A 115,343-nucleotide genomic window follows, 5' to 3' on the forward strand; every position below is an offset into this window, starting at 1 on the left:
TAAGTAATTCTGGTTCTATTGTTAAATTATAAATACATCCTTTAATATAATGAGATATTTCAATTTTTAGAGCAGAATCCCTATCAGTACATATCTTCTTATATTTCTCTCTACTTCTTTCATATTCATCATCTTCCCACCATTTAGTATGAAATCGTTTAGCTAATTCACTTGCTAAAATTGGTAAGCTTTGTTCAGCACTTGAAAGCAAGTATTGATAATCAACACCGATTGACTCAGTGAATTTATTTAATAATCCATTCCAATCTTCAATATTCAAATACCTGCGAGATATACCTGAACCAACAAATAGAAATGGAGCTCTTTTAAACTCACCTATATATTCTTTAATTTTTTGTGTTTCCATTCTATTTTAGTAATTTTTCAGTGATTTTATTAAACCTTTAATGTCTTACAATTTCAAGATAAATTTAAGTGAAAAAAATCTAAAATCAACTGAATTTCAAATGATTATTTAATACAAAAGACCTCACAGGTTTTTAAAACCTGTGAGGTCTAAATTTTAACTAAAAACCTGTTTGAAATTAAATAAACTGTCAGTTCGAGTGATTTTTTTTCCTTTTAAAAAATTGTATCGAGAACTTTTTTTAACTTCAAAACTAATTCAAGTTCTCGATACAATTTTAATTCCTTTTAGTCATTAAAACCACTCGAATTAACAAAAAAACCTAAAAACGATGGCAAATCGGAATGCGATACTGAACTAAATTCAGCATGACGGATTCTAATTCAAATAAGCACTAAAAAATAAAAAATGAACTAAAATCCCTAGCCCCGATTGTAGCAATTGTTTGAGCTCTTTTTTTGATTTTTCTTCAAAAAAAAGCGAGTGCGGAAAGCGGGAAATAGCTTCAAATAATTCTTATTTTTATAACATTAATCAACCTTCATAAAATCTTCTTTTAATATTTTCTTCAGATAAAAAAGCACTTCTTCGGCATTTTCTTTGGTAAAAATAATCGGTGGTTTTATTTTTAACACATTATGATCGGCGCCATCGGTACTCATTAAAATTCCGTGGTTTTTCATTCGTGCGGCTACATAATCTGCTTGAGAAGCTAGTGGATTTAATTGAGAATCTACAAATTCAACGCCTAAAAATAACCCCTGCCCTCTTACATCGCCAATAATTGGAAATTGATTAGAAAGTTCTTTTAATTCCGATTTTAAATACTCGCCTACTTCTAAGGCATTTTCTTGTAATTTATCGCGCTTTACCGTGCGAATTACTTCGGTTGCAATGGCACAGGAAACAGGGTTTCCGCCAAAAGTATTAAAGTATTCCATGCCGTTTGCAAATGCCTCGGCAACTTTTTGAGTACAGGCAACCGCCGCAATTGGATGCCCATTTCCTAAGGGTTTACCGATTGTTACGATGTCAGGAACGACATTATGCAATTGAAAACCCCAAAAAGTTTTCCCCATTCGTCCGCAACCTGTTTGCACTTCATCAGAAATACAAACGCCGCCAACTTTTCTGATTTTTTGATATGCTTCGGATAAAAAACCTGTTGGTAATTCTACCTGACCGCCACAACTAATAATCGGTTCGATAATAAAAGCACCTACATTTCGTCCTTTTTCTTGAATGGTATCAATACATTTTTGAACTTCCTCAGCGTATTTTTTTGCGGTATTTTCACCTCTGTATTTTCCTCTAAAACTATCGGCTAAAGGAAATATTTGCGTGTATTCTGGAGCGCCATTTCCTCCTTTTCCATCAAATTTATATGACGAAATATCAATACACATATTGGCGTTTCCATGGTAACCGATTTCACTAGCGATAATGTCTTTTTCGCCTGTAACGGCTTTTGCCATTCGAATTGCCAATTCATTTGCTTCACTCCCTGAATTTACAAAATGCAACACATTTAATTCTGTCGGTAAAGTTTCAATGAGTTCTTTGGCTAAATTGTTGATGTTTTCGTGTAAATAGCGTGAGTTTGTGTTAATTAAACTCATTTGTTGCTGCCCCGATTTTACAACATTATAATTTTCATGCCCAACGTGAGCAACATTATTTACGGTATCTAAATATTTATTTCCAAATTGGTCGATTAAATAAACACCTGAACCACGCACCATTTTTATAGGTGTTTTGTATTGCAAACTTAAACTTTTCCCTAAATGTTGTTTTCGATACTTAATTAAATCGTTGTTTGAAATCGTATTATTATGAGCTAATTCATCAGATTTAAAAAGTAAATTCGGGTTTGGGCAAACACTTTTCCAAACCTCTATTTCTTTTAAATATGCCACGCCTGGAAAATCTGTTTTCAAATCAAATAATGATAGCAATACTTGAAAATGTAAATGAGGAACCCAATTTCCGTTTTCTGAAACAGCGCCAAGTTCTGCAATTTTTTCGCCTTTTAAAATGCGGTCGCCTACTTGATGTTTTTGCACACTTTTTGGGCTGTTATGCCCGTATAATGTGTAAAATTCAAAATCATCGGCTTGATGTTTTAACACCAATAATCCACCGTAATTTTTATCGCCTTGATTATCCGAAGCAATAACAACTTCTCCATCTAAAATAGCGTGAACAGCCGTGTTTTTTGGCAACCAAAAATCGGTTCCTAAATGAATTGTTCGGCTTTCTTTTCCGTTATTTCCTATTTTTTGATACGCATCAGTAGTATAAAAAACACGAGGTTCTAAATAACCACCGCCAATAATTTTTGTAGGATTTTCTTTTTGTAATTCATCAATTTTAAACTGAAAAAGTGCTAGATTATTTGCTTCTTTTTCATGCCCAATCCAAGTGCTTGAAACGCTTAAATCTAATGGATAAATAAGTTGTTTTTGAACTGTTGGAAATAGATTTTCTAAAGAAAAAGTATGTTGTAAACTCCAATTTTCAAACTTTTTTTCATTCGGATGTGCCGAAAAACCACAGGCAATTCTAAAATTATATTCCGCAAAATCTGGATGAATTTCACGCCATTTTTCAAGGACTTCCCAAGCGGGTTTTTCACTTATCAGCAAATATTTATTGTTGGGTTCTTCAATTTTATTAATTGCCGATTTTGTTACAGAAATCACCAATCGCATGGCAATTGCATCGTATAAATGCGCCAATTCTTTTTCTTGTAAAGGAAAATTTTGATGATAGCCTTTTATAAAACTCAACGCCGATTCTAACGGCTCATTATGCTTCATAATTACATAAGCGCAGGCAATTGCTACGTCATTAATTACCTGTGTATAAATGGCATCGCCGTAATCAATCGCTGCTTTTACTGTTGGGTTTACAAGGGCTGTTGACACAATTACATTGTTATCATTCGCATCATTATGAACCACCGATTTACGTAAAAGATCGTAGCTAGTTTTATTGTTTTCAAAATTGTTTTGAAAATAGCTAATGATTTCTTTTTGCTCGTTTTCAAATAAATTGATGTGCTTTTTTGTCCAAAGTGATTGTGCTACATCCCAAACAAATTCTCTTTTTGCCTGCGGATGTTCAAAACCTTGTAACGCCTTGGTTAAAAGCCCACATTGTTCGCCCAAACTAAAACGCAAACTATCTAATTGCGGATTTACAGACGACCAAACTCGCCCTGAAACCCAACTTAATAAACGTACTTTTCGAACATTTCCAAAAGCGTCAATTATTGTTGAAATTACATTTCCTTCAATATCTTTTATAACTTTTGGAGCAATAATTTCAGCATTATTTTCAGCGACATATTGCAATAATTTCTGTTGAAAATCTAAATAATTCTCCTCTTCATTAGGACGAGAAATTTTTAAAATATATCCTTCTGAATTGGGTGTTTTTATTCTGAAATTAAAATCTAATTCGCCAGGTAATTCAGAAGCTGTTCCTTTAATATTATAGGTTTTTAAAAGAATTTCTTCTGCTTGTTGAATTGCTATTTTTATTTGATTGTAATTCATAATTATTTTTTATAAAACTATAATTAGAGATGCTGTTTTTTTATCCGAAGAAAAAATATTTTATTTTTAAAGATTAGCCGAAATCAGCCAAAATTATTTAAAATTACCGAAGAATTATCGTAAAATAAATCCATCTTTCATCGGGTCGTTTGGGTCGATTACAAAGGTATTGATTCCTGTAATATATGCCGTTCCTGATACCTGCGGAATTACGGCATTAAAAGAACCGTATTTTGCTTGCGAAACCACCGAACCAATAAAGACCGAATCGGTAATACTCTCGATGCTCATGGTTTGATTAAAATCAATTTCGTTTCTTTTTTTATGAATTGCCATTCTTCCTGAAACTCCCGAACCTGTTGGGCATCTATCGACTTCTCCTTCGGCAAAAACACACACATTTCTACTGTCATTTCCTGAAGGTTGTTTGTTATTATCAATAAAAATAGTTCCGTATAAAAAGCTCAAATCATCTTCTAAAGGATGTATAATTTCAGAATCGTTTTGCATTACGGCATGTTTAATTTTCATTCCGTTGGCAATTAAATCACGATACGAATTGCTACTTAAATCAAAATTAAAATTGTTTTTTGCCATATCAACATAGGCATAAAAAGCACCGCCGTAAGCTAAATCGTAGGTTACAGTTCCTAAACCTTCAACTTCAACGGTTTTGTCTAAACCAACCACAAAACTCGGTACACAATGAAAACGAACGCCTGTTACTTTGCCATTTTTTACGTTTGCAAACGAGGTAATTCGTCCGCAAGGCGCATCAATTTTCAAAATATTTTCGCCTTCTTTTACTTCAATCCAATTCATTTCAACGGCTAATGTTGAAATAGCTATAATCGCATGACCGCACATGGTCGAGTATCCTTCGTTGTGAAGAAATATAATGCCAAAATCGCCTATTTCTTCCTTATTTTGATTGTTTTCTTTCGGATTTGGAGGCAGTAAAATACAGCCGTACATATCAGGATGTCCACGAGGTTCAAACATTAAAGCGGTTCGTAAATTATCATAATTTTCTTTGCAATAACGTCTGTATTCTAAAACAGAATTCCCTTTTAATTCAGGAAATCCATCAACAATTACACGCAAGGGTTCTCCGCCTGTGTGCATGTCGATTGTTTTAATTTGCAACCAATTTTCGGCTGGTTTAAAAGTTGTTTTTGAAAGTATATTTTGATATGTTTTACTCATTTTCGCTACTTTTTTGCTGATTTATCACTAATTATTACCTATTTATTACTTGTTTTACACGAATATTGATTTACAGGATTTTTTACTGTTTTGTATATTTATTATAGAAATAATTTGCGGCTGTTAAATCTTCTAAAGCGTGTCCTACGGATTTAAAAACGGTAATTTCATCCTCATTTTCACGTCCTTTTTCCCCTACTATTCCTTCTGATATTCCTTCTGATATTTCTTGAGATGAACACAATTGAAATAAATCAGCTTTAATATCTTCTTCTTTTAAAATTCCTGTTTGTAACGGGATAAAAATATCGCCACTTTCTTTTAATCCACCTTGAAAAGTATCAATATAAACCGACCCTTTTTTAATCACTTGGTCATCGGCTTCACGCATATCTTTTTTATAGGCTCCGACTAAATCAACATGTTGCCCTGCTTTTAAATATTTTCCTAAAACTAACGGCGTTTTTGACAAGGTTGCACACGAAATAATATCAACTTCCGATATTTTTTCTTCAATAGTTTGAACGGCAGTTATCGTGAAATTTTCATTTTGAAGCTCCTCACAAATTGCTTGTGCTTTGCTGAAATTACGCCCCCAAATAAACACGTTTTTAATCGGACGAACCGAGACGTGTGCTTTGATTAAATTAACAGATAAAGCTCCTGTTCCTATCATTAATAATGACGACGAATTTTCTTTGGATAAAAAAGAAGATGCCAATGCTGATGCCGATGCAGTACGTTTTACCGTTAAACTTTTGGCTTCTAAAATGGCTTTAATTGTTCCTTTAACAGCATCTAAATAAATATAGGTTCCGTTGATTGAAGGCAAATCGAATTGACTATTTTCGGGGCTTACTGTTACTATTTTTACTCCCGCATTTTTACTAGGATTCCATGCTGGCATCAATAATAAGGTAGAATCTGCATTAACGGCTGGGTTTGCAAAATCGTGATGATGACGCATCGGAACAAGGGTTTCTTGCGAAGAAAAAGCGGCTTTTAATTCAGTAATAAGTGCTGAAAAATTAGTGTTATTTTCTATATAATTGCTATCTATTTGAATGATTTTTTCCATGCTCTAAAATAACTATTTATAAAAACTTTTACATATTTTATCTATAGACAGACTAATATAAGCCGTAAACTTGTTAAAATAATACCATAACAAATACCATAAAGCCTGTATTTTTAGCAAAAAACATATATAAAGTGAAAAATTTACAGTTATTTATTCTTGTATCTTTAGCCGTTTTTGCATCGTGTAAAACAGCTACGGAAAACAAAATCGTATCATTTAAAGAAAAATTACAAGCTACTTTTCCTAAAGCCCAGATAGATTCTATTGAAGCCAAAGATCATTTTACAGAAGCTTACAAAGTGGTTTTAAAGCAAAATTTAGATCCTAAAAATCCTGCGGAAGGAACTTTTGATCATTATATGTATGTTTCGCATGCCAACTACAACAGCCCAACGGTTTTAATTACTGATGGTTATTCTTCTAGAAATAGAACCACGGAATTAAGTAAGGTTTTTAAAGCAAATCAGGTAATTGTAGAGTACAGAATGTATGGGAAATCAAGACCCGATTCTATTGTTTGGAAACATTTAACAAACGATAATGCTATTGAAGATTATCATACTATTGTAACCAAATTAAAAAGTGTTTATAGTGGTAAATGGTTGTCATCAGGAATTAGTAAAGGAGGAGAAACTACCTTAATTTACAAGGCTAAATATCCGAAAGATATTGATGTTGCTGTGCCTTATGTTGCTCCATTAATTAATACCTTAGAAGACCCTAGAACCAATGATTTAATCAACTCGGTTGGTAGTGATGCTTGTAGAGCGAGTATTAAAACTTTTCAAAGAACTGTTTTAGAAAAAAGAGCGGATATCTTAAAAATATTAGCGACTTATGCGGCTAAAAACAAGATGAGTTTTACCCAAGTTCCTTTAGAAGAAACCTTAGAGTATGCCGTGTTAGAATTTCCTTTTTCTTTCTGGCAATGGGGCAGCGGAAAATGTGCCGATGTACCTACAAAAGAGGCATCATCAGAAGAATTATTTAAGTATTTAATTAAAATTTCTGGTGTTCATGTTTACAACGATGCAGGGTTTAAAAATTACTTGCCTTCTTTTTATCAACATATGAGAGAATTAGGCTATTACGGTTTTGATTTAGCACCTGTAAAAGATTTATTAAAAGTAGTTAAAAGTAGTACAAATAGTAGGTTTGCACCTAAAAATGTAGATTTAACCTATAATCCTGCGTACATAAAAGAAGTACGTAATTATGTAGAAACTAAAGGAAGTAATATTTTATATATTCAGGGAGCTTACGACCCTTGGGCGGCTTGTGGACCAACACCAAAACAAGGCGTTGATGCTTTGAAAATGGTTTTAGAAGGAGGTTCACACTTAACGAGAATTAAAAGTTTTTCTGATAAAGATCAACAAAAAATTTACGCAAAATTACAGGCTTGGTTAGGAAAGGATGTTAAATTATATCCTTTAAAATAAGCTTGTTTTCATATTGATAATTAAATTTTTAACAAAAAAAACACTTTAGATATTTCTAAAGTGTTTTTTGATTTTATACTATTTTTAAAATTATAAACTACGGATTTTACTATTTTTTAAAGTTTGAAATCCCTTTTTGTAACCAATTGTAATACTCAGTAGCATCGGGTGTATAAGAAGCAGGATTTATTAAATTAGCTTCATCATGCCCCATTAATACATAAAAAGGTTGCGTATTTGCTTTGTATTTTATGGTTTGTAATTCGCTCCATTTTTGCCCAATATATTTTAATTTTTTACCAGGGTTTAACTTCGAATCTACAATTTCATCCTCTTTTAACTTTCTTTTATCATCAACATATAAAGAAATTAAAACTACCTTATTTTTTAAGACATCTAAAACATTCGGTTTTACCCAAACATTCTGTTCCATTTTACGGCAATTTACGCAGGCATGTCCTGTAAAATCTATCATTACCGGCTTTCCTACTTTTTTAGCATAGGCCAATCCTTTGTCGTAATCATGGAATGAAATAATATCGTGTGGAGGCATTATATGTGCTCCTTCAGGCAAACCTGTAGGTGTTTTTTCAACCTTACCCATTGAAACTAATGCGGTACTTTTCTTGGTAAACCCTACTCCATATGGCGATTCACTATAATGTTGTGGTGGTGGAAAAGCGCTGATTAAATTTAAAGGTGCTCCCCATAAACCTGGCAACATATAGATGGTAAAAGCTCCTACGATTAGTCCTAAAAACAATCTTCCTACCGATATATGATTTTGTGGGCTGTCGTGCGGTAATTGAATTTTCCCTAACAAATACAATGCTAAAGCACCAAATATGGCAATCCAAATAGCAATAAAAACTTCTCTTTCAAAAATATGTAATTGCAATACTAAATCGGCATTTGATAAAAATTTAAACGCCAAAGCTAGTTCTAAAAATCCTAGAACTACTTTTACCGTATTTAACCAACCTCCCGATTTTGGTAACGAATTTAACCAACCTGGGAATGCTGCAAACAGTGCAAATGGCAAAGCAATCGCTGATGAAAAACCTAACATTCCTACAATAGGTGCAATTCCTCCTTTTGATGCTGACTCAACTAATAATGTTCCTACAATTGGTCCGGTGCATGAAAATGATACAATTGCTAAGGCTAACGCCATAAAAAAGATTCCTATTAAACCACCTCTATCGGCTTGAGAATCTACTTTTGTAGCCCAAGAACTTGGTAAAGTAATTTCAAAAGCGCCTAAAAATGATGTAGCAAAAACTACTAATATTAAAAAGAAAACAACGTTAAACCAAACATTGGTAGAAAGCGCATTTAAAGCATCTGCCCCAAAAATACCCGTTACTACGGTTCCTAATAATACGTATATTCCAATTATTGATACTCCATAAATAATGGCATTTTTAATTCCTTGTGCCTTGCTTTTACTTTGTTTGGTAAAAAAGCTTACCGTCATCGGAATCATTGGAAAAACACAGGGAGTTAACAAGGCTGCAAACCCTGATAAAAAAGCGATAAAAAAGATGGCTATCATTCCTTTTTTATCTTTCTTCGTTTTATCTTTAGCAACTGATTTTACAGAAACAGCCTTACTGATATCAAAAACTAAATCAAGTTCTTTTGGAGGTAAGCATTGCTCATCTGTACAGGCAATAAACTCAACAAAAGCATTAATTTTAGTTACTTTTGAGTCGATTAACTCAATTTGTTGTTCAAAAACAGCTTTATGTGCAAATGACTTAATAGTCATTCCTTGCTCATTAAACAATTTTGTAAATTTAGTTTTACCTTTAGGCTCTTTAGTTTTTCCGATTAATTTAATATTATTTTCTTTTTCTTGATAAAAAAAAGTGGTCGGAATTGGCCCTGCTTTAGGTACGTCTTGCGAGTACAAACTCCACCCTTCTTTGATGGTCGCTTGGGTTATTAATTTATAATTAGAATCGGATATTTTTTCGACTTTGGTCTTCCATTGAATAGGATTAAATATTTGACCTTTTACTGATATGGTTATCAATAAAATAAAAAGTAGTATGTGGTTTTTTTTCATCGAAATTTATTTGGGAATTTTTAATTAATTTTAAAAGATAAAGTTACTTCCTCTGGCGGAAAACAAGTTTCATTTGAGCAAACCATATACTCAACAGTTCCTTTTATAACAAATTTTTCATTTGTTTTTAATCGAATTCGCTGTGTAAATACGGCTGTATTGTCAAAATATTTAATACGCATTTCAAATATTTCATCATCAATAACTTGTCCTGCACCTTCTTTTGTCACTCCTTGTTTTAAATAGCGCTGATCTCCTGTGAAAGAAAATAAAGTGGGTATTGGCCCACCACTAGCTATTTTTTGAGAATAAATATGCCACTCTTCATCTAAAGTTGCTGTCACTATTAATTCACTTTCTTTTTCTGAAATTTTTTCTACACTCGTAGTCCATTTTATAGGATTATCTAGTTGCCCATAAGAAACAAAACTTAATAGAAAGCTTAAAGCTGTTAGTAATTTACTCATTATTATATGATTAATGGTTTTATTCTATATTTTTCGTAAAAATAACACCTTTCTACATCAAATACGATTACATCAAAAAAAAATTTACTGTAATTTTGAAATTTTAACAAAAAAAAGAGTAATCATTTCTGATTACTCTTTTTAGTAGTAGCGGGAACTGGACTCGAACCAGTGACCTTCGGGTTATGAGCCCGACGAGCTACCTACTGCTCTATCCCGCGATTTGTGGGTGCAAATATACAAGCTTTTATCTTACCTACCAAATAAAATACTGATATTTTTATTTTCAAGCATAAAAAAAGCTTCACATTTCTGTGAAGCTTTTAGCTTAGTAGCGGGAACTGGACTCGAACCAGTGACCTTCGGGTTATGAGCCCGACGAGCTACCTACTGCTCTATCCCGCGATTTCGACTGCAAAACTACAACCTTTTAGCATACCTGCCAAATAAAATGTGTTTTTTATTTATTTTATTTTCAAGCACAAAAAAAGCTTCACATTTCTGTGAAGCTTTTAGCTTAGTAGCGGGAACTGGACTCGAACCAGTGACCTTCGGGTTATGAGCCCGACGAGCTACCTACTGCTCTATCCCGCGATTTCGACTGCAAAGATACGTTCTTTTATTCTATCTACCCTAATAAAATTAACTTTTAAATGAAAAAATTTCTAACTATTACAATAACAGCACTATAAAAAAATTAATTTCTAATTTAAACAACTTATCTTTGCCAAATGACACATAAATCAGGATTTGTAAACATCATCGGAAACCCAAATGTTGGGAAATCAACTTTAATGAACGCATTAGTTGGTGAAAAATTATCAATTATTAGCCCTAAAGCACAAACCACTAGGCATCGTATTTTAGGAATTGTAAATGATGAAAATCATCAAGTTATTTTTTCGGATACTCCAGGAATTTTAAAACCTGCTTATGAATTGCAAAACTCTATGATGGATTTTGTAAAATCAGCTTTTGATGATGCGGATGTCTTAATTTACATGGTGGAAGTTGGCGAAAAAGAACTTAAAAATGAAGCTTTTTTTAAGAGAATTATCCACAGTGAAATTCCTGTTATTTTATTATTAAATAAAATTGACAAATCATCACAAGAAGAGGTTGAAGAAAAAATAGAATACTGGAAAAACAAAGTACCTAATGCTTTTGTATATGTAATTTCGGCTCTAGAAAAATTTAATGTAGATGCTGTTTTTACTAAAATTATAGAACTACTTCCAGCAGGTCCTGCTTTTTATCCGAAGGATCAATTGACAGATAAACCAGAACGTTTTTTTGTAAATGAAAAAATACGTGAGAAAATATTAACCCACTATAAAAAAGAAATTCCGTATGCTATAGAAGTAGAAACAGAAGAGTTTTTTGAAGAGGAAAATATTATCAAAATCCGTTCGGTTATTATGGTAGAACGTGAAACTCAAAAAGGTATTATTATTGGGCATAAAGGATCGGCTCTTAAACGTGTTGGCACAGAGTCTCGTAAAGATTTAGAAGTGTTTTTTGATAAAAAAGTGTTTTTAGAATTGTACGTTAAAGTAAATAAAAACTGGCGCTCTAACGACAAACAATTAAAACGCTTTGGTTATAAAGATTAATTTATTTTTTTTAACAAAGCTTTGGTGAATTTTTTCAATTTATCCATTTGCTTTTTACCTGCCACCTTTCCTAAGCTTCCTACAAAATAAAGCGCTACCCATATAATTGGTAAAACCACCAACATTACTATGGGTAGTATTGCTATTCTTTTTAACGACCAATTACTATAGGCTATAATTCCAAAAATTAAAAAGGCGAATGCTACTATAAAATGTAAAAACATAAAAAAGGTCCAAACTTGTGGTTTTGGACCGAATAATCCTTTTATTTTTGATGTTGTTGCTGTTAATTCTTCTACCTCTAACTGCAATTGAGGCGACCAAAAATGAGCCTCTTTTAATGGTATATCAATAATTACATGTTGGTCTATTACCCTCATTCTATAAGCCGACTCGTCAGATAAATGCTGTTTAATTTCATCGAGCAATACTGCTGAATTCATTTCGAAATCAATTTGAAATCGTGGCTTTAAAAAAATTTGATTGTATAATTGATCATCCATATTATATAAGAGCGTTTAAAAGTTATTGTGCCACAATGTACTAAAAATACGATACTCTTTAAAATTCCACTGTAACTTAGTTGTGTAAGTTGTATCTTTGCAAAAATTTTAGTATAATGAGTAGTATTGTAGCCATTGTTGGAAGACCGAATGTAGGTAAGTCCACTTTATTTAATCGTTTAGTACAACGTCGTGAAGCGATTGTTGATTCTGTAAGTGGAGTAACTAGAGATAGACATTACGGAAAATCTGAATGGAACGGAAAGGAATTTTCGGTAATTGATACTGGTGGATATATTGTCGGTTCTGATGATATTTTTGAAGGAGAAATACGTAAACAAGTTCAGTTAGCTATTGAAGAGGCTGACATCATTGTTTTTGTTGTTGATGTTGAACAAGGTATTACACCTATGGATGACGAAGTTGCAAAAATTTTACGCCAAGTTAAAAAGCCTATTATTATGGCAGTTAACAAGGTTGATAATGCAATGCGTGATGCAGATGCAGTGGAGTTTTACAATCTTGGTTTAGGAGAATATCATACCATTTCATCAATAAATGGTAGTGGAACAGGTGAATTATTAGATGCTGTTGCTAAAGAAATTCCTGAAGAAGAAGAAACAGAAGCAGAAAATGAACTTCCTCGTTTTGCTATTGTAGGACGCCCTAATGCTGGTAAATCATCGTTTATTAATGCGTTAATTGGTGAAGATAGAAATATCGTAACTAATATTGCTGGTACAACCCGTGATTCTATTGATACAAAGTACAATCGTTACGGTTTTGAATTTAACTTAGTAGATACTGCCGGGATTCGTAAAAAATCAAAAGTAAAAGAAGATTTAGAATTTTATTCTGTAATGCGTGCTGTTCGTGCAATTGAACATTGTGATGTTGCCGTGTTAGTAGTAGATGCAACTCGTGATTTTGAAGGACAAGATGAAAAAATATTTTGGCTAGCAGAAAAGAATAAAAAAGGAGTTGTAATACTTGTTAACAAATGGGATTTAGTTGAAAAGGAAACCAATACTATGCGTGATTTTGAAGCACACATTAGAAAGAAAATTGCCCCTTTTAGTGATGTACCAATTGTATTTACTTCGGTATTAACAAAACAACGTATTTTTAAAGCTATTGAAACGGCTGTTGAAGTTTTTGAAAACAGAAAACGTCGTATTCAAACAAGTAAGTTAAACGAAACGATGTTAGAGATTTTAGAACAAAATCCGCCACCTGCAATTAAAGGTAAATACATCAAAATTAAATACTGTATGCAGTTACCTACTTATACGCCACAATTTGCATTTTTTGCAAATTTACCGCAGTATATTAGAGATCCGTACAGACGTTATTTAGAAAATCAATTGCGTCAGCATTATAATTTTAATGGGGTTCCTATTATTATTTATTTTAGACAGAAATAAGTTTACTATAAGTTATTTAGTTAAACTTTTAGACCTCACAGGTTTTTAAAACCTGTGAGGTCTGTTATAATATTTTGCCGTTATTTTTTTTTTGAATAAAATTTAAACAGGCTCTAAAAGTAGTTTTTTCATTTTCTTAGCAAATTATTAAATCAATTTGTAAAAAGAATCTTGAAAAAACTACTTTTTTTTTATGCTTATTTTATCATTATTTATTTAATAAAATAAACAAGTAAACTTTAAATACACTAAATGAGTAACAATGCCTAGCCCCGATTGACGCAGTTGTTTGAGCTCTTTTTTTGATTTTTCTTCAAAAAAAAGCGAGTGCGGAAAGCGGGAAATTGCTTCAAAAAAAATAATTGCTTAGCATTTTGTAAATTTGTAATAGATTTAAGAAAATGATTTCATGGAAATTAGAAAATTAGATGCCTTTAAAGATATTGAATTGCCCTTACAACTAAATATTAGTTTTGAGAAAATATACAATATGCTCAAACAATACGCTAATAACAATGCTAAAGAGCATCCTTACCATGCCTCGGCAAATATCCTTGTTAAAAAAGTAGATAAATATCCTGAACTAATTAACGGTTTTTCTGATATTTCATTGTTAAAAAAACATGAAGATATTATCGATATTTTATTAGATGCCTTGTTTCCTGAAATGTTAACATTAAACGAAATTAAAGCTGCCACAATTCCGTTTTCTTTTACCTCTTTTAAATTTACAAAAAGGCTTAAAAATATTCTTGATAATGCTGGGGATGATTATGTTTTAAAAGTTAGAGATTTTGAAGATGATAAGATGTATATTATGGCATGTACTTTTATTTTAAACATGGTTTACAACTATCCGATTGATTTAAAACGTCCGTTTTATTTTGATATTCCTGATAATGAACTCGATATTATAAAGCATTACAGAGTGGCTTTTAATGCCGATTTTATGGAAATTACGCCTAGTGAAAATGCACCCAAAATTACCGAAGAAGATATTAAAATACTTTTAAATAGCTACGATAATATTGATATTTGGAAAGAGAAATTTCCGCCAAACAGCTATATTTTTAAAGGCTTTGGAATTATGAATTTGTTTGATGTTACTGCCGATGAAAATATATCGTCAATTAGAACAACATTGTTGCAAAAAGATGATGGAAATATTATTCAAAAACTACGCAAAGATTTAAGTGAATTATTTAATATAAAAGGCTTAAAAGTTGGTTTTTCGGTATTTAATAATACTGATTTATCCTTGCAATCTACACATATTAAACGACCTAAAAGTCTTATTTTACTTAAGGATGAAAAAAAAATAGCCTGTACTACTTTTTTTTGCAACCATATAATTACCAAGGTTTTTAAACAGCATGAAATTGTAGCTATTTCTAATACGCAACGCTACGGAAGTGCTTCAAACAATAATGAGTTCTCTCAACGCTTAAAAAAACAAAATATTGGAAGTATATTACTGATTCCTATTAAAGCAAGTGCTAATAATAATTTAGCGCTACTAGAAATAACGGCTCCAAAAGCCTACGAATTAAACTCTGTGAATCAACAAAAGTTAAAAGATATTATTCCTGTTTTTAAAGTAGCTGTTAACCGATCGTCAGAAGAATACTCAAACACTTTAGAGGCCACAATACAAGAACATTACACCTCTTTACACGAAACTGTAAAATGGAAATTTTATCAGGCTGCCGAACAGTATCAAACCGATATTTATGCCGAAAAAGAAAATGTGAAAATTGAACAAATAGTCTTTAATGATGTGTATCCTTTATACGGGCAGTCTGATATAAAAGGTTCTTCTTTTGCCAGAAATGAAGCTATTAAAGATGATTTAATTACCCAACTTACCTTGGCTATTCAGGTACTAAAGGAAGCTTGTGTTTCTGAAAAAATGCCTATTTATAATGAATTAATGTTTCGGGTAAATGATTATTTAAAAGAGGTTGATACTGGCTTAAAATCAGGCGATGAAATTGGGATTTTAGAATTTTTAAAGCGTGAAATTTATCCTGTTTTTAAACATATAAAAACACTGAGCACTAATTTAACCGATGTTGTAAACACCTACATGAATCGTTTAGACAACAGCCTACATGTTGTGTATGAAAAACGAAAAGCATACGAGCAAAGTGTTACTTTGTTAAATGATAAATTAGCAAAATTTATAGATTGTAAGCAGGAGGATGCTCAGGCAATGTTTCCGCATTATTTTGAACGCTATAAAACTGATGGGGTCGAATATAATATGTATATCGGGCAGTCTTTAACCAAAGAGAAAAAATTCGATGAACTGTATTTGTATAACCTTCGATTATGGCAATTGCAACTCATGTGCGAAATGGAAAATGTAGCAAATACTGCTCGTAAATTTATGACGCATGATTTACAGGTTGCTTCGTTAATTTTAGTTCATAGCACACCTTTAGCTATTAAATTTCGATTAGATGAAAAACAATTTGATGTTGATGGTGCCTATAATATTCGCTATGAAATTATTAAAAAAAGAATTGACAAAATACATTTAAAAAACACTAAAGAACGTCTTACGGTTCCTGGTAAAATTGCCATTGTGTATTCACAAGACAAAGATGCTTTAGAATATTTAAAATACATTAAATACCTACAGTCTAAAAATTTACTAGGGACTATTGAAACTTTAGAATTGGAAGATTTACAAGGAGTTTCTGGTTTAAAAGCATTGCGAGTTGCCGTTGTTTATCAAGAAAATTTTGACTGTAAAGAAACCATTACTATTGATGAATTAATGAGTGAATTTAAGTCTTAAAAACAACAATAAATTAGATCATTATTTTCATTTCCTGCAATTGAAAAGCTATTGAAAAAGCAAGTACGCTTACAATAATACCAATCATAAAAACAGTGTAGGTTACGCGTAATAATTTATATTTTCGGTTTAAAACCAAGCCTAAAAAGTATAAATCTTTGGTTAATGAACCGTATAAATAATCACGATCTTTCATCATTTCGTGCATTGCCCATTCAAAATCGGGTAAATTCATTTGATGGAAATTTCCGAAGAATAATAAATTTACTTTCTTATTTGCAACATCTTCTTTGGTAAATTTGCCTTGCGTTACATTTGGTCGGGTGGCAATTATTGATAAAATAATAGAAGCAACGGTAAACAATATAAAAATTAACGACGGAATAATTAAATAATGATTCGTCGGATTATCTAATTTTGGAATTAAAGTCGATAAACTCATCGAAATAATAATAGCATTTACCGATAACAAAATATTTGCCTTGGTATCGGCAATATCGCTTAAAGTAATATGATTTCGAAGTGCCACACGAAACATAGTTTCAATACCTCTTTCGGGCAATTCTACTTTATTTTTTTTAAAAGCTAGTTCTTCTTTTTTATGTTGTAATTTCTTATTTTCTTGTTGTAATTTTTGCTGATTTTTTAATAATTCAGCTAAATTTTTAGATGCTATTTTACTCCAATTTTTAACTGCAAAATCGGTGTAAAAACGATGTTTTGTTAAAAACTGAATATTCTCTTCTGTCCATTTTTCATCAGAAACAACCTTTTGTTTGCTTAACTCCCACTCTTTTCTCAATAACAAGGTGTAATCGCTAAAATTTTTACTTCCTAAATGCGCACAATCAGCATCTTTAATTATTTTCTCTAAATTATTTTGAGGTTTTTCACAAATTTTTGTTGCTAAAATTAATTGTGAAACTTGCAAAATAATAGCTTGAGAAACGCCTTTATCTTTCAAAAAAACTGTTACTATTTTAACACTTTCTTCCTCATGATTTTCGATGGATTCTGTATAACCTGTATCATGAAACCATGCTGCTAACAGTAAACTATTTGATGATTCAACTGTTAATTCTACTTCTTTTATTAATTCTTTCGTTTTTGCTACTACTCGTTGCGTATGAAATACATTATGATATATAAATGAAGTATCTAATTTTTCATTTAATAGCGTAATAACAAAATTTTCAGCTTCAATTAATAAATTTTCCATCAAAAAAAAGTTTTTGCTAAATTAAGCATATTATTCTACTCTTATTAATTGTAATTTTGACAATATAAAAACACCTCTTTTAAGGATGAAAATTTAACATCATACAGAAAAGAAGTAGTACAATTAACCACCAAAATATTTTAATATGCTTACTTGGAAAAATATTATTCACTTTGCGGTAAACGGAAATCCGACACCAATAAAAAGAGTTGAAAAAACCGAAACTCAATGGAAAGAATTATTAACTGATGAACAATTCAGAATTACCCGTTTAAAAGGAACTGAACGTCCTTTTTCTGGAGAATTATGTACTTCTTATGATCAAGGAAAATACAATTGCACTTGTTGTGACACACCTTTATTTGATGCTACTATTAAATTTGATTCCAATTCAGGATGGCCAAGTTTTACCCAACCAATTACCGAAAATGCCATTAAATATCATAGAGATACAACTTTTGGAATGGTACGAGTAGAAGTTTTATGCAATAGTTGTGATGCACATTTAGGACACGTTTTTCCTGATGGACCTGAGCCAAGTGGTTTAAGATATTGCATCAATTCGGAATCAATGATTTTAGATAAAAATTAAAAAAAATCAATTAATGACAAGTAAAAATTTACAAATAGCCACCTTAGGCGGTGGATGTTTTTGGTGTACAGAAGCCGTTTTTCAGGAAGTAAAAGGTATTGAAAAAGTGGTTTCTGGTTATGCTGGCGGAAACGTACCAGGACACCCAACCTATAGAGAAGTTTGTTCTGGATTAACAGGGCATGCCGAAGTAATTCAGCTTACTTTTGATGCTGATATTATTTCATATCAAGATATTTTGATTATTTTTATGACGACTCACAATCCGACAACTTTAAATCAGCAAGGAGCGGATAAAGGAACAGCATATCGTTCTGTAATTTTTTATCATAATGAAGCTCAAAAAGAAATTTCAGAAATTGTTTTAACACAAGTTACTCCTTTTTATGAAGATAAAATTGTTACAGAAGTTAGCCCATATTCTATTTTTTACGAAGCAGAAATAGCGCATCAAAATTATTACAAACAAAACCAAACACAAGGGTATTGTAGTTTTGTTATTTCGCCAAAATTAGCAACACTTCGAAAATTACATGCTCATAAATTAAAGTAATTTACCGTAATTTTGTCAATCCATTTATCCAAACACAAATGAAGCTTAATATTCAAGATACTTTTACAAAAGAATTACCTGCCGATAAAATTTTAGAAAACAGCAGAAGACAAGTTTTAGATGCTTGTTTTTCGTTTGTTGAACCTAAAAAAACAGCAAATCCGAAGTTACTTCATGTTTCCCAAGAGATGTTAACTGCAATTGGATTAACTGAAAAAGATGCTAAATCAGAAGAATTTGTAAATATTTTTACAGGAAATAAAGTCTTAGAAAATACGCATCCATTTGCGATGTGTTATGGCGGACATCAGTTTGGAAATTGGGCAGGACAATTAGGCGATGGTAGAGCCATCAATTTAACCGAAATTGTACACAATAATAAACGCTGGGCAATACAATTAAAAGGTGCTGGAGAAACGCCATATTCAAGAACTGCCGATGGTTTAGCAGTTTTACGCTCATCGGTCAGAGAATATTTATGTAGCGAAGCAATGTTTCATTTGGGCGTTCCAACAACTAGAGCTTTATCGTTAAGTTTATCGGGTGATAATGTGTTGCGAGATATGTTATACAACGGAAATGCAGCCTATGAAAAAGGTGCAATTGTAAGCCGTTTAGCTCCAAGTTTTATTCGTTTTGGAAGTTTTGAAATTTTATCATCTAGAAAAAATTATCCTACTTTAAAAACATTAGCAGACTACACGATAAAACATTTTTATCCTGAAATTACATCCGAAGGAAAACAAAAATACCTCGATTTTTTAACTCAAATAAGAAACCGAACTATTGAAATGATTGTGCATTGGCAACGTGTTGGTTTTGTGCATGGCGTTATGAATACCGACAATATGTCTATCCTCGGATTAACCATCGATTACGGGCCTTACGGATGGTTAGAAGGCTACGATGCTGGCTGGACACCAAATACAACCGATAATCAACATAAAAGATATCGTTACGGAAATCAATCACAAATTGGTGTTTGGAATTTATTTCAATTAGCAAATGCCTTGTTTCCACTTATCGAAGAAGCACCGCCTTTACAAGAAATTTTAGATGAATATGCTGATATTTATCAGAAGCAACAATTGGAAATGATGAAATCGAAAATTGGTTTATTTTCTGAGGATGCTAATGATTATGAATTAATTGGTCGTTTAGAAGAAACGTTGCAATTAACAGAAACTGACATGACTCTTTTCTTTAGAAATTTAGCCTTAATTTCTTCGGATGCTACTTTTGAAACTGCTTTCGATAACATAAAAATCGCATTTTATACGATTATCGAAGTTAAAGATGAAATAAAAAATCATTGGCAAGATTGGTTTAATCGTTATTTAAAAAGATTAAAACAAGAAACGTTATCTGATTCAGCAAAAAAAGAAAAAATGAATGCCGTAAATCCGAAATACGTATTGCGAAATTACATGGCACAATTAGCTATTGATGCTGCCAATAAAGGTGATTATAATTTAATTGATGAATTATATGAATTGTTAAAAAACCCTTATTCAGAGCAACCAAAGCATGAAAAATGGTTTGCAAAACGACCAGAATGGGCTCGTAATAAAATTGGATGTTCTGCATTAAGTTGTAGTTCTTAATCTTATTTTGTTTATCAATAAAAGAATGTAAATTATTTTTACCCTCTAATTAAACAGGTATGAATTTCATTAAAAAATTTAGATATTTAGTGCTTTTTTTTACGGTTATATTATTAAATAATTGTGCTACTTTTAAAGCTCAATATGCAGATAAAAACACTGTAAAAAATATTGAACAAGAAAAAAACAAGCTAAATTCTGATAAAAAAATAGCGCATACTTTTTATTTAATTGGTGACGCAGGTAATTCTGATTTAGGAAAAACATCGCCTGCATTAAAATATTTAAATAAGCATATTGTTACAGCGCCAAAAAATTCAACGTTACTTTTTTTAGGTGATAACGTTTATGAAACAGGAATTCCTTCTAAAAAATCAAAAAAATATCCGTTAGCAAAACATCGAATTAAAGTGCAAACAGCTATTGCTAAAAAATTTGCAGGTAATTCAATTTTTATCCCAGGAAATCATGATTGGTACAACGGTTTGGATGGCTTAAAAAGAGAAGAAAAATTAGTTGAAAAAGCAGTAGGAAAAAACTCTTTTTTACCTGAGAATGGCTGTCCTTTAAAAAAGGTAACTATTTCTAAAGATGTCGTATTAATTATTGTCGATACACATTGGTATGTTACTAACTGGGATAATCATCCAAAAATAAACGACAAATGCGATATAAAAACAAGAAAAAAATTCTTTGATGAATTTAAAGGATTAATTAAAAAATCAAGAGGTAAAACAACAATTATTGCCTTGCATCATCCGATGTTTACCAATGGTTCTCACGGTGGTTATTATTCTTTTAAAAGTCATTTAAGCCCACTTCCTGTTTTAGGAACGCTAAAAAACATCCTAAGAAAAACAACTGGTATTGCCAATGTTGATTTACAAAATAAAAAATATAACGAGCTTAAAAAACACATTACAACTTTAGCGCAAGAAAATAATAAAACCATTTTTGTTTCTGGGCATGAGCATAGTTTACAATACATTGTTGAAGATAATTTACCACAAATAATTAGCGGTTCAGGATCAAAAAGTAGTGCTACTAAATTAGCTGGAGGTGCAAAATTCACTTACGGAAGTCAAGGTTTTGCGCAATTAGATATTTATAAAGACGGGAGCTCTAATGTTCGTTTTTATTCTGTAAATGAACATAAAGTGGTCTATCAAACTAGTATTTTTCCTGCGGATAAAAACAAAAATTTTATTACCTATCCTTATCGAAATATCACAGAAAAATCTGCTAGTATTTATAGCGATAAAGAAGTAAAAAAAACAAAAGTATTCGAATATTTTTGGGGAAAACGTTATCGAAAAGACTTCGGAACAAAAGTAACAGCGCCAACGGTAAATTTAGATACTCTTTTTGGCGGATTAAGACCTGTTAGAAAAGGTGGTGGAAATCAATCTAAATCATTGCGCTTACGCGATAAAAAAGGACGTGAATATGTAATGCGTGCCTTGCGTAAAAATGCGGTTCAATATTTACAAGCCGTTGCTTTTAAAGATCAATATTTAAAGGATCAATTTGATAAAACATATACCGAAAGTTTATTGTTAGACGCATTTACAGGCTCGCATCCGTATGCACCTTTTACCATCGGAACGCTGTCTAAAGCTGCTGGAATTTATCATACAAACCCTGTTTTATATTATATTCCAAAGCAAAATGCATTGGGTTCTTTTAATGCTGAATTTGGCGATGAATTATATATGATTGAAGAACGTGCCGCTTCTGGTCATGGCGATAAAGCGAGTTTTGGTTTTTCTGATAAAATAATTAGTACGGACGATTTATTAAAAAAATTAGCTAAAAGTGAAAAACATATTTTAGATGAACCTGCTTATATAAAAGCTCGTTTGTTTGATATGTTAATTGGCGATTGGGACAGGCACGAAGACCAATGGCGTTGGGCTGTTTTTAAAGAAAATGGACAGACTATTTATCGACCTGTTCCTAGGGATAGAGATCAAGCATTTTCAATTATGGGTGATGGTTTTTTATTAAATATCGCTACCAGAATAATTCCTGCTTTACGTTTAATGAAAGCATATAAAGAAGATTTAAAAAGTCCGAAATGGTTTAATTTAGAGCCGTATCCTTTAGATATGTCTTTAATTAATCAGTCAGATAAAAAGGTTTGGGATGCTCAAGTAAAACAAATTACAGCTACAATTACAGATGAAATTATAACAGAAGCTTTCAATAATTTTTCTGAAGAAGTACAAGGAGAAACAATTAAAATCATCAAGAAAAAATTACAAGGAAGAAGGAAAAATCTGCAAAAAATATCTGATATTTATTTTAATCATATTAATAAATTTCAAGTAATTAAAGGAACGAATAAAGATGATTGGTTTGAAATTAATCGATTGCCAAACGGACAAACAAAGGTTACTGCTTATCGAATTAAAAAAGGAGAAAAAGGAGCTATTTTTCATCAAAGAACTTATAAGCATTCAAAAACTAAAGAAATATGGATTTATGGTTTAGATGATGATGATGTTTTTGTGGTAAAAGGTGATGGAGATAAGTTGATTAAACTTCGAATTATTGGCGGACAGAACAATGATAATTATACTATCAAAAATGGTAAAAAAGTAAAAATTTACGATTATAAATCAAAGAAAAATACTTTTATTACCAATAAAGGACGTAAAAAATTAACAGACGATTACCAAATAAATGTATATGATTATAAAAAATTAAAGAACAATGCCAATGTTTTAGTGCCAATTATTGGCGCAAACCCTGATGACGGTTTTAAAATAGGCGTTTCTAATACTTACACTATTAATGGTTTTGAAAGAAATCCGTTTACAGCACAGCATAAAATTTCTGGGGCATATTATTTTGCCACAGATGGTTTTGAATTAAATTACTCCAATGAATTTGCAAATATTATCGGTAATTGGAATTTAGGATTTAACGCACTATACACAAGCCCTAATTATGCAAAAAATTTCTTCGGATTTGGGAATAATTCTATAAACTTAGAGGCAGATAATTTTAAAAACAAAGATTATAATCGAGTTAAAATAAGTAAATTAATTACAGGTTCTTCGGTTCATTGGAAAAGTGATTTGGATGCAATACTAAAATTAGGAATTAATTATCAATCATTTAAAATTGATAAAACTTCTGGTCGATTTATTACTTCACAAGAGGTAAATTTTAATCATCAAAACTTCTTTAATACTCAAGCTAGTTATCATTTTGAAAATACCGACAATACTGCTTTTACTACCACAGGAATGAAAACAGCACTGCAAATTGGTTATACTTATAATTTAAAAAATAAAAATAGTTTTGCCTATACAATTCCGTCTATTTCTTTTGATTACAAACTAATTCCTAGCGGTCAATTAGTGCTTGCTACAAAATTTAAAGGACATCTTACTTTTGGTAATGATTTTGAGTTTTATCAAGGGGCTAGTTTAGGAGCAAATAACGGATTACGTGGATATAGAAATGAACGTTTTACTGGTAAAAATGCTTTTTATCACAGTACTGATATTCGCCTAAATTTAACCACTTTAAAAACAAGTTTAATTCCTTTATATATTGGAATTTACGGAGGTTTTGATTACGGAAAAGTATGGATGAAAAATATGAATTCCGATACATGGAACACCTCTATTGGTGGAGGTATTTTCTTTAATGCCGCAAATATGATGACAGCTAAAGCTTCTGCATTCAATAGCCACGAAGGCTTACAAATAGCTTTTGCTTTAGGTTTTAATTTTTAAAAAAACAATATATGATTACACAACAAATAGTATTAGTATCAGGGGCTTTATTTGGAGGTTTAGCCGTAATTTTGGGGGCTTTTGGCGCACATGCTTTAAAGAAAATTTTATCTGAAGATCAATTAAAATCGTTTGAAACAGGCGTGAAATATCAAATGTATCACGCCCTTGTTTTATTGTTTATCGGAAGTTATTTTCCTGCTCCAAATCAATTTATGAGTTGGGCTTTTATTCTAGGAATTATGCTATTTTCTTTTAGTATTTACGGCTTAATTTTATCTGATGCCAAAGGAAAAAAAATGTCGTTTTTAGGACCAATTACACCAATCGGCGGTTTGTTATTAGTTATTGGATGGATTATGCTGTTAATACGCTTTATTTAATCAGGGCAAACTCATATAAGTTTCCGCCTTTTCCATGGGCTTTTTCATCGGCAATATAAAGGGTATTGTTATCTTTAAAAGTAATGCTTTCTTTTTGAGAAACATGCCCTAGCGGATATTCTTTAATTTCTCCAGAGAAAAAATCATCGCCTATAAAATTGGTCAATATAAAAACCGATTGACCATTTAATAAGGCTACTTTTTTTCCATCAGAAGTTATTGCTGCTGCGGTAATCCAACAAGGTAAATCATTACAGGTTTCAAAGGTTGAAATACGCTTTGCTACATGATTTCCTTTTTGAGCAGGAACTTTATATAATGTTGTTATTCCGTACTTATTTTTAACCCTACTTTTAGTAAAAATATATAAAAATCCGTTTTTATATAGTAAACTTTCGGCATCAAAAAAACGTTTTTTCTTTTTAGGAGGAAAATTATTTTGTGAAGCATAGGAAAATTTAATTTTTTCGACATCAACAATATCTTTTTCTACTAAGTCTTGGTGCTTTATTTTAAGGATTTTTAAATTTTTACGCTTATTATCGTTATTTCCAAAATCGGCGATATATAGGTTTCCGTTTTCATCGGATGCGATATCTTCCCAATCGTTATTTTTAGCATTTACAGCAACTTCTCTAGTGATTTCACCTGTAATATCAACACCGTAAATAATGGATTTATTTCCGCTATCATTCAGCATCCAAAGTAATTCGTTATTCTTTATTTTTTCGATTCCTGAAACTTCTTCTAGTTGTTTCGGTAAATTACATTTCAGTTTTAATTCGCCAAAGTTTTGACAACTAATTAATGAAATAAAAGCAAGACATATCATTATTATTTTCATAAAAAACACGGTTATTAAGCGCAATGATACGATTTTATTTTTTAGAGAAGTAACTTGTTTGTTTGCATAATTTTAATAATTTGCAAACACCCCTAGCCCCGATTGAAGCTTTGTTTGAGCTCCTTTTTTTGATTTTTTTCAAAAAAAGAGCGAGTGCGGAAAGCGGGAAATTGCTTCAAAAAATAGTTAAAGAAAAAAAGTTCCTCAAAATAAATTTCAAGGAACTCTTTTATATGTTTTTGATGTTTTTGATATTTAATATACTGATTTTAAACCGTTACGCTATGCCCTATTTTTGTGGTATAAGTTTCGCTAATTACAGTACTTACATATTTCCAATTTGAAACGACCGATGCTTGATTTATATGCAATTCCATAAAACCTCTTTGTGAGAAATCGCTATAATTTAAGTCATCGACTAAAAGTTGTAATGCTTTTTCGAGTTGCAATGCTCCTGCGCCTAAATATTTTTCTAATCCTGGTGATGATACCGAACTTGTTGCCAATTCTACCCCTACTTTTTCACCGCTTACATTGGTTAAATCACTTTGCCAAGCATTGTGAGTATCGCCTGCTAAAACAACTACTTTTTTATTTTTGAAACTTGCTAAAAGTGCTTCTCTTTCCATAAAATAACCATCCCAAGCATCTAAATTATATGGTAAAACGGTTTTTATTCTGGCTATTTCTTGAGGCGTTAAACTTGGATCTTTTTTCAAAAATCTTGTTTTGATAATAACCAATTCGGTAATTGCTTTTTGAAAAGCACCAAAAGTTTCCGCCGATGCGCCACCTTTGGTTTCAGCTTCTGCCGAAACACGGGCTAAAATTGGTAATAATTCGGCAGGCATTAACATTTTACCCATTAAAACTTGTTGCCCGATAATTTGCCAACTCGCATTTGATGATGCTATTTGATTTGTAAACCACGTTTTTTGAGTTGTTCCTAGCATGGTTCTGTTAGGGTTTAACCATTCTTTTTGAAAACTAGGAATATCAAATTCTCCTTTTGAAGTGTAGAAATCTGCATAATTTAACTGCTTTTCTCGTCCTATAATTCGAGTATCTAATAAAATTAAATCGGCTAAATTTCCTATTTTTAAATTTCTGTAGATAATTTCATTATCAGCAATATTAGTAGTGTTTGGTAAATATTCGCTGTAAGCTTGTAAGGCGCTATTTTTTCTAGCAGTATAACTTCCTTCGTTTTCTTGATGATTTTCAGCCCCATCTTTATACGAATCGTTTGCTACTTCGTGGTCATCCCAAATACAAATAAAGGGTTTGTTTTGATGCAGGTCTTTTAGCTTGCTATCTGAACGATATTGACGGTAACGGGTTCTGTAATCATCTAAAGAAATTATTTCGCCTTTCGGATTTGGCGTTCTAAATGAACCATAGGTATTTTCGCCATATTCATAAATATAATCGCCTAAATGAACCACCACATCAGCTTCCGATTTATTAATTGCCTCATATACATTAAAATATCCGTAAGCATAATTTGCACAAGAAGTGACGGCTAATTTTACATCCGAAGTTTTAGCTCCAAAGGTTAATGTTTTACCAACTACCGAGGTTGTTTTTTCTTCAATATTGATAAAACGGTAATATAATTTTTGGTTTTCGGCTAATTCTTTTACCTCAACAGCCAGGGTATAATCACGAGAAGCATCGGTAATTACCTCTGATTGTCGTACAATATTTTCAAATTTTTCATCGGTTGCTACTTGCCAGGTAATTGCTACCGAAGGCTTAGTGGTTGTGTAACGTGTCCAAATAATTACCTGTGAATTTGTAGGGTCAAAACTTGCTACGCCTTCATTAAAGTTTTCTTGGGATAAATTAGTAGGAATTGGGTTTGTTATTGGATCATCAGTAGTACAGCTAATAAAGTTTGCTGCGAAAAGTATTCCACCACTTGCTAAAAGAGTATTTTTTAAAAAATTTCTCCTTTTAATGTTTGTTGCCATCTTGTTGTTTTGCTAATTAATTTTCAGCAAAAGTAGTTCAGCTAGTTTTCCTTAAGGTTAATTTAAGTTTATACTACACACTCGTTCTACCAACTTCCAGAAGCACCACCACCACCAAAACTACCACCGCCAAAACCGCCACCAAAGCCACCACCACCGCTTGATGAACCCCCAAAGCTTCCGCCTCCAAAACTACCGCGTCCTGAATTAGTTAAAATTATGGTTTCGAAAATACTGCCAGCACTGCTTGTTTTTCGATATCTTTTTCCACCGCCACGGTTATTTTTATCGCCTCTTGAAATAATAATAAAAAATACGACCATAATAATTATAAAGATGATAATACTAGGGTCAAATTCATCTTTTTCTTTCCTGCTACCTGTATATTCGCCATTTAAGGTTTTGAAAATAGCATCGGCTCCGTTATTTAAACCCGTGTAATAATCACCTTGTTTAAAAGCTGGAATAATGTTTCTTTCGATAATTCTTTTAGAGGTAAAATCGGTTAATAAATGCTCCGTTCCTTTACCTGCTTGAATAGATATTCTACGGTCTTTATGTGCTAATAAAACAAAAACACCATTGTCTTCTTTTGCCTGTCCAAAGCCCCATTTTTCGCCCCAATTAGCCGCTAAATAGTTAATATTTTCACCTTCGGTGGAATTGATAATTGCCACCACTATTTGGGTCGAAGTAGTATCTGAGTATTTAATTAATTTACTTTCTAAACGTGATTTTTGTGAACGAGAAAGCAACCCGACATAATCATAAACACTGGTTTGAAAAGCTGGTTTTTCAGGAATTTTAAAGCCTTGTGAAAAAAGAGTTTGAATGCTTAAAAGTAAAAAAGCAATACTAAGAAACACTATTTTATTCCCTGTTTTTTTTTGAATCATCCTTTCGATATTTTATTAGACAATTCATCTTGATCATCTGTTTGCCAAGGAAAATGAGCTTTTAATTCTTGTCCTGTTTTTAAAATCCCTGCAACAATAGCTTCTTTAAATTCCCCTGTTATAAAATGAGCTTGCATGGTGTTTTTTGTAGTATTCCAAAAGTTTTCAGGCACTACTTTATCAATACCTTTATCGCCATAAATAACAAATTTTTTATCATGTACAGCTACATAAATTAATACCGAATTTTGCAATTTGGTAGCGTCCATTTTTAGCAGATGAAACACTTCTAGCGCACGCTGAGAAGCCACTATATTAGTCGATGCTTCTATATGAACTCTAATTTCACCAGAAGTGTTTTTCTCTGCAATTTGAATAGCAGAAATAATTTCTTGTTCTTCTTGAATAGTAAGAAAATTTTCTACTTGAAGCATTTATTTTTATTTAAAGTTAAAATCGATATTTGGTGCATTTTCAGAACCTCTATCTGATTTGTAACGGTTCATTTCATCAAAATCAAAAAGCCCTGCTAAGAAAGATCCTGGGAATTTTTTGATTAATTTATTGTAAATATTTACGCTTTCGTTAAAACGGTCGCGTGCTACGTTAATTCTGTTTTCTGTTCCTTCTAGTTGGCTTTGTAATTCTAAAAAATTCTTGTTTGCTTTAATATCAGGATAACGCTCAACCGATACTAATAATTTAGATAAAGCTCCACTTAAACCTGCTTGTGCTTTTTGAAATTGCGCCATATTTTCAGGGGTTAAATCGCCCGCATTTATATTTACCGAAGTTGCTTTAGCTCTTGCATTAATAACGCCAATTAACGTACTTTTTTCAAAATCGGCAGCGCCTTGTACGGTTTTTACTAAATTTCCTATTAAATCATTTCTACGTTGGTACGAACTCTCAACATTAGACCAGGTTGTTTTTGCATTTTCTTGATATTCTACAGCAGTATTTTGAAAACCTACTGCCCAATTGTACAATACCAATGCTATTAAGCCTACTATAATAATCGGTATAAATTTTTTCATCTTTTTTTTATTTTTATAATTGATTTTTTATCTTTTGTAAAGTTGCCTTAACAGCCTCTAATCTACTAATAATTTCGTGATTATTTATAACATCTGTTGGGTTTCTCTTTAGCTTCTTTTTAGCGCCTTCTAGGGTAAAACCTCTTTCTTTTACCAGATTGAAAATTAATTTAAAATTTTCAATATCTTCTTTGGTAAATAATCGATTTCCTTTCGGATTTTTTTTAGGTTTAATAATGTCAAATTCTTGTTCCCAAAATCGAATTAATGATACGTTAACGTCAAAAGCTTTTGCTACTTCGCCTATTTTATAATATCTTTTTTCAGGTAATTCTACATACATTTACTTGGCGTGTTATTTGGCTATTTTACTTAAATATTAATCGTATGATTGTCCTTTTTGTTGCGATGCTTTTTGCATTGCTACAAATTCTTCAGGTGTTAAATCGCCATAATAATAATAAATAGGATTTACAGGTCTTCCATTTTTATGTACTTCATAATGCAAGTGAGCTGCTGCTGAACGTCCTGTGTTTCCTACATAACCAATAATATCACCTCTTTTTACTTTCTGCCCTTGTTTCGCTTTTATTTTACTCATGTGAGCGTAGATAGTTTGATAACCGTAACCATGATCTATATAAACCACATTACCAAAGGTAGTACTTCTATGTGCTTTTTTAACCCTTCCGTTTCCTGAAGCAAAAATAGGCGTTCCTTTTGGCGAGGTAAAGTCCATTCCGTTGTGCATTTTCCACGATTTTAAAATAGGATGTAATCGCATACCATAACCCGATGCCATTCTTTTTAAATCTTGGTTTTTTACAGGCTGAATAGCAGGTATTGAGGCTAGCATTTTTTCTTTTTCTTTTGCCAAAGCAACAATTTCATCTAACGATTTTGACTGTACCACCATTTGTTTAGATAGCATTTCTATCTCTTTGGTTACATTAGTAATCATGGCGGTATTTTTAAATCCTTCTAAGTGCTTATACCTATTTACCCCACCAAAACCTGCATTACGCTGCTCTTTAGGTATTGGGCTTGCCTCAAAATAAGTTCGATAAATATTGTCATCTCTTTCTTGCAATTCTGATAAACGCTCCGATAACATTTTTAATTCTTTAGACATCAATTCTGTATGCAGCTTAAAATTTTCAAGTTCTCTTTTTTGAGACCTTTCATTTGGCGACATTAAAAACTGACTAAACCCTATAAAACCAAAAAAGGCAATTAACAAAGCCCCTACAACCCCTAAGAAAGATTTCTTGTAGGTTACGCTTTTTTTAGACTCTATTTTTCGATATGATAAGGTATCGGGGTCATAATAATATTTTACTTTCGCCATAATGCTAAATGTACTATTTTGTACTTTTTTATACTTGCTAAACAAGCTACTTTTTTTTAAAAGTAGTATTTGTAAACACACAAATTTACAAAATGTTTTAAAACTACTTTTAATTAGTTGTTTTTTAATGATAATTTAACAAAAATGCTAAATAAAAAAAGGAACATTAAAAAACGTTCCTTTTATATTTTACCTATTATACCACAATTACAAAAAATTATTCATGGTTTAAAAATCTTGTTTTTTAACTGTTGGATTAAATAATTCAAAAAAACCTAACGCCTTTCTTCCTGTTGCTTTATTTATAATATTCCCTTCTAAATTAGCCGGCGGACCAGAGAATAATTGCGAAAAGAAATCTCCATCGGCAATCTCTTGTGTTTCTATTTGAGTTAAATAACTTTTCAGAAAATTATAGGTGTTAAAGCTTATGCTTGACATTTCAACCTCTACACTATCTGATATATCTTCTATTTCAAAAAAAGCAGCTTCGCCTTCTTCAAAAAACACATCGTTTTCAATTAAAAAATCAGTGAAGATCACATCACCTTGTTTAGTGTAAAAAGTATAGGTTATTAGGTAAAAATCTTTTTTATCTCCTGAAAAATCTTCAAAAGTTATGCGAGTACCTTCATCTTCTTTTGTAATTTTATTTAGTACAACCTTCGGTTTAAATAATTCAGGAACCGACTCTAAAATAGTGCCATCTTCTAAAATTATTTTTATCCAATAATAATTACCCACCATTGGATTAAACTCCTTTTTAATGGCATATTTCCCCTCTTTTTCATCTAAAATTAATACATCAGCTATTTTTTTAGCGGCACTATTTTCTGCTTTGGTATGCAAAGATACTTTTGCGGTATTAATTGGTTTTTTCGTTATTACACTTACAGGTACCGTTTGTTGTAAGTCTACAAAAATTATATTATTTTTTGTTATTCCTCCTCGTACGATTACATGAGGTTCATATATATCATCTAACGGAATGGTTTTTGAGCACCCGAAAAAAGTAAATATGCTTATAAAAATTATGAATAGTATATATGGTGATTTCATTTTTTAAAATTTAAAATTATAGGTAATAAATGGGATTGGAGCGCCAAACAGCGAAAACTGCTTTTTATTTAATGTTTTAGGGATTCCTGCATGTTCATTTTCATTATTAGAAAAAGTATAATAATTAGAAAAAGCATTTTTTCTTCCATAAATATTATAAAAGCCAAAGCTCCAACTTCCTTTCCATTTTGAATGTAAACTAGCCTCTGAGCTGTATGTTAATGAAACATCTAATCGGTGTGTATTTTTCATTCTGTACTTGTTTCTATCAGAATATGTAAAAACAGTTTCATCTTTATTTTTACCATAAATACCCCTTCCTGTTATTATTGTAGTTGGTCGCCCTGACTGAAAAGTGAAAAAAGTTCCCATAGTCCATCTGTCACTAAACTTATAATTAGCCGTTGCATTAAAGATATGAGGCTTGTCATAATTTGATGAAAAATAGGCACCATTATTTATATTTTCTGATGAAAACTCACTAACAGTTTTTCTTTTAGAAACCGAATAGGTATAGTTTAAATTACCTGTTAATTTTCCTTTTGTTTTATGTACCGAAAATTCTGATCCGTAGGCATATCCATTAGCAGGGAGCAATTGTGTTTCTATATTTTTATTGATAAATAAATCGGCATTATTTACGTATTCTACTAAGTTTTTAAAATCTTTATAATAGCCTTCTACCGAAAAATTATAATTTCTGTTTTCACTATCAAAAGCAAACCCAAAAGAATATTGATTTACCGCTAAAGGCTTTACATATTTCCCTGAAAGTTTCCAAACATCAAAAGGCAGCGCAGCACTACTATTACTCATTAAATGTATGTACTGATACATTTTATTATAACCGATTTTTAAAGATTTACGATCGTCAATATCATATTTTAAAGATAAACGAGGTTCAAAACCCCCATATTTTGCGATGGTTTTTCCACTTTTATATTTAACCTGTCCTGTTATTGTACTTGGTGTTTTAGGCAATCCTGAAGCATAAGAAGCCACTTCGTATGGACCTAAATTTCTAAAAATAGCATACCGAGTTCCTACATTCATTGATAATTTATCCCATTTTTTTTCTAGCTCATAATACGGAGCTATCTCTAAGCCCTTTTCTACGGATAAATCTATACTACCTATTGTTTGTTCGGTACTTGTTATTTTGGCTGGAGTAAACCTATAATACGTTCCATGTATTCCGAATCTCATTTTTGTTTCTGGATTCAAATAATAGGTAAAATCTGGTTTAAAAATATAATTTTCTACGGATGATGTCCACTCAAATGCACTTCCTGAATCTGTTTGTGAAGGACCATCATTTTGAGCAGCTAACGCATATTTATACGAACTATAAATAGTTGATAAATTCATAAATAGCTTATTAGAAAACACATGATTCCAACGTAAACTTGTAGTTGCGTTATTCCATGAAAAACTTATTTCACCCGCTGGTTCTGTTGTTTCTGTTTGCGTTTGTTCGTCATATTCTGTTTCTTCTTCTGCCTTAAATTTCATTACATCTTTACCAAAATACCCTGATAAAAACAACGTATTATTGTCGTTTATATTCCAAGATAATTTTGTGTTTAAGTCATAAAAGTACATTTTTTGATTTTTTAAATCCTCTCCTGCTAACGGAAAAAACAAATCAAAATAAGTTCTACGCCCAGATACTAAAAAACTAAGTTTATCTTTTTTTATCGGTCCTTCTAGGGTTACTCTTGAAAATAACAAACCAACACCTCCTTCTGCTTTAAAAATTTTAGAACTTCCTTCTTTTTGTCGCATATCTAAAACAGAAGAAGCTCTACCTCCAAAACGTGCAGGAATACCTCCTTTATAAAATTTTAAATCTTTTAAGGCATCGGCATTAATTGCCGAAAAAAGCCCCCATAAATGAGACGAATTATACAATGGCGCTTCATCTAAAAGCAACAAATTTTGATCAATATTACCACCTCTAACATTAAATCCTGAAGCGCCCTCGCCTACTGTACTAACGCCTGGCTGTGTTAAAACTGCCCTAGTTATATCGGGCTCACCAAAAAATGCAGGAAGCTTTTTAACCTCAGCAGCTCTCAAACTAGAAACCCCTGTTAAAATTGTTCTTACTTGACTTTTACTCGTATTCGTTGATTTTACAACAACTTCTTCTAAGGCATTTTCGGCTAAAGTTAATTCAAAATTTCGCTTAATATTATTACTTAAATCTACCTTAATTTCTTTACTTTTGTACCCTACATAAGAAATTTGTAAAACATAAATACCCTTTAAAATTGTCATCGAATAAAAACCATATTCATTGGTTGTAGTTCCTTTTAAAGCATCTTTTATTACAATATTAGCGCCTAATAAAGTTTCGCCAGTTGTAGCGTCTTTTACGGTTCCACTAATGCTATATTTTTGTTCTGCTGTTTTTAAAATAGTACTGTTTTTATTTTCTTTAGATAAAATTATTAATGTATTTTTTACCTGATATTTTATCGCTGTATTTCTAAACAATAATTTTATAGCTTTATCAAGTTCTTTATTAACAACATTAATCGTAAATTTTTGCTGAATATTAACTTCATCATTATTAAAAACAAAGCTATAATCTGTTTGTTTTTCTATTTGATTTAAAATGATTTCTAAAGTGGTATTTTTATAACTAAGTGTTACTTTATTTTGAGAAAAAGTACTTGTTGCTGCTATTTGCAAGCAAAAGAATAAACAAATTGATAGTGTGGCTTTCATTAAAAACGCATGTTTTTGGGATACATTTTTTACCCCTAATAAAGTTATAAATTGTTTGTTTTTCATAAATTTGAATGTTGTTAAATGGTTTTGTTCAGTTAAAATTTAATTTATCAGCAATTGTAAATAGGAGAATTGCCGTTCTCCTATTTTTTACTTAATAATCCAAGTGTTTTTTTGAGCGTTAAAACGATACTCAAAAGGTTTTGTTATCTTTAATATTTCTAAAATTTCTCTTATAGGCATTGTTTTTTTAAAAGTTCCTGTAAATTTTACGTTTGCTATTTTTTCATTTTCAAAATAAAAGTTTAGATTATATTGATTCTTAAAATCGGTAGCTATTTCTTTAAATGTTTTGTTCTTAAACTGAATTTTACCCGCTCTCCAAGAAATAGTATTCCCTTTATTTTTAATAACAGATTTTAAAATTCGGCTGTTTTTTTTAAGAATTCTTATTTTATCATTAGGTAACATTATCATGTTATTTTTTTCAGAAGCAGTACTACTAACCGCTACTTTACCTGTAAATAAAACGGTTTCATAATAATCACTTTCGTTGTAAGATTTAATATTAAAGCTAGTTCCTAAAGCTTTAACGATAATATTATTTGAAGTTTCTACCGTAAACGGATGTTTTTTATCTTTTGCGACTTCAAAAAAAGCTTCTCCTTCTAAACGAATCGTTCTTGGAGAATTCTCTTTATATGAAATTTTACTCGAAGCATTTAACCAAACAACCGACCCGTCAGAAAGCGTTACTTCCTTTTGCTCCCCGTAAGTTGTTGCTATATATATTTGCTCAGGTTGTGTTATAAAATAAGTAAAAAAAGAAGTGCTTATTAGTATTATTGCTGCCGCAGCATATTTAAAGAAAAGCTTTTTAAAGTTATTTTTCTTTTTCTTAGTTCCTATATTTTTGAAAAAGGCGGTTTTCTGAATTTTGATATTAGCTACAGATCCACTAGCATCTTCTTTGGTAGCTTGATGTATTTTTTTTATGTTATCAAATAATTGTTGATCAAAATATGCTGACTCTTTCCATCGCTCAACCTTAGCTTTAATATCAATATTTGCCGTGTTTGATATATAAGCCCAAAGGTCGGTTTCTTCAATTTTGTCTCGCTTCATAAATATGAGATTTATTATAAAACGTTTCTCAACAACAAGTACCCTATTTTTTTTATAAAAAATTTACTAATTCTTTTTTAAAAACTTGTAAAGCCTTTGAAATATGCGCTTCCACCGTTTTTATTGATATATTTTTGATTGCTGCTATTTCGGCATAAGTATGCCCTTTATCTCTTGAAAGCTTAAAAATTTCAATTGTTTTTTGAGGAAGTAACCTATATATATCTTCTATTTTTTTCAGCAATTCCCATTCATTACTTATTTCTTGTTCAATATCTTTATTTAAAACATACAAATTTAAATGTTTCCTTTTTACGCTTTCTTTTCTAAAATGATCTACCATTTTATTTTTTAACGTTATAATTAAAAAAGACTCTATAGAACGATGCTTTATTTTCATCGAATCTATATTTTCCCATAGCTTTATAAAAGTGTCTTGTAATAAATCATTCGAAATACTTTCATCTTTCAGTATTCTGATAGCATACTTATATAACTTTCCATAATAGTTATCAAACAACGCTGAAAAATCTACTTTTTCTTTTAATTTCATCAATTTTTATGCTAAAAAAGTCACCTAATTCATTCCTTTAAATAATTAAATACGCTATAAATAAAACAACATTAATCTTCTTTTCATTCAAGTTTAGTCGAAAAAAAAATTACTTTATTCATACTAGTAAATATGTTATTTTTGTATTTTTTCAACTAATATAATAACTATTTTAAAACTGCATCTAATTAGCTGTTTTTTAATGATTATTTAACAAAATTTTCGAGCTCAAAACATATGAAATCTCAAGAAATAAGATCAAAATTTTTAGAATTCTACAAGTCTAAAAACCATGCTATCGTTCCATCTTCGCCAATGGTGTTAAAGAACGATCCTACTTTAATGTTTGTAAATGCAGGAATGGTTCCTTTTAAAGAATATTTTTTAGGACAGAAAAAAATAGTGGATGCTAGAGTTGCCGATTCTCAAAAATGTTTACGTGTTTCAGGGAAACATAACGATTTAGAAGAAGTTGGAAAAGACACCTATCACCACACCTTATTTGAAATGCTTGGAAACTGGTCTTTTGGTGATTATTTCAAAAAAGAAGCCATTTCTTGGGCATGGGAATTATTGACTGAAGTTTATAAAATAGACAAAGACATTTTATATGTTACTATTTTTGAAGGTGATGAAAAAGAAGGTTTAGCAAAAGATACAGAAGCCTACGATATTTGGAAACAATACATTGCTGAAGACCGTATTTTATTAGGAAATAAAAAAGATAATTTCTGGGAAATGGGCGCGCAAGGACCTTGTGGACCGTGTTCTGAAATTCATATTGATATTCGCTCTGCGGATGAAAAAGCAAAAGTTTCAGGAGCATCTTTGGTAAATTTAGACCATCCGCACGTAGTAGAAGTTTGGAACTTAGTTTTCATGCAATTCAACCGTAAAGCTGATGGAAGTTTAGAGAATTTACCTAAAACACATATCGATACTGGTATGGGATTTGAGCGTTTATGTATGGCGCTTCAAGGGGTACAATCGAATTATGATACTGATGTTTTTACGCCGATTATTAGAGAAATTCAAACTATTACAGGTGTAAAATATGAAGATTCATCAGTTGCAGATGATCAAACAGATATCGCAATTCGTGTAATTGCCGATCATGTTCGTGCTGTAGCATTTTCTATTGCCGATGGTCAATTACCTAGTAATACTGGTGCAGGTTATGTTATCCGAAGAATATTAAGAAGAGCTATTCGTTACGGTTTTACGTTCTTAAATCAGAAAGAACCTTTTATCTATAAATTAGTTGCCACTTTAAGCGACCAAATGGGCGATGCTTTTCCTGAAATAAAAGCACAAGAACAATTAGCTAAAAATGTAATTAAAGAAGAAGAACAATCTTTCTTAAAAACATTAGAACAAGGGTTATTATTACTAGATACTATGACAGCTAATGCTGGAAACAAAGTAATTTCTGGTAAAAAAGTATTTGAATTAAAAGATACGTATGGTTTTCCTGAAGATTTAACAGCCTTAGTTTTATCAGAAAAAGGATTAGACTATAATAAAGAAGAATATAAAGAAGCTTTAAAACAACAACAAAACCGAGGAAGAGAAGCTACCGCTATTGAAACTGACGATTGGAAAGTTTTAATTGAAGATGACCAGGAAGAGTTTATCGGATATGACACTTTAACTGCTGATGTTAAATTAACTCGATACAGAAAAGTAACCACTAAAAAAGATGGTGAACAATATCAATTAGTTTTTAACATTACTCCTTTTTATCCTGAAGGCGGTGGACAAGTTGGTGATGTTGGGCATATTGAAACTTCTAACGGAGATTTAATTTATGTGGTAAACACTAAAAAAGAAAACAATTTAATTATTCACTACGCTAAAAGTTTGCCTGCAAATTTATCAGAAAAATTTAAAGCCGTAGTTAATAAAAATGCGAGAGATTTATCGGCAAGTAATCATACTGCTACGCATTTATTACATCAAGCATTACGTACCATTTTAGGAACTCATGTAGAGCAAAAAGGTTCGCTTGTAAGCCCTAAACATTTACGTTTCGATTTTTCTCATTTCTCTAAAGTAACTTCGGATGAATTACAAGAAATTGAAGATTTTGTAAATGCTCGTATTCGTGAAAACTTAAGCTTAGTTGAACAAAGAAATATTCCGATGCAACAAGCTATTGATGAAGGCGCAATTGCTTTATTTGGCGAAAAATATGGCGATGCTGTAAGAGCCATTAAATTTGGTCAATCAATGGAATTATGTGGAGGAACTCACGTTCCACAAACAGGTGATATTTGGCATTTTAAAATAAAATCGGAAGGTGCTGTTGCTTCAGGAATCAGAAGAATTGAAGCAATTACAAATGTAGCTGTTGGTAATTATTTTGAAGATGTTGAACGTAACTTTACTGATATAAAACAACTATTTAAAAACCCTAAAGATGTTGTAAAATCGGTAACTAATTTACAAGATGAAAACGCTACTTTAAAAAAGCAAGTAGAACAATTACTTAAAGAAAAGGCTGAAAACTTATCGGGTGAATTAAGAAATCAATTACAAGAAATAAACGGTGTGCAGTTTTTAGCAACTAAAGTTGCTTTAGATGCCAACGGAATCAAAAACTTAGCATTTGCTTTAGGAAAAGATTTTAAAAATTTATTCTTATTCTTTGCCTCTTCTGAAAAAGCAGATAAAGCAATGTTAACTTGTTATATTTCGAAAGAATTAGCCGCAGAACGTGGTTACGATGCTGGTAAAGTTGTTAGAGAATTAGGAAAACTAATCCACGGTGGTGGTGGTGGACAGAATTTCTTTGCAACTGCTGGAGGTAAAAATCCTGGCGGAATTCCAAAGGCTTTAGAAAAAGCGAAAGAATATATTGTTTAGTAAAATATAAAAAAGATAGCAGAAATTTCTAGCCCCGATTGAAGCATTTGTTTGAGGGCTGTTTTTGATTTTTCTTCAAAAAAAAGCGAGTGCGGAAAGCGGGAAATTGCTTCAAATAATTATAAAAAATAACTTCAAAAAGGTTCAAAGATTTAATTCTTTGAACCTTTTTATTTTGCAATTAATTTAACGCTTCTTTATATGTCGAAATTGCTCTTTCTCTGGCAAACTTATGTTCAACCATTGGCTGTGGATAAGTTAATTCATCAAAATTTTCAATCCATTTTCGAATATATTGTAAATCTTTATCGAACTTTTTTAATTGTGCTTCAGGATTAAAAACTCTAAAATATGGCGCAGCATCACAACCCGTTCCTGCTGACCATTGCCAGTTTCCATTGTTTGCTGATAAATCGTAATCTAATAGTTTTTGAGCAAAATAAGCTTCGCCCCAACGCCAATCAATTAACAGATGTTTACATAAAAAACCTGCCGTAATCATACGTACTCTGTTGTGCATATACCCCGTTTTATTTAACTGTCGCATGCCTGCATCAACCATCGGATAACCTGTTTCGCCTTTACACCATTTTTCAAATTCTGCTTGGTTATTTCTCCACGGAATGGCATCGTATTTTTGCTTGAAATTATTGGTAACCACTTTCGGAAAATGAAATAATACTTGCATAAAAAATTCTCGCCAAATCAGTTCGTTTAAAAAAGTCGCATTGGTTTTTAAAGCAAATTGCACCATTTTACGAACACTTACCAATCCGAAGCGGAAATAAGGCGACAAATACGATGTTTTATCGATAAAAGGAAAATCACGAATTTCATCATAACTCGCTAAATTTGATAAATTATAAGGAGGTACTTTTATACTACTTTCATTAAATCCTATGGATTTTAAAGAAGGTGTTTTTGATGTAAACTGATGAAAATTATTGAAATTTATAGCATGATTTTTTAAATCTTCTTCGGCATTAAATTTCTGCAACCACTTATTTTTATAGGGCGTATAAATGGTATATGGCAATCCGTCATTTTTGGTAACCTCAGCTTTTTCAAAAATAACTTGGTCTTTATAACTTAAAAAATCAATACTTTTTGATTTTAAAAAATCGCTAATTTCTGCATCTCTTTGTAATCCATACGGTTCGTAATCTTTATTGGTATAAACTGCTGAAATATCAAATTCTGAAATTATTGTTTTCCAAACTTCAAGAGGATTTCCTTTTTTTATCAATAAAGATGAACCTGCATCTTTTAAATCGGTATCTAATTGCTCTAATGTTTGATAAATAAATGAAACTCGGGCATCGTTTTCTGGTAGTTTATCTAAAATTTCTTCATCAAAAATAAATATTGGCAGTACTTTATTTGATGAATTTAAAGCGTTAAATAATGCTACGTTATCTTCTAAACGCAAATCTCTACGAAACCAAAATATCGCTACTTTATTTGTCATTAAACATTTTTTCTAAAGTTACAAATCGATATTCGAAAATACTTTTTAATTGTTTTTTGATAAAAAGAGCTTGTGCTATATGTCCTAAAAAACCGAACGGTATTTTATAGGAAATTTTATCTTTCATTAAGGTATTTCCGTTTGGCAAGGCTTCAAAAAAATGTTCGTGATGCCACATTGAATAAGGTCCGAAACGTTGCTCATCAATAAAAAAAGCTTGTTCTTTTACTTGCGTTATTTCTGTTACCCAATTTGTTTTCACAAACGGAACAGGCGATACTTTATACGTTATTATTTGCCCAGGATATGCTTTTTTATCAACTTTTGAAGTGATATTAAAACCCATTGATTTTGGAGTAATTTTGGCTAAATTTTCTGGTGATGAAAAATAATCCCACGCTTTTGCTAACGGCATTTTTAATTCTTGTACTGTTTCTAGCGTATAAATTCCTGAGTGTTTTTTAAAATTCATCATTTACAAAAGACTTGTTATTTTAGTACTCATTGGTTTTGTTATTGAATAGAAAACATCAATTAATCGACCTTCTTCGTCAACTAAATATTTTTGAAAATTCCATTTTACAGACGAATCCATTTTAGCATTCTTTTCTTTTTCAGTTAACCATTGATATAACGGATGTTTGTCAGCTCCTTTAACGGCTATTTTTTCGGTTAATGGAAAATCGACTCCAAAATTTAACCTACAAAACGATTTTATTTCAGATGCTTCACCAGGTTCTTGTTCTCCAAATTGATTACACGGCAAACCGATGACTACTAATTTATCAGAATATTTTGAATATAATTCTTGTAATCCATCATATTGCTTGGTAAATCCGCATTTAGAGGCAACATTCACAAATAATATTTTTTTACCTTTATATTGATTTAAATCTAATTTTTTTCCGTCAATTCCTTTAATTTCTATGTCATATAAAGATTGATTAGGAGATACTGTTTCCGAATTTGATAAAAAACTAAATAATGTCATAAATAGTATTATTGATAAAGTTATAAGTAAAGTTATTTTAAGTGTTTTCATTTATTGAAGTGTTATTTTTTTCATTAATTTTAAAAATATCATAAAATTTTATTTATTTACCAAAGCGTTTATCATTCCTTTAAAAACAAAAGCATGAAATGGTAAAACGGAATACCAATACAAACGCCCTAAAACTCCTTTAGGCCTAAATACTGCTTTTTGATATAATTTATTATCTTCTATCTTAAACTCTAACCAAGCTTCTCCAGGTAATTTCATTTCAGCAAATAACAAAAGTCTTTTTTCTTTTTTATCAGCAAATAAAACGCGCCAAAAATCTAGCGGATCACCTGCTTCTAATGAGGTGTCGTGGGTTCGTCCTCTACGTAATCCTACACCTCCAAAAACTTTATCGGCATATCCTCTTATTTTCCATAACCAGTTAAAACTATACCATCCGTTTTTACCTCCTATTGACCAAATTTTATCAAGTGTAAAAGCATCATCGGTAACTTTTACAGTACGTTTATCTACAAAACAACCGTATTGTGGTATTTGAATATGATCCGATAATTGCGCTTGAAAAACACCGCTACTAATCGCATCTTTCCAACTTGATATTACAGCGTTTTGTTCTATTCGTTGAAAAGCTAAATCAACCGATTCTTTATAAGAAATAGGCGATATATTTAAAATTTGATTGATATTACTTGACTTGGCAATTACCTCAACTTTCATACTATCGACCAAAGCTTGTGCTAAATTAAAAGACGTAGAAGTTACAAAATACAACCAATACGATGATAATTTTGGCGTTAAAAGTGGTAGTGTTAAAATGTAACGTTTAAAGCCTCTTACTTCTGAAAATTGTAAAAGCATTTCTTTATAAGTAAGCACTTCTGTACCACAAATATCAAAGGATTTATTATACAATTTTTCATTTCCAACGGCACGTTCTAAAAAAGTTAATACATCTCTAATTGCAATTGGTTGCGATTTTGTATTCAACCATTTTGGCGTAACCATTACGGGCAACTTTTCAACAATATCTCTAATAATTTCAAAAGATGCACTACCGCTTCCAACAATAATTCCTGCTCTAAAAGTGGTAAGTGCATATTTTTTTGAAGCTAAATTTTGCTCTACCTGAAAACGTGATGCCAAATGCTTAGACAAAGAACTATCATTTACAATACCACTTAAATAAATGACTTGTTTACAGTTTGTTTTTTCGACAATATTTTTAAAATTCTTGGCACAAGTTTGCTCTAAATCTTCAAAATTAGTAGCATCCGTAGCCATTGAATGAATTAAATAATACGCAACATCAATATCCGAAGGAAAAACAATTTGTTCGGTTTGTAAAAAATCAACTTTTATAAAGGAGATATTCTCTTTATGTTCTATTTCATCAGGAATTCGTTTTAAATCACGGACACAGCATACTAATTCATGACCTGCATCTACTAATTTTAATACCAATCTTTTTGCTATATATCCTGTTGTTCCTGTGATTAAAATTTTCATTTTCTTGATGTTTTACATATTAATTATTGTGTTACTTTGGTCTTTGATATGATAATCTTTTATATTCTTTTGCAACCATATAGGTATCTAAACCATTAATTGCTGCAATTTTTTCTTCGGATAAATTTAAAAAACCATCCTCGGAAAGCATTGAATCTTTAAAATACAAATCGGTTACTTCGCCTAAAATTAAAATAGTTCCGTTTGCTTTTATAGGATGTTCTTCTAAAAATTTCATTCCTATTTTTATAGGCGATTCTGCTACATAAGGTGCAAAAAAATCATCTTTATAAATTTCAGTTAAATCGGTTTTATCAAACTCTGAAACTCCTGAAGGATATTTAGCCGATGTATGATGTGCATCTTCAATTATGGCTTCATTAATAGCATTTATCGTATAAAAACCTGTTTTTTTAATGTTGTCATAGGTATTTCTTGCTACGGTTGTCGGACGCAAAACAAACCCTAAAATTGCAGGACTAGAACCATAATGAACCACCGAACTAAAAACAGCTACATTACTCGTTCCATCTTCCGATTTTGTAGCAATTAAATTTGCTGGTTTATAACCAGAAATGCTGTTCATTAAATTTATTTTATACAGATGATTCATATCATCTATAGCTTTTCTTGATAAATGCATTTATAAATTCTTGTAATTATTAATTTTTATATGAGTCGATTTTAAATCGTGCATTAAATTATATAAACCGAAAAATGTTCTGTTGATATAAATAAAATGTTTCGAACCTCTGTTACCGTTCATTTTTTTCAACTCAGTACTTTTTGCATATTTTTGTCCTAAATCGGCTATTTTACCAAAGAAAACACCATCAGAAAAATCAAAATCTTCTTGCTGAAAAGGTGATGTAAATAAATACAACATTTCATAAAACAATTCTTTAAAAAAGGCTTTTTCTTCTTCGGAATCGTCTTTTCTTAAAATTTCTAATTCGTATAATTTACTTTCAAAAAAAGCAGGATTTTCAATATTTTCTCGTTTGGCTAACTCGAAATATGGCGTATAAAAAGTCATTGGTACTTCTTTCATACATCCAAAATCGATAACAATTAAATCATTTTCTTTGGATACCAAAAAGTTACCAGGATGCGGGTCGGCATGTACTTTTTTTAAGACATGCATTTGATACATATAAAAATCCCATAAAGCCTGCCCTAATTTATTTGCCGTTTGCTGATCATATCCTTTTGATGTAAATTCCGACAAATGAATTCCATCCATCCAATCCATAGTTAAAATTCTATCCGTAGAAAATTCTTCGTAATATTTTGGGAATTTTAAATTTGGAATATGTGCACAAGCATTCGCTATTTCGTTACTCTGTGCTAATTCTAAAACGTAATTTGTTTCTTCTAATAGTTTACTTTCAACTTCTTTAAAATATTCATCAGAACCTTCGCCTCTTATATTAAACATTTTCATAGCAATCGGTTTTACCAATGCTAAATCGGTAGAAATACTATTTGCAACACCAGGATATTGAATTTTAACAGCCAATATTTTTTCGCCTATGGTAGCTCTGTGAACCTGTCCGATACTTGCCGCATTTACAGATTCTGCTGTAAACGTGTCAAAAACATCTTCAGGTGTTTTGTTAAAATATTTTTTAAAAGTTTTAACTACTAAAGGTCCTGAAAGTGGTGGAACAGAAAATTGTGATAACGAAAATTTTTCAACATACGCACTTGGTAATAAATTCTTTTCCATGCTTAGCATTTGCGCTACTTTTAATGCCGAACCTTTTAATTCTTTTAAACCGTCATAAATATCAGTTGCATTATCTTCATTTAATTGCGCTCTTGCTGCTGCTTCTGATTTTGTTATTTTATTTCCGTAATACTTTGCATAGTTTACACCTAATTTTAGTCCTGTAGTAACTAATTTAGTTGTTCTTTCTATTTTTGATGTTGGTATTTTATCGAGTCTTTTCATATTTTCTTATGTTGACATTCCTTTTTCTTTCCATAAAAATTTCGCTAAATCAATAACGCTTTTTACGGGAGTTATTTGTTGAATTTCAAAAGCAGCTTTAATTGATTTTTCAATAAAAACATCTGTTTTTTCGAAGTTTGAAGATTCATCATCAATCCAAAATTTCAGAATCATTAATAATTGCATCCAATAAACTTCTGTTATTGTTTTATCTTGAATTTTATTGATTTTATCATTCTTAAAATCAATTTTTTCTAATTCAATTTTGCTAACATATTTTAAAAACTCTGCTCGTAATTCTTTTAAAACTGATAGTTTTGAAAAATCCGATTTCATATCTTGAAATTGACACAAAACATACGACCTGTTTGCAGTTAATAATTCAAAAAAAGTAAAATAAAAACTTAATAATTTATCTTTTGATTCATAACCTTGATAAGCCTCTGTTTTATGTAACAAATGAATTGTTTCTTTTGCAAAAACTCCAAATATTGATTTTTCTAAATTTTCAAAACTTGAATAATATTTATAAAAATCTGACTCTTCAAAGTCATTTTTCTGAGCAAAAGCATAAATAGAAGCTGGTTTTCCTGAAATTAAAACCGTATCCATGTACAATTCTATAATTTTATCCTCTGTAATAATTTCTTTATTTTCCATAATTTTAATTATAAAATACGATGTAGGCGTTTAAACTTGTTGCAATAGTCATCCATATTAAATATGGAAGTATAAATAATGTAATCCCTTTTAATTCTCTTAAATTTTTAAAGGTAAAATACCCGATTAACAACCATAATAAAGTAATAATTACTAATCCGATAACGGTTAAATGTTGATTGAAAAAAAAGTAATTCCAACCTACATTTAAAATCCACTGAACACTAAAAAGTAGTGTTAGTTTTTTATCTAAAAAAGGAAATTTAAAACTCAATTTTGTCATATAAAAAGCAAATAACAGCATAATTGTTGACCAAGCTGCTCCAAAAACCCAACCAGCAGGTGTCCAAGGTGCTTTGTTTAAAGATAGATACCAATCTGTTCGTGGGCCATCTTTCATTAATAAAATACCGATTGCCAAGGCTAAAAAATTAACTACTAAAAATAGTAGAAAACGTATATATTTATTTTGTTTCATCTTTTAATTTTACGTGAGATTTCTTTAAATAATTAAATATAAATTGTACTGAAAACAATAATGTAAAGGCATAAAAAACATCTTCAAAAGGAATTGTAAAAATTCTAAAATTTAAATTTTCTGCATTATTATACCAAACCACAGGAGCATCGATAAAGCTTCCTGTTAAAATTCCGTTTACTAGTAAAAAAGGAACTAAAACAACTAAAAAACTAGGATAATATTCCTGTAAAGCTTTTAAATTATTTTTTAATCCGAAGAACATTAATAGCAAAAAAGCACTGAAATTTACAGTTGTGTACCATTTTCCAAAATTGAAAACCAATAGTATAAATGCTATCAAAATCAATAAAAAACTTAACAATACCGTTATCGATTTAGATAACTTAAATTGAGGTGCTAAATATTTTAAAACCTCATGCGTAAACAAACAAGCGTACGGAATACAAAAGAAAAATAGCCATTCTTCAATAGGCATTTCAAGCAATTTTATTCCTAAATAATAATCAGGATTAAAACCCCAAACACCAATTTTTGTAAAAAAAACATCCCAAATTATAAACGGTAAAGCGACTAACGAAATACTGATAAAAGCACTTTTAAAATGCTGTATAAAATGAAATTTTTTCTCAAAAACACTATAAGCTAAAGGCACACTCAAACTTCCTAAATTCAATATAAGATAAAGATATTCGCTCATTATTTTAGAATTATTTCGATTGTCTTTTCTTGAAATATTTAAACGGAACAAACAACATTCCAAAACATTCTCCATCTGGTTTACCTAAATGCTTGTGATGTATTTTATGTGCCTTTCTAAGTCCTCTTAAATATTGATTATTGGTGTTTTTAAACCAATTGAAACGTCTATGAATTAAAACATCGTGAATTAAAAAATAGGCTAATCCATAGCACAAAATTCCTAATCCAATAAAAAATAAATAATTTAATGCTGGATTAATTCCGAAGTAAAACAACAACATACTCGGTATGGCAAAAACCACAAAAAAAGCATCATTTTTTTCAAATACATTCGGATATCCTGGCTGGTGATGGTCTTCGTGTAAATACCATCCAAAACCGTGCATTATATATTTATGAGTAAACCAAGTAACGGCTTCCATAGTTACAAAAGTGAATAATGTTATAAGTATAAATAGCATTTTTAAATAAGATTTAGTTTATATTTTACGTAACTTCTTGCCAATAAATTAATTTTCATTGGGTCTGATATTCTAATTCTTGTGTCCATTATTTCCGATGATGGCGTTGCTTTTAACTTCTTTAATAATTTTTTATAATATCGATACGCCATATAAACACCAAATTTTGCTTCAACAGGTAATTTTAAAATACCGTTTTCGTAGGCATAGTCAAAATCAGCTTCAATATCTTTAATAATAATTTCTTTAGATGCTTGGTCTAACTCTTTAAGGTCAACATTAGGAAAATAAGATCGATTCAACACCTGAATATCATCTTTTAAATCTCTTAAAAAATTCACTTTCTGAAATGCAGAACCTAAACGCATTGCGGCATCTTTTAGCTCATTATATTGATTAGCGTTTCCATTTACAAAAACACGTAAACACATTAATCCGACAACATCGGCAGAGCCATAAATATATTGTTTGTATGCCTCTTCGGTAGTATATTCTGTTTGATGTAAATCAGCTTTCATACTCTTTAAAAAAGCTTGTATTAAATCATCTGTAATTTTATATTTTTCAACAGTATGAACAAATGAATTTAAAATAGGATTTAAACTTATGCCCTCTTTTTTTGACAAATAATACTCATTTTCGAACCTAATTAATAATTCTTCTTTGTTATATGTATGAAAAGAATCTACTATTTCATCAGCAAAACGGACAAAACCATAAATATTATAGATAGCGGCACGTATGCTAGGCGATAACATTCTGGTAGCTAAAGAAAAAGAAGTACTATATTTTTGAGTAACTAATTTACTACAAGCATAAGAAACCTCATCAAATAATTGTTTCATTTTTAATGGTGTTTTAAAATTAAATCTGAAGCTATTTTACCCGAAATTAATGACGGTGGTACCCCCGGCCCTGGAACCGTTAATTGTCCTGTAAAGAATAAATTCTTTACTTTTTTACTTTTTATTTTTGGTCTTAAAAAAGCAGTTTGTGTTAAAATATTTGCTAATCCGTAGGCATTTCCTTTATACGAATTATAATCTTTCACAAAATCCTTCACACAAAAACTCTCCTTAAAGATAACACTTTCTTTTACAGATTGCTGGGTTAATTTCTCTAATCTGTTTATAATTAAATCAAAGTACTTTTCTCTAAGCTCGGGAGTATCTTCAATACCTGGAGCTATCGGAATTAAAAAAGTAGCTGCTTCGTTATTAATTGGCGCAAAAGAACCTTCTGTTATTGAGGGAAAACTTGCATAAAACATGGGGTCTTTTGGCCAACTTGGAGTATCATATATTGATGCTGCATGTACATCAAAATCAGTATCAAAAAATAATGTATGATGACAAACATCTTTTAGTTTTTTATCAAAACCAACGTAAAACAATAATGATGATGGTGCAAAAACTTTTTTATCCCAATATTTTTCAGAATACTGTCTGTAATCTTTAGGTAATAATGTTTCTGTATGATGATAATCAGCACCGCTTAAAACAATATCCGAAGCAATAAAATCACCATTTACTACTAAACCAATAGCTTCTCCTGATTGATTAAGTTTAATCTCTTCAACATTGGCTTCAGTTTTAAAAGTTACCCCTAAATCTTTAGATAAAGTTACCATTGCTTCAATAACTTTATACATTCCTCCTTTGGGATGCCAAGTTCCTAAAACAAAATCGGCATAATTCATAAAATTATAAAAAGCGGGAGTATTACTTGGTTTTGCTCCTAAAAATAATACAGGAAATTCTAAAATCTGAATTAATTTTTTGCTTTTAATTTTTCTACGAACTTCTTTTCTTATTGATGAAAAAAACTGTGTTATTTTTCCAATTGTAACAGGAGTTACCAATTCTAAAGGTGAAACCCCTGGATTATATACTAAATCGTTTATAGAAACATCATAATTATAGGCTGCAGATTTTAAAAATTCTTTTAAATGAACAGAACTTCCTTTTTCCTCTGCTTCAAAAATTTCATAAATTTCTTCAACACTACCTGGAATTGTTATAGAATCTGCGGTATCAAAATAAACTTGATATGCTGGATCTAACTTTTCTAACTCATAATAATCGGATGGTTTTTTACCAAAATCTGCAAAAAATTTTTCAAAAACATCGGGCATCCAATACCATGTTGGGCCTATATCAAAAGTAAAACCATCTTTTTTTAACTGACGAGCTCTACCTCCTACGGTTTCATTTTTTTCTAAAACTACAACATTGTATCCTGCTTTGGCTAAATAACAAGAAGCTGATAATGATGAAAAACCGGAACCTATTATATGTATTGTTTTTTTCAATGGTATGTTTTATAAGAATTAATAATTCATTTATTTAAAGCTACTTAACAGATAAAATAATTGGAATTAATCAAATCTACAATTTTTGTTTAACAAAAACAAAATATAGTTAAACAAAATAAAATACATCAAAAAAATTTACAACACTTTTAAAAGATCTATAACAGAATTATAAAGAGAAATATTTGCTTCAAAATTAACTTCTTTTACTTTTGATGTTTTATTTCCTACCGCAATAAATTGATGTTTTTTTCCCTTTAAAGCAGTCTCAATTTCTTGAAAATAATCCATTATTTTATCATCATAAGGCTGAACGGTTAATGATGTAATAAATCGTACTTCGGTATCACTTTCAAAAAAATAATTCAAGTTACTTAAAGGCAAACTCTGTCCTAAATATATGGTTTTATTTCCTCTTAAAACTAATTCATAATTTAAATACATCAATCCTAATTCATGAACTTCATTTTCGGGTAAAAACAATACATAAATAACATCTGAATCTATTATTGAATATTCCAATTTTTCAGTGCTAATTTGAATTTTTTGAGCTATTAAATTCGATATAAAATGTTCGTGTGCGTGTAATAATGTATCTGTTTGCCATAACAATCCTATATGATTTAAAAAAGGCACAAAAACATCTTTAAAAATTTCTCTAAATGTTTTCTTGTTCAATAATTGATTATAAGTATTATTAAATAAAACTTTATCAAATTGAAACATTGCCATTTTTAAAGAGTTTATAGCATCATCACTTATAGCTGTTTTAAAAGCTAATTCTCTTGCTAACAATAAAATATCCTTATCAGACATTTCTGAAATCTTAGAGATTTTATATTTATTCTTATTTAGCAGAACAACATTTAATAACTTTAAAAGATTTTCTGAAGAATAATATCTAATATTTGTATCTGTTCTTTCTGGCGATAATAAATTATATCGCTTTTCCCAAATACGAATAGTATGTGCTTTAATTCCTGAAATATTTTCAAGGTCTTTTATTGTAAATGAATTTTTTATATTGTTCAATTTATTATCTTTTTTATTAAACAAAGATACATTTTTCATTCAAATTAATCTAAAGCCTCACTAATTTGAGCATTTTATAGTTATTTTTGAAGCGCATTATTTTTATCAGATGAAACTTCAAACACAAATACCTTTAAAGAAACAACCTCATAATTTAATCGATTATAATTCTAAGTTACTTTTATTAGGCTCTTGTTTTTCTGAAAATATCGGCGATAAATTATCGTTTTATAAATTTCAATCACAACAAAACCCGTTTGGAATTTTATTTCATCCAAAAGCTATTGAAAAATTAATTACCGATGCTATTAATCAAAAAAAATATACCGAAGATGCTGTTTTTTATCACAATGAATCTTGGCATTGTTTTGATGCACATTCTAGTGTAAGTTCTTCGGATAAAAAAGAAGTTTTAAATAATTTAAACACTGCAAATACGGCAACATTTGAGTATTTAAAAAACGCTAGTCATCTTGTAATTACACTTGGTACTTCTTGGGTTTATCGTAAAATTTCTTCGGATGCTATTGTTGCTAATTGCCATAAAATTCCGCAGAAAAACTTTTTAAAAGAAATTTTAAGTATTGATGAAATTACTGAAAGTTTAGATGCTATTATTTCTTTAACAAAATCCGTTAACCCGAATATTTCGATTATTTTCACAGTTTCGCCTGTTCGTCATATAAAAGATGGGTTTATTGAAAATCAACAAAGCAAAGCGCATTTATTAAGTGCGATTCATCAAATTATTGAGCCTAAAAACAACACTTATTATTTTCCTTCTTATGAAATTATGATGGATGAATTACGTGATTATCGTTTTTATGCCCAAGATATGATTCATCCAAATAACACTGCAATAAATTATATTTGGGAAAAATTTATAGAAGTTTGGATTTCTGAAAACACCCAAAAAACGATGAAGGAAGTTGACATCATTCAAAAAGGATTAGCGCATCGTTCTTTTAACCCAACATCGGAAGCACATCAGAAGTTTTTAAAAAATATCGCACAAAAAAAGGAAACACTTCAAAAAGCATTTCCTTTTATTACATTTTAAAAACAGTACTTATTTTGTTAAATACTGATCTACATTTTGCCAAGGACCTCCGTTAATTACATCAATTCCTTGTGCTACTAAAAAATCAGTTGCCTGACCACTTCTACCACCACTTTTACAAACTGCGATTACAGGTTTTCCCCAAGCTTTAATTTGCTCAACACTTGTTGGTATTGTTGTTAAAACAATGTGTTTTGCACCTTGTGAATGCCCGTCGTTCCATTCTTCTAAAGTTCTTACATCTAAAATAACAGCTTGATTTCCTAAATATTCTTGTATTTTTTCACCCATGTTTTTCTTTCTAAATAAGTTAAATAATCCCATTTGTTGTATTATTTCTCAGACAGCAAATATAATCCGTTTTCTATTAACCCTTTGTAACCCTTGTTACTTTTTAAGCTTTCTAAATATTTTTTTAAGCTTATTTTTATCGAAAAATCATTTTTAAAAGCCAATTCATATAACTCTAAAGTTAATAACCAATCCTTTGGATATTCATTTTTAAGAATCTTTAAAATTCTTTCAATTATATTTTCAGTAATCGTATTATCTTCCCTATATTTTCTTACATCAGCATACATTTGATATAATCTATTATCAGCTTCTGAATATTGAATTTTATGTGTTTTAGTGTCAGATACTTTTCCTATATCTCCAAAAGAATCAACATCCGCAGGTCCTGAATATGCCGAAACTAATTCTTTTCCTATTGCCATATCGTAAATTCCCCACGACGGATCAAATAAAATTTGTTCCTTATAAGTAACCCTACAATCTTTTAAAGACACGATTAAAATTTTACCTCGTAAATCTCGTGTTCCTGTAATGATCTTTCCTGTAACAAGTACGCCACTTTCAAATTCTAAATTTATAATTTCACCTTCATAAATCCCGTAGGCTTTTAAATCACGCGGGCTCATATCTTCAATAGGCAAATTAATTCCTTTCAACTTTCCTACGGGACTTCCAAAACCTTCGGCATGATAACTAATTCCGTGACCAATTAATTCTTTATCTCTATTTGATAAAGCAGTGTTTCCAGTAGTTTGTATGTAGGCAATTTCCCCTTTTTTATCTTCAATAACATTGCTAAATATTCCTGATATTTGAATACCAGTACTTAATTCAACAGTTCCTAAATTTTTAGAATTTATTAATTTTTCAACCCCTTTTAAACCACCTGTTCTAAGTGCCATTGTATTGGCAAATTCATTTAAAACCAAGCTTAAATACGCAAAATTTGGCGTAACAAATAACTGAGGTTGTGGTTTTGTAATATCAAAATTCTGAGTAGCTGCGGCAACTGAATACGGCACTTTTTTAACTTCCGATTGCATACACCATTTACTTTCTCCTATGGATGATAATAAACCTGCGCCGTATATCTTCGGATTTTCAGGTGTTCCGATTAATCCATATTCAACCGTCCACCAATGCAGGTTTCTTATTTGTGCCATTTCCGATAATTCGCCCATATTATCTTGTAACCACGTTACCTTTTCTTGTGCGTCATCTATTGATTTTTTAGTGGCATTAGGATCTTCTTTTAAAATTGATAACAAACGAATTGCTTCATACATTTCATAATCTTTTGATGATGAAATTGCTTTTGATCCTATTTCACCAAAACGACGTAAATATTCTGAATATTCAGGATTTGCAATAATTGGCGCGTGCCCTGCAGCTTCATGAATAATATCGGGTGCTGGTGTGTATTCAATATGATTTATGGTACGAATATCCGAAGCAATTACCAATACATTATAGGCTTGAAATTCCATAAAAGCATTCGGAGGAATAAAACCATCCACAGAAACTGCCGACCAACCGATTTCTTTTAAAATACGATTCATTCCTGCCATATACGGAATGTTATTTACAGAAATACCCGTTTTTTCTAAGCCTTTTAAATATGATGAATGAGCAACTTTACCTAAATAATCAACATTCATACGCATTACATAGCGCCAAACCGCTTGATTTTGGGCGGTATATTCGTTGTATGGTTGTTTTACAATAAATTTATGTAAGTGCTTTGGTAACTTTTTAGTTACATCATTTAACTCAAAATGAGGATTCATATTATTATCTGTTTTGCTTTGTAAATTTAAGTTTTTTATGGTTGATTTAAAATGGATATTCGTTAAATTATATATTTTGTATCTTTACCTTTATCAAAAACATCAAAAAAAACAGCAGTTATGAGAAATCGCGGGAGTTTAAAAATTAGACTTTTAATTGGTGCAGCAATCGCTATTTTTGCTTTGCTAAAATATTGCGCTAGTGCAGAAACAAATCCTTATACAGGTAAAAAACAACATATTTCTATTTCTCCAAAGCAAGAAATTGCAATCGGTTTAAGTAGCGCTCCTCACATGGCGCAACAACATGGCGGTTTATATCCTAGCCAAAAACATCAAGATTTAGTAGATCAAATTGGAAAAAAATTAGTTGACAATAGCATCGCCCGTGAATCTGGTTATCCTTTTGATTTTCATTTATTAAAAGATGAAAGAACTATCAACGCTTTTGCTTTACCTGGCGGACAGGTTTTTATTACCTATGCCTTGTTTTCAAAATTAAAAAACGAAGATCAGTTGGCGGGAGTTTTAGGGCATGAAATTGGGCATGTTATCGGTCGTCATTCGGCAGCACGTATGGCAAAACAAGATTTAACCCAAGGCTTACTTTCGGGGGCTTCTGTAGGTTTTGACCCAAGTACTGCACAAGGAATTGCTGGAATTGCCAATGTAATTAACATGAAATATGGTAGAGGCGATGAGTTAGAAAGTGATGATTTAGGTGTTAAATTAATGCTCGATGCAGGTTATAATCCGGAGAGTTTAATTGGCGTAATGCAAATTTTAAAAGCTGCCGCAGGCCCTAACAGAACTCCAGAATTTCAAAGCACTCACCCCGACCCTGAAAATAGAATCGAAAAAATTAAAAGCGCTATTGCTAAATATCGTAGATAACTATTGAAAATATAATTAATTTAGAAATGCTTTTAGATGATTTCTGAAAGCATTTTTTTTAGCAAAAAACCCTAGCCCCGATTGAAGCAATTGTTTGAGCTCCTTTTTTGATTTTTCTTCAAAAAAGAGCGAGTGCGGAAAGCGGGAAATAGCTTCAAATAATTTTTAAACAGGCTCTTAAAACGGTAAAATCTTTCTTATTTTTACAGTCCAATTCAACAAAAATGAACAAAAAAGTTATTTTAATGATTCTTGACGGCTGGGGAATTACCCAAGATCCTAAAGTTTCTGCCATATACAATGCCAAAACGCCTTTTATAAATTCGTTATACGATACATTTCCACACGCTCAATTACGTACCGACGGAAATCATGTCGGTTTGCCTGAAGGGCAGATGGGTAATTCGGAAGTTGGACACATGAATTTAGGTGCAGGAAGAATTGTATATCAGAATCTGGCGAAAATAAATAAAGCGGTTGATGATGGTTCTTTAGCACAAGAAAAAGAGCTTTTAAAAGCCTTTGATTATGCCAAGAAAAACAATAAAAATGTGCATTTTTTAGGATTGGTTTCCAACGGCGGAATTCATTCGCATATCAATCATTTAAAAGGATTGCTTAGTGCTGCTGCCGATTTTGGTTTATCGGATGTTTTTTTACATGCTTTTACTGATGGTCGTGATTGTGATCCTAAATCTGGAAAATATTTTATCAATGAGATAGAAGAACATATGCAAAAAACTACGGGTGAATTGGCAACAATTACAGGGCGTTATTTTGCTATGGATAGAGATAATCGTTGGGAAAGAGTGCAATTAGCTTACGATGCTTTAGTAAACGGAAAAGGAGAGTTTTCTACTGATGCTACCCAAAGTATTCAAAAAAGCTATGATGAAAATATTACGGATGAATTTATCAAACCTATTATTATGGTTGATGAAAAAAATCAACCTAAAACAACTATTAAAGAGGATGATGTTGTTATCTTTTTTAATTTTAGAACTGATAGAGGTCGTGAATTAACTGAAATTTTAAATCAGAAAGATTTCCCTGAACTTAATACCAAAAAATTACCATTATATTTTGTTACCATGACAAATTATGATGAAACTTTTAAAGATATTAAGGTAATTTACAACAGTAAAAATATTGAAAATACTTTAGGTGAGGTTTTAGAAAACGCAGGAAAAACTCAAATTAGAATTGCGGAAACGGAGAAATATCCACACGTAACATTTTTCTTTTCAGGAGGAAGAGAGCAAGAATTTAACGGCGAAAAACGTTTATTATGCCCATCGCCAAAAGTAGCTACTTACGATTTACAGCCAGAAATGAGCGCCTACGAAATTCGTGATGCTATTGTTCCTGAATTACAAAAAGGCGCTGTTGATTTTGTGTGTTTAAACTTCGCAAATGGCGATATGGTTGGGCATACTGGTGTTTTTGAAGCAGCAGTAAAAGCTTGTGAAACGGTTGATAATTGCGTAAAAGATGTCATTACAACGGCTTTAGAAAACGATTATACGACTATTGTAATTGCCGACCACGGGAATTGTGAAACCATGATGAACCCTGATGGTTCGCCACATACATCGCACACCACAAACCCTGTGCCGATGATTTTGGTTGATAAAGATTTAAAAGCTATAAAAGATGGTGTTTTAGGCGATATTGCCCCCACTATTTTACATTTAATGAACCTGCCACAACCCAAAGAAATGACACAAGATTCATTACTATAAACGATTTAAAAGTGCTAGGTATTTATACTTTTAAAATCAAAAAAAACCATAAATAACCGTAAATTTGCCGTTCAATATTTTTAAGATGATCAAAAGAAAAACTAGAGAAGAAATAGAAATCATGCGTGAAAGTGCATTAGTCGTATCAAAAACTTTAGGGATGTTAGCTAAAGAAGTAAAACCTGGTGTTTCTACTTTATATTTAGATAAACTTGCCGAAGAATTTATTCGCGAGCAAGGAGCAATTCCTGGTTTTTTAGGATTATATGATTTTCCGAACACCCTTTGTATGAGCCCAAACTCACAGGTTGTACACGGAATTCCTAACAAAACGCCATTAATTGAAGGCGATATTATTTCGATTGATTGTGGTTCGATTAAAAATGGTTTTTACGGAGATCATGCCTACACATTTGCTGTTGGTGAAATTGCTGCGGAAACTCAAAAATTATTAGACGTTACCAGAGAGAGTTTATACGTTGGTATTCGTGAATTAAAAGTTGGAAATCGTGTTGGTGATGTTGGTTTTGCGATTCAAAACTTTACGGAAAACCATGGTTACGGCGTAGTTCGTGAATTGGTTGGTCATGGTTTAGGGCGTGTAATGCACGAAGATCCTGAAATGCCAAATTACGGTCAAAGAGGTCGTGGTAAAAAGTTTATTGAAGGGATGGTTGTTGCCATTGAACCGATGACAAACTTAGGAACTCACAAGATTTTACAACATGATGATGGTTGGACAATTACTACTTTAGATGGTAAACCTTCAGCGCATTTTGAGCATGATGTTGCTATTGTTGATGGTAAACCTGAATTACTTTCTACCTTTAAATATGTACACGAAGCTTTAGGGATTGTTACTGATGAGGAGGACGAATTTAGACGCTAATTTGTTTATATCAGACACGAATTTCACTGATTAACACGAATTTTAGTCTGACACGAATTTCGCTGATTAACGCGAAGTTGTTTATATCAGACACGAATTTCACTGATTAACGCTAATTTTAGTCTGACACGAATTTCGCTGATTAACGCGAAGTTGTTTATATCAGACACGAATTTCACTGATTAACACGAATTTTACTGATTAACGCGAAGTTGTTCTAGCAGATGATCATTAATGCTGATTTTACTGATTACTAATTAAAATTACTATGAACGAAAATCTTTTATACAAAAACGAAGCATACCAAATTATTGGTGCTTGTATGGAGGTTCATAAATTTTTAGGTAAAGGATTTAATGAAGTTGTATATGGTGATGCTTTAGAAATAGAATTTCAATCTCAAAATATACCTTATAAAAGAGAAGTAAAGTTTAGTATAAACTACAAAGGCAAAATAATTCCTCATTATTATTTTGCCGATTTTGTAATAGATAATAAAATAATTCTTGAAATTAAAGCTATTAAAGAACTGAATTCAGGTCATCTAAAACAAACATTAAACTACCTAGCAACCTCTAAATTAAAACTTGGTTTACTGATCAATTTTGGCGAAAATAGTCTTCAATATAAAAGAGTTATTTTAAATAATTCGTGAAAATTCGAGAAATCAGCGTCTCAAACAAAAAAATTCGTGTAAATCTGCGAAATTCGCGTCTCAAAAAAACAATCCGTGTAAATCTGTGAAATCAGCGTCTCAAAAAAACAATCCGTGTAAATCCGTGAAATCAGCGTCTCAAAAAAAATCCGTGTAAATCCGTGAAATCAGCGTCTCAAAAAAACAATCCGTGTAAATCCGTGAAATTCGCGTCTCAAAAAACAATCCGTGTAAATCTGCGAAATTCGCGTCTCAAAAACAATCCGTGTAAATCCGTAAAATTCGCGTCTCAAAAAACAATCCGTGTAAATCCGTGAAATTCGCGTCTCAAAAAAAAATCCGTGTAAATCCGTCAAATCAGCGTCTCAAAAACAATCCGTGTAAATCCGTGAAATCAGCGTCTCAAAAAAACAATCCGTGTAAATCCGTGAAATTCGCGTCTCAAAAAAACAATCCGTAAAAACCACTAAAATTCGTGTCTTTATTCAAAACCATACTAAACACCATTCCACGACCTTTATTAATTAAAGCCAGTTATTTGGTGCGCCCAATAATTGCTTGGTGGCTAAAAGGCGATGTATTTACCGATCCAATTGACGGAAAATCATTCCGAAAATTTTTACCTTACGGATATGGAATTCAAAGAGAAAATGCACTTTCACCTTCTACTCTATCTTTAGAAAGACATCGTTTATTGTGGCTGTACTTACAAAATGAAACGAGTTTTTTATCTTCGGATAATTCAAAAAACTCTGAAAATTCAAGTAAAAAATTAAAAGTACTACATATTGCACCTGAACAATGCTTTTTAGATATCTTCAGAAAGCAAAAAAACTTAGACTATATTACTGCTGATTTAGAATCGCCGATTGCAGATGTAAAAGCAGATATTTGCGATTTACCTTTTAAAGATAATGAATTTGACGTTGTTTTTTGCAATCATGTTTTAGAACATATTACGGATGATACCAAAGCAATGCAAGAATTATACAGAGTTTTAAAAGTTGGCGGATTTGGTATCTTTCAAATTCCTCAAGATTTATCAAGAGAAAAAACTTTTGAAGACGATTCAATTACCGATGAAAAGGAACGCACCAAAATATTCGGACAATATGACCACGTGCGAGTTTATGGGCGTGATTATTTTGACAAACTTCGCTCCATAGGTTTTAAAGTGGATGAAGTTGATTTCACAAAAAAAATCGCTCCAGAAAAACTAGAACGATTTGCTTTAATGAAAGGCGAAATTTTGCCTGTATGTTTTAAGAGCCTTTAAATAAACTGTCAGTTCGAGTGATTTTTTTCCTTCAAAAAATTATATCGAGAACTTTTTCAGCATCAAAATTCATAAACATAAAAAAATTCAAATTCTCGATACAATTTTAATTCCTTTTAGTCATTAAAATCACTCGAATTGACAAAAATCATCAAAAAAAAATGAAATAAACTCAAGTTGACCGATGCGACTTCTTAATTTTCAAACTCTTTTAACTCATTATTTTTGTCATTATATAATAGGACAACTTTTAACTCAGGATGTTTTAATAAAAAAGCGGTTGTTTTTTCTAATCCCATAGCTAAAAAAGCCGTTGCGTAGGCATCAACATCAGCACAATCGCCTTTTAAACGTACCGAAACACTCAATAAATTACTCTGACTCGCCAAGCCTGTTTTTGGGTTTACTGTATGTACAATTTTCTTGCCGTTTTCATTGATTTTAAATTTTCGATAATTCCCAGAAGTTGCCATCGATTCATCATCCAAAGTAATTATTTTTTGAAGCGAGCGTGTGCCGTCAATATTTGGTTTTTCTATGGCTACTTTCCATAATTTACCCTTCTTTTTTCCTCTTGCTCTAATTTCTCCACCGATTTCTATCAGATAATTATTGATTTTTTTATCTTCTAAAAACCAACCGATAACATCAACACCGTATCCTTTGGCAAAAGCATTTACGTTAAATTCAATCTGGTCCGATTCACGATAAACCTTATTATTTTCGAGTTTTACTTTATCAAAACCAACGCCAATCATCAGTTTTTCTATTTCTTCGGATGACAAATTTTTACGCTCCTTACCCGATCCAAAACCATAGGCATTGATTAATTTACCAATTGTAGGATCAAAATAACCAGCTGTTTCTTTATATATTTTTTTCGCTTTAGCAAAAACGTCAACAAACATTTTATCAACAACCACGGTGGTATCGCCATTATTTATTTTAGAAATATCAGAAGTTGGTAAATAGGTTGATAAGGATTTATTAACCAAATTGAATAAACTATCTATTGATTTTTGATAATTAGCCTGATTATCAGCATCAACATACGTAATATGATAGGTGGTGCCAAAAACAAAACCTGCTAATTTAATTTCTGATGATTTTTTTTCTTGCCCACAAGAAATTAAAAACACCGCCAAACAAACGATGTAAGCTATTTTTTGAATCATTTTAAAAATTTAATCACAAAAATAATTTATTATCTGCTCATAAAAGATTGTTAATTCTATTTTTTTGCAGGTTGCTTTTGCTAAATTTGCTTTTTACAATTTTTAACAACACAAAACAGCATCAAATGAAGAAAATATTTTTAGCGATGACCGCTTCTGTTTTATTAGCGTCATGTGTATCTACCAAAGAACTAAACGCCTTAAAAACAAAACATCAAAAAACAAAAAATGAGTTATTAGCTGTCAAAGCAAACTTAACAAAATGTTTAGTTGAAAAAGAAAGTTGTCAAGACAAAGTCAATACCTTAAAATCTTCTGTAGGTGATTTAAAACAAGACAAGCAAAACTCTTTAAAACAAGTAGAAAACTTAACGGTTTTAACCAAGGGAGCAAATGATAATATCAAAGAAACTTTAACGCAATTAAGTAAAAAAGACAAATATATTAACAGAATTAGAGCCGCAAATACTAAAAAAGATTCGTTAAATTTAGTGGTTGCTTTTCATCTGAAAAAAGAATTACAACAAGGAATTGATGACCAAGATATTACTATTAACGTAGAAAAAACGGTTGTTTTTATTTCAATTTCTGATAAATTATTATTTAAAAGCGGTAGCTATACCATTTCTGATAAAGCTTCAAAAGTTTTAGCAAAAGTGGCTACAGTTGTAAATGGTCAGCCAGAAATGGATGTAATGATTGAAGGACATACCGACAGCACCCCTGTTTCAGCGGGTTCTAGCATCAAAGATAACTGGGGACTGAGTGTTTTACGTGCAACCTCAATTGTTCGTGAATTACAAAACAAATACAGCGTAGCCCCTGAAAGATTGATTGCCGCTGGTAGAGCAAGTTACATTCCTTTAGTAGCAAACGATACTCCTGAAAATAAAGCAAAAAACAGAAGAACAAAAATTATTGTTTTACCGCGTTTAAATCAATTTTTTGAATTATTAGAACAAAAAACAGAGTAATTTAAAAATCTTTTATCAAATTAATAAAAAAACGTGCAGTTGCACGTTTTTTTTATTTAAAATAAATTAAACTAACTGGCTATTTGTCAATCAAATAATTAGCCGTATATTTGCAGACCTTTTTTAAGGAGAAATCATATATTAATAAACAAAAACTAATCGTGTAATTATGAACACATTAAGTTACAAAACAGTATCAGCAAACAAAAACACTGTTAATAAAGAGTGGGTTTTAGTTGATGCGGACGGGCAAACGTTGGGTCGTCTAGCTTCTAAAATAGCAATGCTAATTAGAGGTAAGTACAAACCAAATTATACTCCTCACGTAGATTGTGGAGATAACGTGGTTGTTATCAACGCAGAAAAAATTGTTTTAACTGGTAAAAAGTGGACTGATAAATCTTATATCCGTCACACAGGTTATCCAGGTGGACAAAGATCATTAACTGCTACTGAAATGTTCGAAAAAGATCCTACAAGATTAATCGAAAAAGCAGTAAAAGGAATGTTACCTAAAAACAAATTAGGAAGCGCTTTATACAAAAACTTGTATGCTTATGCAGGTACTGAGCACCAACAAACAGCTCAAAACCCAAAAGCTATTAACCTTAACGATCTTAAATAATGGAAACTGTACACAAAATAGGTAGAAGAAAAACAGCAGTTGCTCGTATTTATCTTTCAGAAGGTAAAGGAAACATTACTGTTAACAAGAAGGACTTTAAGAACTACTTTACAACAGGAACTTTACAATACAAAATCCAACAGCCTTTAATGTTAACTGAGAACTTAGAGTCTTATGACATTAAAGTAAACGTTTTTGGAGGTGGTATTACTGGTCAAGCAGAAGCAATCCGTTTAGCAATTACTAGAGCATTAGTAGCTATTAACGAAGAGCACAAAGCGGTATTGAAACCAGAAGGTTTATTAACTCGTGACCCTAGAATGGTTGAACGTAAGAAATTCGGTCAGAAGAAAGCACGTAAGAAATTCCAGTTCTCTAAACGTTAATATATTTTTCATTGCCTTGCAAAAGGCAATGTTATTTATTTTCAAAAGAGACTGTTATTTATAATTTTATTTTTAACAGTTTAGTATCTAAATATTTCAGACTTTTTACAACTACTGAAATATTGTGAAAACAGAACGTAAACACATTTTATTAAAATGGCAAATATTCAAGAATTATTAGAAAGCGGAGTGCACTTCGGTCACTTAACTAGAAAATGGAACCCAAACATGGCTCCATATATTTATACTGAGCGTAATGGTGTTCACATCATCGATTTGTATAAAACATCTGCTAAAATTGATGAAGCTGCATTAGCTTTACAAAAAATAGCAAGCTCTGGTCGTAAAATATTATTCGTTGCAACTAAAAAGCAAGCGAAAGATATTGTAGCAGAAAGAGCAACAAACATTAACATGCCTTTTATTACTGAGCGTTGGCCAGGTGGTATGTTAACAAACTTCGTAACTATCCGTAAAGCTGTTAAAAAAATGGCTACTATTGATAGAATGAAGCAAGATGGTTCTTTTGATGCTTTATCAAAAAGAGAAAAGTTACAAATTAACCGTCAGAGAGCAAAATTAGAAAAGAATTTAGGTTCTATTTCTGATATGACTCGTTTACCTGCGGCTGTATTTGTAATTGATGTTAAAAAAGAACACATTGCAATTGCTGAAGCTACAAAATTAAACATTCCAATTTTTGCATTAGTTGATACGAACTCTGATCCTAGACCAGTAGATTACGTAATTCCTGCAAATGACGATGCTTCTAAATCTATCGATAAAGTTTTATCTTATGTAACTGATGCTATTGCTGAAGGTTTATCTGAAAGAAAAGCTGATAAAGAAAAAGTAGCTGCTCCTGCTAAAGAAGTAAAAGCAACTCCTGAAGCTCCTGCTACAGAAGAAGCTAAATAATTTTAATTTATTTTCAGTTAAAGGTTTCATTAATTTGAAACCTTTAACTATTTTTACAAGTATAAAACAACTAAAAAATAACAATAGATATGTCAGTAAAAATTAGCGCTGCAGACGTAAAAAAATTAAGAGAAAGTACCGGAGCTGGTATGATGGATTGTAAAAATGCATTAGTAGAAGCTGAAGGGAACTTTGATAAAGCTGTTGAAGTTTTACGTAAAAAAGGACAAAAAATCGCTGCTAAAAGAGCCGATAGAGATTCTACTGAAGGTGTAGCCATTACTAAAATTAGTGATGACAATACTTATGGTGTTGCTATTGTATTAGCATGTGAAACTGATTTCGTTTCTAAAAATGATTCTTTTAAAGATTTAGCTGCTGAATTTGTTGCTATTGCTTTTAATACTAAAAGTAAAGAAGAATTTTTAGCTGCTGATTTTGGTGGGGTAACTGTTGCTGAAAAATTAATCGAACAAACAGGTGTTATCGGTGAAAAAATCGATATTACTTCTTTTGAAAGATTAGAAGCGCCATACGTAGGTTCTTATACTCATATTGGTAAAATTGCTGCTATGGTTGGTTTATCTGCTCCTGCAGATAATGCGGCTGTTTTAGCGAAAGATTTAGCAATGCAAGCTGCCTCAATGGGAGCAATTTCTTTATCTTACAAAGGTTTTGAAGCTGCTTATGTAGCATCTGAAACTGAAGCAAGAATTGCTGCTATTGCTAAAGATAATATTGAATTAGGTCGTTTAGGTAAAACTTTAAAGAACGTTCCTCAATATGTTTCTAGATTACAATTAACTGATGCTGCCTTAGCACAAGCTGAGCAAGATGCTAAAGATCAATTGAAATCAGAAGGGAAACCAGAAAAAATTTGGGATAAAATTTTACCAGGAAAAATGGAAAGATTTATTTCAGATAACACAACTTTAGATCAAGAACAATGTTTATTAGATCAAAAGTTTATTAAAGACGAAAAGAAAACTGTTGCAGAATATGTTTCTTCTTTTGGTGACGTAGAAGTTAAAAACTTCGTAAGAGTTACTTTAGGATAATTCTTAAACATCACAAAATATTTAAAAACCATCCAATTTTTTGGGTGGTTTTTTCTTTTATCAAAACTCAAAAAAATTGCGTAGTTTTGCATAACTTTCAACAAGATTATGCAATATAAAAGAATCCTTTTAAAATTAAGCGGTGAATCATTAATGGGCGACCTTCAATATGGTATTGATCCTAAAAGACTTAAAGAATACGCCCAAGAAATTAAACAAGTAATAGCTAAAAACATTGAAATTGCCATTGTTATTGGTGGTGGAAATATTTTTAGAGGTGTTGCTGGAGCTAGCCAAGGAATGGATAGAGTTCAGGGTGACCACATGGGAATGTTAGCAACCTGTATTAATGGTTTAGCTTTGCAAAGTGCTTTAGAGGCTGAAGGAATTCATACGCGTTTACAAACAGCAATTGAAATTAAAGAAATAGCAGAACCTTATATTAAACGTCGTGCAAATCGTCATTTAGAAAAAGGACGTGTCGTTATTTTTGGAGGAGGTACTGGAAATCCTTATTTTACTACCGATACAGCAGCTGTTTTAAGAGCTATTGAAGTAAATGCAGATGCCATTTTAAAAGGAACTAGAGTTGATGGTATTTATAATGCAGATCCTGAAAAGGATAAAAATGCCATAAAATACGAAAGTATCAGCTTTAAAGATGTTATCAGAAAAGGATTAAAAGTAATGGATATGACTGCCTTTACTTTAAGTGAAGAAAATAAACTTCCTATTATTGTTTTTGACATGAATAAAAAAGGAAACTTACTTAAATTAGTTTCTGGAGATCAAATAGGAACAATAGTTGACAATCAATAAATCAAAAGAATCCCTCACATTTTTTATAGGGCAATAAATACGAGTAACATGAACGAAGAAATTGATTTTATTTTAGATTCTGCCAAAGAGGCAATGAATAATGCAGTTGCACATTTAGAAAAAGAATTACGTACTATTAGAGCTGGAAAAGCATCTCCTGCAATGTTAGCAAATGTACAGGTTGATTATTATGGTTCGGCAACTCCTTTAGGTCAAATAGCAAACGTAAGTACTCCTGACGCAAGAACAATTACCATTCAGCCTTGGGAAAAAAATATGCTTCACGAAGTTGAAAAAGCAATTACTTACGCTAATTTAGGTTTCAACCCAATGAACAATGGTGATGTTATTATTATTAACGTTCCTGCTTTAACTGAAGAGCGTCGTAAAGAACTAGCAAAACAATGTAAAGCCGAAGCTGAGCACGCTAAAGTTGGTATTCGTAATGCACGTAAAGATGCAAATAACGATATTAAAAAAGCCGATGTTTCTGATGATGTTAAAAAAATATCAGAAGAAAGTGTTCAAAAATTAACCGATAGTTTTAGTAAAGTTATTGAAGAAAAAGTAGCGGTAAAAGAAAAAGAGATAATGACTGTTTAATTACTTTCATATATATAAAAAGAGTGTCATAACAGACACTCTTTTTTTTCGTTTAATTGTTACTTTTATCATAACTTTGCAAAAAATTTTTAAATGACTTTTTGGACTAAAATTGCTGGATTTATATTGAGAAACAGGTATCTTGTTTTAATTGCTATCGCTATTGTTACCGGGCTATTAGTTACTCAAATAAAGTACATGCGCTTTTCCTACACCGAAGCAAATTTACTACCTGAAGACCATCAAGCAAATATTCAATACAATCAGTTTTTAGACATTTTTGGCGAAGAAGGTAACTTAGTTATTTTAGGTGTTAAAGATTCTACTATTTTTACCCCTGTAAAATTTAATGCCTGGAACAAACTTGTTAAAGAGTTAGACAGCGTTAAAGAGGTAGCTTTTAGCGTTTCTATTGCTGATGTTAAAGAGTTAAAAGCCGATAGAAAACAACGAAAATTTGTGCTTGAACCTCTATTTGAAAAAAAACCTACTACAAATGAAGAGGTTGCTAAAATTAAGAAGCAATTATTTGAAAACCTGCCTTTTTACAATAATTTATTATACAACGACAAAGGTACTTTACAAACCGCTATTTATATTGATAAAGCTATAGTAAATACACCTGCTCGTAAAGATTTTATCACCAAAAGATTAATTCCTACTGTTGAAAAATTTGAAAAAGACCATCAAATAGATGTGCGTATGTCAGGAATGCCATATATAAGAACGATCAATTCTCAAAATATTATTGATGAAATGCAACTGTTCGTATTAGGTGCTTTAGGTATTACAGCACTTATATTCTTTTTCTTTTTCCGATCATTTAGAGCTACTTTTATTACACTTTTAGTGGTTGGTGTTGGTGTTATTTGGGCATTCGGTTTTATTGGTTTTTTCAGGTATGAAATTACTGTTTTATCAGCTTTAATACCGCCATTAATTATTGTAATTGGTGTACCAAATGCAGTGTTCTTGATTAATAAATATCAACAAGAAATAAAAAAACACGGTAACCAAGCAAAGTCATTACAACGGGTAATTTCAAAGATTGGTAACGCCACTTTAATGACCAATATTACAACAGCCTCGGGGTTTGCAACCTTTGTTTTTGTTAAAAGTAGTTTATTGAGAGAATTCGGAATTTTAGCCTCTGTAAATATTATCAGTATTTTTATTTTGGCCTTATTAATTATTCCTATTCTTTATAGTTTTATGCCACTTCCTAAAGAAAAACACTTAAATCACCTAGAAAAAAAGTGGATGGAAAACATCGTTTCTTGGATGGAACGCATGGTAAAAGAACAGCGAATTACCATTTATATTACCACCGTTATTGTAATCATATTAAGTATGATTGGCCTATATCAAATTCGTGTTTCGGGTAGTTTAATTGAAGATATGCCCAAAGAAGCACAGTTTTATAAAGATATTAAGTTCTTTGAAACAGAATTTGGCGGAATTATGCCACTAGAAATATTGATTGACACCAAAAGAGAAAAAGGTGTTATGAAACTTTCTACTTTAAAGAAAATGGAAAAATTAAATGAGGCTATTCAGACGTTTCCTGAATTATCAAAACCCATTTCAATTACCAACTTAGTTAAATACTCTAAACAGGCGTACTACAAAGGAAACCCAAAATATTATCAATTACCTACGAGTCAAGAAAAAGCACACATTTTTGCCTTTTCTAAAAATTCGAATACCAATACAGGTATGTTAAATAATTTTGTAGATAGCACAGGACGTTACACACGTATCACTACGTTTATGAAAGATGTTGGTACTGATAAAATGGACATTATTCAAGGGCGATTAGACGCTGTTATCAAAAAAGAGTTTCCTAAAGAAAAATTTACCGTTTCTATGACAGGGAAAGCCTTGGTTTTCTTAAAAGGGACTAATTATTTAATTAAAAACTTAGTCATTTCATTATCGCTTGCTATTTTGTTAATTTCAATTTTTATGGCATGGATGTTTCGTTCATTTAAAATGATTTTCATATCGTTAGTTCCTAACATGCTTCCTTTATTAATTACCGCAGGATTAATGGGCTTTTTTAGCATTCCTATAAAACCATCTACTATTTTAGTATTTAGTATCGCTTTTGGTATTTCTGTCGATGATACCATTCATTTTTTAGCAAAATACCGCCAAGAATTACTAGCCAATAACTGGAAAATTAAACCTGCCGTTTATGCAGCGCTTCAAGAAACTGGTGTCAGTATGTTTTATACCTCAATTGTATTGTTCTTTGGGTTTTTAGTCTTTACAATTTCTAGTTTTGGAGGAACAATTGCTTTAGGAGGCTTGGTTTCAGTAACCTTATTATTAGCTATGGTTTCTAATTTATTATTACTACCCTCACTCCTACTTTCTTTTGAAAAAAGGATTGCAAATAAAAAGGTGTTAAAAGAGAGTAATTTTAAAATTTTACCGCCAAAAGAAGAGGCTAACAAATAAATTTAAAAAGAACAAAAAGTATCTTAAAATAAAAAAGGGACAGCTTTTGCCATCCCTTTTTTAACTTTTTCACCTGCTTTTATCGTCTTTTTCATAACGAAAATTTTCTTTTCATAGCAATTTTTGCTTTCCTCAAAGCATGCCACAAATGTACAGTCAATTTAATTTTCACACAACTGTGTTTTTCCGCAGGTTTTATAATTTATGAGTTCAAATCAACATACTATTGGGCAATATACTAGAGAAAATGTTTCAGACATTCCTTTAACCAAAGGTGATCAAGCGTATCTATTTTATAAAAAAACGATTCCTAAATTTATAGGCGAAGCGATTTCTATTTATTCTTTTAAAGAAGATAGAATGTTATATGCCCACGGATGGGAAGACTTATTAGGTTATAAAGATGAAGAAATTACCATGCTTAAAATTGTAAGTTGCACCTCACCAAGGCATTTTAATTTTTCGAACGAATTAAACGACAAAGCACTTCAATTTTTTAAAACAAAAACAACCGATTTAGAAAAATACAGCTTTACTTTAGAGGTTGAAAAAATTCATGCAAACGGAAGTATTGTTCCGTTGTTTTCAAGAGTCGCTATTTTAAAAGCAACTAATGGTAAAATAGAAGAAATGATTACGGTTTCGCAGGTTATAAAATCATTAAAACATAGCAATGTAATGCAATATGATGTTTATGGCCCTGAAAAATCAGATTTTGAAGAAATTTTAAATAAAGAGTTATTTCAGCATTTGGCAATTTCTAAAAAGGAAAAAGAGGCACTTTATATGGCAGCAAAAGGAATGACTTTTAAAGAAATTGCAGCTCAATTAAACGTAAGTCAATCTGCTGTTGAAAAACGTTTAATACCACTTTACAAACGTTTTAATGTAAAAAGCTTGCCTCATTTAATTAGTTTTGCACATACCAATCATATTCTTTAAAATAAAGTAGGCTTACTAAAATGCCTAGCCCCGATTGTAGCAATTGTTTGAGCTCCTTTTTTGATTTTTTTCAAAAAAGAGCGAGTGCGGAAAGCGGGAAATTGCTTCAAATTATAAAAATCTTGTTTTTTTAACAATATCTTCTAAAAATGAATAAAAAACAATAAGAATCTACGTTGATTGTTTTATTTCAAAAAAGTATCTTTGCTATTCAATTTTTAAAAGATGAAAAGAAGTAGCGTTAACGAATTATTACATTCGGATAAATTTTTACAGGAAGTACACGTAAAAGGATGGGTTAGAACCTTTAGAAGCAATCGTTTTATTGCTTTAAATGATGGTTCTACCATTAATAATATTCAATGTGTTGTAGATTTCGAAAATACAGATGAAGAACTTTTAAAAAGGATTACTACAAGTGCCGCAGTGAGTATTACAGGTACTTTAATTGAAAGTCAAGGTAAAGGACAATCGGTAGAAATAAAAGTTACAAAATTAGAGATTTTAGGTGATTCAAACCCTGATGAATACCCTATTCAGCCTAAAAAACATAGTTTAGAATTTTTAAGAGAAAACGCGCATTTACGTATCAGAACAAATACGTTTAGCGCTATTATGAGAGTTCGATCGGCATTGTCTTTTGGAGTTCATAAATATTTTCAAGAAAATGGTTTTAACTACGTAAATACACCAATTGTTACAGGTTCTGATGCCGAAGGTGCTGGTGAAATGTTTCATGTATCTAATTTTGAAACCAATAAAGCGCCGTTAAATGAAGAAGGTGAAATTGATTACACTCAAGATTTTTTCGGAAAAGAAACGAATTTAACCGTTTCTGGGCAGTTAGAAGCTGAAACTTATGCGATGGCATTAGGAAAAGTATATACTTTTGGTCCTACTTTTAGAGCTGAAAATTCAAATACAACGCGTCATTTAGCCGAATTTTGGATGATTGAACCTGAGGTTGCATTTAATGATTTAGATGCCAATATGGATTTATCTGAAGATTTTATCAAATCGGTTTTAAACTATGTTTTAGAAAACTGTAAAGACGATTTGGCATTTTTAGACAATCGTTTAACACAGGAAGATAAAACAAAACCACAAGCGCAGCGTAGCGAAATGGGCTTAATTGAAAAATTAAACTTTGTTGCTAATAACAACTTTAAACGTGTTTCTTACACCGAAGCTTTTGAGATTTTACGTAATTGTAAGCCGAATAAAAAGAAGAAATTTCAATTTCCTATTACAGAATGGGGTGTTGATTTACAATCGGAACATGAGCGTTATTTAGTTGAAAAACACTTTAAATGTCCTGTAATTTTATTTGATTACCCTGCAACGATAAAAGCATTTTACATGCGTTTAAATGACGATGGTAAAACGGTTCGTGCAATGGATGTTTTATTTCCTGGGATTGGAGAAATGGTTGGAGGATCGCAAAGAGAAGAGCGTTTAGATGTTTTAAAAGCGAAAATGGCCGATTTAAACATTGATGAAGAAGAATTATGGTGGTATTTAGATACTCGTAAATTTGGTACAGCAGTACATTCAGGATTTGGTTTAGGATTTGAACGTTTAGTTTTATTTGCTACAGGAATGAGCAATATTCGTGATGTAATTCCGTTTCCTAGAACACCACAAAACGCAGAATTTTAAAAAACAATAAAATTTATAGCATATAATCGTCATTCCTCACAGAATGACGATTTTTTTTTGACCTTAATTTCATATATTTGTAAGTATGCTAAAACAAAGTTTACATTATAAATTACTTCAAAAATTATCGCCACAACAAATTCAGTTAATGAAGTTGATTCAATTGCCTACCCAAGCTTTTGAAGAGCGTTTAAAGCAAGAAATTGAAGAAAACCCTGCTTTAGATACTGGTAAAGAAGAGCCTGAAAACTTTGAAGACACCTTAACAGATGCCGATTCTGATGATTATAATAATGATGAAGGAACTGAAAAAATAGATACTGATGATATCAATATTGATGAGTATTTAAGTGATGATGAGTATCCTAGTTATAAGACACAAGCAAATAATTATTCGGCTGATGATGAAGATAGACAAATTCCGTATGCAGCAGGAACAAGTTTTCATCAATCGTTAAATAATCAATTAACCACCTTTAGAATTAATGAAGAAGAACGCGCTATTGCCGATTTTTTAGTAGGAAGTATTGATGACAGCGGCTATATCCGTAGAGAAATTATCGATTTAGTGGATGATTTAGCTTTTACTCAAAATGTTTTTACATCCGAAGAAAAAGTAGAAAATGTTTTAATTAATGTGGTTCAGAAACTAGACCCTGTTGGTGTTGGTGCTCGTGATTTGAAGGAATGTTTAATTATTCAATTAAAATCAAAATCGGCAAAGCAAACAAGAACTTTGGCTATTGATATTCTTGAAAATGCTTTTGATCACTTTGTTAAAAAACATTATAAAAAACTACTCGAAAAGTTTAATATTGATGAAGATTATTTGAAAGAAATAATTGCCGAAATCGGAAAGTTAAACCCGAAACCTGGTAGTTCGTATGCTGGTAATAATAAATTAGCCGAACAGATTGTTCCCGATTTTTCAATACAAATTGTTGATGGTACTTTAGAATTGACCTTAAACTCGCGAAATGCTCCTGAACTGCACGTTTCACGAGAGTATAACAATATGTTAAAAGGCTATAGCGATGCTACAAAAAAGAGCAAAACTCAAAAAGATGCCGTCATGTTTATTAAGCAGAAATTAGATGCTGCTAAATGGTTTATTGATGCTATAAAACAACGTCAGCAAACCTTGTTAATTACCATGAACGCTATTATGTTACGTCAGGAAGCGTATTTTTTAACGGGTGATGAGCGTAAGCTAAAACCAATGATTTTAAAAGATATTGCTGATGAAATACACATGGATGTTTCTACGGTTTCAAGGGTTGCCAATAGTAAATATGTAACAACTCCTTACGGAACAAAACTGATAAAAGTATTTTTCTCGGAATCGATGAAAAATGATCAAGGTGAAGATGTTTCAACACGTGAAATTAAAAAAATATTAGAAACCGTTATTCAAGAAGAAGATAAACGCAAGCCACTTACAGACGAAAAATTATCTAAAATATTAAAAGAAAAAGGCTATCCTATTGCTCGAAGAACGGTTGCTAAGTACCGTGAGCAATTAGATATTTCGGTAGCAAGATTGCGTAAAGAAATATAAAAAATGCGTTGGCCTAAATTCATATCTACTATTTTACATCCGATTGTTATCCCTACAATTGGCATCATTTTATATTTTATTTTAACGCCTGTTTATTTAAGCCGTTATCAACAATATACTTTGTTAGGCGTGGTATTTGTTTCCACTTATATTATTCCGATACTTTTATTGATTTTTTTAAAAGCGGTAAAATATATAAAATCGTATGAAGTTTATGGAATTAAAGAACGTAAAATTCCAGTGTTTTTTATGATGTCTTTGCTATTTTTATTGGGTAAATTTTTCTCTGAAATAACAATTATTAAAGATTTAAGCTACTTGTTTTTTGGTGTGGTATTTGGCTTAGGGGTTATTTATATCCTTTTTTCATTAAAAATAAAAGCAAGTTTACATTTATTATCTTTAGGAGCTGCTACTGGCTATTTTTTACTTTTTCAACAAATACATAACATAACAACACTTCCTTTGATTATCGTTTTAATACTACTCTCAGGGCTTTCAGCTAGTGCTAGGCTTCATTTAAAAGCGCATACGGTTAAAGAAGTTTATTTGGGTTTTTTTATTGGTATAGCAAGTCCTTTTTTTGCATTTTACATATTATAATAAGTAAAAACTCAATCCAAAACGTACTATATTACTTCTAACTCTACACCCATTTGAAAAAGCATTTTTTAACAAAGGTGTTAATCCGTAATACACATGAAAATTAAAAGTTTTATACCCCGAACTAAGTGTTAATCCTGTTTGAAATTTATTATAACTAGCCGATTTTAAAACATCTTTAGCCTCAATAGTATCGGTATAACTAAAGGTATTGCTTAAATTATAACTAAAATTAATACCTGTGTAAAGCCTCCAAAAAGAAAAACTGTTTTGGGTAGATGTTCTTAATCGAAACTCAATAGGCATTTCAAGGGTATGTGTTTTTAGCTTATTAGCTGTTATCATGTAATTTCGCTGTAAATTATCGGGGTATTCTTTTACGGCTTCTACATTAAGATTAAACGCATCTATTGCATAGCCAAGCCCAATACCAACTGCCATTTTACCACTTTTTACAAGCGGAATATCTTTTATATACCCTGCCGAAAAACCAAATGAAAAAGTATTCTTATCAATTTTATTTGGTTGATTTGTTAAGGTATTAAAAGTTACGTTTAAATAAAGCTGATCTTCCCAATAACGATCGCCTATTTGCAAGGAATCTTTTTGAGAAAAAATAGCTATTGATAAAAATAAAAAAAAGAATATAAGACTATTTTTCATACGATGAATTTCACTAATTGTAATTAAAATTAGCTAAAAGTACACTTTTTTACATAAAAAAAGAGCAATCATAACGATTGCTCTTTTTGGTATTTATTTTTTAAAAAGTAATTACTTTTTAATATCTGCTGATTTATGCGTAGATAAACTTAATTTAAGAGCATTTACGTCTCTTAATTTCTCACGAATATCAGCTAAAGTACCAACACTCGATTCTTTATCCATCTTTATAGAAGTAGTCATAAAAGGAACTTCAGCTTCCGATACATTTCCTCTTTCTAAGAAAATAAAAGAAGGTACATCTTCTGGTGTAGCAATCTTATCGTTTAACTGAATTCTATTATAGCCCTTTCCATATTTAGCATCTTTTGCCTTACCAACATAAATAGTGCTCACTAAACTTTTACGTTCAAGCTTCTTTACTTCACTAGCACTAGGTAAACGAGGGTTTTCAATAGCTAAATCGCTTTCTCTCATTACCGTTGTTACCATGAAAAAGAATAATAACATAAAAACAATATCAGGAAGTGAAGAAGTATTCACTGCTGGCATCTCTTTTTTCTTATTTTTAAATTTAGACATACTTAAATTGTTTTAATACTATTGAACATTTGTTGGCTCGGTATCCGATATAATTTGAGGATAACTACTCTTAATATCTTCTACTTTTTTCCTTAATGCATCGTCTTTTCTTGCACCTGCTTTAAAAGTTTTGTCTAATTCCGTAAAGCTCATACCGTACTTTTGTTGGCATAATCTATTACGTAATTCAGCATATGCTTTTAATAATTCATTTTGAACAGCAACATACATACCAAACTCAGTACCTCTATCACTTTCAACAGAAATAATAGCTTTATTTGGATGATCTGATGAAAGTGGATCTTTAGCTCCTTGACAATAGTTACAAGCCGCACCTGCATCTTGTCCTGGCATTGGGTTACCAACACCACCACCGTTATCTATAAATTTAACAGCCGCATCTTTTAAGTCTTTTAACTCCATTCCCTCATCCTCTACGAATAACTGGTTATTTCTGTTAATAGCAACTTGAAAAATGTTTTTCTCTTTTACAATAGGTGGTACAACATCTGATTTTTCAGCTAACTTTTTAGGGATACCTGAATCTACGTCCATTGTAGTTGTTACAAGGAAAAAGATAAGTAGCAAGAATGCAATATCTGCCATAGAACCTGCATTAATTTCTGGATTTTCTCTTCTTGCCATGTTTACTTATGATTTAACGATTCCTTTTAATAAATCTACTACAAAAAATGTTCCTGCAATTGCACCTAAAATCAAGGTAAAACTAATTCCTGTTCCTACCCATTTAGAAATACTTCCTGCTGGAACTAATACTCCTGCATCAGGTCCTAATACCTGAGCATCAGAAGAGAATATATATGAAACCACTAAAATTACACCTAAAACAGAAAGACCTAATAAAGTTTTCTTTAAGGCAGCAGGGTTTTTAAACATACTCAATAATGAAATTACTACAGCAACAATTACAATTACAATTAGTAAATAATATGAATAACTTACTAAAGGAGACACTGCGTTAGAAACTGCTTCTACGTTTTCTTTGTCTATTATTACAACGTTTACAAATAGCCCAACACCAATAAGTGATATTAAAGCTACAAGCAATGTTAATATTTTATTATTCATACGATTGATTATTTTTTATACTTAGCTAATAAGTCGATTAAAGAAATTGAAGCATCTTCCATATTATTTACAATACTATCAATTTTAGAAACGATGTAATTATAAAAAATTTGTAAGATAATTGCTGCTACAAGACCAAATACAGTTGTTAAAAGTGCAATTTTAATACCACCTGCTACTACGGCTGGAGAAATATCATTTGCTACTGCGATCTTATCAAAAGCTTCAATCATACCAATTACAGTACCCATGAACCCTAACATCGGAGCTAATGCAATAAATAAAGATAACCAAGAAACATTTTTCTCTAATAATCCCATTTGTACACCACCGTACCCTACTACCGCTTTTTCAGCAGCCTCTAAACCTTCGTCAGATCTTTCTAATCCTTGGTAAAAGATAGAAGCAACAGGTCCTTTTGTATTTCTACAAACCTCTTTAGCAGCTTCAACACCACCAGAACTTAAAGCTTCATCTACACTTGCTACTAATTTCTTAGTATTGGTTGTAGCCATGTTTAAATAAATAATTCTTTCAATTGCAATTGCTAATCCTAAAATTAAAGCAACCAATACGATACCCATAAACTGAGGATCTCCTTCAATAAAACGTTGTTTTAACTCTTGGTGAAAAGTTTTTTCTGCTTCTTGAGCATTTGCTGACTGAATAGCCCCTAAAAACATAAATCCTGCAACAGTTAGGAAATTTACTACTTTCTTCATTTTGTTATAATTAATTTTAAATAGTTAATGGGTTAAAAATACAATTTTTACTAGAAAAAACTCAAATTTTTACAAATAAGTGTTAATTTTATTATTTGATAAAGTTAATTTTCAGACTGCCAAGTAACAAAAAAATCTTGGTACATTAAAAAAATTAAGGTTATTTATAACACATTTTTGTTTCTATAACTATTTCAGGTAGTTATCGTCATAAATTTAGTTAAAAAAATATCATTTAGTTAATTTCTCCACGTAACGATGTTTCAAAATAATGTTTAAATTCTTCTTTTGATAATTTTTCACCTAATAAATACATCATTTTAGCAATAGCAGTCTCTGTGGTGATATCTTTTCCATCAATAATTCCGATGCGTTTTAGGTCAGAACTGGTTTCATAATGCCCTAAAATAACACTTCCACCGGCACATTGTGTTACATTTACAATGTGAATTCCTTTAGATATTGCTTTTTCAATTAAATTTATGAACCATTTTTGGCTAGGTGCATTTCCCGATCCGTAAGTTTCTAAAACAATTCCTTTTAAATCAGGAATATTAATCAAGCTTTTTACAACCGCAGCAGTTATCCCTGGAAATAATTTTAAAATAGCGACATTATTATCTAATTTTTTTCTGAAGATAAGTTTATTTTCTGTTTTTTTAGGTTTAAACAGTACTGGATAATTAAAATTCAAATGCACGCCACTTACTGCTAAAGGCGGATAATTCATTGATGCAAAAGCCTCAAATTGTTCGGCATTTATTTTAGTGGTTCTATTAGCACGGTATAATTTGTATTCAAAATATAGCCCAACTTCTTGTATTACTGGTTTTCCGTTTTTATAAGTTGATGCTACTTGTATCGAGGTAATTAAGTTTTCCTTTGCATCGGTACGTAAATCACCAATTGGCAATTGCGAACCTGTAAAAATTACTGGTTTTTGTAAATTTTCAAACATAAAACTAATTGCTGATGATGTATATGACATGGTATCAGAACCCGTAAGCACTACAAAACCATCAAATTTATCATAATTATCGGCAATAATTTGCGCAATATCAGTATAATAACTCACATTCATATTAGACGAATCAATTGCTTGGTCAAATGAAATCGTGGTCATTTCACAATGTAATTGCTGTAATTCAGGTATTTTACTCGATATTTGGCTAAAATCAAAAGCTTTTAAAGCGCCTGTTTTATAATCTTTAACCATACCAATAGTTCCTCCTGTATATACGATTAAAATTTTAGGTTTTTTTTGATTTTTTGACATTTTGGTATTTTATTTTTTTGATTTTTTGATAAAAAATTTAATAATGGAATAATTTATGTTGTAAATTTATCAAACAAAACAATACAAACTTTTAAAACAACATAATTTATGATAGGTTTTTATGTACTGATAGGAATTATTTCGCTATGTAGCTGGTTAGTAAGCAGTATGCTTAAACGTAAATTTAAGAAATATTCACAGGTTCATTTAAAAAATGGCATGAGTGGCGCTGAAATTGCGCAAAAAATGTTAAACGATCACGGAATTAATGATGTAAAAGTAATTTCAACTCCAGGAATGTTAACAGATCATTACAACCCTCAAAACAAGACGGTTAATTTAAGTGAAGGTGTTTATAACCAACGAAATGCCGCATCAGCAGCCGTTGCAGCACACGAAGTTGGGCATGCTGTACAACATGCTAGGGCTTATGAATATTTACAAATGCGTTCAAAATTAGTACCGATGGTAAGTATTACTTCTAAGTATTCACAATGGATGGTTATTGGTGGAATTACCTTTGGAGCTGCTTCTGGTAACTCAGGAATTGGCTTTTACATTGCCATTGCAGGGTTAATTTTTATGGCAGTTGGTACGCTATTTAGTTTTGTAACTTTACCTGTTGAATATGATGCAAGTAATAGAGCTTTGGCTTGGCTAGAAGATAAACACATTGTAACTCGTGAAGAATTAGCGGGTTCAAAAGATGCGTTAAAATGGGCAGCAAGAACCTATTTAGTTGCTGCTTTAGGATCATTAGCTATGTTATTATATTGGGGAATGCGAATTTTAGGAAATAGAGATTAATATCACAGCTACTTTTAGCATTTATTAAAACTGAAAAAGCACTCCTTAATATAAGGAGTGCTTTTTTATGTGTTTATTTTTATTTTGAAGATTTAATAATTAATTTTCTTTGGATAAAAAAGAAATTAAATTTTACCACCACCAAGCAGCAGCATTCATGGTATCGCCCCCCATGGCGCTTGATGCTTTTTTATAATTTGTTTTATTTACTGATTTTTCTAAACTTGGGTATAATAAACGAACAGGCACTAAATTGCTATTTAAGTTTCCTGAACCTGCTTTTATAAAAGAAGGTTTTTTACTTCGTTTCCAATCAAACCATGCCTCTAAACCTACATGATATAATGACAGCCATTTTTGTTCGTATAATATTTCTGAAGTTGAATTATAGACCGCTGTATTTGTTAAAAAATCAGCAGGCATTTGTACTTTTAAATCATCGAAATTAGCTTTTACTGCTTTGTTATAATAAGCAGCGGCATTACCTACTGATATTAGTCCTTTTTCTTTTGCTTCAGCTAAAATAAAATTAAGTTCACTATAATTTAGTAAAACTCCTTTAACCATCGTTGCACTTTCAAAACAAGCTGTTGATTTTCTACTATACGCATCGGGTCTTCCTATAGCACCTAACGCCTGACCAGGTGCAACCCCTAATGTTAAATTTTGACTATCTTTTTTAGGGCTCAATAAAACATGTATACGAGGGTCATTATCTCCTTGCATTGTACGTATTAAATGAGTTGTTGGAATCAATCTAAAATAATCATAAGCCCTACCGCCACCTGGTTTACATACCGATGATATATCTGGTAAACTACCACTAAAATTATAGGTTGCATTATCGGCATTTGATTCAAATATTGGATATTTAGCAGGATTTGCTATCATCTGATTAAAAGCAACACTATTATTTTGCACATTACTTGTTCTTAATAACATTCGTAAATGCAAAGAATTTGCAAATTTTTTCCAACGCAACATATCGCCTTGATATAAAATATCGCCCGTTATATTTTTTGATAACTTTATTATTTTATTTGCTTCTGATAACTTTAATAATAAGTTTTTATAAATCTCTTTTTGAGCATCGTATTTTGGGTTTATAATTCCTTCTTTAGTCCTATTTGCTTCGCTGTAAGGAACATCACCATAAGCATCGGTAATAACACTAAATATATAGGCTTCTAAAACCAAACCAACCGCTAAATAATTCGTGTTATTATGCTCCTTTGCCAATTGTTTTAAATCTTTAACATCTTCTAAAATAGCATACATTGGCGACCAAAAACGATCGTCAGACTGCCATCTGTAAATATCTAAATCATTAAATTCGTAATAAGCTCCATACTGCGAAATTACCTCTCCAAAACCATAAGATTCATTCGTTAAATGATTTGATAAATCAAAAATTATTGAAGGTAAAAGTAATTGTTCACTAGCATTTTCAGGGCTATTTGGATTGGTGTTAATTGTTTCAAAACCGTTTGTACAAGCACTCAGCACTACAAAAATGACTGCGTAAATTATTTTTTTCATAATGATGTCTTCTTAAAATTTCATATTTAATTTAAATCCATAACTTTTTGATGATGGCAATTGAGTTACCTCAAAACCTGGTAATAAACTCCCGCCATTTAATGCCTGTGCTTCCGGATCAATATTAGGTACATCTGTCCATAAAAATAAATTTGATCCAACAACACTTAACGACATACTTTGCAAACCTAACAGGCTTGCTGTTTTATTATTAAGAGAATACCCAAAGCTTAATTGCCTTAATTTTACATAAGAAGCATCAAAAATATTTGCTTCCGCATTATTTCTTGGAATGGCATATGCCCATGCTTCGGCAGGTACTTTTACCGTGTTTTTTACATAACCATTATTACCATCACTCATAACACCATCGCCTACAACGCCATCTCTCCAAGATTCTGTTAGGGCTAAAATTCCGCTTTCTCTTCCTACGGCATTGGTGTATGAATATATTTCGCCACCCTGTCTAATATCAAATTGTGCCGATAAATTAAAACCTTTATAACTTATTGAACTTCCTAAGCCTAGCATCCAATCAGGGTTGTAATTCCCTACTTTTTTTCTATTTCCTGTTAAAGGCAATCCTTTTTCAAAAATTATTTCACCTGCTTTATTTCTGATAAATGATTCACCATAAATATCACCCATTTGACCACCAGGACGTGCTTCAACGGTTATATTATCAGGTCCTTCTGCAATAATAAAAGTATCTAAATTGTCTAATAAGTTAACCACTTCACTTTTATTTTTAGTGAAATTAGCCGTAATATCCCATTCAAAATCAGCCGTTTTTATAGGTTTTAATCCCAACGCTATTTCAAAACCATTATTCTTAATTTCTCCTGCATTTTGTACTATTGAATTGTATCCGTTTGCCCCTGAAACATTCATATTCAATATTTGATTTTTTGAAGTCGCGCTGTAATAAGTAGCGTCAAGTGATATGCGTTTATTCAAAAAATAACTCTCTATACCAAATTCTGTAGAAACCGTTGTTTCTGGTTTTAAATTTGCGTTTAGTAATTGACTAGAGTTGGTTAATGTGCCATTTAAAGTTCCATAATTATAGGCTGTTTTTAACCTGTAAGGATCGGTATCTTTACCTACTTTGGCAATGTTTGCTCTTACTTTTAAGAAGTCTATAAAGTTAGGCATTTGAAACACTTCCGAAGCAAGAAAAGACATGGAAGCCGCCGGATAAAAGTAAGAATTGTTACTACTAGGAAGCGTTGACGACCAATCGTTTCGAACAGAAAAATCTAAATATAAATATTTTTTAAAACCAATATTCGTAAAAGCATACACACTATTAATTTCTTTTTGATACAAGCTACTTCTTTTCACTGCACTTACATTGATATTTTGCGCGGTGTACATTCCTGGAATTGCCAAGCCATCACCCTGCATAAAACCTTCCGTTATTTTTTGCTTAAAAGTATTTGTTCCTAGGGATGTTTTTGTGGTAAAATCAGCAAAATTATTTGAATAACTTAATAAGGCATCGGCATTGAGTTCTGAAAACTTAATTTTTTGTTCTCTGTACATTCCGTTCGGGTTTCTATGCGAACCTATTGACCTTCTCGACCATCTAAAATCGTTTGACTCATCTAAACCAATACGTGTTAAAAGACTTAATTTATCTGTTAATTGATAATTTGAACTAATATTTCCTAACAATCTTGTTTTATTAAAAGCATTGATATTTTCATTCACAATAAACCAAGGATTGTCTCCCCATGAAAATAAACGGCGTTGCTTAACATCTTTTTCTATCCAATAATTTTTATGATCTTTTAAATCAGTATTAATATAATTCCATAATAAATTATACATAATCCCTTGGCTTCCGTAGCCTGAAACTGTTAAATTATCCGATTTTCTATTGATATAATTCGCATTGACATTAACCGTCCATTTATCGGTTATAGTACGACTCATATTTAACCTGTAATTATTTCCTTTTAAATTAGTATTTGGTACAATTCCCGTATTATGTACGTTTCCATAACTTAAATAAAAACTCCCTGTATCTGTTGATTTTGATAAGGCTATCGAGTTTTGAAAGCTAAAACCTGTTTTAAAAAAGTCTTTCAAATTATACCTATTTTTAAAAGGCTTTTTTACATATTCGCCTAAAGAAACCTCTTGATCTATAACTTTTCCATTTAAATCAGGACCAAAATTTGTACCGTAATCAGAAGCATATTTACCAGCCCAACCACCGCCAAATTTTGTTTGTAACTCAGGCAATCGTAAAGCTGTTGATGCCATTGTAGATGAATTTATTTCCACCCCAATTCCGTTATTTTTCTTTCCTTTTTTTGTCGTAATTACAATAACTCCATTAGCCGCTCTTGACCCATATAAAGCCGATGCAGCAGCACCTTTTAATACCGTTACACTTTCAAAATCATCGGCATTAAGTTCCGACAATCCGTTACCGTAATCAGTAGGCATATCTCGTTGATTTGTTGCATTACCTCCTACCCCAAATATGTTGTTATTCACTGGAGTTCCATCTAAAATAAACAACGGTTCATTGCTATTTATATTTAATGAACTCTCGCCACGTATTACCACCCTACTCGAACTCGCCACACCTGTGCTTGCCCCGGTAACCTGTAAACCCGCTACTTTACCCGATAAACTATTGACTATATTATTGGTTTTTACGATATTTATATCGGCAGCTTTAAGTTCTGTAGCCGAATATCCTAAGGCTTTTTTCTCTTTTTTTATTCCTAATGAAGTAATAATAACCTCCGCTAATTGATTCGCATCTTCTTTTAAAATTATCTTTAAAAATTTTGTTGATTTCACTCTAATAAAACGAGTTTTAAACCCCATAAATGAAACCACTAATTCATCATTAATAGCAGCTTTTAATGTAAAAACACCATCAAAATTAGTACTTGTTCCTTTTGCCTTTTTTTTGATGATAATATTTGCACCCGTTATAGGCATATCAAATTCATCTACAACTTTTCCTTTAATTTCAGTCTGCGCTAGTATAACCGACGAAATCATGACAATTAAAAATGTTAAAATCTTATTCATTAGTATGTATTTAATTAATTAGAAGTCTTAAAACAGGAGTTTATCATTTAAAAAACAATCAAAATTGATATTTTTTAAATTTATTACTGATGCAAAACTACAGTAGATGAAAATAAACTGAACATCTGTTCAGTTAAAAAAAAGACACTAGAATATTATTTAATTATGGCTTAAATGTTATCAATGTTAGCTAAACATCATTAGTTTTTAGTTCTTATATTTGATATAAAAACAAACTATGGGCAGAAAAAATATGAGTACTATTCGTAAAAAAGAAATGATTATTGGTTTTTATGAACTCTCAAAAAAAATTGGTTTAGAAAATGTTTCTATTGGTAAACTTGCCGAGCATTTACAAATAAGTAAAAGCCTGGTAATGCACTATTTTAACAATAAAGCCCTCTTACTTAAAGAATTAAATAATTATATATTAGAGAAATATTTATTAATTATAAATTCCGAAGAAAACATTTCTATAAAACACAAGGATGATTTAAATGCGTTTATCAAAAATTTATTTACAAGAAAATGGAATGATTATATTGATGATGGCGTATTTTATAGTTTATACGCTTTAATTTATAGAGATGAAGAGTTGCGTGAAAATTTTAATAATTTCAACAAGATATTACATCTAGCGTTACACAAAAAATTAACACAAGCAAAAGAACGCCATATTATTAGCAATGATAATATTGATACCTTAACTGAAATTATTTTCGCAATGATTGATGGTGGCTATTATTATTTAGGAACTCAAACAAACGATTCTGAAACCTATAACAAACAGGTAGAAATTTACTTGAATCACATTAACACATTTATCATTTACAAATAATAGGTTAATTAGCACGGTGATGTATTTTTATAATGGTAAATAAGGCTATTAATCCCCAGAAAAAATTAACCACCATATTGGGGTAATCTTTATTTGGCATCGCATTTACAATTAAACAGCAAGCACCTAAAACATTCAAAAAATGATATGTTTTTTTTCGGGAAGATAATTTCTCTAAACTTAAAAACAGGTACGATATAATATAAAGTATGGTTCCTAACCAGCCTATTAGGGTAAAAAATGTCATTTTTAATTGTTATAAAAAAAGCACTCATTAATATGCTAATGAGTGCTTTTTTAGGGTTACTTTTATTTTCTTTGGATAAAAAAGTTTTAAAATAATCTTTAAACAATTATTAAAAGAAACTTAATCATTTAATTTTAAAACAGCCATAAATGCTTCTTGAGGAATTTCAACATTACCTACCTGACGCATTCTTTTCTTACCTTTTTTCTGCTTTTCTAATAACTTACGCTTACGTGAAATATCACCACCATAACATTTTGCTGTTACATCTTTACGTAAAGCTTTTGTAGTTTCTCTGGCAATAATTTTAGCTCCAATTGCTGCCTGAATAGGAATATCAAATTGTTGACGAGGAATTAATTGCTTTAATTTTTCTACAATTTTTTTACCGATTGTATAAGCATTATCTGCGTGTAATAAAGCAGATAAAGCATCTACAGGGTCACCGTTTAATAGAATATCTACACGAACTAATTTAGATGTTCTCATTCCTATTGGCGAATAATCAAAAGAAGCATATCCTTTTGAAACTGTTTTTAAACGATCGTAAAAATCGAAAACGATTTCCGCTAAAGGCATATCAAAAGTTAATTCAACTCTTTCGGTAGTTAAATAGGTTTGATTTACAATTTCCCCTCTTTTTTCAATACAAAGCGACATTACTTGCCCAACAAAGTCAGATTTTGTAATGATTGATGCTTTAATAAAAGGTTCTTCAACTTTCTCTAATCTTGATGGGTCTGGTAAATCTGTCGGATTGTTTAATAATACAATTTCCGTAGGATTTTTCTTGGTATATGCGTGATAAGAAACGTTGGGAACAGTCGTAATTACTGTCATATTAAATTCACGTTCTAAACGTTCTTGGATAATTTCCATGTGTAACATTCCTAAGAATCCACATCGAAAACCAAAACCTAATGCTGCTGAACTTTCTGGTTGAAATACCAAAGAAGCATCATTTAATTGTAATTTTTCCATTGAATTACGTAATTCCTCATAATCCTCTGTATCCACAGGATAAATACCTGCAAAAACCATTGGTTTTACATCTTCAAAACCATCAATAAGGCTTTCTGTTGGATTTTCAAAATCAGTAATTGTATCTCCTACTTTTACTTCTTTTGCAACTTTAATCCCTGTAATTAAATACCCTACGTCTCCTGTTTTTACTTCTTGCTTTACTTCTTGTTCTAGCTTTAAAGTACCAACTTCATCGGCTTTATATTCCGTTCCTGTTGACATAAATTGAATACGCTGATTCTTTTTAATAGAACCGTCAATTACTCTAAAATACGTTTCAATTCCTCGGTAAGAATTGTAAACAGAATCAAAAATTAAGGCTTTTAAAGGCGCATCAGGGTTTCCTGACGGCGCTGGAACTTTCGCGATAATTGCTTCTAGAATTTTATCAACCCCAAAACCTGTTTTTCCACTTGCGTGAATTACATCTTCGGGTTCACAGCCTAATAAATCAACAATATCATCGGTAACTTCTTCAGGGTTTGCCGATGGTAAATCAACTTTATTTAAAACTGGAATAATTTCCAAGTCATTATCTAAAGCTAAATATAAATTAGAAATTGTTTGCGCCTGAATACTTTGTGCCGCATCGACAATTAACAACGCGCCTTCACAAGCGGCAATTGAACGAGATACTTCATATGAAAAATCTACGTGACCTGGCGTGTCTATTAAATTCAGAACATAATCTTCACCTTCAAAAGTATAATCCATTTGAATGGCGTGCGACTTTATGGTAATACCACGTTCACGTTCTAAATCCATGCTGTCTAACAACTGTGATTTCTTTTCTCGCTCCGTTACAGCACCTGTATAATCTAATAATCTATCGGCAAGCGTGCTTTTACCGTGATCAATATGTGCAATAATGCAAAAATTTCTAATTTTCTTCATACTTCGTATATCTAACCTCTTATGACTGACAAAGATACTTTATTGAAAATCGTTGTACAATTAAAAATTTATGCATTAAAGTTTTATTGTATAAAAAACAACAATATTAGCTTTATCTAAAAAAAGTTTTAGACTTATCTAAAAATAAATTACATTTGCCATAAAATAATTTAATATCCTGTTAAAATGAGCAATACTTGTATAACTCGTATCGAGAACTATTGGAAAATAAAAACTAAAAATGCAAATGATTTGTTTAATAAAGGGAACTACAACGAAGCCTTAACCTATTATACGGATGCTTTATATAGAGCCGAAGTTTTAACAAAAAATACAAAAACTTGCAATAATGTTGGTATTCCTTTTATGCAGGTTTATATGATTTCGTGTAACAATATTGCCAATACTTATAAAGAGTTAGGAAAGCCTAAACAAGCCATTAAAATATTAAAAAATTCGGTGTATTATTTATTGCATTTAATAGAAAATAATAAGAATTCTATACCTGAAATTCAGTCAGAATTGCGAAGAGCAACCGTTAACTATTTTAATTTTTCAGAAGAAATTCAATACACAAACAAAGAAGATCATTTAATGTTAGTTTTAAAAGAAAACTTGTTAAAAAACGAGGCTTAAACTATAAAAATCAACAAAAAATCACTAAAAAAGCTAAAAATGACTAAGAAAATAAGCATTATAGTAGGAAGTTTACGCAAAGGCTCTTACGCTCGTAAAACCGCCAAAAATGTATTAAATATGTTTCCTGAAAATTTTGAAGTAAGCATTGTTGAAATTAGAAATTTACCTTTATATAATTTCGATTATGACGACCCAATAGAAACTGATTTCCCAACGCCCAAAGAATATACCGAGTTTCGAAATACCGTAAAATCTTCGGATGGAATTTTATTTGTAACCCCCGAAAATAACAGAACAATTCCTGCCTGCTTAAAAAATGCAGTTGATATTTGCTCAAAACCTAATAATGATGTGGCCTGGAAAAATAAACCAAATGCCATTATAAGCCATTCGGTAGGAAAAATGGGCGGTTATAGTTCACAAAAAAACCTGCGATTGGCGTTATCTTATTTTGATATGCCAAGCGTTCAACAGCCTGAAGTCTTTTTAGGAAACTCCCCTACTTATTTTGATGAAAACGGCAGTATAAACGTACAAAGAACCAAGGATTTTTTACAAGATTACATCAATAGGTTTAGTGATTTAGTTGAAAAAAATAAAGCTATGTAAAGTCAAGTGAAGTGAAGTGTCTGTTAATAATTCGCTGTAACGGCTTAAAAACTGTTATGGCGAATTTTTTTATTTCTTCTATTGTATATTTGCAGCAATTAAATTTTAAATTTTTTATCGATGTTTAAAAAAACACTGCTATTTGCTGGATTCTTATTAGTATTAACTTCTTGTTGGAAAAACAGAAGCCCTGAAGATTTAATCCGTTTAAAGGAAAAATTCAAATCACAAGTTTCTACTTTCGAGAGTAAAAAGGAAACGGCTAATAAAAAAATAACCAAAGGTTTAAAATCATTAGGAGCCTTAAAATTAGCTTTAGAAGATGCAAAAAATGAAGACAGAGAATTTGCGCGTGTTTATGGCGATTGGGAAAAAGTAAATAGAAAAGTAAACAATCTTAATAACGAATTTGAAGATTTAAAGGCAAAAGCAGCAAACTTATTTACTGCAATGGAAACGCAAAGCAATAGTTTAAGCGATGTCGCTACTAAAACCACCCTTTTATCTGCTATCAATAAAGCAAAATCAAAATACAATAAAACACTTGCCAATACCGCAAAAGCAATCGATAAATTAAGACTTTTACATACTGATGCTGTTGAAATTGTAAAAGCTCTAGAAGTTGCAGCGGCACTAAATTCGTTCGATTCAATCAACGGGCAGATGAAAAGTATTGAACAAAGAGTGGACGGTATTATGCAAGAATTGAATATTGCCGTTACAGAAAGTAAAAATTTATACGAGAAAAAAATAACAGAATTAGGTAAATAATTCAATGCGTTTTTTAAATAGCATATAAATACAATTAAATACGACTATAAAATTTTGATAAAAATAGGCAATATAGAACTTCCTGATTTTCCGCTATTATTAGCGCCGATGGAAGATGTGAGTGATCCACCATTTAGAGCTTTGTGTAAAGAAAATGGTGCCGATGTGGTTTATACTGAATTTATTTCTTCGGAAGGATTAATTCGTGATGCTGCAAAAAGTGTAATGAAATTAGATATTTACGAAAAAGAACGCCCAGTTGGTATTCAAATATTTGGTGCTAATTTAGATTCAATGCTACAATCTGTAGAAATTGTTGAAAAATCAAACCCTGATATTATTGATATCAATTTTGGATGTCCTGTTAAAAAAGTAGTTTCTAAAGGAGCTGGTGCAGGTATTTTAAAAGATATTGATTTAATGGTTTCGCTTACCGAAGCTATGGTAAAACACACCAATTTACCTGTAACGGTTAAAACTCGTTTAGGTTGGGATGATGATTCTATTAAAATTGTAGAAGTTGCCGAACGCCTCCAAGATGTCGGCTGTGCTGCGATTTCTATCCACGGAAGAACTCGTGCGCAAATGTATAAAGGCGAAGCAAATTGGGCACCAATTGCAGAAGTAAAAAATAACCCAAGAATGCACATTCCTGTTTTTGGAAATGGTGATGTTGATACACCTGAAAAAGCCATGAGAATGCGTGATGTATACGGTTTAGACGGCTGTATGATTGGTAGAGCTTCTATTGGATATCCTTGGTTTTTTAACGAGATAAAACACTATTTTAAAACAGGTGAATATTTAGCAAAGCCAAACATCGCACAGCGTGTGGAAATGGCTCGAAGACATTTGCAAATGGCAATTGATTGGAAAGGACCTGTTTTAGGGGTTTTTGAAACACGAAGACATTACACCAATTACTTTAAAGGAATCCCACATTTTAAAGAATATAGAATGAAAATGGTTACTTCGGATGCTCCAGAAGATGTTTTTAAAGCGCTTGATGAAGTAGAAGCAAAATTTGGAAATATGATTATTCCTGATATTAGGTAATACTATAAGTTATATTTTTTGGATATAACAAACTACCAATCCTCGCCTATTTTAAAAATATGTGAGGATTTTTTTTGTTTCATTTGGATCCTGTTTAAAAATTAAAACTAAATTCTCGTCATACTGAATTTATTTCAGCATCGCATCAACAGGAGAACTAAAGCAAATTAGGATGTGAACTTAAAATAAATTTAGTTTGACCGATGATATTCCTTATTTTCCTGTTATATTTTTTTTCAAATGAAATTTAAATAGGTTCTTAATCTTTTATTTACTAATTTAGAGGAAATTTATCTATCTAAAAAAAACAAGAAAAATGAAAAAATTGCAACTTATAGTTACACTACTCGCTTTTTTAGCGTTCAATACGCAAGTAAAAGCTCAAAATTCTAATTTACCTCAAAACGCAAAACCAGGAATATGCTACGAACGATGTTTTGAGTATGACAAAAAAATTGAATGGAAAGAAGTTGATTGTTCAAAAGTTAAGCAAGAAAAATCAAAAAAAGAACTTGTAAAATGTGAACAAGATAAAATCAAATTAAAAAAATATCAAGAGAAATTAAAATCTCTTGGCTACGATGTTCAAGCAACAGGGTATATTAATAATAAGACAGTAAAAGCACATCATAAGTATTTAAAAAAGCAACGAAAAGCTGCTAAAAGAAAACGAAAATTAGAAAGAAAACAGCAGAGAAAACTCAGCAGAAAAAACTCAAAAAGATAAACTACCAATCCTCGCTTATTGCAAAATAAGTGAGGATTTTTTATTTCTTCTGATAAATTTACAAAAATTTACTTTTCAATAAAAGCTTTCGAAATTCTCGAACTCGCAATTTTTGCTGAAATATAGCCTAATATTAAAATAGTAAGCATAACAACTAATAAATTAAACCATCTAAACTCTACTGGATAGGCTAAATTTTGGGTAATCATAAAAAGTTCGTAACGCTGTTGAATTATCACCAATAAAACACCTAAAACAAGCCCTACAAACATTCCTGCAAGAGTCAATAAAAAACCTTGTAACACAAATATTTTTTTAATTTCATCAATACTTGCTCCTAAATTATATAGTGTTTTTAGGTTTTGACGCTTGTCAATAATCATCATTATAATAGAACCGATTACATTAAATAAGGCAATGGCTATTATTAAGGTAAAAATTAAATACGAAATAAAATTTTCAGTATTAATTACTTTATAATACAAGGCATTTAATTGCGCTCTGGTTTTTACTTCAAAATTATCACCTAATTTTTGTTGTAATTTCTGTTGAAAATCATCTAAATTAGCAGTTGGTTGTAATTTTAGTTCGATTCCTGAAATTTGATTTTCAGTATAATTTAACAACTCTTGCGCTAAAGATAATTCAGTAAAAACATATTTATTTTGAAATTCTTCTGAACCTGAATACGCTCCTATTACTTGCGTATCAACAGAAGTATAGGCATTATTTGCATTTACAAAACCTTTTCCTGGCTTGGGAACCATAATTTGTAAGGGCGCTCCAAAATTTAAAACTCCTAACGACAATTTATAGGAAATTCCGTAGCCAATAACTGCCGTATTTTTAAACTCAGGATCAACCCAAGTACCAATAGTTAATAGTGAATCTACAGGAATAATATCCTTATAACTAGCATCTACCCCTTTAATATAAGCAATGTGTGTTTTATCTTTATATTTTAAAAACACACGTTCTTCTATTACTTTTGATATTGTCTTTATTTCAGTATCTTTTATTAATTTCTGATGAACATCATCAGAATATTCAAAAGATTTCCCTTTTACGATACTTATTTTGATATCAGGATCTGAGGCATTTAACAAAGAATCACTAAAAGTTCTTAATCCTGAAAAGCCTGATAAAATAACAAACAACGCCAAAGCCCCTACAACAACGCTAAAAACAGCTATAAATGTAATAATATTTATAGCGTTGGTGCTTGTTTTAGAAAACAGGTATCTTTTAGCGATGTATAAAGGAAATTTCAAATTTTAATAAATTTTAATTAGCAATGTAAAGAAAATTTATTAACGTTTTTGACGACGTGGCAATACATCTGGGTTTTGAATAGGATCTACATCATCACCTTTTAAAGACTTATCAATTTCTTCAATATAATCTAAACTATCATCACCAAAAAATAATAATTCTGGCATTCTTCTTAATTGATTTCTTGTACGTTTTGCTAATTCATGACGAATTAACGGCGTGTTAGAAATTACACCTTGTACAATTTCATCTCTTTTATCCGAAGGAAAAACGCTTAAATATATTTTAGCGACTCCTAAATCGGCAGTTACTGAAACTTTAGATACCGATATAATTACTCCTTTCATTCCATTTTGTGCCGCACGCTGTAACACATCTACCAAATCTAATTGCAATACTCCTGCAATTTTTCGTTGTCTATTCGTTTCTTCCATGCTGCAAATTTAAGGATAAAATTACGGAGTGTAAATTTTATTTTTCAACTAATAATAAAAGCTTTAAAAGCACCTCTTTTTTAGCCGATAAAAACTTCTTATATTTTATTATTTTTACCCTATGGATAAAATAGAACATATTGGTATTGCGGTAAAAAATTTAGAAAAATCAAATGAATTATTTGCTTCACTTTTTGGAAAACCACATTATAAAATGGAAGAAGTAGCTAGTGAAGGCGTTAAAACTTCTTTTTTTAAATCAGGAGAAAATAAAATTGAACTCCTTGAAGCTACAAATTCTGAAAGCCCTATTGCTAAATTTATAGCAAAAAAAGGCGAAGGCGTTCATCATATTGCTTTTGCAGTTGCCGATATAAAATCAGAAATAAAACGCCTACAAAAGGAAGGTTTTACCCTATTAAATGAAACACCAAAAAAAGGCGCAGACAATAAATTAGTCGCTTTTTTACACCCTAAAACAACAAATGGTGTTTTAATTGAATTATGTCAAGAAATCGAATAATACATTCATTTAAAACATCGTAAATATTTGTATCTTGCAAAGTCTAAAACACCTATTCAAGCATGTCTAATTCTTTTGACTCTTTTCAAAAACGCCGCCTACAAACCTCATACATTTCTGTAGTAGTAAGCATTGCATTGGTGCTTTTTATGATGGGGATTTTAGGGCTTCTATTGCTTAAATCAACCAATGTAGCCAATCATTTTAAAGAAAAAGTAGTCATGACGCTATTTTTAAAAGATGCAGTTACCAAAACACAACGTCAAAAATTTATAGCAACCCTTGAAAAGGAAAAATACAGCAAAAAGGTGGTTTATATATCTAAAGAAAAAGCCGCTAAAATATACAAAGAAGATTTAGGCGAAGATTTTTTAGCCTTTTTAGGCGATAATCCACTTAAAAACGGCATTGACATTTATTTAAAAGCCGATTTTGTAATGCCTGAAAAAATGGATATTATAAAAAAACAGTTTGGTAAAAATGATTTTGTTGCAGAAATAAATTACGATAAACCCTTGGTTAAATTGCTAACAAAAAACATTAAACAAATTAGTTTTTGGCTGTTAGTTTTAAGCGGTTTCTTTGGATTAATGGTTATTTTATTAATCAATAGCTCTATCCGATTATCTATTTATTCGAAACGATTTAACATAAAAACCATGCAAATGGTGGGCGCAACAAAAAGTTTTATACGCCGTCCTTTTATTTTCCAAAGTATCAAATTAGGGCTTTTAGGTGCTTTTATTTCTTTATGCGGATTAGCATTTGTGGTGTATTATATAAACAAACACATTCCTAACTTAAATTTATTAGCCGATTACACTTCGCTAATCTATTTAGCTGTCGGTGTTTTATTTACGGCATTTTTAATTACTTGTATCAGCACATTTTTTGCAACACAGCGTTTTTTAAACTTACAAACAAACGATTTATATTACTAAAATTTTCATGGAAAAAGACAGTATTTCAAAACCAGAATTTTTATTCGGCAAACTAAATTATAGCATTATGTTAATCGGTTTAGCAGTTATTTCACTAGGCTTTATTTTAATGTCAGGTGGCGGAAGCGATGACCCAACTGTATTTAACGAAGAAATTTATAGCTGGCGCAGAATTCGATTAGCACCAACCCTTGTTATTATCGGTTTTGCTATTGAAATTTACGCTATTTTAGCCAACCCAAAAAAATAAGCATGAATTTATTAGAAGCTATTATCCTTGGTATTATTCAAGGGCTTACCGAATTTTTACCCGTATCGTCAAGCGGACATTTAGAATTGGCAAAAGCTATTTTAGGCGATACTTCGGTACCTGAAGAAAGTTTAACGTTTACCGTTGTTTTACATTTTGCAACCGCATTAAGTACCTTGGTGATATTCAGAAAAGAAGTTGCCGAAATTTTCAGCGGATTGTTCCAATTTAAATGGAACGACCCAATGAAATTTTCAGTAAAAATTATAATTTCGATGCTCCCAGCGGTAATTATTGGCTTGGCATTTGAAAAACAATTAGAAGCTTTTTTCGGTGGAAAAATATTATTAGTAGGAATAATGTTATTAGTTACCGCCGTATTATTATTATTTGCTGATAAAGCTAAAAACACCAATAAAGAGGTTTCTTTTAAAAATGCTTTAATTATTGGAATTTCGCAAGCAATTGCTATGTTACCAGGAATTTCTCGTTCAGGAGCTACTATTTCAACGTCGGTTTTATTAGGAATTGACCGTAGTAAAGCCGCTCGATTTTCATTTTTAATGGTAGTTCCTCTTATATTTGGAAAAATAGCTAAAGATTTTTTAGGTGGAGATATTAATTTTCAATCTTCGGAAATTATACCGATATCAGCAGGTTTTATAGCGGCTTTCCTTTCAGGATTAGTTGCCTGTAATTGGATGATTGCTTTAGTTAAAAAGAGTAAATTATCTTATTTTTCAATTTACTGTGCTGTTGTAGGATTCATCGCTATCGGATATTCTTTATTCTTTTAATTCAAGTTATTTTTAAATCATTTCAAGTTATTTTCAAGTATGAAAACAGTAGAAGATTATCAAAACGGACAAGTTTTATTAATTGATAAACCCCTAGAATGGACGTCTTTTCAGGTGGTAAATAAATTGCGTTGGCACATAAAACAACGCTTTAACATCAAAAAAATAAAAGTTGGGCATGCCGGAACTTTAGATCCGTTGGCAACAGGTTTATTAATACTTTGTACAGGTAAAAAAACCAAAATTATTGACCAATATCAAGCGCAAATAAAAGAATATACCGGTACAATTACTTTAGGGGGAACAACGCCTAGTTATGACTTAGAAACCCAAATAAATGAAACCTTTTCTACGGATCATATTACTGAAGAATTGATTCACGAAACCACCAAGCAATTTACGGGCGTAATTCAGCAGAAACCACCTATTTTTTCGGCGATAAAAAAAGAAGGTGTTCGTTTATATGAACTTGCTAGGAAAGGAGAAACTACCGAAATAAAAACAAGAGAAATTACCATTCCTGTTTTTGAAATCACCAAAATTGACGGTAATAATCTTGATTTTAGAGTTGTTTGTAGCAAAGGAACCTACATTCGTTCGTTAGCTTTTGACTTTGGAGCTGCTTTAAAATCAGGTGCTCATTTATCAAAATTAAGAAGAACCAAAATTGGAGATTTTCATGTAGATAATGCCGTAAGTATTGATGAATTTATAAAATCATTAGAAAAAAATTTAGAAGTGGAATAGTTTTTGTTACATAGCGTTAATTATTTTTTTTAACGCTATGAAAAAAACACTACTACTACTTGCCTTTATTCTTACAATAAACACCTCTTTAAAAGCACAAGAAAAGCATGCTTTTTTTACAGGCTCCTTAAATTTCACCTTTGCACTTAACGAAAATTACGTGTTATTTGAACCTGATGATAATGAGAATATGTTGAAATTTTCCGCTATTTTTATACGCACTGGTTTTGGCTATCAATTTAATAACCGTTGGGCAGGTATTGTTAATTTAGGGTATGATCATCATCCTAAGTTTGGTTTAAACGCAGTACCAATGTATGGAACTTTGCGATATAACATTGCAAATGATGATGATGATAGTTTTTTTACACAAGCTAGTTTTGGTAAAATGTGGCGACCCTCAAAAAAGTTTGAAAACGGCAATTATTACGCCCTTGGTTTAGGTATGCAAATTAGCAATTCAAGCAGATGGCTTACTGTTTTACATTTAGATTTTCATCGAAAAAAAATAGCAAACTTTAAAAATGGAAACCTAGACAGTGTTTCTTTAGGACTTGGTTTTACTTTTCTTTAAAAAGCGACTGTACCAGCTTTCAGAAATTGGCACTTCCCAGTAATTTTCTAACTCTTGTTTTGTTTCAATTAAGTTATCAAAAACAATTGTTTTTTCGGTTACTGCTTTGTTTTTAATCAAGCCCTTAAAGTCTTTCAACTCTTTATACTGCGTGTATTCCCCTTGTTTAAAACACACATTCATTCTATCTAATAATTCGACCTCATATTGTGCCTGTAGCTGTAAAATAAAACCAACTTGTGCATCAATATCGGCATTTAACAACTCAGCATCTTCTGTAGCTGAAAAAATAATAAAACGATTGTATCGTACCTCAAAGGATGCTTTAAAATTTTCATCGTCTAACTTCCACCCTTCAACAAATGTTTTTAATTGCTCGTTTAATCCGTCAATTTCCTTTGGATAAAACTTTCTGTTACATGGATAAATCCAAACCTTTGCTTCTTCTGATAATGTATTAAAATCTACTAACATAATTGTTCTTAATCTGAATGGCAAAGATAGAGAAAATAGCACGAAAGTATAAAGCAAAAAAAAACGTTTCGATATATCGAAACGTTTTTAATATTTTAAGTAAACTTTAAATTCTTATAAAGAAGCTACGTGTTTAGCTAATTTTGATTTTAAGTTTGCTGCTTTATTCTTGTGAATAATGTTGTTCTTTGCTAATTTATCTAACATAGATACAACAGTAGAAAACATTGCAGTTGCTTCTGCTTTATCTTCAGATGCCTTTAATCTTCTAACAGCATTACGTGTTGTTTTATGCTGATACTTGTTTCTTAAACGCTTAGCGTCATTACTTCTGATTCTTTTTATTGCTGACTTGTGATTTGCCATTATGCTAAAATTCTTAAAGGTTTATAAAAAACTTTGTAGTCCGTACGGGAATCGAACCCGTGTTACATGGATGAAAACCATGCGTCCTAACCCCTAGACGAACGGACCAAAACAATCTTTCTGATTGCGAGTGCAAATATAAAGTATTATTTTACATTTACGGTAATTTTATTATTAATTTTTTGTTTTATTAAAATTACTAATCTTTATAAAACGTCAATTAAATTGTAGTCCGTACGGGAATCGAACCCGTGTTACATGGATGAAAACCATGCGTCCTAACCCCTAGACGAACGGACCGTGACAAACAATTTATCTGATTGCGGGTGCAAATATACAACTGTTTTTCAATCCTGCAAAACTTTTTGTCATTTTTATTTAAAAAAATTACGCGAATTATTTCAAATACTATCAAAAAATACACTTAAAAGACTAACAAACAAGTAAATATACATATTTTAAAATTAAATAAAAAAATGAATTATTTTTTATCAATTTCAATACATAAAGTACTTTTAGCTCTTTTACCCTAACATTGCTCCTACTCCGAGTATTAAAAACACTAATAAATTTCTGATTAAATTGACTGTTTTTATAAATTTATATTGACTTAACATTGATGAAAGCTTGTTTAAATTTCATTTTTTAAAAAATATCACAGAAAAATAAGGAGTCGCATCCTGATTTGCCATAGTTCTCCTGTTAATGCGATGCTGAAATAAATTCAGCATGACGAGAATTTAGTCTTTATTTAATTTTTAAACAAGTTATAAAGGTTCAGGTTCTATTCTTTTTGTACAATTTTTAAAAACAAGCACAAATGCCTAGCCCCGATTGAAGCAATTGTTTGAGCTCTTTTTTATTTTTCTTTTCGAAAAAATAAAAAAAGCGAGTGCGCAAAGCGGGAAATTGCTTCAAAAAAAAATCCTACCGAAGCAGGATTTTTAAATAATAAGTGTTTTTATATTAATATGCCTTAGCGAAAAGCACTTTTTTAGTAGATGGATTTCCTGTAAAAATACAAGTTCCTGCCTCTTCTTTGGCATCGTTAGGAATACACCTAATAGTTGCTTTGGTAAGGTCTTTAATTTTTTCTTCAGTTTCTTCGGTTCCGTCCCAGTGCGCTAAAACAAAGCCTCCCTTGTTTTCAATAACGTCTTTAAACTCATCAAAAGTGGTTACTTCGGTCGTATTGTTTGCTCTGAAATTCAACGCTCTTTGATATAAGTTGTCTTGAATTTCTTCTAATAAATTAGCGATAAAATCAACAACACCATCAATAGCAACGGTTTGTTTATCAAAAGTATCACGACGAGCCACCTCAACGGTTCCGTTTTGTAAATCACGATTTCCCATGGCTACTCGCACAGGAACTCCTTTTAATTCGTATTCGGCAAATTTTGCACCTGGTCGGTAGGTGTCTCTGGTATCAAACTTTACTGAAACGCCTTTTTTACGTAATTCTTTTACAATTACATTTACTTTTTCAGAAATTGCTTCTAATTGGTCGTCTCCTTTATATATAGGAACGATTACCACTTGGATAGGCGCTAATTTTGGAGGTAAAACTAAACCTGCATCATCGGAATGTGTCATAATTAATCCACCGATTAAACGGGTTGAAACTCCCCAAGAAGTTGCCCAAACGTATTCTTTCTTTCCTTCTTTTGATGTATATTTTACATCAAATGCTTTGGCAAAATTCTGCCCTAAAAAGTGAGATGTTCCCGCTTGTAAGGCTTTACCGTCTTGCATTAATGCTTCAATGGTTAAGGTGTCTTCGGCTCCTGCAAAACGTTCGCTTGCTGATTTTGCTCCTTTTATTACAGGCATCGCCATAAAATCTTGCGCAAAGGTTGCATATACTTCTTGCATTTGTTTTGCTTCAGCTACTGCTTCGGTTTTTGTGGCGTGTGCGGTGTGCCCTTCTTGCCATAAAAATTCGGCGGTACGCAAAAATAAACGAGTACGCATTTCCCAACGCATTACATTTGCCCATTGGTTTATTAATAATGGTAAGTCACGGTATGACTGAATCCATCCTTTATAGGTGTTCCAAATAATTGCTTCGGATGTTGGGCGAATTACTAATTCTTCTTCTAATTTTGCATTCGGATCTACTCTTAATTTCCCTTTGTTCTCTGGGTCGTTTTCTAAACGATAATGTGTTACAACGGCACATTCTTTCGCAAATCCTTCGGCATTTTTCTCTTCTGCTTCAAATAAACTTTTGGGTACAAGTAATGGGAAATAAGCATTTTCATGCCCTGTTTCTTTAAACATTCTATTTAATTCTGCTTGCATGTTTTCCCAAATAGCAAATCCGTAGGGTTTTATAACCATACATCCTCTAACGGCTGAGTTTTCAGCTAAATCAGCTTTTACCACTAATTCGTTATACCATTTCGAATAATCTTCGTCTCTTTTTGTTAAATGTTTGCTCATAATCAAAAGTTTGGCATAAATATTGTTATATTTTATGCGTAAATTGTCTATGCAAAACTACATTAAAAAGGCTACTTGCCCAACAAAGAAATCGTATTTTGTACCCCAGTTTCCCAATTAGTTTTTATAACCTTAAATTTTAAGCCATGAAGTTCCAATATAGCCACACCAAGCTTGCTTTTTACCTACTTTTATTATTGATGTCAGCTACAATTGTTTCATGCGGAACAATGCAAACCGTTGCCAATAATGATGATGGTATTTATGCCGATGACAAACCTATTCAAAAGCCACAACGTACTATTATTGTTGCGAAAACTAAAGAATATAAGGCTCCCAAAGAAAACTATTTCACCAAGGAAGTGGAGCGTTTAGGGGTTTTAAATGACACCGATATTTTTACTGATATTGAGCAATATGCCTCTGAAGAAGCACCTTTTAATGCTGATCAGGATATTAGAAATGATGATACTCAAAATAACTATACAAGTAATGAACCTTGGGGGTACAACAAAAATAATAATACCGATGTTGTAATTCATGTAAATACAGCACCTCAATGGGGCTACTATAATAATTGGGATGGTTATTATGGTTATAATAACAGACCTTGGTGGCGTTCAAGGTATTATGCCTACGGAAATTCTTATAATTACGGGTTTTATAACCGTGGTTATTACGGAATGAATTATTATAATAACCCTTATAATAGTTATTACAACAACCCTTATTATTACCCATACTACAGACGCAACTCTTACAGTAACTATAACCGTTATTACAGCCGTCACAACGGTTCGAACCCTTATAGAAGTTACAGAGCAGCATCAAAATATAGAAGAATTGCAACTACTTCAAGAAGAAATACAAAAAGCTATAGAAGAAATACAAATGCTAGTAGAAACAATCGTTCATACAGAAATATAAGAAGTTCTAAAAACACTAGAAATACTACGAATACAAGAAACACCCGAAATACTAGAAATACACGAACAACTCGTGGTAATTCTACTAGAAAATACACACCTTCTAGAAATGCCAATAAAATAAACCGCAATACAAGAAGTACTCGAACAACTAAAAACTCTCGCAGCAATTCAACGTATTCAAGAAGAAACAGTAATAGCAACACTAAAAGTTATAACAGACCAACAACATCAAGAAACTCTCGTAGTAATTCAACGTATTCAAGAAGTAGTAATAACAATACTAATAGGTCGTCTAATAGCAGAAGATCAACTAATAACAGGCGCTAATTGAAGTAACTTTCTAGGTAGGTTTTTAAACTAATTAACAAAAAATGAAACGAATTTTAACTTTTGCGATACTTATCGCTAGTACATATACTGGTTTTTCACAATCATTAAATTACAATGAATTAGGAACTTTGTTTTCAGGAGATGATACCAACGGAACGGCTCGTTTTGAAGCAATGAGTGGCGCTTTTGGTGCGTTAGGTGGCGATGTTTCTGCCATAGGAATTAACCCTGCAGGTGCTGTTGTTAGCCGAAAAAGTGTTGTATCGGCAACGTTAAGTAATCGAAATACCACCTACTCTTCTATGTATTATGGCAATAAAGCCAATACTGAAAACACCGAATTTAACCTGAGTCAAGCTGGCGCAATTTTAGCTTTTGATAGCGCTTATAATTCTAATTGGAATCGGTTTGCGCTAAGTGTTAATTATCGAATAAAAAAAGATTTTAACAGTACCTATAATGCACAAGGAAATAGTGGCGATGCGTATTTTACAGAGCATCTTACCGATCCTTCCATCATTTTTGACTATCCGCAGGAACAGTTTATTGAAAACGAAACTACTGGAAAAAGTAGCGTTTACAGCTTCGGATTTTCTGCTGTTCATTTGAATAAATTATCCGTTGGAGCTACCTTAAATTTCCATAAAATTAATTTTACCCAACTTATTAAAATCAATGAGTTTAATAACGATACCCACGGAAACACCTTAGATGCGTTTAATGTTCAAGATAGTTCTTTTGATTCGAATGGGTTTTCCTTAAATCTTGGGTTTATTTATAAGTTTAATCAAAATTTACGTTTAGGATTGGCTTTTGAAACACCTACTTGGTATCATGAAGTTTATGAAAACAGTAATTTAGTACCTTACGATGAAGATGATTTTGTGTATCAAAATTACAAAGGATATTTTGATTTAACAACACCAAATATTAATAATGGAGAGCGTTTAGAAAGCGATAATCCTTTTCAAGAAAATGTTTACCGCTTTAAAACTCCTAGCAGAATTACCGCTAGTGGTGCGTACGTTTTTGGTAAAAAAGGATTAATTAGTATTGATTATACCTATAAAAATTACAAAAACATCAAACTTAGTGATGGTAATTTTTCTGTAGAAAATGCCAACTTCACCAATAATTATCGAAATACACATGCTTTAAATATTGGTACAGAATGGCGTTTTGACAACATAAGTGTTCGTGGTGGTTATCGTTATGAAAAAAATCCAAACCTTATTTTAGGTGGTAATACAAATAAAGATAATTTAAGCGGTTTTTCAACAGGTTTAGGCTATAATTTTGGAAACACAAAAATAGATTTAGCGTATTCTAAACAGCAAATAAAGCAATTTTACACCATCTATAACACTGGCGATTTAACTACAGATAACAAAACTTCTAAAATTTCGGCAACGCTAACCTTTAATTTATAAAGATAGTCGTAACAACTTATATTCAAATCCTGCTTTTGCAGGGTTTTTTATATACATATATCTCAGTTTTTTACCGTAATTTTGCACTTCATTTTACAACTTATGAGCACGATAAAAATAAGCATACAAGAAACAAATAACGAAACTATTTTAAAATTTACAAGTAGTACAATTTTAGTAAACGGTGGTAGTTATGAGTTTAATAATATAGACGAAGCTAAAAACTCTCCTTTAGCACAACAACTTTTTTACCTTCCTTTTGTAAAGAAGATTTTAATTACCGCAAATTTCATCGCAGTTCAGCGTTATGACATTGTGCAGTGGGAAGACGTAGAAGAAGAATTACGTGAACAAATTGAAAACTATTTAAAAGAGGGTAATAAATTAGTAGAAGAAGTAAGTACTAAAAAAGATGCTGTTGAAGTATATGCTGAAGTTACTCCGAATCCTTCGGTTATGAAATTCGGATCTAACAAAGCACTTACTCAAACAGATGTTGAATTTAAAAACATTGAAGAAGCTAGTAAATCATCGCCTTTAGCGCAAGAATTATTTGGTTTTTCGTTTGTAAAAGAAATTTTTATTTCTGAAAATTACGTGTCTATTACAAAATATGACATGATTGAATGGAATGAAGTACATCAAGAAATTCGCTCTTTTATTAGAACTTATATTCAAGAAGGAAAAACAATTATTAAAGAACTTCCAAAGCAACAAACCAAAGAAAATGTTGAAATTCCGAAGGAAGATTTAACAGCTACCGAAGCTGAAATTGTTGCTATTTTAGATGAATACATTAAACCAGCCGTAGCTTCTGATGGTGGAAATATCGCCTTTCAATCGTACAATAAAGACACTAAAATAGTTAGTGTAATATTACAGGGTGCTTGTAGCGGTTGCCCTTCATCAACGGTAACTTTAAAAAACGGTATTGAAACCATGCTTAAAGATATGTTGCCTAATAAAATTAATCAAGTAGTTGCTATTAACGGATAATTTATAAAAAAGATGTCTAAAACAATCAAACCATACAAAGATTCTGACTTAGGAAAAAAAGAACAAGTAGCCAAAATGTTTGACAATATTTCTGAAGATTACGACGGCTTAAACCGTGTTATCTCTTTAGGAATTGATGTTAGCTGGCGAAAAAAAGTAGTAAAATTAGTCGGTGAAAATAATCCGAAACAAATTTTAGATATCGCTACTGGTACTGGTGATTTAGCCTTAATGATGGCGGGTTTAAACCCTGATAGAATTGTAGGTTTAGATATTTCTGCGGGAATGTTAGCCGTTGGTAAACAAAAAATTGCCAAAGCTAACTTAACCGATAAAATAGAAATGATTGTTGGCGATAGTGAAAAAATGCCTTTTGATAATGATACTTTTGATGCAATAACGGTTTCTTTTGGAGTTCGAAATTTTGAACATCTAGACAAAGGATTAACTGAAATACGCCGTGTTTTAAAAACTGGCGGAAAATTAGTTATCTTAGAAACTTCAAATCCTACTAAGTTTCCGTTTAAACAAGGGTATCAGTTTCATACCAATGTTTTACTACCTATTATTGGTAAACTATTTTCAAAAGATAAAGTAGCGTACTCTTATTTATCAGAAAGCGCAAATTCTTTTCCTTTTGGTGAAGCTTTTAACAATATTTTACAGAAAAACGGGTTTAACAATGTAAATAATGTACCTGTAACTTTTGGAGTTGCATCAATTTACACCGCTTTTAAATAATATGTTAAAAAAAATTTTACTTTTCGCATTTTTCGGATTTTTTACCCTTTGCCTTCAAGCGCAACGTGAAAAAATATTAAATCTTCCTAGTTTTGATGAACATATTTTTCATTATGGTTTTTACTTAGGGCTAAACAATAACGGCTATAAAGTAAGTTACAAGCCTAGTGCTTTTAACAATGCTGAAGTTGAGGTATCAAGTTCGCTAGGGTTTAACGTTGGTTTAATTGCTGATTTAAAATTACATAATAATTTAAACTTACGATTTGAACCAGGGTTAATGTCAAACACAAAGACCTTGTTTTTTAAGCACATTCCTGGAACAGAAAATGTACATACCAGAGAAGTTAGCGCTACCTATTTACACTTGTCTTTACTACTAAAAATGAGTACTAATAGGCTTAATAATATACGCCCTTATGTACTAGGAGGAATATCATATGATTATAATTTTTCTAGTAATGAAAAAAATGGTGATGACAATGCTGTTGGTGAGTTCAGAACCACCACAAGTAATGTACTGTACGAAATAGGTATTGGTATTGACCTCTATTTAAGTTACTTTAAATTATCACCTTCTATTAGAGGTGTTTTCGCTATTAATAACGAACTCATACCTGATAACAATTCACCTAGTCAATGGACAGACCCCCTTGATTACCTAGGTACACGAGGTGTATTTTTACACCTATCGTTTGAATAATTAAAAAGCCACTGTTCATAAAACAGTGGCTTTTTTATAAAGATAGAAGTCCCCCGAAATCTACCCTACACTTATAAGACACTTATTTATCTTATAAGTCACATATAATAACAAAAAAAATGACCATCTTATCGATGGTCATTATGATAAAGAACAATAAATGTCTTTATCTATAAGATAGAAGTCCCCCGAAATCTATCATTTATTTTCTTTTAATAAGTCAGAAAGCAAATATAAAACAAAAAGTTATAAACTACTCATTTTCAACAACTATTTTACTATCTACCACTTCTTTAATTGGAAAAACCACGTTCCCTTGAGTTGTTGTAACAGTTAAACAAATATTATCAATTGCGGTTACAACACCTTTAACATCGCCAATAGTTACTTTTTTTCCAATACCCACATTTTTCCTAGAATAATAGCCATAAAGCAATCGAACTACAACTTCTTTAGCCCCTAAACCAAAGGCTAAAGTAAATGCTAAAAGAACAGAACCGATTAAAAGTGTTAAATTACTTTTTATTACTGAGGTGTCAACCCCTGCCTGATCTAATGCTGTTATCGATAAAAAAACTACGATTAAATAAAAAGCAATGTTTCCAACCAAATTACCTCCAGAAATTTCTAAAGATTTAAACATGGTTTGGGTTGCTTTTTTAACAACAGTTCCTAAATAAACACCCGCTACAAAAATTCCGAGTGCTGTTAATAATTTAGGTAAATAAGCAAAAAAACTTTTGATACCTTCTGATACAGATTCAAGCCCAAAAATAGTTGAACCTGCCATAACAAATGTTAGTATTAAAAACCATTTTAACACAGTAAGTATTACAGTGGTTAATACAATATTGATGGTTGAATTACCAAAAATTTCTGTTTTACTTAGTTTTTTAGACCATTCATCAATTTTTGTTTTAGACAATCCTTTTCTTACAATATACAGGAAAACTTTAATAATTAACCAAGCTAAAATTACAAAGCCAATAAACCCAAGTACAGTTGGTAACGAATCAATAATATTTTTAAAAACATCTTTAAAAGGTTCTAAAATATCAATATTTAATACATTCATGATGCTGTTATTATTTAATTTTATTCTTAGTGTTATTTATTAATTTTTCGGTTCTTTTTTAGACACACCACCCCCTAATAAATCAGCAATTGTACTTGGGTATTTTACCACAAATAAATCGGCTATATCTATAGACAGCTTTATCATTGCCACATCTTTAAGTACTTTGCTTTTAAGTACCTCAGGCAATTCTTCGTTATGTAATATTTTCTTAAATGGATTTTCCATAATTATCACAGTGTGTTATATACTCTTATAACTTTTTCTTTGGCTCTTTTTAAACGCATTTTTACAGCACTATCACCCAAACTCAATGCCTCTGAAATTTCTTTAATGCTCATATCATCTTGATATTTCATTAATAAAATCATTTTTTCAGGAGCAGGTATCATTTCAAGTACTTTTGCTAGTTTATCAGCCTTTAGTTCAAATAATTCAGCATCGTCAATTTCATCTTCATTACTATCTTCCTTTATTTGATCAGTAACAACGGTAACTTTTTCTTTTTTCTTCTCTTTATTTCTTTGCACATAGTTTACACAGAAATTATAAGTAAAAGAATACAGCCAAGTAGAAAATTTTGACCTTCCTTTAAAAGTTCTTAATTTTACAAACAAACGAATAAATACATCATGTGTTAAATCTTGTGCTTCTTCTTTATTTTTAGAAAAACCATAACATTTATTATACACCACACCCGCATAACGGTCATATAAAACAGCGAATAAATGACTATCATTTTTTTCTACTATTTTACTAACCAGCTCTTCATCGCTTAGTTTTGTAATATCAATACTTTTCAACAGCTAAGTTTAGTTATTAATGTATAGTTCGACTTACAATTAGTAAGACACTTTTATTTTAAAAGGTCACTTTCATTCTTTTATCAAAGAGCTAATTTAATAATTCTTTAAATGATATTGGCTTTTAAATAACAAAAAATATCGATTAATTTTAACGCTATAAGAACAGACGCTAATCAGCATAAAAAGATAGTATTAAAACAAACAATTACAGGTCTTTATAAATTTCTGAAATTTTATCTTTAGCACGTTTTAAACGCATTTTCACAGCACTATTTCCTATATTTAATGTATTTGATATTTCTTTAATACTCATATCATCTTGATATTTCATTAGCAAAATCATCTTTTCAGAAGCCGCAATCATACGAAATGCTTTTGCCAATCGAATTGATTTTAACTCTAAAAATAAAGCACCTTCTTTTTCATCTTTAATATTTTGGTCTTTAATTTCATCTGTTAAAACAGTAATTTTTTCATTCTTTTTATAGTTATTTCGCTGTACATAATTTACACAAAAATTATATGTAAAAGAATACAACCACACCGAAAATTTAGATGTTCCTTTAAATGTTTTTAATTTAATAAATAATCTGATAAAAACATCGTGCATTAAATCTTCCGCTTCCTGTTTATTTTTAGAAAACCCATAACATTTATAAAAAATCATTCTTGAAAATCGATTGTATAATACACCGAATAAAGCCGTATTATTAGTACGAACAATTTGGTAAACTAACTCTTCATCTGTAATTTTTGTAGCTATTGCGTTCATAATGACTGTATTTATACTGTAAATTAAAGAAATAATCCTCTTTTAAATTTTTAGACAAGACAAAACAACCTTTTATGTAGATGAAAGGTAGCAAACTATCTTTTAAAAAAAATAATTACTTTTTTGTAACATTATCAGGGCATCCTACGTATAATATAGTGTAGAGCGATTGATGAATCAATAATACCCCTTAAATTAGATGAGACAACTTAAAATTACCAAACAGGTTACCAATAGAGAAACTGCTTCCTTAGATAAATATTTACAAGAAATAGGAAAAGTAGATTTAATTACTGCTGATGAAGAAGTAGAATTAGCACAAAGAATTAAAGCTGGTGACCAAAGAGCCTTAGAAAAATTAACTAAAGCAAACTTACGTTTCGTTGTTTCTGTAGCAAAACAATACCAAAACCAAGGATTAACTTTACCCGATTTAATTAACGAAGGTAATTTAGGATTAATTAAAGCGGCAAAACGTTTTGATGAAACTCGTGGTTTTAAATTTATTTCATACGCTGTATGGTGGATTCGTCAATCAATATTACAAGCATTAGCAGAACAATCTCGTATTGTACGTTTACCGTTAAATAAAATTGGTTCTATCAATAAAATTAACAAAATGTACGCCTTTTTAGAGCAAGAAAACGAAAGACCTCCAAGTCCTGAAGAAATTGCCAAAAAGTTAGACATGACCGTGAATGACGTAAAAGAATCAATGAAAAATTCTGGTCGTCACGTATCAATGGATGCTCCTTTAATTGAGGGTGAAGATTCTAATTTATACGATGTATTAAATTCAGGTGAATCACCAAATCCTGACAGAACTTTATTACACGAATCGTTACGTATTGAAATTAACCGTGCTTTAGAAACCTTAACTCCTCGTGAGGCTGATGTTGTAAAATTATACTTCGGATTAGGAGAACACCAACCAATGACTCTTGAAGAAATTGGAGAAACTTTCGATTTAACTCGTGAGCGTGTTCGTCAGATTAAAGAAAAAGCAATCCGCAGATTAAAACACACTTCTCGTAGTAAAATTTTAATGACTTACTTAGGATAACAATCTCAGTTTTTTTAGATAAAATACTAAAACTCTCAAATTCATTTTTGGGAGTTTTTTTTGGAGCTAATTCCTGCTTTGCGCTGTATCTTTTTTTCATCCTTCAAAAAAGGATGCCGCTGCAATCAGGGCTAAACATCTTAACAAAACAACTTATTGATTAACACCATTTTTAAAATCAGTAATAACATTTTTAAGACTAATTAATTATCTTTGCACTAAAATAACAACACAACAATAAACCAATGAGTAATTTAATTGCACCTTCAGTTTTAGCAGCAGATTTTGCTAACTTACAAAGAGACATCGAAATGGTAAATAATAGTGAAGCTGATTGGTTTCATATTGATATTATGGATGGTGTATTTGTTCCAAATATATCTTTTGGAATGCCTGTTTTAAAAGCAATAGCAAAACACGCAAAAAAAACAATCGATGTACATTTAATGATTGTTAATCCTGATCAATACATTCAAACTTTTGCCGATTTAGGAGCAAATATTTTAACTGTACATTATGAAGCTTGTACTCATTTACACAGAACTATTCAGGCAATAAAAGCAGCTGGTATGAAAGCTGGTGTTGCATTAAATCCACACACACCTATTTCTGTTTTAGAAGATGTTATTCAAGATTTAGATATGGTTTGTATAATGAGTGTAAATCCTGGTTTTGGAGGACAATCATTTATTGAGAATACTTATAAAAAAGTAAGTCAATTAAAACATTTAATTGAATTTTCAAATTCTGAATGTAAAATAGAAATTGACGGTGGTGTAACCGATAAAAATGCCAATCAACTTATTGAAGCTGGTGCCGATGTTTTAGTGGCGGGTAGCTATGTTTTTAAAAGTGAAAACCCTACAGAAACTATTGAAAATTTAAAGAATTTGATTAATTAAAAACCTGTTTAAACTTCATTTAAAAAAGTTTTGTAACAAAAAATAAGAAATCGAATCGGTCAAGCTAAATTTATTTGAGTTTCGCATCCTGATTTGCCGTATTTTTTTAGCTTTTTTTGATGATTATTGTCAATTCGAGTGATTTTAATCACTAAAAAGAATTTGAAAGAAAAAAATCACTCGAACTGACAGTCTATTTAATTTTTAAACAGGCTTTAAAAATTTTATTTTTTGAAATTTAAAAACATCCCTTTTTTAAAACTGTGCTAGTAGATAATTAATTAAATCGGTACTCGTAACAATTCCTACCAATTCATTGTTCTCAACAACAGGCAACGCGTGAAATTCTTTTTTTGCTAAAATTTCAGCCACTTCTTTTATAGTACAACACGCAGTAACGGTCACTAAATTTTTTGCCATTACCTGTTCAATGGTAAACATATTATAAACCACAGCATCTACCTGCTCTTGATCATCATAAACAGCATCAGCAAAACTGATTCTTAATAAATCGGTATAACTTAACATTCCTTTTATTTTTGAATCGGCAACAACAGGAATATGTCGTATTTTTTCTTTTTTAAACAACTTTTCTGCTGTCATTAAATCATCCGAAGTACTTAAAGTAAGTACATTTTTAGTCATTATTTCTGAAACTTTTGTGTTTTTATTCATCGTATTTTATTTTTTAAGTATTGCTTATTATTTATTTATCAGTATAAATTTCAGCAATTAAATCAATTTAAAAGCAAACTAAAATCAGCTATTATTCTTTTATTTTTTTGTAAATTATCGGCTAAAAAATCATTAAAATTGATAGAAAAACTACAACAACATTACGGCTATTTATTTGAAGATGCTTTGCTTGAACAAATAGCTAGCGTAGCGGTATATAAAGAGTTTAAAGAAAATACGGTAATCATTGATGCCGATAGCGCTATCTTTTCTATTCCGTTAATTCTTAGCGGTGCAATTAAAGTTTTAAGAGAAGACAAAAACGGCGATGAATTGGTGTTGTACTACATTGAAAAAGGCGATACCTGTGCTATGACACTTTCCTGTTGTATCAGCGAAACCAAAAGTAAAATTAAAGCCGTTACCGAAACCGATGTTACGGTGTTAATGATTCCGAAAACTAAAATGTCGGAATGGTTTACTAAATATAAAAGCTGGCAAGAATATATTTTACAAAGCTATCAATCAAGGCTTAATGAATTTATTGAAGCAGTCGATTCTATCGCTTTTTTAAACATGAACGACCGTTTATTAAAATACTTAAAAGATAAAGCAATGGTTATTGGAAATGATGTTTTAAATGTTACTCACCTACAAGTTGCCAACGATTTACACACCTCAAGAGTTGTAATTTCTCGACTTTTAAAAGCGCTAGAAAGAGAATCAAAAATTAAATTACATCGAAATCAAATAAAAATATTAGAGCTTTAATTTTTTTATTTTATTTCAATAAACAAAAAATGCAATAATCTGTAAATAAGATTATTGCATTTTATTTTTGTGACTGCGAAGAGAACAGAACCCGCTTAATTTGTAATAATCAGCAATTGAACTAAAAACACTACAAACCTAGTAAAATTAACTACTTATAGTTAATTCCAAACCAAAAAAGCATTAAGTTAGATTAACATAAATTACAATAAGTTAAATTTTTTTCGGGATTATTTCGGAATAACACTAATTTAGCCCCTGTAAAAATGTTTGTTATGAAAGTTAAATTTTTTGTTCGTGAAAATTACCAAAATCAGAAAATATACGTCCGTGTTTGGATTAGTAAAAAATTAGATGAGAGTACTTCTACAGGTTTTAAAATAAATAAAGGCGATTTTTCTAATACATACCAAAAACTTAAAAATAAAAGTACCATTAAGAACCGTACCGATATAAATAAAAAATTATCGGTACTAAGCGAGTACTTAACAGATTCTTATAATTATACAGTAGCAAATGACAATCATTTTTATAAAGGTTGGTTAAAAAATAATGTAGATAAGTTTTTTAATCGTGTAGAAGATGGCGACAAGTATAAAAAATTCTTAATTGATTGGATTAACTACTACATAGCTACTGAAACCCTAAACAAGCAAACAGGTAAACCAATTACTGACGGAACTAAGCGAAAAAATAAAAGTATTTTAAATACATTGATTTCTTTTGAAAAACATTTAAAAAGAAATATCCAATTAAAAGAAATAAATTACAACTTTTATAAGGAGTTTGTAAGTTTCTGTATTAATAAAAAAGGTTATACACAAAATACAACAGGAACGAAAATAAGAGGGCTTAAAATGTGGCTGAATGATGCCAATAAAAGGGGCTTTTGTAATATTGATTTGTCAGATTTTAAAGGAATGACAAACGAAACTAAGGATGTTTATTTGACAAATACAGAAATTAATAAAATATTTGAGTTTAATTTTAATGATAATTTAAGACTGCTAAACGCTCGTAACTTGTTAATTATCGGCACACGTACAGGTTTGCGTGTTTCTGATATTATGCGATTAAATAAAAAAGATATTGCTAACGATATGATTACCATTAAAACCCAAAAAACAGGGGCGACAGTTGTAGTACCATTACATCAGCAAGTTAAATATATTTTAGCCCGAAATAATGGAGAATTTCCGAAAGCAATATCAGACCAACGTTTTAACGATTATATAAAAGAAATATGTTTAAAGGTTGGTATTACTCAAATTGTAGAGGGTGGGAAACAAAACCCAAAAACAAAGCGTAAAGAATTTGGTAATTTTCCAAAGTGTGAATTAATAACCTCGCATACTTGCAGGCGTTCATTTGCTACTAACTTATACGGTAAAATTGACAATAGTACAATAATGGGCATAACAGGGCATAAAACAGAAAAAGAGTTTTTAAAATATATAAAAGTTACATCAACAAGACACGCTGATAATTTACAGAAATTATACAATCAGCAAGAAAAAGAAAATCCAACAAAAGCCCCGCTAAGATTGGCTAAATAGTTACAATTATGGTTAAAATATATTACAAGCATTTTAGGTTTTTATATATTACATAAATATCTACTTCCGAGAGTTCATTTAAAAACCTCATCAAAACAAACGATTTAAGCAATTGTAAAAAAGCAATAGTATATTTTGTTATTGTTGTTTATTAAAGCCCTTGGCAGTATGAATGTATTTATTTTAGATGAGGTTTTAAGATATTCATTTAGCTACTCAAGATAAAACTTTGATTGCTTCAGCTTCATTTGTTGCCCACGGATAAAACATTGAAAACATCTACTTCAGAAAATTCATTTAGCTACTCAAGATAAAACTTTGATTGCTTCAGCTTCATTTGTTGCCCACGGATAAAACATTGAAAACATCTACTTCAGAAAATTCATTTTATTACTCAAGATAAAACATTGAAAACATCTACTTCAGAAAATTAATTTAGCTACTCAAGATAAAACTTTGATTGCTTCAGCTTCATTTGTTGCCCACGGATAAAATATTGAAAACATCTACTTCAGAAAATTCATTTTATTACTCAAGATAAAACTTTGTCCAGGGTATTTTTACGGACACTTTAAAACCTCATCTAAAACAAACGATTTAAGCAATTGTAAAAAAGCAATAGTATATTTTGTTATTGTTGTTTATTAAAGCCCTTGGCAGTATTAATGTATTTATTTTAGATGAGGTTTTAAGATATTCATTTAGTTACTCAAGATAAAACTTTGATTGCTTCAGCTTCATTTGTTGCCCACGGATAAAACATTGAAAACATCTACTTCAGAAAATTCATTTAGCTACTCAAGATAAAACTTTGATTGCTTCAGCTTCATTTGTTGCCCACGGATAAAACATTGAAAACATCTACTTCAGAAAATTCATTTAGCTACTCAAGATAAAACTTTGATTGCTTCAGCTTCATTTGTTGCCCACGGATAAAATATTGAAAACATCTACTTCAAAAAATTAATTTAGTTAAAGGGGACGAATTAACCGAATATGTAAACGGTTAATTCGTCCCCTTTTTGTTATTGTTGTTTATTAAAGCCCTTGGCAGTATTAATGTATTTATTTTAGATGAGGTTTTTTAGTTATTCATTTGATATAAATCTTTTAACCAATAAAAAAGCCCCGCACAAGTTGTGCAAGGCTTTTTAAATAGCTTTTAAATAGTTCTTAAATTGAATTTGCAAAGATTTTAAAATCTTCAATAGTGGCAAAGGTTTTTAATTTATCGTTAATAATAACCTGTATTTTACTGCTACCATCTTTTGTAGAAACAAACAACTCTTTTATATCTACATCCAATACATCGGCAATTTTTAACAATAGTTCAAACCGTGGTTGTGTTTTTCCTGTAACAATAAAGCTGATTGTATTTTCTGATACATTTACCATATCTGATAGAGTTTTCCCCGATACACTTTTTTCTTTTAACAACTCTTTTAATCTTAAAATTTGCATAATTTATTTTTTACAAAGATATTAAAATACAATCAATACTTGTATTACCATCAATAAAATATAAATAATTAGGTTATTATCTAATTAGTAATTAGATTTGCATCATATAAATATAGATATTAATTAGATTTTATATAATAATACTATGTACACACAAAAAGAAATGATTGAGAATTTAGCCGATTTTATAAAAGAACTTGAAAAAAGCAAAATAATAACATTGCATACAGGCACGGAATTAGAAATTTTAGCAAACCGATTTTTAACAGGACAAAAATTATAATTATGAGTACATCAGCAAAAACCCCAACAATTACCGAAGTAAACACCAAACTATTAAAGCGTGAAGATAGTGAGCTTTTAGAGGGCTTTACAGCAAAGCCGACTAATGACGGCAATCATATAAGTATAAACTTAGAGTTTTGGCATTATGAAAATTTAGGGCATAATATAGGCAGTTTGTTAAACGCTATATCTTCTACAAATTGCGAAACCGAAAACGGTTTAGGTGCGAATGATATTCAGAATGTGGCTTTAATTACTAAGCAATTAGTTGATAAAATACCGTTTCAGTTCTTAGATGGTTTATTGATAAAAAAAAGCTACAACAAAGAAGATTTTAAAAATGTTAAAAGCCTGTAATTATGAAAAAGATTATCAAAATAGAAAAAGTAAATATTATCAGTAAAAACCTAGATACCGTACAGGTTAAAAAGAGAATATCAGTATTTAATAAAATTGTTTTTAGCTATTGTATGGGGTGGCATTGGTTAGATTTTTATCAAAATAGATAAAGTAAAATTATTGCATTAAAACAAATCTGAACCTCATCAAATTGAAAGTTAAAAAGCATTTAAAACGGTATATTTTAAATTATGATATTCTTAATTAAATGCTTGTTTTATTATTGTTATTTGAATTGATATTTATTTATCTGATTAGTTGGTGTTAATTCCTTAAATCCTTTAAAACCATTAAAAACGCTAAACATTTAACGAAAATTTAACATTTAGTTAGGTTGCTAATTTTGGCACTTTTTCAGTCTTATAAAGTAAGTGAAGCAACATTTTAAACGGTTAAAAATGCACTTATAAGCCTTATAAGATGAGTGTAATAACATTAAAAACAACCCTAAAAACCTAATTATAAGCGAGTTATAAAAAACACCCCTCTTTTTTTTCTCAAAAAATGTACTTTTCGTTTTAAATCCGCCCGAAGCCCTTGCAAATACTTGCTTTATACCGATTTGAAGTGTAACTTTAATTAAAAGCCAATAAAAACGGCTTGTTAATAATTACAATATTCTTAATTAAATCTAATAAAAACTAACAATAATATAATTATGAGTGCATCAAAAAAAATCATTTTAGAGGGTATTACATCAGCAGATTTAGTAAGCCAATTAGCTAAATCAGTAAAGGAATTATTAACCAATGAAGAAACCACCCCAACGGAGCAAACGCCTGAATTTTGGACACGCCAACAAACAGCCGACTTTTTGAGTGTATCTCTAGTGACTTTGTTTAATTGGAATAAGAAAGGAATTTTAAAAACTTATAGAGTAGGGACAAAAGTATTTTACAGAAAAAGCGATGTTTTAGAATGTTTAAAAAAGTCAAAATGATACAAAATAATATACAGGTTATTCAGTCCGTAATGGATGAAACGGCAACATTTAATTGCCATAAAAAGGAACTTAAAAACGCCATTGTACAGCAAATAATTAACGCTTTAGGTTCTTATAAGAAACCTTGTAAAAAAGGCAGTTCAGTAATTCCGCACCCTAATTTATTAGGGGCTTATTTGTGTGTTTCTAACGTCCGTAATGCCTGTAAATTATGTTTGATAGGTGTTAATAATTATACTGAAACATTGAAAATAATTCAGCTAAACAATGAAATAGCAGTCAGCTTATTATATGCTATAAAAAACACTTCTATAAAATGTACAAGATAACCACGGACGGAATATATAACGAATATAATAAACCGTATGTATTGATATGCGAAAACAACCCATTAACGGCAGTAATTACCGATTTTAAAAGATTGCTTTTGTTTAGAGGTTTAGAGTTCCCGAAAGATTTAATAACTAAAAATTACGGTGCTAAAATAGTTTTAAAGTATTCGTTTTTAGATCCCGAAGATACTCCCGAAAAAGTAGAGCTAACTTTTGAAGTTGAAGATTTAAACAAGCAAAAAGATAGTTAATTGATTGATGGTGTAAAAATATTAGTATCAAAAGATACGGCTATAAGTTGGGCTAAAAATCCTTTGCTTAGATTTTCATCAAATAAAGATGAGGAAACTAGCGAAAGGGTTGGGCTTTCTTGTATAGCTGAATTTCAAGGGCTAATATTTAAGATTTATTTTGATAAAGATACAGACGGAATAAGATACGGCACGTTTCAAGGGTCGCTACATAAGTATTTTAATAAGGGAATACATAATCGTAATGATTTTACATTTTATGATTTACAAGATGTTTTACAAGAACTTTCTTTTAAGTTTTCAATAGTATTATTAACCTCTATAATTCAAAATCTTGAATACGGTGTTAATATTTATACACTTATTCCCGCAAAAGAAGTTGTTGATAGTGTTGTAGCGTACAAAGGTTATGCCTTTAGATTTTTTGAAATAAAACGAAAAAGAGATGGGCAAAAAATAGACCAACCGCAACAAAGTAGCCTAAAAATATACAACAAAGGTAAAGCCGACGGTGTTTCTGATAATCTTCTACG

The 115,343-nt window shown here is 31.0% G+C and carries 113 protein-coding genes and 5 tRNA genes (2 of these 118 cut by a window edge); 57 read left to right on the plus strand and 61 right to left on the minus strand.

The features are described from left to right. From DPIF8902391_RS08365 to lhpI, 4 genes are all read right to left on the minus strand, one after another. Positions 1-367 carry the beginning of an SIR2 family protein gene (locus DPIF8902391_RS08365; protein ID WP_172505550.1) on the minus strand. It extends 1,196 nt beyond the left edge of the window, so the window shows 367 of its 1,563 coding nt (coding positions 1-367); its start codon is at positions 365-367; the stop codon falls past the left edge of the window. A 530-nt stretch (positions 368-897) separates the two neighbouring features. After that, a complete protein-coding gene (locus DPIF8902391_RS08370) occupies positions 898-3,927 on the minus strand; it encodes an aminotransferase class III-fold pyridoxal phosphate-dependent enzyme (RefSeq protein WP_172505551.1) in 3,030 nt (1,009 codons plus the stop codon). A 114-nt stretch (positions 3,928-4,041) separates the two neighbouring features. Beyond that, positions 4,042-5,133 (minus strand): proline racemase family protein, encoded by a 1,092-nt coding sequence (locus tag DPIF8902391_RS08375; protein WP_172505552.1) that lies wholly within the window; start codon positions 5,131-5,133, stop codon positions 4,042-4,044. 82 nt (positions 5,134-5,215) lie between these two features. Next, positions 5,216-6,211 (minus strand): bifunctional Delta(1)-pyrroline-2-carboxylate/Delta(1)-piperideine-2-carboxylate reductase, encoded by a 996-nt coding sequence (lhpI, locus tag DPIF8902391_RS08380; protein WP_172505553.1) that lies wholly within the window; start codon positions 6,209-6,211, stop codon positions 5,216-5,218. Positions 6,212-6,345: 134 nt separating this feature from the next. Between lhpI and DPIF8902391_RS08385 the strand changes: the two genes are divergently transcribed. Further along, positions 6,346-7,656: a S28 family serine protease gene (locus tag DPIF8902391_RS08385; protein ID WP_172505554.1), complete on the plus strand. Its 1,311-nt coding sequence runs from the start codon at positions 6,346-6,348 to the stop codon at positions 7,654-7,656. Positions 7,657-7,765: 109 nt separating this feature from the next. Here the strand turns inward: DPIF8902391_RS08385 and DPIF8902391_RS08390 are convergent, their stop codons facing one another. From DPIF8902391_RS08390 to DPIF8902391_RS08410, 5 genes are all read right to left on the minus strand, one after another. After that, positions 7,766-9,727, minus strand: a complete 1,962-nt coding sequence (locus DPIF8902391_RS08390; protein WP_172505555.1) for a protein-disulfide reductase DsbD family protein — start codon at positions 9,725-9,727, stop codon at positions 7,766-7,768. Positions 9,728-9,747: 20 nt separating this feature from the next. Further along, positions 9,748-10,194, minus strand: a complete 447-nt coding sequence (locus DPIF8902391_RS08395; protein WP_172505556.1) for a protein-disulfide reductase DsbD domain-containing protein — start codon at positions 10,192-10,194, stop codon at positions 9,748-9,750. 148 nt (positions 10,195-10,342) lie between these two features. After that, positions 10,343-10,415: transfer RNA gene (locus tag DPIF8902391_RS08400), tRNA-Met, on the minus strand. Positions 10,416-10,526: 111 nt separating this feature from the next. After that, positions 10,527-10,599 (minus strand) — tRNA-Met (locus tag DPIF8902391_RS08405). Positions 10,600-10,715: 116 nt separating this feature from the next. Continuing rightward, positions 10,716-10,788: transfer RNA gene (locus DPIF8902391_RS08410), tRNA-Met, on the minus strand. A 137-nt stretch (positions 10,789-10,925) separates the two neighbouring features. Between DPIF8902391_RS08410 and era the strand changes: the two genes are divergently transcribed. After that, the gene (gene era / locus DPIF8902391_RS08415) at positions 10,926-11,807 is read left to right on the plus strand and encodes a GTPase Era (RefSeq protein WP_058884282.1); all 882 of its coding nucleotides are present in this window, start codon (positions 10,926-10,928) and stop codon (positions 11,805-11,807) included. Here era and DPIF8902391_RS08420 read toward each other — a convergent pair. Then, the gene (locus tag DPIF8902391_RS08420; protein WP_172505557.1) at positions 11,804-12,310 is read right to left on the minus strand and encodes a GTP-binding protein; all 507 of its coding nucleotides are present in this window, start codon (positions 12,308-12,310) and stop codon (positions 11,804-11,806) included. The two genes, era and DPIF8902391_RS08420, sit on opposite strands and share 4 nt — an antisense overlap. 116 nt (positions 12,311-12,426) lie before the next feature. On the opposite strand from DPIF8902391_RS08420, the gene der reads away from it, so the two are divergent. Continuing rightward, a complete protein-coding gene (gene der / locus DPIF8902391_RS08425) occupies positions 12,427-13,734 on the plus strand; it encodes a ribosome biogenesis GTPase Der (RefSeq protein ID WP_172505558.1) in 1,308 nt (435 codons plus the stop codon). 409 nt (positions 13,735-14,143) lie between these two features. After that, on the plus strand, positions 14,144-16,537 hold the full coding sequence (locus DPIF8902391_RS08430) for a hypothetical protein (protein WP_058884279.1): 2,394 nt from the start codon (positions 14,144-14,146) through the stop codon (positions 16,535-16,537). A 13-nt stretch (positions 16,538-16,550) separates the two neighbouring features. Here DPIF8902391_RS08430 and DPIF8902391_RS08435 read toward each other — a convergent pair whose 3' ends face one another. Next, a complete protein-coding gene (locus tag DPIF8902391_RS08435) occupies positions 16,551-17,756 on the minus strand; it encodes a Pycsar system effector family protein (RefSeq protein ID WP_172505559.1) in 1,206 nt (401 codons plus the stop codon). A gap of 145 nt (positions 17,757-17,901) precedes the next feature. Here DPIF8902391_RS08435 and msrB point away from each other — a divergent pair, with 145 nt between their 5' ends. The 5 genes from msrB to DPIF8902391_RS08460 are packed head-to-tail and all read left to right on the plus strand — an operon-like array spanning position 17,902 to position 24,637. Next, entirely contained in the window at positions 17,902-18,348 is a 447-nt protein-coding gene (msrB, locus tag DPIF8902391_RS08440) for a peptide-methionine (R)-S-oxide reductase MsrB (protein WP_172505560.1), read from the plus strand. 13 nt (positions 18,349-18,361) lie between these two features. Continuing rightward, positions 18,362-18,901, plus strand: coding sequence for a peptide-methionine (S)-S-oxide reductase MsrA (gene msrA / locus DPIF8902391_RS08445; protein WP_172505561.1), 540 nt, complete (start codon positions 18,362-18,364; stop codon positions 18,899-18,901). Positions 18,902-18,939: 38 nt separating this feature from the next. Next, complete coding sequence (locus DPIF8902391_RS08450) at positions 18,940-20,505, plus strand: protein adenylyltransferase SelO (protein WP_172505562.1); 1,566 nt, start codon at positions 18,940-18,942, stop codon at positions 20,503-20,505. 59 nt (positions 20,506-20,564) lie between these two features. After that, positions 20,565-24,254, plus strand: coding sequence for a metallophosphoesterase (locus DPIF8902391_RS08455; protein ID WP_172505563.1), 3,690 nt, complete (start codon positions 20,565-20,567; stop codon positions 24,252-24,254). An 11-nt stretch (positions 24,255-24,265) separates the two neighbouring features. Then, entirely contained in the window at positions 24,266-24,637 is a 372-nt protein-coding gene (locus DPIF8902391_RS08460) for a DUF423 domain-containing protein (RefSeq protein WP_058884274.1), read from the plus strand. On the opposite strand, the gene DPIF8902391_RS08465 is transcribed toward DPIF8902391_RS08460, so the two are convergent. From DPIF8902391_RS08465 to DPIF8902391_RS08515, 11 genes are all read right to left on the minus strand, one after another. After that, positions 24,630-25,481, minus strand: coding sequence for an NHL repeat-containing protein (locus DPIF8902391_RS08465; RefSeq protein ID WP_232122761.1), 852 nt, complete (start codon positions 25,479-25,481; stop codon positions 24,630-24,632). The genes DPIF8902391_RS08460 and DPIF8902391_RS08465 overlap by 8 nt on opposite strands. Positions 25,482-25,750: 269 nt before the next feature. Further along, on the minus strand, positions 25,751-27,454 hold the full coding sequence (locus tag DPIF8902391_RS08470; RefSeq protein ID WP_172505564.1) for an alkaline phosphatase D family protein: 1,704 nt from the start codon (positions 27,452-27,454) through the stop codon (positions 25,751-25,753). A gap of 86 nt (positions 27,455-27,540) precedes the next feature. Beyond that, positions 27,541-28,350: a TPM domain-containing protein gene (locus DPIF8902391_RS08475; protein ID WP_172505565.1), complete on the minus strand. Its 810-nt coding sequence runs from the start codon at positions 28,348-28,350 to the stop codon at positions 27,541-27,543. Then, on the minus strand, positions 28,347-28,784 hold the full coding sequence (locus tag DPIF8902391_RS08480) for a TPM domain-containing protein (protein ID WP_172505566.1): 438 nt from the start codon (positions 28,782-28,784) through the stop codon (positions 28,347-28,349). The genes DPIF8902391_RS08475 and DPIF8902391_RS08480 overlap by 4 nt, the downstream gene beginning before the upstream one ends. Positions 28,785-28,790: 6 nt before the next feature. Then, positions 28,791-29,387 (minus strand): LemA family protein, encoded by a 597-nt coding sequence (locus DPIF8902391_RS08485; protein WP_172505567.1) that lies wholly within the window; start codon positions 29,385-29,387, stop codon positions 28,791-28,793. Between the two features lie 13 nt (positions 29,388-29,400). Next, entirely contained in the window at positions 29,401-29,730 is a 330-nt protein-coding gene (locus DPIF8902391_RS08490) for a MerR family transcriptional regulator (RefSeq protein WP_058884269.1), read from the minus strand. Positions 29,731-29,766: 36 nt separating this feature from the next. After that, on the minus strand, positions 29,767-30,735 hold the full coding sequence (locus DPIF8902391_RS08495) for a M23 family metallopeptidase (protein ID WP_058884268.1): 969 nt from the start codon (positions 30,733-30,735) through the stop codon (positions 29,767-29,769). Between the two features lie 228 nt (positions 30,736-30,963). Further along, entirely contained in the window at positions 30,964-31,794 is an 831-nt protein-coding gene (locus DPIF8902391_RS08500) for a DUF4249 family protein (RefSeq protein ID WP_058884267.1), read from the minus strand. 3 nt (positions 31,795-31,797) lie between these two features. Further along, a complete protein-coding gene (locus DPIF8902391_RS08505; RefSeq protein ID WP_058884266.1) occupies positions 31,798-34,593 on the minus strand; it encodes a TonB-dependent receptor in 2,796 nt (931 codons plus the stop codon). Between the two features lie 87 nt (positions 34,594-34,680). Continuing rightward, a complete protein-coding gene (locus tag DPIF8902391_RS08510; RefSeq protein ID WP_172505568.1) occupies positions 34,681-35,655 on the minus strand; it encodes a FecR family protein in 975 nt (324 codons plus the stop codon). 52 nt (positions 35,656-35,707) lie between these two features. Further along, the gene (locus tag DPIF8902391_RS08515; RefSeq protein WP_172505569.1) at positions 35,708-36,208 is read right to left on the minus strand and encodes a sigma-70 family RNA polymerase sigma factor; all 501 of its coding nucleotides are present in this window, start codon (positions 36,206-36,208) and stop codon (positions 35,708-35,710) included. Positions 36,209-36,445: 237 nt separating this feature from the next. Between DPIF8902391_RS08515 and alaS the strand changes: the two genes are divergently transcribed. Next, positions 36,446-39,073, plus strand: coding sequence for an alanine--tRNA ligase (alaS, locus tag DPIF8902391_RS08520; protein ID WP_172505570.1), 2,628 nt, complete (start codon positions 36,446-36,448; stop codon positions 39,071-39,073). A 181-nt stretch (positions 39,074-39,254) separates the two neighbouring features. Here the strand turns inward: alaS and DPIF8902391_RS08525 are convergent, their stop codons facing one another. From DPIF8902391_RS08525 to DPIF8902391_RS08585, 13 genes are all read right to left on the minus strand, one after another. Beyond that, positions 39,255-40,541, minus strand: coding sequence for a cryptochrome/photolyase family protein (locus DPIF8902391_RS08525; RefSeq protein ID WP_172505571.1), 1,287 nt, complete (start codon positions 40,539-40,541; stop codon positions 39,255-39,257). Then, positions 40,531-41,016: an SRPBCC family protein gene (locus tag DPIF8902391_RS08530; protein WP_058884261.1), complete on the minus strand. Its 486-nt coding sequence runs from the start codon at positions 41,014-41,016 to the stop codon at positions 40,531-40,533. The genes DPIF8902391_RS08525 and DPIF8902391_RS08530 overlap by 11 nt, the downstream gene beginning before the upstream one ends. Further along, positions 41,017-41,532 (minus strand): glutathione peroxidase, encoded by a 516-nt coding sequence (locus tag DPIF8902391_RS08535; RefSeq protein ID WP_235586520.1) that lies wholly within the window; start codon positions 41,530-41,532, stop codon positions 41,017-41,019. It abuts the gene before it with no gap. A 99-nt stretch (positions 41,533-41,631) separates the two neighbouring features. Further along, the gene (locus DPIF8902391_RS08540; RefSeq protein ID WP_172505572.1) at positions 41,632-43,050 is read right to left on the minus strand and encodes an SDR family oxidoreductase; all 1,419 of its coding nucleotides are present in this window, start codon (positions 43,048-43,050) and stop codon (positions 41,632-41,634) included. Between the two features lie 31 nt (positions 43,051-43,081). Continuing rightward, positions 43,082-43,636, minus strand: coding sequence for a flavin reductase family protein (locus tag DPIF8902391_RS08545; RefSeq protein ID WP_239787133.1), 555 nt, complete (start codon positions 43,634-43,636; stop codon positions 43,082-43,084). Between the two features lie 57 nt (positions 43,637-43,693). Then, the gene (locus tag DPIF8902391_RS08550; RefSeq protein ID WP_172505574.1) at positions 43,694-45,004 is read right to left on the minus strand and encodes an ABC1 kinase family protein; all 1,311 of its coding nucleotides are present in this window, start codon (positions 45,002-45,004) and stop codon (positions 43,694-43,696) included. A gap of 6 nt (positions 45,005-45,010) precedes the next feature. Beyond that, on the minus strand, positions 45,011-45,664 hold the full coding sequence (locus tag DPIF8902391_RS08555) for a TetR family transcriptional regulator C-terminal domain-containing protein (RefSeq protein WP_172505575.1): 654 nt from the start codon (positions 45,662-45,664) through the stop codon (positions 45,011-45,013). Positions 45,665-45,668: 4 nt separating this feature from the next. Then, a complete protein-coding gene (locus tag DPIF8902391_RS08560) occupies positions 45,669-46,142 on the minus strand; it encodes a TspO/MBR family protein (protein WP_058884255.1) in 474 nt (157 codons plus the stop codon). Continuing rightward, positions 46,129-46,842, minus strand: coding sequence for a lycopene cyclase domain-containing protein (locus DPIF8902391_RS08565; protein WP_058884254.1), 714 nt, complete (start codon positions 46,840-46,842; stop codon positions 46,129-46,131). Before DPIF8902391_RS08565 ends, DPIF8902391_RS08560 begins: the two co-directional genes overlap by 14 nt. A 10-nt stretch (positions 46,843-46,852) precedes the next feature. Further along, on the minus strand, positions 46,853-47,305 hold the full coding sequence (locus DPIF8902391_RS08570) for a sterol desaturase family protein (RefSeq protein WP_058884253.1): 453 nt from the start codon (positions 47,303-47,305) through the stop codon (positions 46,853-46,855). A 2-nt stretch (positions 47,306-47,307) separates the two neighbouring features. Then, the gene (locus tag DPIF8902391_RS08575; protein WP_058884252.1) at positions 47,308-48,150 is read right to left on the minus strand and encodes a phytoene/squalene synthase family protein; all 843 of its coding nucleotides are present in this window, start codon (positions 48,148-48,150) and stop codon (positions 47,308-47,310) included. 2 nt (positions 48,151-48,152) lie between these two features. Then, positions 48,153-49,616, minus strand: coding sequence for a phytoene desaturase family protein (locus tag DPIF8902391_RS08580; protein ID WP_172505576.1), 1,464 nt, complete (start codon positions 49,614-49,616; stop codon positions 48,153-48,155). A gap of 138 nt (positions 49,617-49,754) precedes the next feature. After that, positions 49,755-50,648, minus strand: coding sequence for a MerR family transcriptional regulator (locus tag DPIF8902391_RS08585; RefSeq protein WP_172505577.1), 894 nt, complete (start codon positions 50,646-50,648; stop codon positions 49,755-49,757). Between the two features lie 109 nt (positions 50,649-50,757). On the opposite strand from DPIF8902391_RS08585, the gene DPIF8902391_RS08590 reads away from it, so the two are divergent. Next, entirely contained in the window at positions 50,758-51,708 is a 951-nt protein-coding gene (locus tag DPIF8902391_RS08590; RefSeq protein WP_172505578.1) for a GSCFA domain-containing protein, read from the plus strand. A gap of 9 nt (positions 51,709-51,717) precedes the next feature. Here DPIF8902391_RS08590 and DPIF8902391_RS08595 read toward each other — a convergent pair whose 3' ends face one another. After that, positions 51,718-52,032: a rhodanese-like domain-containing protein gene (locus DPIF8902391_RS08595; RefSeq protein WP_232112371.1), complete on the minus strand. Its 315-nt coding sequence runs from the start codon at positions 52,030-52,032 to the stop codon at positions 51,718-51,720. 8 nt (positions 52,033-52,040) lie between these two features. Continuing rightward, entirely contained in the window at positions 52,041-53,789 is a 1,749-nt protein-coding gene (locus DPIF8902391_RS08600) for an aromatic amino acid hydroxylase (RefSeq protein ID WP_172505579.1), read from the minus strand. A 120-nt stretch (positions 53,790-53,909) separates the two neighbouring features. On the opposite strand from DPIF8902391_RS08600, the gene DPIF8902391_RS08605 reads away from it, so the two are divergent. The 5 genes from DPIF8902391_RS08605 (at position 53,910) to DPIF8902391_RS08625 (ending at position 59,245) form a co-directional block, all read left to right on the plus strand. Next, positions 53,910-54,683 carry a M48 family metalloprotease gene (locus DPIF8902391_RS08605; RefSeq protein WP_058884247.1) on the plus strand — a complete coding sequence of 258 codons (774 nt, stop codon included), beginning with the start codon at positions 53,910-53,912 and terminating at the stop codon, positions 54,681-54,683. Between the two features lie 224 nt (positions 54,684-54,907). Then, on the plus strand, positions 54,908-56,425 hold the full coding sequence (gpmI, locus tag DPIF8902391_RS08610; RefSeq protein ID WP_058884246.1) for a 2,3-bisphosphoglycerate-independent phosphoglycerate mutase: 1,518 nt from the start codon (positions 54,908-54,910) through the stop codon (positions 56,423-56,425). Between the two features lie 85 nt (positions 56,426-56,510). Continuing rightward, a complete protein-coding gene (gene map / locus DPIF8902391_RS08615) occupies positions 56,511-57,314 on the plus strand; it encodes a type I methionyl aminopeptidase (protein WP_172505580.1) in 804 nt (267 codons plus the stop codon). A 268-nt stretch (positions 57,315-57,582) separates the two neighbouring features. Next, positions 57,583-57,969: a GxxExxY protein gene (locus DPIF8902391_RS08620; RefSeq protein WP_058884244.1), complete on the plus strand. Its 387-nt coding sequence runs from the start codon at positions 57,583-57,585 to the stop codon at positions 57,967-57,969. Between the two features lie 475 nt (positions 57,970-58,444). Further along, positions 58,445-59,245: a class I SAM-dependent methyltransferase gene (locus DPIF8902391_RS08625; RefSeq protein ID WP_172505581.1), complete on the plus strand. Its 801-nt coding sequence runs from the start codon at positions 58,445-58,447 to the stop codon at positions 59,243-59,245. A gap of 194 nt (positions 59,246-59,439) precedes the next feature. Here the strand turns inward: DPIF8902391_RS08625 and DPIF8902391_RS08630 are convergent, their stop codons facing one another. After that, positions 59,440-60,420 carry an FAD:protein FMN transferase gene (locus DPIF8902391_RS08630; protein WP_058884243.1) on the minus strand — a complete coding sequence of 327 codons (981 nt, stop codon included), beginning with the start codon at positions 60,418-60,420 and terminating at the stop codon, positions 59,440-59,442. A gap of 125 nt (positions 60,421-60,545) precedes the next feature. Here DPIF8902391_RS08630 and DPIF8902391_RS08635 point away from each other — a divergent pair, with 125 nt between their 5' ends. From DPIF8902391_RS08635 to DPIF8902391_RS08690, 12 genes are all read left to right on the plus strand, one after another. After that, a complete protein-coding gene (locus tag DPIF8902391_RS08635; RefSeq protein ID WP_058886210.1) occupies positions 60,546-61,394 on the plus strand; it encodes an OmpA/MotB family protein in 849 nt (282 codons plus the stop codon). A 169-nt stretch (positions 61,395-61,563) separates the two neighbouring features. Further along, positions 61,564-62,019, plus strand: coding sequence for a 50S ribosomal protein L13 (gene rplM / locus DPIF8902391_RS08640; RefSeq protein WP_028888421.1), 456 nt, complete (start codon positions 61,564-61,566; stop codon positions 62,017-62,019). Next, positions 62,019-62,405: a 30S ribosomal protein S9 gene (gene rpsI / locus DPIF8902391_RS08645; RefSeq protein WP_058884242.1), complete on the plus strand. Its 387-nt coding sequence runs from the start codon at positions 62,019-62,021 to the stop codon at positions 62,403-62,405. Before rplM ends, rpsI begins: the two co-directional genes overlap by 1 nt. 156 nt (positions 62,406-62,561) lie before the next feature. Next, positions 62,562-63,323, plus strand: a complete 762-nt coding sequence (gene rpsB, locus DPIF8902391_RS08650) for a 30S ribosomal protein S2 (protein WP_058884241.1) — start codon at positions 62,562-62,564, stop codon at positions 63,321-63,323. 89 nt (positions 63,324-63,412) lie between these two features. Beyond that, positions 63,413-64,381 carry a translation elongation factor Ts gene (gene tsf, locus DPIF8902391_RS08655; protein ID WP_172505582.1) on the plus strand — a complete coding sequence of 323 codons (969 nt, stop codon included), beginning with the start codon at positions 63,413-63,415 and terminating at the stop codon, positions 64,379-64,381. A gap of 108 nt (positions 64,382-64,489) precedes the next feature. After that, a complete protein-coding gene (gene pyrH, locus DPIF8902391_RS08660) occupies positions 64,490-65,200 on the plus strand; it encodes a UMP kinase (RefSeq protein WP_058884239.1) in 711 nt (236 codons plus the stop codon). 48 nt (positions 65,201-65,248) lie between these two features. Beyond that, on the plus strand, positions 65,249-65,803 hold the full coding sequence (gene frr / locus DPIF8902391_RS08665; RefSeq protein WP_058884238.1) for a ribosome recycling factor: 555 nt from the start codon (positions 65,249-65,251) through the stop codon (positions 65,801-65,803). Positions 65,804-65,896: 93 nt separating this feature from the next. Next, positions 65,897-68,266 carry an efflux RND transporter permease subunit gene (locus tag DPIF8902391_RS08670; protein WP_058884237.1) on the plus strand — a complete coding sequence of 790 codons (2,370 nt, stop codon included), beginning with the start codon at positions 65,897-65,899 and terminating at the stop codon, positions 68,264-68,266. Between the two features lie 204 nt (positions 68,267-68,470). Further along, a complete protein-coding gene (locus tag DPIF8902391_RS08675; RefSeq protein WP_172505583.1) occupies positions 68,471-69,208 on the plus strand; it encodes a LuxR C-terminal-related transcriptional regulator in 738 nt (245 codons plus the stop codon). Between the two features lie 225 nt (positions 69,209-69,433). Continuing rightward, the gene (asnS, locus tag DPIF8902391_RS08680; protein ID WP_058884235.1) at positions 69,434-70,867 is read left to right on the plus strand and encodes an asparagine--tRNA ligase; all 1,434 of its coding nucleotides are present in this window, start codon (positions 69,434-69,436) and stop codon (positions 70,865-70,867) included. Between the two features lie 85 nt (positions 70,868-70,952). Then, positions 70,953-72,425, plus strand: a complete 1,473-nt coding sequence (gene rpoN / locus DPIF8902391_RS08685) for an RNA polymerase factor sigma-54 (protein ID WP_172505584.1) — start codon at positions 70,953-70,955, stop codon at positions 72,423-72,425. Between the two features lie 3 nt (positions 72,426-72,428). After that, positions 72,429-73,028 carry a hypothetical protein gene (locus DPIF8902391_RS08690; protein WP_058884233.1) on the plus strand — a complete coding sequence of 200 codons (600 nt, stop codon included), beginning with the start codon at positions 72,429-72,431 and terminating at the stop codon, positions 73,026-73,028. Here DPIF8902391_RS08690 and DPIF8902391_RS08695 read toward each other — a convergent pair. The 6 genes from DPIF8902391_RS08695 to DPIF8902391_RS08720 form a co-directional block, all read right to left on the minus strand. Then, positions 73,023-73,691: a porin family protein gene (locus tag DPIF8902391_RS08695; RefSeq protein ID WP_058884232.1), complete on the minus strand. Its 669-nt coding sequence runs from the start codon at positions 73,689-73,691 to the stop codon at positions 73,023-73,025. The two genes, DPIF8902391_RS08690 and DPIF8902391_RS08695, sit on opposite strands and share 6 nt — an antisense overlap. 111 nt (positions 73,692-73,802) lie before the next feature. Further along, positions 73,803-74,273: an ExbD/TolR family protein gene (locus DPIF8902391_RS08700; RefSeq protein ID WP_058884231.1), complete on the minus strand. Its 471-nt coding sequence runs from the start codon at positions 74,271-74,273 to the stop codon at positions 73,803-73,805. Between the two features lie 18 nt (positions 74,274-74,291). After that, positions 74,292-74,918 carry an ExbD/TolR family protein gene (locus DPIF8902391_RS08705; protein WP_058884230.1) on the minus strand — a complete coding sequence of 209 codons (627 nt, stop codon included), beginning with the start codon at positions 74,916-74,918 and terminating at the stop codon, positions 74,292-74,294. Between the two features lie 6 nt (positions 74,919-74,924). Next, the gene (locus tag DPIF8902391_RS08710) at positions 74,925-75,362 is read right to left on the minus strand and encodes a hypothetical protein (protein WP_058884229.1); all 438 of its coding nucleotides are present in this window, start codon (positions 75,360-75,362) and stop codon (positions 74,925-74,927) included. An 8-nt stretch (positions 75,363-75,370) separates the two neighbouring features. Continuing rightward, positions 75,371-76,084: a MotA/TolQ/ExbB proton channel family protein gene (locus DPIF8902391_RS08715; protein ID WP_058884228.1), complete on the minus strand. Its 714-nt coding sequence runs from the start codon at positions 76,082-76,084 to the stop codon at positions 75,371-75,373. 235 nt (positions 76,085-76,319) lie between these two features. After that, on the minus strand, positions 76,320-77,360 hold the full coding sequence (locus tag DPIF8902391_RS08720) for an asparaginase (RefSeq protein WP_058884227.1): 1,041 nt from the start codon (positions 77,358-77,360) through the stop codon (positions 76,320-76,322). Between the two features lie 108 nt (positions 77,361-77,468). Between DPIF8902391_RS08720 and DPIF8902391_RS08725 the strand changes: the two genes are divergently transcribed. Beyond that, entirely contained in the window at positions 77,469-78,167 is a 699-nt protein-coding gene (locus tag DPIF8902391_RS08725) for a zinc metallopeptidase (protein WP_058884226.1), read from the plus strand. 132 nt (positions 78,168-78,299) lie between these two features. Here the strand turns inward: DPIF8902391_RS08725 and DPIF8902391_RS08730 are convergent, their stop codons facing one another. After that, on the minus strand, positions 78,300-79,706 hold the full coding sequence (locus DPIF8902391_RS08730; protein WP_058884225.1) for a SusD/RagB family nutrient-binding outer membrane lipoprotein: 1,407 nt from the start codon (positions 79,704-79,706) through the stop codon (positions 78,300-78,302). Positions 79,707-79,718: 12 nt separating this feature from the next. Next, a complete protein-coding gene (locus DPIF8902391_RS08735) occupies positions 79,719-82,763 on the minus strand; it encodes a SusC/RagA family TonB-linked outer membrane protein (RefSeq protein WP_172505585.1) in 3,045 nt (1,014 codons plus the stop codon). Between the two features lie 238 nt (positions 82,764-83,001). Here DPIF8902391_RS08735 and DPIF8902391_RS08740 point away from each other — a divergent pair, with 238 nt between their 5' ends. Beyond that, complete coding sequence (locus DPIF8902391_RS08740; protein ID WP_172505586.1) at positions 83,002-83,601, plus strand: TetR family transcriptional regulator; 600 nt, start codon at positions 83,002-83,004, stop codon at positions 83,599-83,601. A 4-nt stretch (positions 83,602-83,605) separates the two neighbouring features. Here DPIF8902391_RS08740 and DPIF8902391_RS08745 read toward each other — a convergent pair whose 3' ends face one another. After that, on the minus strand, positions 83,606-83,848 hold the full coding sequence (locus tag DPIF8902391_RS08745) for a CBU_0592 family membrane protein (protein ID WP_101954966.1): 243 nt from the start codon (positions 83,846-83,848) through the stop codon (positions 83,606-83,608). A 120-nt stretch (positions 83,849-83,968) separates the two neighbouring features. Continuing rightward, complete coding sequence (gene lepA, locus DPIF8902391_RS08750) at positions 83,969-85,765, minus strand: translation elongation factor 4 (protein ID WP_058884221.1); 1,797 nt, start codon at positions 85,763-85,765, stop codon at positions 83,969-83,971. Between the two features lie 186 nt (positions 85,766-85,951). Between lepA and DPIF8902391_RS08755 the strand changes: the two genes are divergently transcribed. From DPIF8902391_RS08755 to DPIF8902391_RS08775, 5 genes are all read left to right on the plus strand, one after another. After that, positions 85,952-86,401 (plus strand): tetratricopeptide repeat protein, encoded by a 450-nt coding sequence (locus tag DPIF8902391_RS08755; RefSeq protein ID WP_058884220.1) that lies wholly within the window; start codon positions 85,952-85,954, stop codon positions 86,399-86,401. 39 nt (positions 86,402-86,440) lie between these two features. Continuing rightward, positions 86,441-87,013, plus strand: a complete 573-nt coding sequence (locus DPIF8902391_RS08760) for an NADPH-dependent FMN reductase (RefSeq protein ID WP_172505587.1) — start codon at positions 86,441-86,443, stop codon at positions 87,011-87,013. A gap of 120 nt (positions 87,014-87,133) precedes the next feature. Further along, entirely contained in the window at positions 87,134-87,784 is a 651-nt protein-coding gene (locus tag DPIF8902391_RS08765; RefSeq protein WP_058884218.1) for an ATP-binding protein, read from the plus strand. A 54-nt stretch (positions 87,785-87,838) separates the two neighbouring features. After that, positions 87,839-88,840: a tRNA dihydrouridine synthase DusB gene (gene dusB, locus DPIF8902391_RS08770; RefSeq protein ID WP_172505588.1), complete on the plus strand. Its 1,002-nt coding sequence runs from the start codon at positions 87,839-87,841 to the stop codon at positions 88,838-88,840. Positions 88,841-89,156: 316 nt separating this feature from the next. Continuing rightward, positions 89,157-89,567 carry a hypothetical protein gene (locus DPIF8902391_RS08775; protein WP_172505589.1) on the plus strand — a complete coding sequence of 137 codons (411 nt, stop codon included), beginning with the start codon at positions 89,157-89,159 and terminating at the stop codon, positions 89,565-89,567. Positions 89,568-89,635: 68 nt separating this feature from the next. Here DPIF8902391_RS08775 and DPIF8902391_RS08780 read toward each other — a convergent pair whose 3' ends face one another. Beyond that, entirely contained in the window at positions 89,636-90,838 is a 1,203-nt protein-coding gene (locus DPIF8902391_RS08780; protein WP_172505590.1) for an ABC transporter permease, read from the minus strand. Between the two features lie 39 nt (positions 90,839-90,877). Then, positions 90,878-91,273, minus strand: coding sequence for a 30S ribosome-binding factor RbfA (gene rbfA, locus DPIF8902391_RS08785; protein WP_101902507.1), 396 nt, complete (start codon positions 91,271-91,273; stop codon positions 90,878-90,880). A gap of 121 nt (positions 91,274-91,394) precedes the next feature. On the opposite strand from rbfA, the gene mce reads away from it, so the two are divergent. The 6 genes from mce (at position 91,395) to DPIF8902391_RS08815 (ending at position 95,105) form a co-directional block, all read left to right on the plus strand. After that, complete coding sequence (mce, locus tag DPIF8902391_RS08790) at positions 91,395-91,796, plus strand: methylmalonyl-CoA epimerase (RefSeq protein WP_058884211.1); 402 nt, start codon at positions 91,395-91,397, stop codon at positions 91,794-91,796. A 62-nt stretch (positions 91,797-91,858) separates the two neighbouring features. Next, positions 91,859-92,737 (plus strand): cell division protein FtsX, encoded by an 879-nt coding sequence (locus tag DPIF8902391_RS08795; protein ID WP_058884210.1) that lies wholly within the window; start codon positions 91,859-91,861, stop codon positions 92,735-92,737. A gap of 7 nt (positions 92,738-92,744) precedes the next feature. Beyond that, positions 92,745-92,987, plus strand: coding sequence for a DUF3098 domain-containing protein (locus DPIF8902391_RS08800; protein ID WP_058884209.1), 243 nt, complete (start codon positions 92,745-92,747; stop codon positions 92,985-92,987). Between the two features lie 2 nt (positions 92,988-92,989). Then, on the plus strand, positions 92,990-93,784 hold the full coding sequence (locus DPIF8902391_RS08805) for an undecaprenyl-diphosphate phosphatase (protein WP_172505591.1): 795 nt from the start codon (positions 92,990-92,992) through the stop codon (positions 93,782-93,784). 39 nt (positions 93,785-93,823) lie between these two features. Continuing rightward, the gene (gene truB, locus DPIF8902391_RS08810) at positions 93,824-94,531 is read left to right on the plus strand and encodes a tRNA pseudouridine(55) synthase TruB (RefSeq protein ID WP_101915386.1); all 708 of its coding nucleotides are present in this window, start codon (positions 93,824-93,826) and stop codon (positions 94,529-94,531) included. A gap of 37 nt (positions 94,532-94,568) precedes the next feature. Next, a complete protein-coding gene (locus DPIF8902391_RS08815; protein ID WP_172505592.1) occupies positions 94,569-95,105 on the plus strand; it encodes a hypothetical protein in 537 nt (178 codons plus the stop codon). Here the strand turns inward: DPIF8902391_RS08815 and DPIF8902391_RS08820 are convergent. From DPIF8902391_RS08820 to proS, 5 genes are all read right to left on the minus strand, one after another. Further along, positions 95,079-95,579, minus strand: a complete 501-nt coding sequence (locus DPIF8902391_RS08820; RefSeq protein ID WP_058884205.1) for a hypothetical protein — start codon at positions 95,577-95,579, stop codon at positions 95,079-95,081. The two genes, DPIF8902391_RS08815 and DPIF8902391_RS08820, sit on opposite strands and share 27 nt — an antisense overlap. A gap of 114 nt (positions 95,580-95,693) precedes the next feature. Further along, positions 95,694-95,945 (minus strand): 30S ribosomal protein S20, encoded by a 252-nt coding sequence (gene rpsT, locus DPIF8902391_RS08825; protein WP_058884204.1) that lies wholly within the window; start codon positions 95,943-95,945, stop codon positions 95,694-95,696. 36 nt (positions 95,946-95,981) lie between these two features. Continuing rightward, positions 95,982-96,053, minus strand: a tRNA-Glu gene (locus DPIF8902391_RS08830). A gap of 120 nt (positions 96,054-96,173) precedes the next feature. Continuing rightward, positions 96,174-96,245: transfer RNA gene (locus DPIF8902391_RS08835), tRNA-Glu, on the minus strand. Positions 96,246-96,911: 666 nt separating this feature from the next. After that, complete coding sequence (proS, locus tag DPIF8902391_RS08840; protein ID WP_058884203.1) at positions 96,912-98,390, minus strand: proline--tRNA ligase; 1,479 nt, start codon at positions 98,388-98,390, stop codon at positions 96,912-96,914. A 146-nt stretch (positions 98,391-98,536) separates the two neighbouring features. Between proS and DPIF8902391_RS08845 the strand changes: the two genes are divergently transcribed. The 5 genes from DPIF8902391_RS08845 to porT all read left to right on the plus strand — a co-directional run bounded on the left by DPIF8902391_RS08845 (position 98,537) and on the right by porT (position 103,519). Further along, positions 98,537-99,646 (plus strand): hypothetical protein, encoded by a 1,110-nt coding sequence (locus tag DPIF8902391_RS08845; RefSeq protein WP_172505593.1) that lies wholly within the window; start codon positions 98,537-98,539, stop codon positions 99,644-99,646. 44 nt (positions 99,647-99,690) lie between these two features. Beyond that, the gene (locus DPIF8902391_RS08850; protein WP_172505594.1) at positions 99,691-101,079 is read left to right on the plus strand and encodes an OmpP1/FadL family transporter; all 1,389 of its coding nucleotides are present in this window, start codon (positions 99,691-99,693) and stop codon (positions 101,077-101,079) included. 102 nt (positions 101,080-101,181) lie between these two features. Beyond that, complete coding sequence (locus DPIF8902391_RS08855; protein ID WP_058884200.1) at positions 101,182-102,075, plus strand: NifU family protein; 894 nt, start codon at positions 101,182-101,184, stop codon at positions 102,073-102,075. 12 nt (positions 102,076-102,087) lie between these two features. Then, positions 102,088-102,816, plus strand: coding sequence for a bifunctional demethylmenaquinone methyltransferase/2-methoxy-6-polyprenyl-1,4-benzoquinol methylase UbiE (ubiE, locus tag DPIF8902391_RS08860; protein WP_058884199.1), 729 nt, complete (start codon positions 102,088-102,090; stop codon positions 102,814-102,816). 1 nt (position 102,817) lies between these two features. Beyond that, a complete protein-coding gene (porT, locus tag DPIF8902391_RS08865) occupies positions 102,818-103,519 on the plus strand; it encodes a type IX secretion/gliding motility protein PorT/SprT (protein WP_172505595.1) in 702 nt (233 codons plus the stop codon). Positions 103,520-103,772: 253 nt separating this feature from the next. Here the strand turns inward: porT and DPIF8902391_RS08870 are convergent, their stop codons facing one another. The 4 genes from DPIF8902391_RS08870 to DPIF8902391_RS08885 form a co-directional block, all read right to left on the minus strand. Then, the gene (locus DPIF8902391_RS08870; protein WP_058884197.1) at positions 103,773-104,594 is read right to left on the minus strand and encodes a mechanosensitive ion channel family protein; all 822 of its coding nucleotides are present in this window, start codon (positions 104,592-104,594) and stop codon (positions 103,773-103,775) included. A 39-nt stretch (positions 104,595-104,633) separates the two neighbouring features. Beyond that, positions 104,634-104,822, minus strand: coding sequence for a hypothetical protein (locus DPIF8902391_RS08875; protein WP_058884196.1), 189 nt, complete (start codon positions 104,820-104,822; stop codon positions 104,634-104,636). Positions 104,823-104,827: 5 nt separating this feature from the next. Further along, positions 104,828-105,397: an RNA polymerase sigma factor gene (locus DPIF8902391_RS08880; protein ID WP_101914570.1), complete on the minus strand. Its 570-nt coding sequence runs from the start codon at positions 105,395-105,397 to the stop codon at positions 104,828-104,830. 208 nt (positions 105,398-105,605) lie between these two features. Continuing rightward, positions 105,606-106,172, minus strand: a complete 567-nt coding sequence (locus DPIF8902391_RS08885) for an RNA polymerase sigma factor (protein WP_058884194.1) — start codon at positions 106,170-106,172, stop codon at positions 105,606-105,608. Positions 106,173-106,371: 199 nt separating this feature from the next. On the opposite strand from DPIF8902391_RS08885, the gene DPIF8902391_RS08890 reads away from it, so the two are divergent. Then, on the plus strand, positions 106,372-107,235 hold the full coding sequence (locus tag DPIF8902391_RS08890; protein WP_058884193.1) for a sigma-70 family RNA polymerase sigma factor: 864 nt from the start codon (positions 106,372-106,374) through the stop codon (positions 107,233-107,235). A gap of 245 nt (positions 107,236-107,480) precedes the next feature. Beyond that, positions 107,481-108,137: a ribulose-phosphate 3-epimerase gene (gene rpe / locus DPIF8902391_RS08895; RefSeq protein WP_172505596.1), complete on the plus strand. Its 657-nt coding sequence runs from the start codon at positions 107,481-107,483 to the stop codon at positions 108,135-108,137. Positions 108,138-108,392: 255 nt separating this feature from the next. On the opposite strand, the gene DPIF8902391_RS08900 is transcribed toward rpe, so the two are convergent. Then, positions 108,393-108,812: a CBS domain-containing protein gene (locus tag DPIF8902391_RS08900; protein ID WP_058884191.1), complete on the minus strand. Its 420-nt coding sequence runs from the start codon at positions 108,810-108,812 to the stop codon at positions 108,393-108,395. A 138-nt stretch (positions 108,813-108,950) separates the two neighbouring features. Here DPIF8902391_RS08900 and DPIF8902391_RS08905 point away from each other — a divergent pair, with 138 nt between their 5' ends. Both DPIF8902391_RS08905 and DPIF8902391_RS08910 read left to right on the plus strand, forming a co-directional pair. Beyond that, a complete protein-coding gene (locus DPIF8902391_RS08905) occupies positions 108,951-109,583 on the plus strand; it encodes a Crp/Fnr family transcriptional regulator (protein WP_172505597.1) in 633 nt (210 codons plus the stop codon). 275 nt (positions 109,584-109,858) lie between these two features. Continuing rightward, positions 109,859-111,139 (plus strand): tyrosine-type recombinase/integrase, encoded by a 1,281-nt coding sequence (locus tag DPIF8902391_RS08910; RefSeq protein ID WP_172505598.1) that lies wholly within the window; start codon positions 109,859-109,861, stop codon positions 111,137-111,139. 1,173 nt (positions 111,140-112,312) lie between these two features. Here the strand turns inward: DPIF8902391_RS08910 and DPIF8902391_RS08915 are convergent. Then, positions 112,313-112,600, minus strand: coding sequence for a helix-turn-helix transcriptional regulator (locus tag DPIF8902391_RS08915; RefSeq protein WP_172505599.1), 288 nt, complete (start codon positions 112,598-112,600; stop codon positions 112,313-112,315). Positions 112,601-112,745: 145 nt separating this feature from the next. On the opposite strand from DPIF8902391_RS08915, the gene DPIF8902391_RS08920 reads away from it, so the two are divergent. From DPIF8902391_RS08920 to DPIF8902391_RS08950, 7 genes are all read left to right on the plus strand, one after another. Continuing rightward, complete coding sequence (locus DPIF8902391_RS08920; protein WP_172505600.1) at positions 112,746-112,883, plus strand: hypothetical protein; 138 nt, start codon at positions 112,746-112,748, stop codon at positions 112,881-112,883. A 2-nt stretch (positions 112,884-112,885) separates the two neighbouring features. After that, on the plus strand, positions 112,886-113,242 hold the full coding sequence (locus DPIF8902391_RS08925; RefSeq protein WP_172505601.1) for a hypothetical protein: 357 nt from the start codon (positions 112,886-112,888) through the stop codon (positions 113,240-113,242). A 2-nt stretch (positions 113,243-113,244) separates the two neighbouring features. Beyond that, positions 113,245-113,394, plus strand: coding sequence for a hypothetical protein (locus DPIF8902391_RS08930; RefSeq protein ID WP_172505602.1), 150 nt, complete (start codon positions 113,245-113,247; stop codon positions 113,392-113,394). Positions 113,395-113,942: 548 nt separating this feature from the next. Further along, positions 113,943-114,224, plus strand: coding sequence for a MerR family transcriptional regulator (locus DPIF8902391_RS08935; RefSeq protein ID WP_101907160.1), 282 nt, complete (start codon positions 113,943-113,945; stop codon positions 114,222-114,224). After that, positions 114,221-114,556 carry a hypothetical protein gene (locus tag DPIF8902391_RS08940; protein WP_172505603.1) on the plus strand — a complete coding sequence of 112 codons (336 nt, stop codon included), beginning with the start codon at positions 114,221-114,223 and terminating at the stop codon, positions 114,554-114,556. The genes DPIF8902391_RS08935 and DPIF8902391_RS08940 overlap by 4 nt, the downstream gene beginning before the upstream one ends. Further along, positions 114,544-114,810, plus strand: a complete 267-nt coding sequence (locus DPIF8902391_RS08945) for a hypothetical protein (RefSeq protein ID WP_172505604.1) — start codon at positions 114,544-114,546, stop codon at positions 114,808-114,810. Before DPIF8902391_RS08940 ends, DPIF8902391_RS08945 begins: the two co-directional genes overlap by 13 nt. Continuing rightward, a protein-coding gene (locus DPIF8902391_RS08950) for a hypothetical protein (RefSeq protein WP_172505605.1) crosses the window boundary here: on the plus strand, positions 114,811-115,343 show its start. 904 nt of this gene lie beyond the right edge of the window; the window shows 533 of its 1,437 coding nt (coding positions 1-533); the start codon lies at positions 114,811-114,813; its stop codon lies off the right edge, out of view. It begins immediately after the preceding gene.

It is taken from the genome of Tenacibaculum finnmarkense genomovar ulcerans (assembly GCF_900239495.1).
Taxonomy (GTDB): Bacteria; Bacteroidota; Bacteroidia; order Flavobacteriales; family Flavobacteriaceae; genus Polaribacter; species Polaribacter ulcerans.

What these genes read in the sequence shown, in the direction of transcription:
- DPIF8902391_RS08720 (WP_058884227.1), bottom strand. Translation starts at nt 77,360, where the DNA reads ATGTCAAAAAATCAAAAAAAACCTAAAATTTTAATCGTATATACAGGA.
- rplM (WP_028888421.1), top strand. Translation starts at nt 61,564, where the DNA reads ATGAACACATTAAGTTACAAAACAGTATCAGCAAACAAAAACACTGTT.
- DPIF8902391_RS08730 (WP_058884225.1), bottom strand. Translation starts at nt 79,706, where the DNA reads ATGAAAAAAATAATTTACGCAGTCATTTTTGTAGTGCTGAGTGCTTGT.
- DPIF8902391_RS08690 (WP_058884233.1), top strand. Translation starts at nt 72,429, where the DNA reads ATGCGTTGGCCTAAATTCATATCTACTATTTTACATCCGATTGTTATC.
- DPIF8902391_RS08395 (WP_172505556.1), bottom strand. Translation starts at nt 10,194, where the DNA reads ATGAGTAAATTACTAACAGCTTTAAGCTTTCTATTAAGTTTTGTTTCT.
- DPIF8902391_RS08885 (WP_058884194.1), bottom strand. Translation starts at nt 106,172, where the DNA reads ATGAACGCAATAGCTACAAAAATTACAGATGAAGAGTTAGTTTACCAA.
- tsf (WP_172505582.1), top strand. Translation starts at nt 63,413, where the DNA reads ATGTCAGTAAAAATTAGCGCTGCAGACGTAAAAAAATTAAGAGAAAGT.
- DPIF8902391_RS08930 (WP_172505602.1), top strand. Translation starts at nt 113,245, where the DNA reads ATGAAAAAGATTATCAAAATAGAAAAAGTAAATATTATCAGTAAAAAC.
- DPIF8902391_RS08775 (WP_172505589.1), top strand. Translation starts at nt 89,157, where the DNA reads ATGAAAAAATTGCAACTTATAGTTACACTACTCGCTTTTTTAGCGTTC.
- DPIF8902391_RS08755 (WP_058884220.1), top strand. Translation starts at nt 85,952, where the DNA reads ATGAGCAATACTTGTATAACTCGTATCGAGAACTATTGGAAAATAAAA.
- asnS (WP_058884235.1), top strand. Translation starts at nt 69,434, where the DNA reads ATGAAAAGAAGTAGCGTTAACGAATTATTACATTCGGATAAATTTTTA.
- DPIF8902391_RS08375 (WP_172505552.1), bottom strand. Translation starts at nt 5,133, where the DNA reads ATGAGTAAAACATATCAAAATATACTTTCAAAAACAACTTTTAAACCA.
- DPIF8902391_RS08890 (WP_058884193.1), top strand. Translation starts at nt 106,372, where the DNA reads ATGAGACAACTTAAAATTACCAAACAGGTTACCAATAGAGAAACTGCT.
- DPIF8902391_RS08595 (WP_232112371.1), bottom strand. Translation starts at nt 52,032, where the DNA reads ATGGGATTATTTAACTTATTTAGAAAGAAAAACATGGGTGAAAAAATA.
- DPIF8902391_RS08620 (WP_058884244.1), top strand. Translation starts at nt 57,583, where the DNA reads ATGAACGAAAATCTTTTATACAAAAACGAAGCATACCAAATTATTGGT.
- msrB (WP_172505560.1), top strand. Translation starts at nt 17,902, where the DNA reads ATGCTTACTTGGAAAAATATTATTCACTTTGCGGTAAACGGAAATCCG.
- rpsT (WP_058884204.1), bottom strand. Translation starts at nt 95,945, where the DNA reads ATGGCAAATCACAAGTCAGCAATAAAAAGAATCAGAAGTAATGACGCT.
- DPIF8902391_RS08925 (WP_172505601.1), top strand. Translation starts at nt 112,886, where the DNA reads ATGAGTACATCAGCAAAAACCCCAACAATTACCGAAGTAAACACCAAA.
- DPIF8902391_RS08700 (WP_058884231.1), bottom strand. Translation starts at nt 74,273, where the DNA reads ATGTCTAAATTTAAAAATAAGAAAAAAGAGATGCCAGCAGTGAATACT.
- DPIF8902391_RS08915 (WP_172505599.1), bottom strand. Translation starts at nt 112,600, where the DNA reads ATGCAAATTTTAAGATTAAAAGAGTTGTTAAAAGAAAAAAGTGTATCG.
- DPIF8902391_RS08745 (WP_101954966.1), bottom strand. Translation starts at nt 83,848, where the DNA reads ATGACATTTTTTACCCTAATAGGCTGGTTAGGAACCATACTTTATATT.
- DPIF8902391_RS08555 (WP_172505575.1), bottom strand. Translation starts at nt 45,664, where the DNA reads ATGGAAAATAAAGAAATTATTACAGAGGATAAAATTATAGAATTGTAC.
- lhpI (WP_172505553.1), bottom strand. Translation starts at nt 6,211, where the DNA reads ATGGAAAAAATCATTCAAATAGATAGCAATTATATAGAAAATAACACT.
- DPIF8902391_RS08710 (WP_058884229.1), bottom strand. Translation starts at nt 75,362, where the DNA reads ATGAATAATAAAATATTAACATTGCTTGTAGCTTTAATATCACTTATT.
- DPIF8902391_RS08845 (WP_172505593.1), top strand. Translation starts at nt 98,537, where the DNA reads ATGAAGTTCCAATATAGCCACACCAAGCTTGCTTTTTACCTACTTTTA.
- DPIF8902391_RS08450 (WP_172505562.1), top strand. Translation starts at nt 18,940, where the DNA reads ATGAAGCTTAATATTCAAGATACTTTTACAAAAGAATTACCTGCCGAT.
- frr (WP_058884238.1), top strand. Translation starts at nt 65,249, where the DNA reads ATGAACGAAGAAATTGATTTTATTTTAGATTCTGCCAAAGAGGCAATG.
- DPIF8902391_RS08875 (WP_058884196.1), bottom strand. Translation starts at nt 104,822, where the DNA reads ATGGAAAATCCATTTAAGAAAATATTACATAACGAAGAATTGCCTGAG.
- DPIF8902391_RS08940 (WP_172505603.1), top strand. Translation starts at nt 114,221, where the DNA reads ATGATACAAAATAATATACAGGTTATTCAGTCCGTAATGGATGAAACG.
- DPIF8902391_RS08550 (WP_172505574.1), bottom strand. Translation starts at nt 45,004, where the DNA reads ATGAAAAGACTCGATAAAATACCAACATCAAAAATAGAAAGAACAACT.
- DPIF8902391_RS08500 (WP_058884267.1), bottom strand. Translation starts at nt 31,794, where the DNA reads ATGAAATCACCATATATACTATTCATAATTTTTATAAGCATATTTACT.
- DPIF8902391_RS08870 (WP_058884197.1), bottom strand. Translation starts at nt 104,594, where the DNA reads ATGAATGTATTAAATATTGATATTTTAGAACCTTTTAAAGATGTTTTT.
- rpsB (WP_058884241.1), top strand. Translation starts at nt 62,562, where the DNA reads ATGGCAAATATTCAAGAATTATTAGAAAGCGGAGTGCACTTCGGTCAC.
- DPIF8902391_RS08600 (WP_172505579.1), bottom strand. Translation starts at nt 53,789, where the DNA reads ATGAATCCTCATTTTGAGTTAAATGATGTAACTAAAAAGTTACCAAAG.
- DPIF8902391_RS08475 (WP_172505565.1), bottom strand. Translation starts at nt 28,350, where the DNA reads ATGATTCAAAAAAAAACAGGGAATAAAATAGTGTTTCTTAGTATTGCT.
- DPIF8902391_RS08560 (WP_058884255.1), bottom strand. Translation starts at nt 46,142, where the DNA reads ATGAAACAAAATAAATATATACGTTTTCTACTATTTTTAGTAGTTAAT.
- DPIF8902391_RS08945 (WP_172505604.1), top strand. Translation starts at nt 114,544, where the DNA reads ATGTACAAGATAACCACGGACGGAATATATAACGAATATAATAAACCG.
- rpe (WP_172505596.1), top strand. Translation starts at nt 107,481, where the DNA reads ATGAGTAATTTAATTGCACCTTCAGTTTTAGCAGCAGATTTTGCTAAC.
- DPIF8902391_RS08485 (WP_172505567.1), bottom strand. Translation starts at nt 29,387, where the DNA reads ATGAAAAAATTTATACCGATTATTATAGTAGGCTTAATAGCATTGGTA.
- DPIF8902391_RS08470 (WP_172505564.1), bottom strand. Translation starts at nt 27,454, where the DNA reads ATGGCAACAAACATTAAAAGGAGAAATTTTTTAAAAAATACTCTTTTA.
- DPIF8902391_RS08670 (WP_058884237.1), top strand. Translation starts at nt 65,897, where the DNA reads ATGACTTTTTGGACTAAAATTGCTGGATTTATATTGAGAAACAGGTAT.
- rbfA (WP_101902507.1), bottom strand. Translation starts at nt 91,273, where the DNA reads ATGGAAGAAACGAATAGACAACGAAAAATTGCAGGAGTATTGCAATTA.
- pyrH (WP_058884239.1), top strand. Translation starts at nt 64,490, where the DNA reads ATGCAATATAAAAGAATCCTTTTAAAATTAAGCGGTGAATCATTAATG.
- DPIF8902391_RS08505 (WP_058884266.1), bottom strand. Translation starts at nt 34,593, where the DNA reads ATGAAAAACAAACAATTTATAACTTTATTAGGGGTAAAAAATGTATCC.
- DPIF8902391_RS08420 (WP_172505557.1), bottom strand. Translation starts at nt 12,310, where the DNA reads ATGGATGATCAATTATACAATCAAATTTTTTTAAAGCCACGATTTCAA.
- DPIF8902391_RS08530 (WP_058884261.1), bottom strand. Translation starts at nt 41,016, where the DNA reads ATGATGAATTTTAAAAAACACTCAGGAATTTATACGCTAGAAACAGTA.
- DPIF8902391_RS08935 (WP_101907160.1), top strand. Translation starts at nt 113,943, where the DNA reads ATGAGTGCATCAAAAAAAATCATTTTAGAGGGTATTACATCAGCAGAT.
- map (WP_172505580.1), top strand. Translation starts at nt 56,511, where the DNA reads ATGATCAAAAGAAAAACTAGAGAAGAAATAGAAATCATGCGTGAAAGT.
- lepA (WP_058884221.1), bottom strand. Translation starts at nt 85,765, where the DNA reads ATGAAGAAAATTAGAAATTTTTGCATTATTGCACATATTGATCACGGT.
- DPIF8902391_RS08900 (WP_058884191.1), bottom strand. Translation starts at nt 108,812, where the DNA reads ATGAATAAAAACACAAAAGTTTCAGAAATAATGACTAAAAATGTACTT.
- DPIF8902391_RS08725 (WP_058884226.1), top strand. Translation starts at nt 77,469, where the DNA reads ATGATAGGTTTTTATGTACTGATAGGAATTATTTCGCTATGTAGCTGG.
- DPIF8902391_RS08495 (WP_058884268.1), bottom strand. Translation starts at nt 30,735, where the DNA reads ATGGCGAAAGTAAAATATTATTATGACCCCGATACCTTATCATATCGA.
- DPIF8902391_RS08740 (WP_172505586.1), top strand. Translation starts at nt 83,002, where the DNA reads ATGGGCAGAAAAAATATGAGTACTATTCGTAAAAAAGAAATGATTATT.
- DPIF8902391_RS08920 (WP_172505600.1), top strand. Translation starts at nt 112,746, where the DNA reads ATGTACACACAAAAAGAAATGATTGAGAATTTAGCCGATTTTATAAAA.
- DPIF8902391_RS08570 (WP_058884253.1), bottom strand. Translation starts at nt 47,305, where the DNA reads ATGCTATTTATACTTATAACATTATTCACTTTTGTAACTATGGAAGCC.
- DPIF8902391_RS08715 (WP_058884228.1), bottom strand. Translation starts at nt 76,084, where the DNA reads ATGAAGAAAGTAGTAAATTTCCTAACTGTTGCAGGATTTATGTTTTTA.
- DPIF8902391_RS08455 (WP_172505563.1), top strand. Translation starts at nt 20,565, where the DNA reads ATGAATTTCATTAAAAAATTTAGATATTTAGTGCTTTTTTTTACGGTT.
- DPIF8902391_RS08820 (WP_058884205.1), bottom strand. Translation starts at nt 95,579, where the DNA reads ATGTTAGTAGATTTTAATACATTATCAGAAGAAGCAAAGGTTTGGATT.
- DPIF8902391_RS08760 (WP_172505587.1), top strand. Translation starts at nt 86,441, where the DNA reads ATGACTAAGAAAATAAGCATTATAGTAGGAAGTTTACGCAAAGGCTCT.
- DPIF8902391_RS08630 (WP_058884243.1), bottom strand. Translation starts at nt 60,420, where the DNA reads ATGATTCAAAAAATAGCTTACATCGTTTGTTTGGCGGTGTTTTTAATT.
- DPIF8902391_RS08765 (WP_058884218.1), top strand. Translation starts at nt 87,134, where the DNA reads ATGTTTAAAAAAACACTGCTATTTGCTGGATTCTTATTAGTATTAACT.
- DPIF8902391_RS08675 (WP_172505583.1), top strand. Translation starts at nt 68,471, where the DNA reads ATGAGTTCAAATCAACATACTATTGGGCAATATACTAGAGAAAATGTT.
- DPIF8902391_RS08815 (WP_172505592.1), top strand. Translation starts at nt 94,569, where the DNA reads ATGAAAAAAACACTACTACTACTTGCCTTTATTCTTACAATAAACACC.
- DPIF8902391_RS08480 (WP_172505566.1), bottom strand. Translation starts at nt 28,784, where the DNA reads ATGCTTCAAGTAGAAAATTTTCTTACTATTCAAGAAGAACAAGAAATT.
- DPIF8902391_RS08370 (WP_172505551.1), bottom strand. Translation starts at nt 3,927, where the DNA reads ATGAATTACAATCAAATAAAAATAGCAATTCAACAAGCAGAAGAAATT.
- ubiE (WP_058884199.1), top strand. Translation starts at nt 102,088, where the DNA reads ATGTCTAAAACAATCAAACCATACAAAGATTCTGACTTAGGAAAAAAA.
- DPIF8902391_RS08575 (WP_058884252.1), bottom strand. Translation starts at nt 48,150, where the DNA reads ATGAAACAATTATTTGATGAGGTTTCTTATGCTTGTAGTAAATTAGTT.
- DPIF8902391_RS08805 (WP_172505591.1), top strand. Translation starts at nt 92,990, where the DNA reads ATGAATTTATTAGAAGCTATTATCCTTGGTATTATTCAAGGGCTTACC.
- DPIF8902391_RS08605 (WP_058884247.1), top strand. Translation starts at nt 53,910, where the DNA reads ATGAGAAATCGCGGGAGTTTAAAAATTAGACTTTTAATTGGTGCAGCA.
- mce (WP_058884211.1), top strand. Translation starts at nt 91,395, where the DNA reads ATGGATAAAATAGAACATATTGGTATTGCGGTAAAAAATTTAGAAAAA.
- DPIF8902391_RS08545 (WP_239787133.1), bottom strand. Translation starts at nt 43,636, where the DNA reads ATGAACAGCATTTCTGGTTATAAACCAGCAAATTTAATTGCTACAAAA.
- DPIF8902391_RS08735 (WP_172505585.1), bottom strand. Translation starts at nt 82,763, where the DNA reads ATGAATAAGATTTTAACATTTTTAATTGTCATGATTTCGTCGGTTATA.
- DPIF8902391_RS08635 (WP_058886210.1), top strand. Translation starts at nt 60,546, where the DNA reads ATGAAGAAAATATTTTTAGCGATGACCGCTTCTGTTTTATTAGCGTCA.
- DPIF8902391_RS08515 (WP_172505569.1), bottom strand. Translation starts at nt 36,208, where the DNA reads ATGAAATTAAAAGAAAAAGTAGATTTTTCAGCGTTGTTTGATAACTAT.
- DPIF8902391_RS08705 (WP_058884230.1), bottom strand. Translation starts at nt 74,918, where the DNA reads ATGGCAAGAAGAGAAAATCCAGAAATTAATGCAGGTTCTATGGCAGAT.
- DPIF8902391_RS08430 (WP_058884279.1), top strand. Translation starts at nt 14,144, where the DNA reads ATGGAAATTAGAAAATTAGATGCCTTTAAAGATATTGAATTGCCCTTA.
- DPIF8902391_RS08800 (WP_058884209.1), top strand. Translation starts at nt 92,745, where the DNA reads ATGGAAAAAGACAGTATTTCAAAACCAGAATTTTTATTCGGCAAACTA.
- truB (WP_101915386.1), top strand. Translation starts at nt 93,824, where the DNA reads ATGAAAACAGTAGAAGATTATCAAAACGGACAAGTTTTATTAATTGAT.
- DPIF8902391_RS08540 (WP_172505572.1), bottom strand. Translation starts at nt 43,050, where the DNA reads ATGAAAATTTTAATCACAGGAACAACAGGATATATAGCAAAAAGATTG.
- DPIF8902391_RS08465 (WP_232122761.1), bottom strand. Translation starts at nt 25,481, where the DNA reads ATGAAAATAATAATGATATGTCTTGCTTTTATTTCATTAATTAGTTGT.
- DPIF8902391_RS08695 (WP_058884232.1), bottom strand. Translation starts at nt 73,691, where the DNA reads ATGAAAAATAGTCTTATATTCTTTTTTTTATTTTTATCAATAGCTATT.
- DPIF8902391_RS08435 (WP_172505559.1), bottom strand. Translation starts at nt 17,756, where the DNA reads ATGGAAAATTTATTAATTGAAGCTGAAAATTTTGTTATTACGCTATTA.
- DPIF8902391_RS08490 (WP_058884269.1), bottom strand. Translation starts at nt 29,730, where the DNA reads ATGTATGTAGAATTACCTGAAAAAAGATATTATAAAATAGGCGAAGTA.
- DPIF8902391_RS08855 (WP_058884200.1), top strand. Translation starts at nt 101,182, where the DNA reads ATGAGCACGATAAAAATAAGCATACAAGAAACAAATAACGAAACTATT.
- era (WP_058884282.1), top strand. Translation starts at nt 10,926, where the DNA reads ATGACACATAAATCAGGATTTGTAAACATCATCGGAAACCCAAATGTT.
- proS (WP_058884203.1), bottom strand. Translation starts at nt 98,390, where the DNA reads ATGAGCAAACATTTAACAAAAAGAGACGAAGATTATTCGAAATGGTAT.
- DPIF8902391_RS08390 (WP_172505555.1), bottom strand. Translation starts at nt 9,727, where the DNA reads ATGAAAAAAAACCACATACTACTTTTTATTTTATTGATAACCATATCA.
- gpmI (WP_058884246.1), top strand. Translation starts at nt 54,908, where the DNA reads ATGAACAAAAAAGTTATTTTAATGATTCTTGACGGCTGGGGAATTACC.
- DPIF8902391_RS08910 (WP_172505598.1), top strand. Translation starts at nt 109,859, where the DNA reads ATGAAAGTTAAATTTTTTGTTCGTGAAAATTACCAAAATCAGAAAATA.
- DPIF8902391_RS08565 (WP_058884254.1), bottom strand. Translation starts at nt 46,842, where the DNA reads ATGAGCGAATATCTTTATCTTATATTGAATTTAGGAAGTTTGAGTGTG.
- DPIF8902391_RS08525 (WP_172505571.1), bottom strand. Translation starts at nt 40,541, where the DNA reads ATGACAAATAAAGTAGCGATATTTTGGTTTCGTAGAGATTTGCGTTTA.
- alaS (WP_172505570.1), top strand. Translation starts at nt 36,446, where the DNA reads ATGAAATCTCAAGAAATAAGATCAAAATTTTTAGAATTCTACAAGTCT.
- rpsI (WP_058884242.1), top strand. Translation starts at nt 62,019, where the DNA reads ATGGAAACTGTACACAAAATAGGTAGAAGAAAAACAGCAGTTGCTCGT.
- DPIF8902391_RS08460 (WP_058884274.1), top strand. Translation starts at nt 24,266, where the DNA reads ATGATTACACAACAAATAGTATTAGTATCAGGGGCTTTATTTGGAGGT.
- DPIF8902391_RS08795 (WP_058884210.1), top strand. Translation starts at nt 91,859, where the DNA reads ATGTCTAATTCTTTTGACTCTTTTCAAAAACGCCGCCTACAAACCTCA.
- der (WP_172505558.1), top strand. Translation starts at nt 12,427, where the DNA reads ATGAGTAGTATTGTAGCCATTGTTGGAAGACCGAATGTAGGTAAGTCC.
- DPIF8902391_RS08510 (WP_172505568.1), bottom strand. Translation starts at nt 35,655, where the DNA reads ATGAAGCGAGACAAAATTGAAGAAACCGACCTTTGGGCTTATATATCA.
- rpoN (WP_172505584.1), top strand. Translation starts at nt 70,953, where the DNA reads ATGCTAAAACAAAGTTTACATTATAAATTACTTCAAAAATTATCGCCA.
- DPIF8902391_RS08850 (WP_172505594.1), top strand. Translation starts at nt 99,691, where the DNA reads ATGAAACGAATTTTAACTTTTGCGATACTTATCGCTAGTACATATACT.
- DPIF8902391_RS08535 (WP_235586520.1), bottom strand. Translation starts at nt 41,532, where the DNA reads ATGACATTATTTAGTTTTTTATCAAATTCGGAAACAGTATCTCCTAAT.
- DPIF8902391_RS08590 (WP_172505578.1), top strand. Translation starts at nt 50,758, where the DNA reads ATGAAACTTCAAACACAAATACCTTTAAAGAAACAACCTCATAATTTA.
- porT (WP_172505595.1), top strand. Translation starts at nt 102,818, where the DNA reads ATGTTAAAAAAAATTTTACTTTTCGCATTTTTCGGATTTTTTACCCTT.
- msrA (WP_172505561.1), top strand. Translation starts at nt 18,362, where the DNA reads ATGACAAGTAAAAATTTACAAATAGCCACCTTAGGCGGTGGATGTTTT.